Source organism: Oleiagrimonas sp. C23AA, from assembly GCF_011759385.1.
GTDB lineage: Bacteria > Pseudomonadota > Gammaproteobacteria > Xanthomonadales > Rhodanobacteraceae > Oleiagrimonas.
Window position 1 is genome coordinate 1 of sequence record NZ_JAARLY010000006.1, and the last position, 115,343, is coordinate 115,343.

General features: G+C 65.1%; 79 protein-coding genes, 1 pseudogene, 1 CRISPR repeat array and 3 riboswitches (1 of these 84 running past the window's edge). Of the genes and pseudogenes, 32 read left to right on the forward strand and 48 right to left on the reverse strand.

Annotated elements, in window-relative coordinates; all coding sequences use genetic code 11:
- Nucleotides 1–215: transposase (locus HBF24_RS10925; RefSeq protein ID WP_206064290.1), on the reverse strand; the 215-nt coding region annotated here is incomplete at its 3' end.
- Between the two features lie 88 nt (nt 216–303).
- On the opposite strand from HBF24_RS10925, the gene HBF24_RS10930 reads away from it, so the two are divergent.
- From HBF24_RS10930 to HBF24_RS10940, 3 genes are all read left to right on the forward strand, one after another.
- A complete protein-coding gene (locus tag HBF24_RS10930) occupies nt 304–963 on the forward strand; it encodes an HlyD family efflux transporter periplasmic adaptor subunit (protein WP_167172838.1) in 660 nt (219 codons plus the stop codon).
- A gap of 2 nt (nt 964–965) precedes the next feature.
- On the forward strand, nt 966–4,013 hold the full coding sequence (locus HBF24_RS10935; RefSeq protein WP_167172840.1) for an efflux RND transporter permease subunit: 3,048 nt from the start codon (nt 966–968) through the stop codon (nt 4,011–4,013).
- 212 nt (nt 4,014–4,225) lie between these two features.
- Entirely contained in the window at nt 4,226–5,407 is a 1,182-nt protein-coding gene (locus tag HBF24_RS10940; RefSeq protein ID WP_167172842.1) for a TolC family protein, read from the forward strand.
- Between the two features lie 44 nt (nt 5,408–5,451).
- Here HBF24_RS10940 and HBF24_RS10945 read toward each other — a convergent pair whose 3' ends face one another.
- Both HBF24_RS10945 and HBF24_RS10950 read right to left on the reverse strand, forming a co-directional pair.
- Nucleotides 5,452–6,879: a heavy metal sensor histidine kinase gene (locus tag HBF24_RS10945; RefSeq protein WP_343162753.1), complete on the reverse strand. Its 1,428-nt coding sequence runs from the start codon at nt 6,877–6,879 to the stop codon at nt 5,452–5,454.
- On the reverse strand, nt 6,876–7,580 hold the full coding sequence (locus HBF24_RS10950) for a response regulator (RefSeq protein ID WP_167172846.1): 705 nt from the start codon (nt 7,578–7,580) through the stop codon (nt 6,876–6,878). Before HBF24_RS10950 ends, HBF24_RS10945 begins: the two co-directional genes overlap by 4 nt.
- A 195-nt stretch (nt 7,581–7,775) precedes the next feature.
- Between HBF24_RS10950 and HBF24_RS10955 the strand changes: the two genes are divergently transcribed.
- From HBF24_RS10955 to HBF24_RS10985, 7 genes are all read left to right on the forward strand, one after another.
- Nucleotides 7,776–8,264, forward strand: coding sequence for a hypothetical protein (locus HBF24_RS10955; protein ID WP_167172848.1), 489 nt, complete (start codon nt 7,776–7,778; stop codon nt 8,262–8,264).
- Nucleotides 8,265–8,390: 126 nt separating this feature from the next.
- Nucleotides 8,391–10,172: a copper resistance system multicopper oxidase gene (locus HBF24_RS10960; RefSeq protein WP_240922473.1), complete on the forward strand. Its 1,782-nt coding sequence runs from the start codon at nt 8,391–8,393 to the stop codon at nt 10,170–10,172.
- A 10-nt stretch (nt 10,173–10,182) separates the two neighbouring features.
- Nucleotides 10,183–11,250: a copper resistance protein B gene (locus HBF24_RS10965; protein WP_240922474.1), complete on the forward strand. Its 1,068-nt coding sequence runs from the start codon at nt 10,183–10,185 to the stop codon at nt 11,248–11,250.
- A gap of 292 nt (nt 11,251–11,542) precedes the next feature.
- Nucleotides 11,543–11,968 (forward strand): hypothetical protein, encoded by a 426-nt coding sequence (locus tag HBF24_RS10970; protein ID WP_167172850.1) that lies wholly within the window; start codon nt 11,543–11,545, stop codon nt 11,966–11,968.
- An 84-nt stretch (nt 11,969–12,052) separates the two neighbouring features.
- Complete coding sequence (locus tag HBF24_RS10975; RefSeq protein WP_206064291.1) at nt 12,053–12,907, forward strand: DUF4396 domain-containing protein; 855 nt, start codon at nt 12,053–12,055, stop codon at nt 12,905–12,907.
- 475 nt (nt 12,908–13,382) lie between these two features.
- A complete protein-coding gene (locus tag HBF24_RS10980; protein ID WP_167172852.1) occupies nt 13,383–14,009 on the forward strand; it encodes a cytochrome c in 627 nt (208 codons plus the stop codon).
- 20 nt (nt 14,010–14,029) lie between these two features.
- Nucleotides 14,030–14,722 carry a DUF4396 domain-containing protein gene (locus HBF24_RS10985; RefSeq protein ID WP_167172854.1) on the forward strand — a complete coding sequence of 231 codons (693 nt, stop codon included), beginning with the start codon at nt 14,030–14,032 and terminating at the stop codon, nt 14,720–14,722.
- 34 nt (nt 14,723–14,756) lie between these two features.
- Here the strand turns inward: HBF24_RS10985 and HBF24_RS10990 are convergent, their stop codons facing one another.
- The 3 genes from HBF24_RS10990 to HBF24_RS11000 form a co-directional block, all read right to left on the reverse strand.
- Complete coding sequence (locus tag HBF24_RS10990) at nt 14,757–15,425, reverse strand: c-type cytochrome (RefSeq protein ID WP_167172855.1); 669 nt, start codon at nt 15,423–15,425, stop codon at nt 14,757–14,759.
- A 68-nt stretch (nt 15,426–15,493) separates the two neighbouring features.
- Complete coding sequence (locus HBF24_RS10995; protein WP_167172858.1) at nt 15,494–15,937, reverse strand: hypothetical protein; 444 nt, start codon at nt 15,935–15,937, stop codon at nt 15,494–15,496.
- Nucleotides 15,938–16,068: 131 nt separating this feature from the next.
- On the reverse strand, nt 16,069–18,186 hold the full coding sequence (locus tag HBF24_RS11000) for a copper-translocating P-type ATPase (RefSeq protein WP_240922475.1): 2,118 nt from the start codon (nt 18,184–18,186) through the stop codon (nt 16,069–16,071).
- A 359-nt stretch (nt 18,187–18,545) separates the two neighbouring features.
- On the opposite strand from HBF24_RS11000, the gene HBF24_RS11005 reads away from it, so the two are divergent.
- Genes HBF24_RS11005 through HBF24_RS11015 form a run of 3 tightly spaced genes read left to right on the forward strand, consistent with a single transcriptional unit; the run spans nt 18,546 to nt 20,594 of the window.
- Nucleotides 18,546–19,853 (forward strand): hypothetical protein, encoded by a 1,308-nt coding sequence (locus HBF24_RS11005; protein ID WP_167172859.1) that lies wholly within the window; start codon nt 18,546–18,548, stop codon nt 19,851–19,853.
- Between the two features lie 11 nt (nt 19,854–19,864).
- Complete coding sequence (locus HBF24_RS11010; protein ID WP_167172861.1) at nt 19,865–20,218, forward strand: hypothetical protein; 354 nt, start codon at nt 19,865–19,867, stop codon at nt 20,216–20,218.
- Between the two features lie 13 nt (nt 20,219–20,231).
- Nucleotides 20,232–20,594, forward strand: coding sequence for a cytochrome c (locus HBF24_RS11015; protein ID WP_167172863.1), 363 nt, complete (start codon nt 20,232–20,234; stop codon nt 20,592–20,594).
- Between the two features lie 447 nt (nt 20,595–21,041).
- On the opposite strand, the gene HBF24_RS11020 is transcribed toward HBF24_RS11015, so the two are convergent.
- From HBF24_RS11020 to HBF24_RS11045, 6 genes and pseudogenes are all read right to left on the reverse strand, one after another.
- Complete coding sequence (locus HBF24_RS11020) at nt 21,042–21,422, reverse strand: hypothetical protein (protein ID WP_167172864.1); 381 nt, start codon at nt 21,420–21,422, stop codon at nt 21,042–21,044.
- Between the two features lie 255 nt (nt 21,423–21,677).
- Nucleotides 21,678–23,099, reverse strand: a complete 1,422-nt coding sequence (locus HBF24_RS11025) for an NAD(P)(+) transhydrogenase (Re/Si-specific) subunit beta (protein ID WP_167172866.1) — start codon at nt 23,097–23,099, stop codon at nt 21,678–21,680.
- 10 nt (nt 23,100–23,109) lie between these two features.
- Nucleotides 23,110–23,370, reverse strand: a complete 261-nt coding sequence (locus tag HBF24_RS11030) for an NAD(P) transhydrogenase subunit alpha (RefSeq protein WP_167173217.1) — start codon at nt 23,368–23,370, stop codon at nt 23,110–23,112.
- Between the two features lie 114 nt (nt 23,371–23,484).
- Entirely contained in the window at nt 23,485–24,600 is a 1,116-nt protein-coding gene (locus tag HBF24_RS11035) for an NAD(P) transhydrogenase subunit alpha (RefSeq protein WP_343162754.1), read from the reverse strand.
- Between the two features lie 163 nt (nt 24,601–24,763).
- A pseudogene (locus HBF24_RS11040) lies at nt 24,764–25,126 on the reverse strand (DUF779 domain-containing protein); the annotation flags it as partial.
- Between the two features lie 77 nt (nt 25,127–25,203).
- The gene (locus HBF24_RS11045) at nt 25,204–26,727 is read right to left on the reverse strand and encodes an aldehyde dehydrogenase family protein (RefSeq protein ID WP_167172870.1); all 1,524 of its coding nucleotides are present in this window, start codon (nt 26,725–26,727) and stop codon (nt 25,204–25,206) included.
- A 231-nt stretch (nt 26,728–26,958) separates the two neighbouring features.
- On the opposite strand from HBF24_RS11045, the gene adhP reads away from it, so the two are divergent.
- Both adhP and HBF24_RS11055 read left to right on the forward strand, forming a co-directional pair.
- The gene (gene adhP / locus HBF24_RS11050) at nt 26,959–27,984 is read left to right on the forward strand and encodes an alcohol dehydrogenase AdhP (protein WP_167172872.1); all 1,026 of its coding nucleotides are present in this window, start codon (nt 26,959–26,961) and stop codon (nt 27,982–27,984) included.
- A gap of 7 nt (nt 27,985–27,991) precedes the next feature.
- Nucleotides 27,992–29,005 (forward strand): zinc-dependent alcohol dehydrogenase family protein, encoded by a 1,014-nt coding sequence (locus tag HBF24_RS11055; RefSeq protein ID WP_240922476.1) that lies wholly within the window; start codon nt 27,992–27,994, stop codon nt 29,003–29,005.
- Between the two features lie 15 nt (nt 29,006–29,020).
- On the opposite strand, the gene HBF24_RS11060 is transcribed toward HBF24_RS11055, so the two are convergent.
- The 8 genes from HBF24_RS11060 to HBF24_RS11095 form a co-directional block, all read right to left on the reverse strand.
- The gene (locus HBF24_RS11060; protein WP_167172873.1) at nt 29,021–30,532 is read right to left on the reverse strand and encodes a tryptophan halogenase family protein; all 1,512 of its coding nucleotides are present in this window, start codon (nt 30,530–30,532) and stop codon (nt 29,021–29,023) included.
- Between the two features lie 13 nt (nt 30,533–30,545).
- On the reverse strand, nt 30,546–31,553 hold the full coding sequence (locus tag HBF24_RS11065; RefSeq protein WP_167172875.1) for a cupin-like domain-containing protein: 1,008 nt from the start codon (nt 31,551–31,553) through the stop codon (nt 30,546–30,548).
- Nucleotides 31,546–32,253 carry a SapC family protein gene (locus HBF24_RS11070; RefSeq protein WP_167172877.1) on the reverse strand — a complete coding sequence of 236 codons (708 nt, stop codon included), beginning with the start codon at nt 32,251–32,253 and terminating at the stop codon, nt 31,546–31,548. The genes HBF24_RS11065 and HBF24_RS11070 overlap by 8 nt, the downstream gene beginning before the upstream one ends.
- A 20-nt stretch (nt 32,254–32,273) precedes the next feature.
- The gene (locus HBF24_RS11075; RefSeq protein ID WP_167172879.1) at nt 32,274–33,824 is read right to left on the reverse strand and encodes a tryptophan halogenase family protein; all 1,551 of its coding nucleotides are present in this window, start codon (nt 33,822–33,824) and stop codon (nt 32,274–32,276) included.
- A 124-nt stretch (nt 33,825–33,948) separates the two neighbouring features.
- Nucleotides 33,949–37,008, reverse strand: a complete 3,060-nt coding sequence (locus HBF24_RS11080; RefSeq protein ID WP_167172881.1) for a TonB-dependent receptor — start codon at nt 37,006–37,008, stop codon at nt 33,949–33,951.
- Nucleotides 37,009–37,883: 875 nt separating this feature from the next.
- Nucleotides 37,884–38,363: a DUF1641 domain-containing protein gene (locus HBF24_RS11085; protein ID WP_167172882.1), complete on the reverse strand. Its 480-nt coding sequence runs from the start codon at nt 38,361–38,363 to the stop codon at nt 37,884–37,886.
- The gene (gene fdhF / locus HBF24_RS11090) at nt 38,363–41,335 is read right to left on the reverse strand and encodes a formate dehydrogenase subunit alpha (protein ID WP_167172884.1); all 2,973 of its coding nucleotides are present in this window, start codon (nt 41,333–41,335) and stop codon (nt 38,363–38,365) included. Before fdhF ends, HBF24_RS11085 begins: the two co-directional genes overlap by 1 nt.
- Before the next feature lie 187 nt (nt 41,336–41,522).
- Nucleotides 41,523–43,139, reverse strand: a complete 1,617-nt coding sequence (locus HBF24_RS11095; protein WP_167172886.1) for an alpha-glucosidase family protein — start codon at nt 43,137–43,139, stop codon at nt 41,523–41,525.
- A gap of 574 nt (nt 43,140–43,713) precedes the next feature.
- Between HBF24_RS11095 and HBF24_RS11100 the strand changes: the two genes are divergently transcribed.
- The 5 genes from HBF24_RS11100 to HBF24_RS11120 all read left to right on the forward strand — a co-directional run bounded on the left by HBF24_RS11100 (nt 43,714) and on the right by HBF24_RS11120 (nt 54,665).
- Entirely contained in the window at nt 43,714–46,650 is a 2,937-nt protein-coding gene (locus HBF24_RS11100; protein WP_167172887.1) for a TonB-dependent receptor, read from the forward strand.
- Nucleotides 46,651–46,781: 131 nt separating this feature from the next.
- Entirely contained in the window at nt 46,782–48,281 is a 1,500-nt protein-coding gene (locus tag HBF24_RS11105) for a tryptophan halogenase family protein (protein WP_167172889.1), read from the forward strand.
- Between the two features lie 160 nt (nt 48,282–48,441).
- Entirely contained in the window at nt 48,442–50,025 is a 1,584-nt protein-coding gene (locus HBF24_RS11110) for an alpha-amylase family glycosyl hydrolase (protein WP_167172892.1), read from the forward strand.
- A gap of 38 nt (nt 50,026–50,063) precedes the next feature.
- On the forward strand, nt 50,064–52,481 hold the full coding sequence (locus HBF24_RS11115) for a TIM-barrel domain-containing protein (protein WP_167172894.1): 2,418 nt from the start codon (nt 50,064–50,066) through the stop codon (nt 52,479–52,481).
- A gap of 168 nt (nt 52,482–52,649) precedes the next feature.
- Complete coding sequence (locus HBF24_RS11120) at nt 52,650–54,665, forward strand: glycoside hydrolase family 13 protein (protein ID WP_240922480.1); 2,016 nt, start codon at nt 52,650–52,652, stop codon at nt 54,663–54,665.
- A gap of 174 nt (nt 54,666–54,839) precedes the next feature.
- Here the strand turns inward: HBF24_RS11120 and HBF24_RS11125 are convergent, their stop codons facing one another.
- On the reverse strand, nt 54,840–56,477 hold the full coding sequence (locus HBF24_RS11125; RefSeq protein WP_167172896.1) for a family 20 glycosylhydrolase: 1,638 nt from the start codon (nt 56,475–56,477) through the stop codon (nt 54,840–54,842).
- Between the two features lie 225 nt (nt 56,478–56,702).
- Complete coding sequence (locus HBF24_RS11130; RefSeq protein ID WP_167172898.1) at nt 56,703–58,133, reverse strand: diguanylate cyclase; 1,431 nt, start codon at nt 58,131–58,133, stop codon at nt 56,703–56,705.
- A gap of 362 nt (nt 58,134–58,495) precedes the next feature.
- Here HBF24_RS11130 and HBF24_RS11135 point away from each other — a divergent pair, with 362 nt between their 5' ends.
- The 3 genes from HBF24_RS11135 to HBF24_RS11145 all read left to right on the forward strand — a co-directional run bounded on the left by HBF24_RS11135 (nt 58,496) and on the right by HBF24_RS11145 (nt 62,985).
- On the forward strand, nt 58,496–60,733 hold the full coding sequence (locus HBF24_RS11135) for a Six-hairpin glycosidase-like protein (RefSeq protein ID WP_240922482.1): 2,238 nt from the start codon (nt 58,496–58,498) through the stop codon (nt 60,731–60,733).
- Nucleotides 60,730–62,205 carry an MFS transporter gene (locus HBF24_RS11140; protein ID WP_167172900.1) on the forward strand — a complete coding sequence of 492 codons (1,476 nt, stop codon included), beginning with the start codon at nt 60,730–60,732 and terminating at the stop codon, nt 62,203–62,205. The genes HBF24_RS11135 and HBF24_RS11140 overlap by 4 nt, the downstream gene beginning before the upstream one ends.
- Nucleotides 62,206–62,430: 225 nt before the next feature.
- Entirely contained in the window at nt 62,431–62,985 is a 555-nt protein-coding gene (locus tag HBF24_RS11145) for a YaeQ family protein (protein ID WP_167172902.1), read from the forward strand.
- 17 nt (nt 62,986–63,002) lie between these two features.
- Here HBF24_RS11145 and HBF24_RS11150 read toward each other — a convergent pair whose 3' ends face one another.
- Entirely contained in the window at nt 63,003–64,289 is a 1,287-nt protein-coding gene (locus HBF24_RS11150; protein WP_167172904.1) for a GGDEF domain-containing protein, read from the reverse strand.
- A gap of 200 nt (nt 64,290–64,489) precedes the next feature.
- On the reverse strand, nt 64,490–65,383 hold the full coding sequence (locus HBF24_RS11155) for an aldo/keto reductase (RefSeq protein ID WP_167172906.1): 894 nt from the start codon (nt 65,381–65,383) through the stop codon (nt 64,490–64,492).
- 263 nt (nt 65,384–65,646) lie between these two features.
- On the opposite strand from HBF24_RS11155, the gene HBF24_RS11160 reads away from it, so the two are divergent.
- Complete coding sequence (locus tag HBF24_RS11160) at nt 65,647–66,624, forward strand: aldo/keto reductase (protein WP_167172908.1); 978 nt, start codon at nt 65,647–65,649, stop codon at nt 66,622–66,624.
- Nucleotides 66,625–66,642: 18 nt separating this feature from the next.
- On the opposite strand, the gene HBF24_RS11165 is transcribed toward HBF24_RS11160, so the two are convergent.
- From HBF24_RS11165 to moaA, 11 genes are all read right to left on the reverse strand, one after another.
- On the reverse strand, nt 66,643–67,734 hold the full coding sequence (locus tag HBF24_RS11165) for a LacI family DNA-binding transcriptional regulator (protein ID WP_167172910.1): 1,092 nt from the start codon (nt 67,732–67,734) through the stop codon (nt 66,643–66,645).
- Nucleotides 67,735–67,805: 71 nt separating this feature from the next.
- The gene (locus tag HBF24_RS11170) at nt 67,806–68,843 is read right to left on the reverse strand and encodes an ABC transporter ATP-binding protein (RefSeq protein ID WP_167172912.1); all 1,038 of its coding nucleotides are present in this window, start codon (nt 68,841–68,843) and stop codon (nt 67,806–67,808) included.
- A gap of 3 nt (nt 68,844–68,846) precedes the next feature.
- Nucleotides 68,847–69,641 (reverse strand): ABC transporter permease subunit, encoded by a 795-nt coding sequence (locus tag HBF24_RS11175; RefSeq protein ID WP_206064293.1) that lies wholly within the window; start codon nt 69,639–69,641, stop codon nt 68,847–68,849.
- Between the two features lie 61 nt (nt 69,642–69,702).
- Nucleotides 69,703–70,614, reverse strand: a complete 912-nt coding sequence (locus tag HBF24_RS11180) for an extracellular solute-binding protein (protein WP_206064294.1) — start codon at nt 70,612–70,614, stop codon at nt 69,703–69,705.
- A gap of 12 nt (nt 70,615–70,626) precedes the next feature.
- Nucleotides 70,627–70,974: a hypothetical protein gene (locus HBF24_RS11185; protein ID WP_167172914.1), complete on the reverse strand. Its 348-nt coding sequence runs from the start codon at nt 70,972–70,974 to the stop codon at nt 70,627–70,629.
- Complete coding sequence (locus HBF24_RS11190) at nt 70,971–71,528, reverse strand: molybdenum cofactor guanylyltransferase (protein WP_167172916.1); 558 nt, start codon at nt 71,526–71,528, stop codon at nt 70,971–70,973. Before HBF24_RS11190 ends, HBF24_RS11185 begins: the two co-directional genes overlap by 4 nt.
- Nucleotides 71,515–72,027, reverse strand: coding sequence for a molybdenum cofactor biosynthesis protein MoaE (locus HBF24_RS11195; RefSeq protein WP_240922484.1), 513 nt, complete (start codon nt 72,025–72,027; stop codon nt 71,515–71,517). The genes HBF24_RS11190 and HBF24_RS11195 overlap by 14 nt, the downstream gene beginning before the upstream one ends.
- A 5-nt stretch (nt 72,028–72,032) precedes the next feature.
- Nucleotides 72,033–72,293: a MoaD/ThiS family protein gene (locus HBF24_RS11200; RefSeq protein WP_167172918.1), complete on the reverse strand. Its 261-nt coding sequence runs from the start codon at nt 72,291–72,293 to the stop codon at nt 72,033–72,035.
- Complete coding sequence (gene glp, locus HBF24_RS11205; protein WP_167172920.1) at nt 72,290–73,546, reverse strand: gephyrin-like molybdotransferase Glp; 1,257 nt, start codon at nt 73,544–73,546, stop codon at nt 72,290–72,292. The genes HBF24_RS11200 and glp overlap by 4 nt, the downstream gene beginning before the upstream one ends.
- On the reverse strand, nt 73,543–74,559 hold the full coding sequence (moaCB, locus tag HBF24_RS11210; RefSeq protein WP_240922486.1) for a bifunctional molybdenum cofactor biosynthesis protein MoaC/MoaB: 1,017 nt from the start codon (nt 74,557–74,559) through the stop codon (nt 73,543–73,545). Before moaCB ends, glp begins: the two co-directional genes overlap by 4 nt.
- A gap of 3 nt (nt 74,560–74,562) precedes the next feature.
- The gene (gene moaA, locus HBF24_RS11215) at nt 74,563–75,546 is read right to left on the reverse strand and encodes a GTP 3',8-cyclase MoaA (RefSeq protein WP_167172922.1); all 984 of its coding nucleotides are present in this window, start codon (nt 75,544–75,546) and stop codon (nt 74,563–74,565) included.
- Nucleotides 75,540–75,686, reverse strand: a riboswitch (molybdenum cofactor riboswitch). (Overlaps the previous gene by 7 nt.)
- 229 nt (nt 75,687–75,915) lie before the next feature.
- On the opposite strand from moaA, the gene fdhD reads away from it, so the two are divergent.
- Nucleotides 75,916–76,719: a formate dehydrogenase accessory sulfurtransferase FdhD gene (gene fdhD, locus HBF24_RS11220; RefSeq protein WP_167172924.1), complete on the forward strand. Its 804-nt coding sequence runs from the start codon at nt 75,916–75,918 to the stop codon at nt 76,717–76,719.
- A 6-nt stretch (nt 76,720–76,725) separates the two neighbouring features.
- Here fdhD and queF read toward each other — a convergent pair whose 3' ends face one another.
- Nucleotides 76,726–77,550, reverse strand: a complete 825-nt coding sequence (gene queF, locus HBF24_RS11225) for an NADPH-dependent 7-cyano-7-deazaguanine reductase QueF (protein ID WP_167172926.1) — start codon at nt 77,548–77,550, stop codon at nt 76,726–76,728.
- A 162-nt stretch (nt 77,551–77,712) separates the two neighbouring features.
- Here queF and HBF24_RS11230 point away from each other — a divergent pair, with 162 nt between their 5' ends.
- On the forward strand, nt 77,713–80,097 hold the full coding sequence (locus HBF24_RS11230; RefSeq protein WP_167172928.1) for a S9 family peptidase: 2,385 nt from the start codon (nt 77,713–77,715) through the stop codon (nt 80,095–80,097).
- 87 nt (nt 80,098–80,184) lie between these two features.
- Here the strand turns inward: HBF24_RS11230 and HBF24_RS11235 are convergent, their stop codons facing one another.
- The 4 genes from HBF24_RS11235 to HBF24_RS11250 all read right to left on the reverse strand — a co-directional run bounded on the left by HBF24_RS11235 (nt 80,185) and on the right by HBF24_RS11250 (nt 84,160).
- On the reverse strand, nt 80,185–82,086 hold the full coding sequence (locus HBF24_RS11235) for a M56 family metallopeptidase (protein WP_167172929.1): 1,902 nt from the start codon (nt 82,084–82,086) through the stop codon (nt 80,185–80,187).
- Between the two features lies 1 nt (nt 82,087).
- A complete protein-coding gene (locus HBF24_RS11240) occupies nt 82,088–82,474 on the reverse strand; it encodes a BlaI/MecI/CopY family transcriptional regulator (protein WP_167172931.1) in 387 nt (128 codons plus the stop codon).
- A gap of 110 nt (nt 82,475–82,584) precedes the next feature.
- A complete protein-coding gene (locus HBF24_RS11245; protein WP_167172933.1) occupies nt 82,585–83,028 on the reverse strand; it encodes a GNAT family N-acetyltransferase in 444 nt (147 codons plus the stop codon).
- A gap of 106 nt (nt 83,029–83,134) precedes the next feature.
- Nucleotides 83,135–84,160, reverse strand: a complete 1,026-nt coding sequence (locus HBF24_RS11250) for a ribonucleotide-diphosphate reductase subunit beta (RefSeq protein ID WP_167172935.1) — start codon at nt 84,158–84,160, stop codon at nt 83,135–83,137.
- A 191-nt stretch (nt 84,161–84,351) separates the two neighbouring features.
- Between HBF24_RS11250 and HBF24_RS11255 the strand changes: the two genes are divergently transcribed.
- Complete coding sequence (locus tag HBF24_RS11255; protein ID WP_167172937.1) at nt 84,352–84,648, forward strand: GIY-YIG nuclease family protein; 297 nt, start codon at nt 84,352–84,354, stop codon at nt 84,646–84,648.
- A gap of 247 nt (nt 84,649–84,895) precedes the next feature.
- Here HBF24_RS11255 and HBF24_RS11260 read toward each other — a convergent pair whose 3' ends face one another.
- Nucleotides 84,896–87,331, reverse strand: a complete 2,436-nt coding sequence (locus tag HBF24_RS11260; RefSeq protein WP_167173235.1) for a ribonucleoside-diphosphate reductase subunit alpha — start codon at nt 87,329–87,331, stop codon at nt 84,896–84,898.
- A gap of 381 nt (nt 87,332–87,712) precedes the next feature.
- Nucleotides 87,713–87,954, reverse strand: a riboswitch (cobalamin riboswitch).
- 103 nt (nt 87,955–88,057) lie between these two features.
- Nucleotides 88,058–88,355: riboswitch (cobalamin riboswitch) on the forward strand.
- Between the two features lie 173 nt (nt 88,356–88,528).
- Here HBF24_RS11260 and btuB point away from each other — a divergent pair.
- Nucleotides 88,529–90,427 carry a TonB-dependent vitamin B12 receptor gene (gene btuB / locus HBF24_RS11265; RefSeq protein WP_167172939.1) on the forward strand — a complete coding sequence of 633 codons (1,899 nt, stop codon included), beginning with the start codon at nt 88,529–88,531 and terminating at the stop codon, nt 90,425–90,427.
- A 215-nt stretch (nt 90,428–90,642) separates the two neighbouring features.
- On the opposite strand, the gene HBF24_RS11270 is transcribed toward btuB, so the two are convergent.
- The 3 genes from HBF24_RS11270 to HBF24_RS11280 form a co-directional block, all read right to left on the reverse strand.
- Entirely contained in the window at nt 90,643–93,003 is a 2,361-nt protein-coding gene (locus HBF24_RS11270; RefSeq protein ID WP_167172941.1) for a GH92 family glycosyl hydrolase, read from the reverse strand.
- Between the two features lie 171 nt (nt 93,004–93,174).
- A complete protein-coding gene (gene zapE, locus HBF24_RS11275; RefSeq protein WP_167172943.1) occupies nt 93,175–94,296 on the reverse strand; it encodes a cell division protein ZapE in 1,122 nt (373 codons plus the stop codon).
- Nucleotides 94,297–94,361: 65 nt separating this feature from the next.
- Nucleotides 94,362–95,051, reverse strand: coding sequence for an alpha/beta fold hydrolase (locus HBF24_RS11280; RefSeq protein ID WP_167172945.1), 690 nt, complete (start codon nt 95,049–95,051; stop codon nt 94,362–94,364).
- A gap of 72 nt (nt 95,052–95,123) precedes the next feature.
- On the opposite strand from HBF24_RS11280, the gene HBF24_RS11285 reads away from it, so the two are divergent.
- Nucleotides 95,124–95,732, forward strand: coding sequence for an ACP phosphodiesterase (locus tag HBF24_RS11285; protein ID WP_167172947.1), 609 nt, complete (start codon nt 95,124–95,126; stop codon nt 95,730–95,732).
- On the opposite strand, the gene HBF24_RS11290 is transcribed toward HBF24_RS11285, so the two are convergent.
- Nucleotides 95,716–96,237: a c-type cytochrome gene (locus tag HBF24_RS11290; RefSeq protein ID WP_167173237.1), complete on the reverse strand. Its 522-nt coding sequence runs from the start codon at nt 96,235–96,237 to the stop codon at nt 95,716–95,718. The genes HBF24_RS11285 and HBF24_RS11290 overlap by 17 nt on opposite strands.
- Nucleotides 96,238–96,764: 527 nt before the next feature.
- Between HBF24_RS11290 and HBF24_RS11295 the strand changes: the two genes are divergently transcribed.
- The 3 genes from HBF24_RS11295 (at nt 96,765) to HBF24_RS11305 (ending at nt 104,532) form a co-directional block, all read left to right on the forward strand.
- Nucleotides 96,765–98,012, forward strand: a complete 1,248-nt coding sequence (locus HBF24_RS11295; RefSeq protein WP_167172948.1) for an efflux RND transporter periplasmic adaptor subunit — start codon at nt 96,765–96,767, stop codon at nt 98,010–98,012.
- 66 nt (nt 98,013–98,078) lie between these two features.
- Nucleotides 98,079–101,309 carry an efflux RND transporter permease subunit gene (locus HBF24_RS11300; RefSeq protein ID WP_167172950.1) on the forward strand — a complete coding sequence of 1,077 codons (3,231 nt, stop codon included), beginning with the start codon at nt 98,079–98,081 and terminating at the stop codon, nt 101,307–101,309.
- Nucleotides 101,310–101,403: 94 nt separating this feature from the next.
- On the forward strand, nt 101,404–104,532 hold the full coding sequence (locus HBF24_RS11305) for an efflux RND transporter permease subunit (protein WP_167172952.1): 3,129 nt from the start codon (nt 101,404–101,406) through the stop codon (nt 104,530–104,532).
- Between the two features lie 56 nt (nt 104,533–104,588).
- Here the strand turns inward: HBF24_RS11305 and HBF24_RS11310 are convergent, their stop codons facing one another.
- The 3 genes from HBF24_RS11310 to HBF24_RS11320 all read right to left on the reverse strand — a co-directional run bounded on the left by HBF24_RS11310 (nt 104,589) and on the right by HBF24_RS11320 (nt 113,547).
- The gene (locus HBF24_RS11310; RefSeq protein WP_206064296.1) at nt 104,589–106,151 is read right to left on the reverse strand and encodes a sodium/solute symporter; all 1,563 of its coding nucleotides are present in this window, start codon (nt 106,149–106,151) and stop codon (nt 104,589–104,591) included.
- Nucleotides 106,152–106,545: 394 nt separating this feature from the next.
- On the reverse strand, nt 106,546–109,737 hold the full coding sequence (locus HBF24_RS11315; RefSeq protein WP_167172954.1) for a TonB-dependent receptor: 3,192 nt from the start codon (nt 109,735–109,737) through the stop codon (nt 106,546–106,548).
- Between the two features lie 324 nt (nt 109,738–110,061).
- Nucleotides 110,062–113,547, reverse strand: coding sequence for a LamG-like jellyroll fold domain-containing protein (locus HBF24_RS11320; RefSeq protein WP_240922488.1), 3,486 nt, complete (start codon nt 113,545–113,547; stop codon nt 110,062–110,064).
- A 214-nt stretch (nt 113,548–113,761) separates the two neighbouring features.
- A CRISPR array of direct repeats spans nt 113,762–115,343; the repeat unit is 32 nt; unit sequence GTTTCTATCCGCGCACCCGTGTGGGGTGCGAC; it runs 3,114 nt beyond the window's last position.

Consider the following 115,343-nt stretch of genomic DNA (forward strand, 5'->3'; position numbering starts at 1 on the left):
CGTCCGTTGCGGGTATTGCCCTTGGCGTTGCCGACGCTCTGGTGCTTGTCGTGCCCCAGGTGCTCGGTCATCTCCGTGTCGAGGGCGCGCTCGACCAGGCGTTTGGTCAGCTCCTTGAGCAGGCCATTCTCACCGATCAGGTCGTCAGGGTTCTGGTAGTTGGCCAGCAGCTGGCTGAGCAGCTCCTCGGGCACGTCGTGCTTGCGTGAGATCATGGTGTCTCCGGGTCTGTCGGCAGTGTCCTGCCAGGGACCCGTTTACACAAAATCTAGGACACGCCCGCACCTCGCCACCCGCAGCGACTTGCTCAAGGCCGTGGCCGCCAAAGCCGTGGCATCGGCTCATCTCATGGCCGCGCAGGCTCGGTGGCGCACGGCCGACCGGCACGCAGTGCTTCGTGCCCCTGTTGCGGGGTCGGTCGTCGAGATCCCCGTCGCCGCTGGCGAGCGCGTTCATACCGGCCAGACCATCGCCGTGGTGCAGCCCAACAACGGACTATGGCTGACAGCCGACTACTACGGCCCTCAGGTCCGCGCCATCCATCCGGGCATGCATGGACGCTTCACTCCGGCGGATGGCAGTGCGGACGTGCCCGTCAGGGTGGTAAGCGTCGGACCCGCATTGCAGGACGGCGGTGGATGGCCGGTGCGCATGCGCGCTGCAGCTGCTAGCGGACCCCAGGCCGGCTGGATCAATGGCGAGGCGGGCACGGTCACGCTGAACGGACCGCACGTCGCCATGATCGTCGTACCGACACGAGCCCTGATTCTCGATCATGCCCGCTGGTGGGTGATGGTGCACACCTCGCACGGCGATAGGCCACGGTCCGTCACCCCGGGTCGCAGTGCCGGGGCCATGACCCTTATCAAGAAGGGGCTCAGGGCCGGCGAGAAAGTCGTGGTCAGCCATGCCTACGAGCTGTATCACCAGCACGTCGCCGGTCAGTACACGCCGCCGGATTGAGCATGTCTGGCTTGGATGATTTCCGGAAATTGATCAAGCGCCCGCTACTGTGGGCGATGGTCTACGGCGCGTTGCTCAGCTACGGCGTCTATGCGTTGCTGCACATGCCTTCGGAGGTCCTGCCCAGCTTTGACTTTCCGCAGATAAGCATCATCACGCACCAGCCCGGAACTACGGCCCAGGAGCTGGAAAGTCTGGTCGCACGCCCGATCGAGGGGCAGATCCTCGCGCTTCCGCACCTGGTCAGCGTGCGCTCCACGATCGGTCACGGCACGGTGGAGACCGATGTGCGCTTTGCCAGTGACACGCACGCGCAACTCGACCTTCAGGCCGTGAACGGCGCCATCGACCGTGCCCGTGGACAACTGCCCTCTTCCGCGCACCCCTACGCGGAGATCATGGGGAATGCGATCAACGAGGTCGCCGACTACACGGCCTACATTCCGGATGACATCGCACCTGCGCAGGTGCAGCGAACGATCCGCGCGAGTATCGAACCGGCCCTGCGGGCATTGCCCGGCGTACAACGCGTGGAAGTCTACGGCAGCGGCGACGAGTCGCTGTGGGTGCAGCCCGACCTGATTGCGATGCACCGCCATGGCGTGAGCACGTCCGCCATGACCCGAGCGCTGCGCCAACGCGTGCTGCTCGGTCCCGTCGGATACATCCGGCAGGGCCATCAGAAAGTACTGATCGAGGCCCGTGATCTTCCAACGACGGTGCGCCAGCTTCGCAACGTACCCGTGCCGAGCGCGTCCGGCCCCATTCCGCTGCATGCGCTGGCGCGGATCGTGAAGACGGCCCAACCCGTGCAGAACGCTGTCAGTCTGGACGGACGGCCCAGCGTCGCCATCACCGTTTTCAAGCAACCGGGTGCATCGACCCTTCCCGTGACCCGGGCGGTGCAGAAGACGCTGGATGGCACGCAGGCCCAGCTGCCCCACGGCGTGCGCTGGGTGCGCACCTACAACCAGGGTCACATGGTGCATCTCATCGGCACCGACCTGGGGCGCAATCTTCTTATCGGCGGCGTGCTCGCAGTGCTCGTGCTGCTGGGCGTGCTGGGTGCGGGGCGGGGTATATGGATGCTGGCATTCAGCATCCCGCTGTCCCTGCTGTTGGCGATTGCGGCGTTGTATGCCACCGGACACACGCTGAACCTGATGACGCTGGGCGCGTTGACGGTTGCCGTCGGATTGCTCGCTGACGACGCCATTATCGTGCTGGAAGCCATTTACCACCGCTGGGAACAGGGCGACCTGCACTGGGTAGGCATCCGCAAGGGTCTGCAGGACATCGCCAGCCCGGACATCAGCGGCAGCGTGACCACGGTGTCCGTGTTCCTGCCGTTGCTGTTCGTCGGCGGGTTGGCGGGCCTGTTCTTCATCCCCTTCGCGCTCGCCATGACGCTGGCGATAATTGCCTCGCTGCTGGTTTCCCTGACCCTGATCCCTCTCGGGCTGGGTTTCATCCGCGCGCACCCGCGTCAGCGGCCGACATGGGGTGCGCGGCAGATGGACCGTCTGCGTGTGCACAATGAACGCCTGTTCGGTTGGGTCAAACGCCATCCGCGGTGGAGCCTAACTGGATGCGTGACACTGTTCGTGCTCAGCATCGCCGGACTGGCCCTGGTATCGGTCAATTTCCTTCCCCTGCCCAACGAAGGGGTGATGCTCGAAAGCTTCACGCTCCCGCCGGGTACGTCGCTGCACGAAACACAGGCCGTCATCGATGCACTGACTCGCCGCCTGCGCAAGGACCCCGATGTCGCGCACACGTTCGCCAGGATCGGATCGGCGTCGAACACCGCCTACACCGAGCCCGGCTATGCGGGCGAGATCCAGATCGTGCTGAAAAAGGGCATCGGAGTGGACAGCCTCAATGCCATCGGCAAGCGCCTGTTGCGGGAAAGTCGCACGCAATCCGTGCAGACAGCCATCGATACGCCCACGATCGAGCGCCTGGGAGAGAGTCTTTCGGGACTGCCACAGCCGTTCGTCATCCACGTGTTCGGGACACATATCCGCAAGCTCAAATCGATCGCTGACCGCATCGTCCGGAAACTGAAGCGCTCACATCGGTTCAGCGACATCTTCAACAACGACGGTTACCCGATCACGCAATTGCGGATCCTGCCCAACCACGCTGCACTGGCGGCCTACGGCATGACCAGCGGGCAACTGTACTCGCAGCTCAAGCCACTACTCGGTGGCGAGACTGTGGCGCAGGTTCCCGACGGCAATGTGCCACTGAACCTGTACGTCCGCCTGCTGCAGGCCCCGGATCTATCCGTCAATACGTTGCGGCAACTGCCGATCCATGCCCGTCACTGGACCGAACTGGGACAGCTGGCCCACCTGAAGCTGGTGTCCACCCCGAATCAACTGCGCCACATCGATGGTGCACGCGCACTGGATATTCTGGCCACGCCATCATTCGGCCTGACCGGTGCGGGGTCGGCGACAAGCAAGGCACTGCAAGGCATCAAGCTGCCGCCCGGTTACCGTATCTCCACGGGAGGGCTGTATCAGGAGCTCATCCACGCGGCGGTCGGCGTGGGTGTAGCAGCCCTCGCCGCGTTGGTGCTGATGCTGGGCATACTGATCCTGCAGTTCGATGGGCTACTGGTGCCCGGCCTGTTGCTTCTGCAGATACCACTTGCCTTCACGGGAGGTGCCTTGGCACTCATCGTCAGTGGTGTCGGGCTCAATGCGACAGGGCTCGTGGCCTTTCTCACGCTGGTCGGCCTCAGCCTCAATCACGGCATCGTGCTGCTGTTCCGCGCCCGACGTAACGAGGCAGCAGGCATGAATCCAGCGCAGGCCATCGACGAGGCCGTGCACACGCGTTTTCGTCCGATCCTCCTCACCACCCTGACCGCCGTGCTCGGCATGCTGCCCACGGCCATCGGATGGGGCCAGGGCGCCGCGCCCGAACAGGGGCTGGCCATCGTCATCATGGGCGGCATCATCTGGAGCGCGCTGCTCACCACCAACCTGATACCGGCGCTTTATCTGCATCGCCGCCAGCGCCAGGAACGAACGGCATGAGCCGGGGCTCAGCCCAGCGCCTATTCTGGTGTGCCTGCCGCGCAGGCATCGCCCTGCTCCCCCTGATGCTCGCGGCCTGCGCCACCTACCATCCACGGCCTTTGGCCCACCACTCCGACCTCACCACCCTGGCCCATCTCACTGCCTCCGCACAGCGTCTTCACGGAAAGGGAGTCCGCGAGCATGCTTTCCATGCGTCGCGTGGCCTGGACATGACTGACGTGGTAACGCTGGCCGTGCTCAACAATCCACGACTGAAGGCCGACCGTCTCAGGCTCGGCATTGCCCATGCGCAACTGTTGCAGGCCGGGTTGCTCCCGGAGCCGGAAGTCCAGGCCGGCTTCTCACATCCCACCGCTGGACCTCCACCACTGGTGAACGGTTACAGCGCGGGGTTGATGGAGGACCTGTCCGCCATCATCACCCGCCATGACCGGCGCGCCCAGGCCCGTGCGCGTGGGGATAAGGTCCGGCTGGACATCCTGTGGGACGAATGGCAGGTCGCGTACAAGGCACAGCAGCTGTATATCCGGATTCGCGCGCAAGCGCGGGAAATGCGTGTACTCGGGGCCTGGAGGCACGTCTGCGAGAAGACCTATCGTTCTGATCTCGTCGCGCTGAAGCACGGTGAGCTGACGACGGCACAGTTAGCGGTGGACCAGGCCCGCCAGGAGCAGGCATCGGCGCACTGGTGGAGTCTGAAGCGCCGTCAGTACAAGACATGGCTTGCCCTGGATGCTCTGCTAGGGCTTCAGCCCGGGGTGGAGCCGAAGCTGGCGGGCAAGGCGAAGCTGCCCAGCTGGTCGGCAGCGGATTTCCACAAGGCCCTGATGCACATGCCTGAGCGGCGGCCGGACCTGCAGGCACTGCAGGCAGGTTACCGTAGTCAGGAGGCACGGGTGCGCCAGGCGATCCTGCAACAGTTCCCCGCCCTGTCGCTTGGCATAAGCCGCGGACAGGATACCCAGAATGTGCAGACCATCGGCTTTGCCATCCATCTGACGTTGCCCCTGTTCGGCCAGGCGCATGCGCGCATAGCGATCGCCCGAGCCACCCGCGCCTATCTCCACAAGTCCTACCAGGACCGTCTGGACGAAGCCGTCAACCAGGTCCATGAACTGCACGGCACCAGCGCCCTGCTGCGAGCGCAGCTGCGCAAGGAACGGGCGAGATGGGCATCTCTTCGCACCATGGACCGCTCCAATCGCCAGAGCTTCGATGATGGGATGATGGATACGGCGGACTACCTCGACACGCATGCACACGCAGTGGCCGTGCACATGAAGGTCATCACCCTGGAAGCTCAGCTACGGCGGGCGCAGAGTGACCTCGCACTGCTGCTCGGCCAGGCACCGTGCCCGAACAGCACCCTTCCTTCTGGCCCAACCGGCTGACCCGACGAACGGCAGCCGTGGGGTCAGCGGTGGGCCATGCACCTTCAGCCCTGAATCGCCGCGTTGTGCCGGCGGCGGGGAAATCGGAGAGTGGCAACTGTACCCTCGTCGGTGTCACACAGGATGCCGGCGGTCCCTCCATGCAGTTCCATGATGGACCGCACGATCGACAGGCCCAGGCCGGTACCCTGGCCCGGCTGGTGCCGGCGGTTGACGTCGACCTGATAGAACCGCTCGAACACCCGATCCAACGCCTCGACAGGGATGCCTTCGCCATGATCGATCACGCTGACGGCCACCGCGCCGGCAGTATCCGTACCCGCGCGCACCTCGACGGACGACCCCCTCGGGGCGTGCCGGATGGCATTGGAAAGGAGATTGGATACCGCCTGGCGGAACAGCATCGGATCTGCTTCTAGGTCGGCCGTTCCAGACAGTGCGATATGTATCTCACGCGCCGCCGCCGTTTCCTCATGCTGAGCGACGACCCAACCCACTGCGTCACCGACGTCAAAACGCTCACTACGCAGGTGCAGCTGGGCGCGCTCGGCGCGTGCCAGGAATAGCAGGTTCTCGATCAACTGCGTCAGCAACCGGCATTCTTCCAAGCCGGAGACGAGAGTGGCGCGGTACGCCTCGGGCGAGCGCGGCCGGGTCAGGCAGACTTCGATCTCGCCGGTCAGGTTGGCCAGCGGGGTACGCAACTCGTGCGCAAGGTCGGCGGAAAACCGCGTAAGGCGCGTAAATGCATCGTCTAGCCGGTCCAGCATCCGATTGAAGCCATGGACCAGTCCCCGCAGCTCGGCAGGCCACGGCTCGGATGGCGGAATGCGCCGGGAAAGGTCGGTCGGCCGGACGTCGCCCGCGTAGGTGGCGATACGCCTGACCGGCTCCAGTGCGCGCCCGGCGATCCAGCGTCCCAATAGCACCAACAAGGGCACCAGACACAGGAAAAAGATCACGAGAGCGTTGTGGAAGTCGTCAAGTAGCGACGTATCGCGCGAAACGTTCAGGGCAAGCTCGATGTGCGGCGCATGGTTCGTCCCGTGGACGCCGTCAAAGGCCACGCTGGCCAGTACCCAATGATCTCCTTGGGTGTACTTCCGGCGCAGTTGATCAGCCTGTATGGGCCCATGACGTATGGGCGGAAACAGCGCTGGGGGAAGCACCTTCTGCATGCCGGGCGTCTGACCTAGCACTTTATCGCCAAGCATCACCCTCGCCTCGTAGGGTCGCAATGGACTGTCCCCGGTTTCCTTGACGATCTCTGCAACAAGTGCTGACGGGCGCCCACCTGCATCATTCAGATCGGTCTGAAACTCATCAGCCTTTGCCTGCAGATAACGCACGTGTGCGCCCTGAAAGCTGGTAGTCAGCTTCCAGTTGAGCAACAAGGCAAGTAGACCCACAGCAATCAGCGCGCTGACGGTGTAGAACACGGTCATGCGTGCAGTAATGGACCATGCCCTCACGATTCGTCTCCCTGATGCGGGCCGTCTCTTTCCCGCCAATCCAGGATATAGCCCACACCGCGCACCGTATGAACCAGCGAGCCTCCTGCGCCAGGTTCGATCTTGCTGCGCACGCGACGCACGAGTGCGTCCACCGCGTTGTTGCTGACCTCACCATCCAGGCCCCACACCACATCGGCGATGAGCGTACGTGACACAACACGGGCATGCCGTCGCGCCAGCAACATCAGAAGCGCGTACTCCTTGCTCGTCATATGAATGGTCCGGCCGGCCAGCTCGACGTGGTGACGCAACGGATCCAGCCGAAGGTCGCCTATGCTGATGAGCGATGCTCCTTCATGGCCCTGCGGTCGGGCCATATTGTTGAGGCGAGCCAGCAATTCGGCGAATGCGAACGGTTTGATCAGGTAATCGTTGGCACCAAGCTCGAAGCCCCTGACGCGATCCTCGACATGATCTCTTGCGGTGAGGAACAGCACCGGTGTTGCAAGGCCGTTGCTTCGCAGCGCAGTGATCACTTCCCAGCCGTCCATGCCGGGCAACATCACGTCCAGAATAATTACGTCGAACAACCGCGCCCGAGCCAGCTTCAGAGCAGCGATGCCATCGCCCGCCACCTCGACGACGTGCCCGTGCTCTTTCAGTCCCTGCGCAAGGTAACGATGGGTCTTTGGTTCGTCTTCGGCGATTAGGATGCGCATTGAAGTGGAATCTGGTCGAGTCAGGACGATGCGGGCGTCCCTGACCCCACCCGTCCCCGGGGCGGCCCGGCGACTCCGGGCGGCTGATTGCGTTCCTCATGGTAGCGGCATCATGATCCTCAACGAATCCCGCACCGTATGGCGATGACTGGTCCGTGTGCCGCATCGCCTCCCGGGTGGCGACACGATCCGTCTATGGTCACGCGGCTGGAACGATGGCAACGCGTGTTCCGCGGCAACCCGGGTTACCGCGCCAGGCGCGCGCAGATTGGGCCATCCGGCGACGATATCGGCTATGATGCCGCCGTGCTGATCGACCTTGCCCACCGCCGACGTACGTTCCGTGGCCTGAGTGCGCTTGCGCTCCTGGCCTGGTTCGGGCTGGTCATGATGGGCATCGCCCATGCCGCGCCCGCACCCACGGCGTCGGCGCAACACGCAACGTCTGCCCCGGCCACCGCACATGCGTCGCACCACGCCGCCGCAGCGGCGTCCGATGGCACGCCCGACACCGGCTGCGGCATGACGTTCGGCTGCCATTGCGGCACCTCCTGCTACGGCGCCATCGTACCGTTCGCTCCGATATTCGCCCGCACTGACTGCGCCGGCGAAACCTATGCCCCGGGCGTGCAACCGGTGCCCCCCGGCAGAGGCGAACCGCCGCTGCATCCCCCGTCGTCCTGACACTCTCCTGAAGGTCCGGGCCGGTCCTTTGACCGGCAACGCGTTGCAGCGGCCCGACGACGGGCCGCGAAACCCGTATGTCAGCGGCAGCGCCCCGGAGCGGGGACTGCCCGAGGAGAGTGTTCGATGACTTCCGATCATCGGGATGATCATTTCCCGTCCATGCCGTCCCGCCGGCGATTCGTGCTGGGACTGGGCAGCGCGGCGGCCGGCCTGGCGCTCGCGCGACCGGCGCGGGCCTGGGCCGGCGACACGCGGCTGGCCGACCTGTCCGCCGGACAGAACGTCCTGCGCGGTACCCATTTCAACCTCGATCTCGCCGAAACCCCCATCAACATCACCGGCCGTCGCGTCATGGCGACGAGCATCAACGGGCAGGTCCCCGGACCGGTGCTGCGCTGGCGCAAGGGCGACCTGATCACACTGGACGTGCGCAACCGCCTGGCGGTGTCCAGTTCCATCCACTGGCATGGCATCCTGTTGCCGTCCGACATGGACGGCGTACCCGGCCTGAGTTATGCCGGTATCGCGCCGCACGGCATGTACCGCTACCACTTCCGCGTGCGTCAGTCGGGCACCTACTGGTATCACAGCCATACGCGCTTCCAGGAGCAGACCGGCCTGTACGGCGCCATCGTGATCGAGCCGCGCGACGGCGAACGCTTCCCGGCCGACCGCGACTACGTGATGGTGTTGTCGGACTGGAGCGATACCGACCCGGAGACCATCTACGCCAACCTCAAGAAGATGGGCGACTACTACAGTCGCACCGAGCTGACCGTGCCTGAGCTGATGCGCGACGCCCGCGCCCAGGGCATCGCCACGGCACTGAAGCAGCGGCTGGCCTGGGACAAGATGCGCATGAGCCCGCGCGACCTGTCCGACGTCACCGGCTATACCTACACCTACCTGCTCAACGGCACGCCACCGGCCGGCAACTGGACCGGCCTGTTCCGTCGCGGCGAGAAGGTGCGGCTGCGTTTCGTCAATGCCTCGTCGATGACCTATTTCGACGTGCGCATCCCGGGCCTGAAGATGACCGTGGTCGCCGCCGACGGCCAGGACATCGATCCGGTGTCGGTGGACGAGTTCCGCATCGGCGTGGCCGAGACGCTGGACGTGATCGTCGAACCGGCCGCCGACCGCGCCTGGAGCGTGTTCGCCCAGGCCATCGACCGCAGCGGCTTTGCGCTGGCCACGCTGGCGCCGCACGAAGGCATGCGGGCCGACGTGCCATCCATGGATCCGATCCCCACCCTGACCATGGCCGACATGGGCATGGACATGGCCGGCATGAAGGGCATGGACAAAGGCAAGACGCACGACGGCCACGGTGGCGCATCGATGGCGGGCATGGCCGGCATGGGAATGTCTGCGCAGACGGTGCCCATCCACCATCACTACCCGACCGAGTACGGCCCGCAGAACACCAAGTGCATCGCGGTGGCCTCGACGGCGCTGGACGATCCCGGCGCCGGGCTGCGCCACAACGGCCGTCGCGTGCTGTCCTACGCCGACATGCACACCATCGGCGGTCCCATCGACCGGCGCGAACCGGCGCGCGAGATCGAACTGCACCTGACCGGCAACATGAACCGCTACATGTGGTCGTTCAACGGCGTGCCGTACGACCAGGCGCGGCCGATCCTGTTCCATCACGGCGAGCGCCTGCGCATCGTGCTGATCAACGACACGATGATGAACCACCCCATCCACATGCACGGCATGTGGAGCGAGGTGGAAACCGCCGACGGCGCGTTCCGCGTGCGCAAGCACACCGTCAACGTGCGGCCCGCGCAACGCATCAGCTACCGCGTGACCGCCGACGCGCTGGGGCGGTGGGCGTACCACTGCCACATGCTCTACCACATGGACAGCGGCATGTTCCGCGCCATCGTCGTGAAGTGAGGAGGTTGCCATGAAGACGATCGAACGCCCGCTGGCAACCCCCAACCGCCAGCGCATCCTGCCGTGGACCGCCCTTTTGCTGATGGTCACGGCCAGCGTCCCCGCCCTGGCCCGTCAGGCCTCTTCCCCGGAAGTCCCTGCGTCGAAGACCACGAACACCTCGATGCAGTCCGGCAAACACCGGTGCGTGCCCATGCAGGGCAAGCCGGATGATGCGCACCACGCGATGAAACACAAGACCGCCCCTTCCACGGAGGGGTGCCGGATGGCCATGCAGGCCAAGGGCAAAGCGAAGACATCCATGCAAGGCATGCGCATGGACCACATGCAGATGCACCAGGCCAACCAGGACGCGCAACGCAACCCGCCGATCGGCAGCCTGCCGCGCAGCGACGGCTCGGCACCCAAGCCGTATGCGGCCTACGGCGTGACCCTGCGCATGCCCAATGACCCGTTGTTGTCGAAAGTCCAGCTGGACAGCCTGGAGTATGTGCACGGACGCGAGGGCTCGGCCCAGGCCTGGGATCTGCGCGCATGGGCCGGCCACAACCTCGACCGTGTGTGGCTGCGGACCGAGGGCACGCGCAGCCAGGGGCGCATCGAGGAAGGCGATGCCGAACTGCTCTGGGGCCACGCCATCAGCCCGTGGTGGGACCTGATGCTGGGCGCGCGCCACGACCTGGGACCCGGCCCGGCACGCAACTGGCTCGCTGCGGGCATCCAGGGCATCGCCCCCTATCAGTTCGACTACGAAACCACGTTCTACCTGGGCCCCGGCGGGCGCAGTGCCTTGCGGGTGCGGGCCTCGCAGGAATGGCTGTTCACGCAGCGCCTGATCCTGGAGCCGGAGTTCGAGGCCAACGCCTACGGCCATACCGATCCGGCCCGCGGTCACGGCGCCGGCATCACCGACACCTCGCTCACGTTCCGGCTGCGCTACGAGTTCAGCAGGAAGTTCGCCCCCTACGTGGGTTATGCCTGGGTCCGCCAGTGGGGGGCCACGGCCGGCATGGCCCGGCGCGAGGGCAACCCCGTGCTCGACCGGCAGATCCTGCTGGGCCTGCGGGTCTGGTTCTAGACGAGACCACCTGGCATCGGGGGCGTGTCGACACGCCCCTGACAGGGGAGGACGCCGGGCCGGGCACCCTTCCGGCCCGGCCTCGATCGTCGTGGCCGTCGTGCCGTACCGGTCGCGGCGGCAGGCGGCTCCGGTCCGGTTGCGCAACCGGGGCGATCGCGCATTGCCGGGGCCAGATGCCGTTGGTGCCATTGCGATTGACCGGCATCAAGGACCGATCGCCCGCTTTCCCTAGGCTGTGGGTAGGGGCGCACGCCCGTATGCAGGCCGGAACGTTCACAGGACAACGATCATGACCCGGATATTTCGACGTTCGCACTTCATGGGAGCCCTCTTTTTCGCTATCGCAGGAGCGGCCCTGTTACTGGCCACCACCCCATGGACACGCGCATCGGAGCCTGCGCTGCCCAGGGGCAGTGGTATCTCGTCGTGGCATGAAAACGGCAGCCAGGGACGCTACGTCGTCGAATTGCTTGCAGGCACGCTGCCCGCCGCTGCGGCAGGGGGGCTGCACGGAACAGTCATGACGGATGCCGACTGCGCACCCGATGCCCAGGGACTGAACCACTGCCACAACGTGATCGTCCTGGACGATGCCACGCGCGTGACCGTCATCAACCATCACCAGATGAGCCGCCATCACTGCCTGCGGCCGGGTGAGTCCGTGCGGATGACACCGCTGGTGGGACACTGGGCGACCGTTCAGACGCTCGATTGAGCGCATCATGTCCGCGGCGGGAACCGCATGGGTAGTTGACTGCGTCCATTCAGCAACAACCCGGTGGACACCAGGACGGGAGCGATGATGCTGGACGGTGTGATGCTGCTCTGGTTCGTGCTGACGGCGATATCGGTGCTGTACGTGGGCATCGATATTCGTTCGACGCCGGCCTCCCCGGTACTCAAGTGGGGCTTCGTCCTGCTGACCGCGTACACCGGTCCGGTCGGCGCGTTCCTGTATGTGCTCGGCTGCCGCGAACCTCTGCCGGGGGTGCACGAGCGCTACACCATGGTGCGCTGGCGGCAGGTGCTCGGGTCAACGATGCACTGCGTCGCCGGCGATGGCATCGGCATTCTGGTCGGGGCCGTGATTGCCGCACTGACCGAGCTGTCGGGCTTCGGCGATGTCGCGCTGGAGTATGTGCTGGGCTTCGGATTCGGCTGGAGCATCTTCCAGTCACTGTTCATGCGCGACATGGCAGACGGCTCGTACATGCGTGCCCTTGTCGGCACGTTCTTCCCGGAGCTGCTTTCCATGAACAGCCTCATGGCCGGCATGGTGCCCGTCATGACCGTGGCCAGGGCCCATGTGGCCGGCAGCCGGGACCCCTCTCATCCCGCCTTCTGGTTCGTGATGTCGATGGCCCTGCTGGTCGGTTTCGTGACTGCGTATCCGATGAACTGGTGGCTGGTCACACGCCGCCTGAAGCACGGGATGATGACCGTGCGCCCCCCGGCGCAGACCACTGGCGACGCCGAAGTATCGACGCCAGGCCACGGGACCGCGCCCATGCATGGGCATCGCAACCGCGGGGCTGACATGCCGCACTCCCGGGAAGCGCCGGTAACCGGTCAGACGCTGGCTGCCATGACGGCCCTGTCCTTCGCGGTGCTTGCCCTGGGCCTGGGTCTTGCCATGTTCTTCGGAAGGCTCTGACCGCGTCCATGGTGCATCCCGTCTCCTGCCTGTTTCCGGAGACACCGGTGGGTCTTTTGCTGGGCGTGCGTCACGATCCCGGCCCGGCCCGCAACGGGATCGCTGAAACACCCGGGGCATCGCACCGCCCCGTTGGCGCAGGCTCCATCCGGATCCGGGCGGACGCAGCTGCACCGGAGCGCAGGAATGGCTGTTCGCGCAGCGTCTGGCCCTGACCCGGGGTCGGAGGCCAACGCCCACGGGCGCTCCCGTCCGGCCCCGGGTCAGGGCACCGGCATCACCGCCCCCTTCGTTCACGTTCCGTCCGCATGGTAAATTCAGCATGAGGACACCGGGATGGGCTACGCTGGAGCCCGCCAGCGGGGGCCACGGCGGGCAGGGCCAGGCACGGCAGCAACCCGTGCCCGACCGAAAGATTTTGCTGGGTCTCCGGGTCTGTCTCTAGACGATCCCGAAAAATATGGGGAGGAGCCCTATGAAAAATCTCAAGGTCGTGATCGCCACGCTGGTCGTGGCGATCGTCGTCGGCGTTGCCGGTGTGGGCATCTGGGCCTGGTCCGGCACCTACACCATCGGCGCGGACGTGCCGCACTGGCCGGTGACGTATGACTTCCTGGCCTGGTTCCGCAACCGTGCGATTGCCCACCACGATGCCTCGGTGAAAGTGCCGTCGGATCTGGAATCGCCGGCACGCGTGCAGCTGGGCGCCGAGCATTACTCCGAGATGTGCACCGGCTGCCATCTCAAGCCCGGCAAGTCCGGCGACGAGATGCGCAAGGGGCTGTATCCCACGCCACCGGACTTCTCGCGCATGAAGCACCCGGTCGACCCGCAGATGGCCTTCTGGATCATCAAGCACGGCATCAAGCTCACCGCCATGCCGGCCTGGGGCAAGACGCACAGCGACCGGAAGATCTGGGCGATGGTGGCCTTCGTGCGCAAGCTGCCCGGCATGACGCCCGCGCAGTACAAGGCCTACACGGCGCAAGATCACGGCGATGACGACCACGATGCCCCGGCGAGCAGCAGTTCGGCCGGAACGCCCGCTTCCGCGTCCACTGCCGCTTCACCCGCCAGCAGCAACACTACGTCTCCGCATTGATTCAACCAGGGGGACTGCCGATGCTCGAGGCACTGGCGATCGCCAACATCGTCGTTTCGATCCTGCTGATGCTGTGGTCGATCGTGGACGTCAACCGGCGCCCGCCGCCAATGGCCGTGATGAAGTGGGTCTGGCCGCTGACGTTCCTGTGGGGCGGATTGTTCGCCCTGCTGATGTACCTGTGGTTCGGCCGCGCCCCCGAGAGTGGCGCGTCGCACCACCACCATCATCATGACCACGGGCACGGACACGGCCAGCGCCCGATGTGGCAGAGCGTGGCGCTGGGCGCAACGCACTGCGGCGCCGGCTGCTCGCTCGCCGACATGGTGGTCGAGGGCGGCATGTTCGTGCTGGGCCTCGGCTTCGTGGTGCTCGGGCACGAGGTGTTCGGCAACTGGGTGGTCGACTACATCGCCGCCCTGGCCATCGGCGTCGTGTTCCAATATGCGGCACTGGCGCCGATGTCGGACGAACCCCGCGGCACCGTCGCCTGGAAGTCGTTCAAGTCGGACATCCTGTCGCTCTCATTCTGGCAGATCGGCATGTACGGCTGGATGGCCATCAGCATCTTCGCCCTGTTCGGTCGCTCGGCGATGGAGCCCGATCACTGGCTGTTCTGGTGGATGATGCAGTTCGCCATGGTGTTCGGCTTTTTCACCACGTACCCGGTGAACTGGCTGCTGATCCGGGCCGGCGTGAAGGAGGCAATGTAGGCCGGTTCGTGATGCCGGGCGCAAACGCCCGGTGTCACTGGTGCGCGGCCACGTAGTCGGCGACCGCCTGCGCCTGCTGCACCGTCATGGCGCCCGCTACGCGGCTCATCATCATCGCCGGACGCGTGCCATCGGCGAATGCCTTCAGCTGGCCGACCACATAGACGGCATGCTGGCCGTACAGCGAAGGTGCGCGGCGCCCCGTCATCATGCCCATCATGGACATGTGGCCCGAGCCCATGCGGCCCATCATGCCCGTGCCTGCCGCGTGGCAGGCCGCACAGGCGGGCACGCGGCCGTCGGATGAACCGTACAGGAAAAGCCGACGCCCCTGCGCCATCAGGGCGGGCGGCCCCGCCGGGTCGCTGCCGCGTGGCTGGCCGGCAAAGAAGGTCGCCACATCCCGCAGATCCCCATCGGACAGGGGCGCCACGATGGTGGCCATCACCGTCGACGGGCGCGTGCCGTCCCTGAATGTCGATAGCTGTCGATACAGATAGCGGGCCCTCTGGCCGGCCAGCCGGGGGTAGGTGGGTACGGTGCTGTTGCCGTCGTTGGCATGGCATGCAGCACAGCGCGCCTTGGCAACGACCTGCCCGTGTGCTGCGTCGCCTCCGACGGCATCGCCGAAAAAGGAACACCCGCTCAGCAGCATGATGGCGGCGACCGCCGCCATCATGCGCAAGCGGGCTCGCGAGGACACGCGCGAACCCGCCGCAACGGGGCCAGGCACCCAGGGCAGCGAAGGCCGGACCGAGCGGAACCGGCCGCCTACTGGGTGCATCCCATCGCCTGCATGGCCTTCTGGTGCTGCATCATCTGGCCCATCATCATCTGCATCATCCGGCCGTTGGCCATCATGCCGCCGGAGCCGCTCATGCCGCCGCCCATCATGCCCGGGCCCATGCCGCCGCTACCGCGCTTGCCCCCCTGACCCATCATCATGTGCAGGGTGCTCTGCATGGTGCGCATGTGGGCATCGAGCAGCTTCGAACGCGCGGCCGGATCGTGTGCGGCACGCAGCTGCATCATCTGCCCACGCATGATCTGCATGTTCTTGTTGAACGCGGCCTGCGATGCGGGTGTGACGCTGCTGCTCGCACTGGCAGGAGCCTGGGCGCCCGAGGGACCGGCCATGGCGGGCAGGCCCGCTGTGGCAAGAAGCAACGCCGCCACTGTAGCGGCAATGCAGCGTTTCAGTGCACGTGTGGACATGATCGTGACCTCCTGCTGTGGAATTCAACGCCGGGCTGGGCGGCATGCCCATCCAGCGCATCAAGACTAGCCCGGGATGCGCACCGGTCATTGACGTGCATCAATCCGGCGCGCTCGAGGACACCTGCAATTCACCTGGCCGATCCTTGCACCGGCCCCGCACCGGCAGCAGCCACCAGCCGCTTCGCGCGTTCCAGCAGCTTGGCGTTAATGGCCACGATCACCGTGCTCAGCGACATCAGGGCGGCGCCGGCGGCGGGCGACAGCAGCAGGCCCCAGGCATAGGCGACACCGGCCGCCAGCGGAATGGCGAAGGCGTTGTAGCCGGTGGCCCACAGCAGGTTCTGCACCATCTTGGCGTAGGTCGCCCGCGACAGCGCCATGATCGCGAACACGTCGCGCGGATCGCTGCGCACCAGCACCACGTCGGCGGACTCGATGGCCACCTCGGTGCCGGCGCCGATGGCGATGCCCAGGTCCGACTCGACCAGCGCCGGCGCATCGTTGACGCCGTCGCCGATCATGGCCACGGTCAGCCCGCGCTGCTTCACCTCGCGCACCTTCTCCACCTTCTGCTGCGGCAGTACCTCGGCGAAGTAATCGTCCAGTCCCAGGCGGCCGGCCACCGTGCGCGCCACGGGCGTCGCGTCGCCGGTCACCATCATGCACTGGATGCCCATGGCCTTGAGGCGGTTCACGGCCTCGAACGATTCCGGCCGGATCACGTCCGCCAGCGCGATCGCGCCGACAGGACGCTCGTCGAGCAGCACATAGACGACCGTGTGGCCTTCGGCCGCCAGGTCCTTCACGGCGCTGTCGTCGACGGATACGGCGTGCTCGCGCAGATACCCGGGGCTCACCACCCGCACCACGTGCCCCTCGCTGACCGCTTCAGCGCCCTGGCCGGTGAGGCTGCGGAAGTTTTCCACCGTGCGCGTGGGCACCCCGCGTTCGCCGGCGCTGCGCACGATGCCCTGGGCGATCGGATGCTGCGACCGGCTCTCCAGCGCGGCGGCCCAGGACAACACCTCGTCCTCGTCCAGGTCGGCCAGGGTGACGATGCCCGCCACGCCGAACCGGCCCTCGGTCAGGGTGCCGGTCTTGTCGAACAGCACCGCCGTCAGGTTGCGCGCGCGCTCGAACGCCGCGCGGTCTCGGATCAGCAGGCCGTTGCGCGCGGTCAGGCGGGTGCTCACCGCCACCACCAGCGGCACGGCCAGTCCCAGGGCGTGCGGGCAGGTGATCACCATCACCGTCACCATGCGCTCCAGCGCGAACTCGAAGCCCTTGCCGGCACCCAGCCAGAACGCCAGTGTGAGGCCACCCGCCGACAGGGCGATGTAGGTCAGCCACAGTGCCGCGCGGTTGGCCAGGTCCTGCGTGCGCGAGCGCGTGTCCTGGGCCTGCCTGACCATGTCGATGACCTGGCTCAGATAGGTCTGGTCGCCGGTCTTGCGCACCTCCAGGGTGACCGCGCCCTCGCCGTTGACCGCGCCGCCCACGGCTTCCTCGCCCTCGGCCTTCTCCACCGGCCGCGATTCGCCGGTCAGCATCGCCTCGTTGAAACTGGATCGTCCCTCCAGGATCACGCCGTCGATGGGCACCTTCTCGCCCGGGCGCACCAGCACGCGGTCGCCCGGCACCAGTTCGGTGACCGGCACCTCCGTCAGGGCACCGTCCGTGCCGAGACGATGCGCGCTGGAGGGCAGCAGCCGGACCAGCGCCTCCAGTGCGCCGGAGGCGCCCATGACCGAACGCATCTCGATCCAGTGCCCGACCAGCATGATGTCGATCAGGGTCACCAGTTCCCAGAAGAACACCTTGCCGGTGAGGCCGAAGACCACCGCGCTGGAATAGAAGAAGGCCACCGAGATCGCCACCGCGATCAGCGTCATCATGCCCGGCTTGCGCTGGCGAAGCTCGCCGGCCATGCCGGTCAGGAACGGCCAGCCGCCGTAGAAGAAAACGCACGCCGACAACGCGAACAACACGTAGCCGGAGCCGGCAAACGACAGCCGTGACTGCAAGCCGAACACCGCCTGGATCATCGGCGAAAGCACCAGCACCGGCAGCGTCAGCGCCAGCGATATCCAGAAACGGCGGCGGAAGTCGGCCACCATCGCGGCATGGTCGTGCCCCGCGCCGCCATGCCCGGCCATGGACTTGCCGTGATCGTCCGCGGGCGCCTCGCCGTGGGATTGCGGTCGCCGCACTGCCGCGCCCTCTGCCACTGCATGCGTATCGTGCATGTCGCGATTCACCATGTGTCCGCACTCATCCTGTCCGCTCGTGCCTCTTGCCCACGTCCACAGCGGGCCGCGCGTGGCGAGCCTGCCCATGCGACCTGGGACCGGGTGCTTCAGCGCCTTCCGGAGCACACGGGACTCGATGCATCGTGTCCCGTCACCGCGCAGCCCGTTTTGATGTCGGTCAATAACACAGGGTTCGGTATCCAAGGGCGTCCGGTTGACTCAAATCAATGGCTCGCGGGCCCCGGACACTTAGGGTGGCGTCGCTGGCAACGACACGGCGATGTTCGGCCGCTGCCGGATTGGGGGAACAGGTCCGCACACGCTGCGACCTGTTCACGGCAAAGAGGAGAGAGGCAATGAACAAGCGAACCCTGGGATGGGTGGCATTGATGGCGGCCCTGAGCTTGTCCCCGCTGGCACACGCCCGGCCGGACACCACGGCGCCACCTGCCGACCTGAAGCAGCTCCGGCAGGAAGTGCAGATGCTCAAGCAGCGGCTGCAGGTGGTTGAGCAGCAACTGCAGCAGGCGACGGCCACCTCGAAGCAGGCCAGCGTCGATTCAAAGGAGGCGCGCGAGGAAGCCGAGCGTGCCCGCACGGCGACAGCGGCGATTGCCGCGCCGGAAAATCCGGACATCAAGTTCCGCCTGTCCGGCACCGTGGTGGCCAACTACACCGCCACCGATTCGAAGATGATGCACGACACGTTCACGGGCGGCAGCTTCATGCCGATCTTCCTGGTGCGCTACAAGAACCTCATGGAGCTTGAAGCACACATGGAAGTCTCCAACAACGGCAACGAAACCGAGACATCGCTGGAGTACGCCCAGCTCGACCTGTTCCTCAACGACTGGTCGACACTGGTCGCCGGCAAGTTCCTGAGTCCGATCGGGCAGTTTCAGCAAGCCCAGCATCCACCGTGGATCAACAAGCTCCCCGACCGTCCCGCCGGGTTTGTCGAAGGCGGTGGTGGTGAGCCGCTTTCGACGGTCGGCGTGCAACTGACCGGCGCATTTCCCGTGGGTCATGCAACCGCCGACTACGCGGTGTTCGTGGGCAACGGGCCGCAGATGACCGACGAAGGCCTGACCCTGGAAGGCTTCTCCCAGGACAACAACGCCAACAAGTCCGTCGGTGCGCGCATCGGCCTGCGTCCGTGGGTCGGCGTGAACATGGGCCTGTCGGCAATGCATGCGCAGGTGCCGACCAACGTCGATGGCTGGACCGGGGCGGGCACCAGCGCCGCCTATGACCTCGTGGACGCCGACTTCGCCTGGACGCCGGATAACGGCGAGATCCGCGGCGAATACATCCATTCGCGGCTCGATCCGGTGTTCTTCGACGACGGCACGGGCGCGGCACCGTTCCTGACCCAACGCTCGCGCTGGAACATGTGGTACCTGCAGGGAGCCTATCGGCTGGGTGCCTTGCTGGGGGGCGACAACCCCTACCTGCGCAACGTCGAACTGATAGTGCGGCGCAGTCATCGACAGGTCGACGGTGGTACCGAGGACTGGCGCTTCGACAACGAGAACCGCTGGACCCTCGGCGTGGACTACTGGTTCGGCCCGACCCTCGTCGGCAAGCTGGCCTACGAACGCAAGACGTTCCAGGTCCGGCCCGACGACAACGTGATCCGCGCGCAGCTTGCGCTCGGCTTCTAGGAGGACCCGTCATGAACATGCATGTTCGACATCGTTTCAATCCGCTGATGGTGCTCCTGCTCGGCGTAGCGCTGTCGGGAACGGCGCTGGCCGCGACCGGCGGAGCCGCAGCGCCGGCGCAGAACAGCGCGGACAAGACGGCCCGTTCGACCCCAGCGCCCAATCCCGCGCTGCAGAAGGCCCTGCAGGTTGCCCGTGGGGCCAAGGAGTGGCACGCGGTGTGCGGTTCCTGCCACAACCTGCGCGACCCGCGTGAGCTGACCGACAACGAATGGGAAGTGGCGATGGGCCAGATGCGGGTGCGCGCCCATCTCACCGGACTGCAGGAGCGCGACATTACTGCGTTCCTCAAGGCCAGCAACTGACCCGGAGAAGAGCATGAAACCAGGACGTATCTTGACCACTACCCTGCCGGCCCTCGGTCTGCTTGCAAGCACCATGGCCTGGGCCAGTCCGCCACCGACGAGCGGCGACGCCCAGGCCGGTTCGGCGGTGTACCACCAGACCTGCGTGGCCTGCCATGGCGAGAATGGCAAGGGACAGATTCCCGGAACGCCCGATTTCACCAAGTCCGGGGGGGTGCTGAGCCTGCCGACCAAGGTGCTGCAGGACCGTATCGTCCACGGCTTCCAGAGCAACGGTTCGCCGATGGCCATGCCGCCCAACGGCGGCAATCCGACCCTCACTCCCAAGGATGTCGACAACGTCATCGCATATCTGCGCAAGACATTCGGTCACTGACCGCCGGCAGGAGAAAGTGGCGACATACGAGCACTTCTTCTCCCGATTGGTGCCCGGCACGTCTATGTTTTCGACCGGAACCGTTGCTGAAACCCACTCAAAATGGGGCCAACCCAAAAGTGAGTAAGGTTGTGAGTAACAGTAAAAATTATACTTTTATATAATCATTAAATATAAATACTTATACAAATTATTCGAAAGACGCCGAGGCGCCATTTCTTTTACCAGAGCGTCCTGGCCAGTTCACTCGCCGCCGAGCTCTGTCACGGGTCAAGTCCCGCGCCTGCGTGGTTACGCGGAGCTCCAGCCGAGGTTTGGACGCCGGCGCTGAGCGCCCGGGGCGCCAAGTCCCCTGCCGAATATAGGGTGTTGGCGTCCACCAGCAGAGGTGGCGCGCGCGAGCGTGGCTCGCGGGCTCCACCGGACGTGTCTTGCGCAGATATGAGGCTACTTGGTGCAGCCCATGGCCTGCATGGCCTGCTGATGCTGCAGCATTTGCGCCATCATCATCTGCATCATCTGGCCGTTACCGCCCATCATACCGCCGGCGCGTCCCATGCCGCTTCCGCGCATCATGCCCGGCCCCATGCCCCCAGATCCGCGCATGCCGCGCTGGCCCATCATCATATGCATCGTGCTCTGCATGGTTTGCATGTGCGCATTGAGCAGCTTGGCCCGGGCCGCCGGATCACTGGTGGTGCGAAGTTGCATCATCTGCCCGCGCATGACCTGCATGTTTTTGTGGAACGTCTCTTGCGTCTGCTGTGAGACGGCCGCGCTATTGGCGCTTGTGCCGGCAGCGGCCTGGATGCCGGAGGGCGCTGCCATGGCGGGTAGTCCCACCGTCAGCAACAAGGTAGCCGCGGTAGTGGCAGCGCATCGTTTCAATGTGACAGTAAGCATGATCTTGACCTCCAGCGACAGTTTGCCAACGCGTGGGTGGCTTGATCTCCATCCAGCAGGATCAGGCTACGCAGGTAGGCTCGCCGCACATTGATATGCGTCAAGCGCAATACTGCACCCGTGTCGGCTGAAGCTGGCCTCGTGTGGCGATGGCGTCACGCCCGTCGATCTCGGAGAGAATCAGGCCGCACCCGCATCGCCAAGTGCCTTGACCGCCTGCACCATCTTCGCCATCACCGCCTGCGCATCGCCGTAGACCATGTTGCAGTTGTCGGCGTAGAACAGCGCGTTTTCGACGCCGGCATAGCCTTTGCCCTGGCCGCGCTTGACCACGTAGACCTGTTGCGCGCGGTCGGCATCGAGAATCGGCATGCCGTAGATCGGCGAGGACTTGTCGCTGCGCGCGGCCGGATTGACCACGTCGTTGGCACCGATCACCAGCACCACGTCGGTATCGGGGAAGGCATCGTTGATGTCCTCCAGCGCGAAGATCATGTCATAGGGCACGCCCGCCTCGGCCAGCAGCACGTCCATGTGCCCGGGCATGCGTCCGGCCACCGGATGCACGGCGAACTTGACGTCGACGCCGGCCTCGGCCAGTAGCTTCACAAATTCATAGAGCTTCTGCTGCGCTTGCGCCGCGGCCAGGCCGTAGCCGGGCACGATGATCACCTTGTCGGCGTAGCGCATGGTGATGGCCGCGTCGCTGGCCTCGGCCGGCTTCATCTGGCCCTGGATGTCATCGCCCGATGCCAGGCTGACGTCGCCGAAGTTGCTGAACAACACGTTGGCCAGCGAGCGGTTCATGGCCTTGGCCATGAGCAGGGTCAGCAGGGTACCGGCCGCGCCGACCACCATGCCGGCGATCATCAGCGCCGGATTGCCCAGCACGTAGCCTTCCAGACCCACGGCCAGGCCGGTGCAGGCGTTGTACAGCGAGATCAGCACCGGCATGTCGGCGCCGCCGATGGGCAAGGTCATCAGGATGCCGAAGGCCAGCGCCAGCACGAAGAAGGCCGCGGTCAACCCGGGGCCGGGACCACCGCTGGCCAGCAGCGCAGCCAGCCCAAGCGCCAGCGCGGCCAGCAGCACCAGCGCGTTGAGCACCTTCTGGCCCTTGATGCGCCACGGTTTGCGCAGGCGACCGTCGAGCTTGGCCCAGGCCACCACCGAACCGGACAGCGAAACCGCGCCGATCAGCGCGCCGGCCAGCGCCACACCCAGATGCAGCGCCGTCAGCGCTTCATGCGATAGCAGTTCCACTGCGGCGATGGCCGCCGCCGCGCCGCCACCCATGCCGTTGTACAGCGCCACCATCTGCGGCATGGCGGTGATCGCCACGCGCTTGCCGCGCCACCAGGCCCAGCCCAGACCCAGAACAAGCGCAATGACGGCCAGCAGCACGTTGGTACCAAGGTGCGGGCGCGCGGCTGGCGTGACGTGCATGGCGTACAGAAAGGCGGCCAGCACCACCAGCGCCATGCCGAAGCCGGCCACACGGATACCCGAGCGCGCGGTCACTGGCGAGGCCATGCGCTTTAAGCCATAGATGAAAAGAAACGCGGCCAAGAGCCCGCACAGGTCGACAATCAGAAAACTCATGGCCGGCTCCTCAAGGCTGCTTCTTGGCGCTGGGCTTGAACATCTCCAGCATGCGCTCGGTGACCACGTAGCCACCGCCGACGTTGCCGGCGCCAAGCAGCACGCCGAGGAAACCGATGACCTGTTCCGGCCAGCTGGCGGCGTTGAACAGCGCGTACATGGCGCCGACCACGACGATGCCGTGCACGAAGTTGGAGCCGGACATCAGCGGCGTGTGCAGGATCGCCGGCACGCGCGAGATCACCTCGTAACCGGTGAAGGCGGCCAGCATGAAGATGTATACGGCGATGAGAACGGTCAGAACGATATGCGTATCCACGAAGCGCTCCTTGGAACCTGGAAGGCCGCCTGCGATGCAGGCCGCGTCGTCGGTGGTGAGGCCAGTTCAGCCCGGTAGCGTGGCCGTTGCATGGCTTGGGTCGGCGCGGGTCACGGCGGTCTTGGCCAGTACCTCGTCGCTCCAGTCCGGGGCGATGGCGCCATCGTCGTTGATGAGCAGACCCAGCAGGTGCGCAAGGTTCTTGGCGTAAAGCTCGCTGGCGTGCTCGCCGACCAGCGAAGGCACGTTGAGCGGGGCGGCCACGGTGACCTGGCCTTCGCGCACGGTCTGGCCCGGCTGACTGCACTCGCAATTGCCGCCGCTTTCGGCGGCCAGGTCGACGATGACCGCGCCGGCCTTCATGCCCTGGACCTGATCACGGCTGATCAACTTGGGTGCCGCGCGGCCAGGCACCGAGGCGGTGGTGACGATCAGGTCGGCCTGTTGGATATGACGGGTGATGGCCGCGGCAACCTTGGTTTTTTCCTCATCGGTCAGCTCGCGTGCGTAGCCACCTTCGCCGCGCGCATCGACACCGGTGTCGACAAACTTGGCACCCAGTGACGCGGCTTGTTCGCGGGTCTCGGGACGCACGTCGTAGCCTTCCACCAGCGCGCCCAGGCGATGCGCGGTGGCAATGGCCTGCAGGCCGGCCACGCCCAGTCCCATCACCAGCACCTGGGCCGGACGCAGCGTGCCGACGGCGGTGGTCATGCGCGGCAGGATGCGCGCCAGTTGGGTGGCGCCGAGCAGCACCGCGTAATAGCCGGCCAGCGTGGCCTGGCTGGTCAGCACATCCATGGCCTGGGCGCGGCTGATGCGCGGCACCTGCTCCATGGCGAAACAGATGATGCCGCGCTCGCGCAGGGCGCCCAGCAGCGCCTCATCGTGACTGGCACCGAGACAGGCCAGTATGGCGCCGGGGCGCATCTGCGCGATCAGCGCCGGGTCTGGCGGCTGCACGGCGAGCACGATGTCGGCGTCGGCCAGCAAGGTGGCGCTGTCGGCTATCGCCTCGGCCGGCGCGAAGGCAGCGTCGGGCAGGGCCAGGCCATCACCGGCACCGGACTGCAGGCGAATGCTGAGCCCGTCCTGGGCCAGTCGTTCGATCACGCTAGGGACCAGCGCCACGCGCCGTTCGCCGGGGTGGGTTTCCTTCAGCACGGCAATCGTGGTCATCACGAACGCTCCTTGTGGCTGCGGCGTCCGAGGCCGGGCCGGCGCAAGGACGGTAAAAGGCAGGTGATCCGACAGATGCAGCTCATGTTCTGCCTGTGGGCGTGTCGCGGCAAGTGCCGTCGGCACCGGACGCCGCGGCCACTGCCTGTGGTCCGCGCGGTGCCGGGCCGGACGCTTCCAGTGCCTGGGCCTCGGCATCGGTGAACAGTCGCGAGCGGGCGATGAAACGCACGCCCTCGGCCGCCTCCAGCGAGAAGCTGTCGCCACCGCCGTCGACCACATCGATGCCAAGCTGGCTGAAGGCCACGTAGGCATAGTGCGCGGCGGCGACATAGAACGGGCAGTCTTCGATCACGCCCAGCAACACATCCTGCGCGCCGACACGAAAGTCACTGGCGCGCAGGCACATCGGCGCGCTGCCTTCACAGCAGCCGCCGGAAAGGTGTAGCAGCAGCGGACCATGTTCGGCGCGCAACTGGCGCAGCAGCGCGCGGGCACGGTCGCTGAACACGACCCGTGGTGGTGGGATGGGATGCTCGACAGACACGGTAGGCAGGCTCCACGCATCCGGCCCACCTGTGGCGGCGGGCCGGATGCCAGGGTGGATCAGAACAGGCCGGCAGCTTCCGTGCTGTAGCTGACCAGCAGGTTCTTGGTCTGCTGGTAGTGGTCCAGGATCATCTTGTGGGTCTCGCGGCCGAAGCCGGACAGCTTGTAGCCACCGAAGGCGGCATGCGCCGGATACTGGTGATAGCAGTTGGTCCACACACGACCGGCCTGGATGCCGCGGCCGACGCGGTAGGTATTGTTGACGTTGCGAGACCACACGCCGGCGCCCAGGCCATAGACGGTGTCGTTGCCGATGGCGATGGCTTCATCCAGATCCTTGAACGAGGTGACCGACAGCACCGGGCCGAAGATCTCCTCCTGGAAGATGCGCATGTTGTTGTTGCCGGAAAACACCGTCGGCTGCATGAAGTAGCCGTTCTCCAGCGCGCCACCCAGGTGCGCACGCGCGCCGCCGGTCAGGCAGTGCGCGCCTTCCTGCTTGCCGACATCGACGTAACCCAGGATCTTTTCGAGCTGGCCGGCCGAGCATTGCGGGCCCATCTGTGTGGCCGGATCCAGTGGATCACCCACCTTGATTTTCGCCACCCGCGCCACCGCGCGTTCGACAAATTCATCGAAGATCGATTCCTGCACCAGCGCACGGGACGGGCAGGTGCACACTTCGCCCTTGTTGAAGGCAAACAGGGCAAATCCTTCCAGCGCCTTGTCCAGGAAGCCGTCGTCCTCGTCCATGACGTCGGCGAAGAAGATGTTCGGCGACTTGCCGCCCAGCTCCATGGTCTGCGGGATGATGGTCTCGGCGGCGTACTGCATGATCTGCCGGCCGGTGGTGGTCTCGCCGGTGAAGGCGATCTTGGCGATGCGCGGACTGCGTGCCAGTGGGCCACCGACCTCCGAGCCGTGGCCGAACACCACGTTGAGCACGCCCGGCGGCAGGATGTCGCCGGCAAGGTCCATCAGCACCGCCAGGCTCATCGGCGTGTCCGAGGCCGGTTTGATGACCACGCAATTGCCGGCGGCCAGGGCCGGCGCCATCTTCCAGGCCGCCATCAGCAGCGGGAAGTTCCAGGGGATGATCTGCCCGACCACGCCCATGGGTTCCTTGAAGTGGTAAGCCACCGTGTCGTGGTCGATCTCGCCGATCGAGCCTTCCTCGGCGCGGATGCAGCCGGCAAAGTAGCGAAAGTGATCGGCCGCCAGCGGCACGTCGGCGTTGAGGGTTTCGCGGATCGGCTTGCCGTTGTCGCGGGTTTCCACGCGGGCCAGCAGCTCAAGGTTTTCCTCGATACGATCGGCGATGCGATGGAGCAGGTGGGCGCGCTGGGCCGGCGAGGTGCGCGCCCAGCCCTGGCGCGCGGCGTGCGCGGCATCCAGCGCGCGCTCGACATCGCCGGCATCCGAGCGTGCCACCTCGCACAGCGTGCTGGCGTCGATGGGGCTCTTGTCGGTGAAATAGCGACCTTTCAGTGGCGCTTTCCATTCGCCACCGATGAAGTTGTCGTAACGGTTCCTGAGTCGGCTCTCGTCGACGTGGTCCGGATGTTGTGCCTGATTGCCCATGACTTCACTCCAGATCTAATGGCAATGGTTATGGCCGTATGGAAGGCCACCGTTATGTTTGGCGCTTGCTGCCCGTGCAGATTGCGCCGCGCCTGGTGGGCCGTCCTTAATCTGCGTCAATTTCTGGTCGGTTATCGCCAAAGGTCGAGTTCTTAACCCAGATCAATGCATGGGCCCGTCCCACGCCTAAGCTTGGCGCCATTCACTGCCATCCGCCTCAGGAGTGCCGTCATGGCCAAGACGATGAAAGCCGCTGTCGTACACCAGTTCGGAAAGCCGCTGGTCATTGAGCAGGTGCCGATTCCGGAGCCCGGGCCGGGCGAGGTGCTGGTGAAGATCGTCGCCACCGGTGTGTGCCATACCGACCTGCACGCCGCCGACGGCGACTGGCCGGTCAAGCCGAGCGTGCCGTTCATTCCCGGTCACGAAGGCGCCGGCACCGTGGTCAAGGTCGGCCCTGGCGTCAGCCATGTGAAGGAAGGCGATGCGGTGGGCATTGCCTGGCTGCACGATGCCTGCGGGCGCTGCGAGTACTGCATCACCGGCTGGGAAACGCTGTGCGAGCAGCAGCACGACAGCGGTTACAGCGTCAACGGCAGCTTTGCCGAGTACGCCATCGGCCACGCCGAGTACGTGGCGCGCCTGCCCGATGATGTGGACTTCGCCGCCATCGCGCCGATCCTCTGCGCCGGTGTGACCACCTACAAGGGCCTGAAGGAAACCGAGGCCAAGCCGGGTGAATGGGTGGCCATCTCCGGCATCGGCGGCCTGGGGCATGTGGCCGTGCAGTATGCCGTAGCCATGGGACTGCGCGTGGTGGCGCTGGATGTCTCCGACGACAAGCTGGAGCTGGCCAAGTCGCTGGGCGCCGAGGCGGCCGTCAACGCGCGTGATGCCGATGCCGCCGAGCAGGTGGTGACGCTGACCGGGGGCGGCGCACAGGGCGTGCTGGTGACGGCGGTCTCACCGCCGGCCTTCGAGCAGGCGCTGCACATGGTGCGTCGCAAGGGCACGGTGGCCATGGTCGGCTTGCCACCGGGCGAGTTTCCGACCCCGATCTTCGACGTGGTGCTCAAGCGCATTACCCTGCGCGGCTCCATCGTCGGTAGCCGCAAGGATCTTGCCGAGGCGGTGGCCTTCGCCGCGCAGGGCAAGGTCAAGACGCATATCCACGAGGCACGGCTGGAGGAGATCAACACCATCTTCGAGCAGCTCAAGGCCGGCAAGGTGGATGGGCGCATGGTGGTGCGCTTCTAAGGCGGTCATGGTGACGGCGCAACCGGTCCAGACTATGCGCGCCATGGTGTTCCGTCGCGCGGGACAACCGTTGCATTACGATGAGCAGCGCGCCACGACCATGCCCGGCCCGGGGCAGGTGCGCCTTCGTGTGCATGCCTGTGGGGTTTGCCGTACCGATCTGCATGTGCTCGACGGCGAACTGACACAGCCAAAGCCGGCGCTGATTCCCGGCCACGAGATCGTCGGCCGGGTCGATGCCGTTGGCGAAGGCGTGACGGCGTTTTCAATCGATGATCGGGTTGGCGTGCCGTGGCTGGCCTGGACCTGCGGCGAGTGCGCATACTGCCGCAGCGGTCGCGAGAATCTGTGTCCCGAGGCATGCTTTACCGGCTATCAGGTCGATGGCGGTTATGCCGAATACGCGGTGGCCGACGCCCGTTTCTGTTTCGCCATCCCCGAGGTGTTTTCCGATGTCGAGGCCGCGCCGCTGCTGTGCGCCGGCCTGATCGGTTATCGCGCGCTGCGCATGGCCGGGGAGGCTAACCGGCTGGGGCTGTATGGTTTTGGCGCCGCCGCGCATATTGCCATCCAGGTGGCGCGACATCGCAAGCAGGCGGTGTATGCCTTCACCCGGCCCGGTGACAGGCAGGGCCAGGCGTTCGCGCGCTCGCTGGGCGCCGAATGGGCCGGCAGCTCGATGGATACGCCACCCCAGCCGCTGGATGCGGCGATCCTCTTCGCGCCCGTGGGCGAGCTGGTGCCGGCCGCGCTGAAAGCCACCGCGCCGGGTGGCACGGTGGTCTGCGCCGGCATTCACATGAGTGACATTCCCTCGTTCCCCTACCGTCTTTTGTGGCAGGAGCGTGCCGTGCGCTCGGTGGCCAACCTGACCCGGCGCGACGGCGAGGAGTTTTTTGCCGTCGCCGCGCAGATTCCGGTGCGCACCACCACTACCGTATTCGCCCTGGAGCAAGCCAACGAAGCATTGCAGCGCCTGCGCGACGGGCGCATCGAGGGCGCCGCCGTGCTGACGCCCTGAGCGCTTGCCTCTCTATCAGGTATCTGCTGACTTCATCGGGCAGTAGCTGCGGATGTAGTCCATGTGCCGGGGCAGACGCGCCACGGTGTGTTCGACATGGCTGCGAATGCTCTCCAGGAACTGCTTGAGTTCGACATCGCCCATCAGGTCCGGCGAAGGGTGGTGCTGCGCGGGCGTGATGCCCTGACCCAGCATGACCTGGGTCCAGGAGTTCTCGGTGAACAGCTCGTTGGGGATGCGGAACACGCGGCCGGTGGCCTTGAACAGTTCGATGCGGTGGCGCAGCGAATCGGGCACGTCCATTTCGGCGCAATGGCGCCAGAACGGCGTGTCGCGTCGATCGGTGACGTGGTAGTGCAGGATCACGAAATCGCGGATGTGCTCGATTTCGGACGCGACCTGGGCGTTGTATTCATCGATATCGACCTGACCGATCACATGCGGAAACGATTGCAGCAAGCGCGTGATGCCGCGCTGGATCAGGTGGATATTGGTCGACTCCAGCGGTTCCAGGAAACCGCTGGAAAGCCCCAGCGCGATGCAGTTGCGCTCCCAGGCCTTCTTGCGCTGGCCGGGGGTGAAGCGGATCAGGCGTGGCTCGTTGCGCGGCGCGCCTTCGATGCTGTCCATCAGCGCCTGGCGGGCGGAAGCTTCGTCCATATGGCGGCTGGAAAACACGATGCCGTTGCCGACGCGGTGTTGCAGCGGAATGCGCCACTGCCAGCCGGCCTCGCCGGCGATCGATCGGGTATAGGGAATGGCATCGCGCTGGCTTTCGGTCTGCACCGCCAGCGCGCTGTCGGCTAGCAGCCACTGCGACCAGTCGTCATAGCCCACGCCCAGGGTCTGGCCGATGAGCAGGGCGCGAAAGCCGGTGCAGTCGATGAACAGGTCGCCCTCGATGCGCTGGCCATCGTCCATCACCAGCGCGGCGATGTCGCCGTTGTCGGCCATCGCCACCTCGCCGATGCGCCCTTCGACGCGCTTGATGCCAAAGCCCTCGGCGTACTGGCGCAGGAAGCGCGCGTAAAGGCCCGAATCCAGATGGAAGGCGTAGTTGATGCCGCCGCGCGGCAGGTGCGCGAACTTGCCTTCCTGCGCCGCGCGAAGTTCCAGGCAGTAATCGCCATAGTCGCCGGCCAGGCCGCGCTCGCGTCCTTTCAGCCAGAAGTGCTGGAAGCCGGCGGTCCAGTGGTCCTTGCCGGTGCTGCCGAACGAGTGGATGTAGTCGCGCCCGACATCGCGCCAATTCTCAAAGGCGATGCCCAGCTTGATGGTGGCATGCGTGGCGGCCATGAACGCCTGCTCGTTGATGTCCAGCAGCCGGTGGAAGGTGACCAGGGTGGGAATGGTGGCCTCGCCGACACCGACGGTGCCAATGGCGTCGGACTCGACCAGGGTGATGTCCAGCACCTTGCCCAGGGTGCGCGAGAGCGCGGCGGCGGCCATCCAGCCGGCGGTACCGCCGCCGGCGATGACCACACGGCGGACGGGCGAACGGGGCGTGTCGTGATGGGCTTGGCTCATGGCGTGGCGTCGGTCAGCGGTTCAGGCGTTGCAGCAGGTGCGCGCGCAACTCACGCGCGGTGGTTTCGTCGATGGGTGCCAGCACGCGCCGGGCACTTTCCGGAATGTGCCCGGCGGTGGCGTCATCGGGCTCAAACACGTAGTGGCGGAATGTCTCCTGCCAGGTGCGGCGCTGCTCGGGCGGCAGGTCGCGGATGCTCATCAGCGCCAGCATCAGCGCGTTCATTGGCGTGTCCATGTAGCCGGGCACGCGGCGCCACCAGAAATTGACCAGCACGTTGAATGCCTCAAGCGCTTCGACGTGATGCCACCACATGCTGGGAATCATCAGCGCATCGCCGGCCTCCAGTTCGGCCACCTGGGCCTGCTCCAGGGCTTTCGCAAAGCGCGGGAAGCGTTCGAAATCGGGCTGGTGAAAGTCGACCAGGCTGATGGCCTGGCCGGCCGGTGTGAAATCGAGCGGGCCGATGTAGAGGTTGGCCAGTTGGTCTGGTGGAAACAACGTAAAGCGGCGACGGCCGGCGACCACGCACGCCAGGTTGTCGGGCAGATCCTGATGGGCGGCGATCCGCGAGCGATTGCCGATCCAGATGCTGGCCAGCTTCTGCTGCATGGCTTCCAGGTTGATCGGGTTGTCCTGGCGAAAGCCGGGCAGATAGGTGTCCAGCGTGGTCGAGCCGACATAGATCGCCGGCGGCGCCTCGGTATCGGCGGCTTTCAGCAGGGTATCGAGCACCGCGGCCAGCGGCGCCTTCTGGCGCTGGAAATTGAAGCCGCTCAGGTCCTGGTTGTAGAAGAAGCGCCCGCCGCTTTCAGGCGGCGCGACCATCGCCACCACCGGTGCCTTGCGATCGAAGCGGTTGAGGTAGGCCACGCCGTCGGCAGGTGAGCAGCGTGCCGCCTGCACCATTGGCCAGTCGGCAACCAGCCCGCGCAACAAGAGTGGCTGCGTGCTGTGCAGTACCTCGTCGGGCAGGGCCATCGGGTCCAGCCCGTGGCGCTCGGCGACCGCCTCAGGCATGGCCGGCGCTCCGTTGCTGCTGGCGCTCGATCAGGTCGCGAAGATGCGACAGCGATGCCAGCGCCATGTAGATCGGCTGCAGATGACCGGCGGCATGCAGCTTGGCCAGCGCCGCGCCGTCCAGTGCCTGCAGGCGTTCCTCGTGAATGGTGTAGAAGCCGGCCAGGCGGTGCGGTTGCTCACCGCCCAGCTCCACGTCCAGAACGAACGATTCCAGCAGGTCGTGTTCGAGCAAGGTGTCCACAAAGGCAGGCGTTTCCTCAAGCCCTTCGTGCAGTGCCAGCAAAATGGAGCTGGCCTGGTCCAGGTACTGGCTGGTGCCGCCGTGTTCGAGAAACAGTGCCTGCCCGTCGCTGGCGCCCACACGCGGGTGGTCCAGGTCGATGTGCACCATCGGCTGGCCGTCGCTCATGCCGATCATGAACGGCTGGCGCTGCACGGCCAGCGGCACATAGGGCGCATCCCAGCGCGAGTCATCCAGGAACAGATTCTGTCCGGCCTCAAGGCCGAACAGCGCCACCGGTTGGAAGCGACCCTGGGCGTCCTTCTGGAACACGATCGGGTAGTAGGCCTGGACGTTGCGGAACTCGCCCGGGAATGTCAGTGCCGACATCGCGTCGTCGCCGTAGGCGGCGCCGTAGCCGGTGGCCACGCGCAGGTCGCGATGGTCGATATTGTTGAGCAGGACAGGTCGGGTCATGGTCAGTGCCTTGGTGAGCGTCAGATCCGCGGCAGGCCGTGTGCTTGGATGTGCGCAATCAGTTGGCGATGCGAGGGCAGCGCCGCCCGCATGCGGCGCGCCAGCTCGGCGGCCTGGCGGAAGTGGTCGGCGGCTTGGCCGGCCGCGATGGCGGCAGGGGCGGCGCGAAGCTCTGGTCGCCAATCCATACCGTACAGGATGTAGTGATAGCTGGCCGAGGGAAACACTTCCTCGGCACGCACCAGATCGCGGCGCGATGGTGTGTGATGGCGCCACAGCGCCAGCCATTCGCGCAGGCGCTCCGTGCTGGTGGCCGGATCGCGATGCGCGCGCCAGTAATCGCTGTCCTCGCGCTGCGACAGCACGTAATGCAATTTCAGGAAGTCGGCCACGCGCTGCCAGCGGTAGTCAAAGCCCTCGTTGTAGCGACGCGCGACGTGGTCCATATCCTCGCGCGTCGCCGGCAGCTGCTCGGCCAGCTCCGCGGCGCCCAGTTCGACCAGCACCAGCGACGAGGCTTCCAGCGGCTCGACAAAGCCCGAGGCCATGCCGATGGCCACGCAGTTGCGGTGCCAGGGCTGGCGACGATAGCCGGGCGCGAAGGCGATGCGTGCCGGCTCGCTCAGCGCCGCGGTGTCGGTCGGGCCGCTGGCGGCAATGTGGCCCAGCAGGGTGGCGTGCGCCTGATCGTCGCTGCAGTGCGCACTGGCGTAGACGTAGCCCACGCCCCGGCGCGCGGAAAGCCCAATGTCCCAGGTCCAGCCATGCGGCTGGGCGGTGGCGATGGTCTGGCAGGCGATGGGCGTGTCCGGCGCCGGGTAGGGCACCTGCACGGCCAGCGCACGGTCGTTGAACAGCACCGGAGAAAGATCCACTTTGCCAATGCCAAAGTGCTGTTCCAGCAGCAGCGCGCGGGCGCCGCTGCAGTCGATGAAAAGGTCGCCTTCCACGGCGCCAAGCTCGCGGGTCTGCAGCGAGGCGATGTCACCGTTTTCATGGCTGTTGATGGCGTTGACGTGCGCGCTAAGGTGGCGCACGCCCAGATGCTGCACGCAGTGCTGGCGCAGAAACTGGCCGAATTTGGCCGCATCCAGGTGATAGGCGTAATTGGCGACGGCGGCGAATTCCGGGGTGGCCGGCTGCTTGGGCGCGCGATTGGCCGCGCACAGATGGGGCTGGAAGCTGACCTGCTCGGCGTAGGGCGTGTCGGCGCCCGCCGCCAGCCAGCCGGCGACCAGGTCGGTTTCCAGAAAGCCGTTGGGCAGGGTGAATGGATGCATGTAGGCATCGCGCTGCTGGCGTCCGATCCAGCCGTTGAACTGTGAGCCCTGCTTGAAGGTGGCATCGCAGGCGCGGATGAAGTCGCTCTCGCCCACGCCAATACGCCGCAGTGTTTCGCGCATGCTGGGCCAGGTGCCCTCGCCGACGCCGACGGTGGCCACCTGCGGCGACTCGATCACGGTCACCTCGATGGCCGGGTCGTGGGCGTGGGTGGCGGCCAGCACGGCCGCGGTCAGCCAGCCGGCCGATCCGCCGCCGACCACCACAAGCTTGCGTACCTGTGCGTGCACTTGGTTTCCGATCCCCACCGTACCGCGCCTTGCCAACCATAAGGAAAACGGGCCGCCAAGGCACGCGGCCCGTTGCCTGAAGAAAGCCACCGACGGCGCAAGACCGCCGGTGGCAGGGGAGGCGCTAGAACTTGTAGCGCAAGCCGAGCATGTAGCGGGCACCGGTCTGCGTGGCGTATTCCAGCTGGTGGATATTGCGGCTGTACTGGCGCTGCACGCGGTTGGTGATATTGATGCCCTCCAGCGACATCGAGAAGCGCTTGGTGAAGTCGTAGCTCATGCTGACGTCCCACTGCCCGTATGGAGCGGTGTAGATCGGGTTCGGCCCGGTACCGTCGAAGCGGCTGGCCAGGAACTTGCCGCGCCAGTTGTAGGCGGCACGTGCCTGCCACGGGCCCTTGTCGTAGAAGGCCACGAAGTTGGCCGAGTCGCTCAGGCCCTCGAGCGCAAATTGCTGGCCGATCACGTAGTTGTCGTAGGTCAGTCCGGAGTCGACCAGGGTGTAGTTGGCCGAGACGCCGAAACCGGTATCCCACAGCATCTGCTGCACGTTGAACTCCCAGCCGTGCAGCGAGGCCGACTGCTGGTTGGCCGGCGTGGTGATGCGGAAGTTGGCGATCGGGTCGCCGGGCTGGCCGACGATGGTGCCGGTGATATTGCCGTTGGTGTCGGTGCCGGTGGGATTGACGCCCGGCGAGCCGGCGAAGTTGGTGAAGATGTAGTTGCGGATGCAGGTGGTGTCACTGTCCGCGCAGCCATTGGATATCGCCGCATTCCAGTAGTCACCCCCAATCGGGGTATGCAGCTGGAACGGCTGCTCGGTCACCTGGCTGGTGCCGACATAGTTGTCGATGTTTTTGCGGAAGAAGGCCACGGACATGTAGCTGCCCTTGCCGTAGTACCACTCGAACGACAGGTCGATGTTATGCGACAGCAGTGGTTTCAGGCCCGGATTGCCCTGCGAGCCGGTACCGCCATCCACGCGCACCAGCGTATTGAGCGTCTGTCCGCCCTGGATGTCGCCCCAGCCGGGGCGGCCGATGGTTTCACCGTAGCTGGCGCGCAGCTTCATGCTGTCAGTGAGATCCAGCGACAGGTCGATATCGGGCAGCACGTACTTGTAGGAACCGGACAGCTGGGTGAAGCCGGCCTCGCCCTGGAGCAGGCTCAGCTCGTTCTGCGAGCCCCAGGAAATGCCGGTGGCGGTGGGTACCAGTGCGCGCGAGGTGACGTCGGTCTTTTCATAGCGCACGCCCACGGCTACGTGCAGCGGCATCTGGAAGTCGTAGGTCTGACTCCACTGCAGGTACGCGCTCATCGACTTTTCATGCACGCGGCGGTCGGTGGTGAAGTCCGGCGAGGCGCGATAGTCCGACGCATCGTGTCCAGCGGCGACCCAGGCATCCTCGGCCAGCTGGCGTACCTGATCGAAGTTCCAGGTAAAGAAGGCGTCAGTGAAGTTGGGGTCGTTGTGACGCGGGAAGGCGTCGAAATAGTGCCCCATGTGATCCAGATGCCAGACCGAGTCGGGATAGTCGTCCGGACTGGTGGCACCGCCCCAGGTATCGAGCTGCACGTTGGAGAACGCCGAGCGGTTGTGCACGTCGGTGCTGTCCACGCCAAAGTCCAGGCGCGAGTAATCGGCAAAGGTGAAGTCGCCGGTCAGCTGGATCTGGTTGATCTTCGAGCGCATGTAGCTGTTGCGGAAGGAAGAACCGGTCACCAGCATCTTCGACGGGTCGATCTGGGTCATGCCGTCGGGCAACTGCACGTTGAGTACCGGGAAGCTGCCGCCGAAGTCGGCGGTGGTGGTGCCGCGGAAGAAGCCAGCCGTGCCCAGCACGCTGTTGGACCCATACGGGCTGTCCGAGCCGGCCTCGGCCACCGAGTGGTGCACGTCAAGGCCCAGGTTCAGCGAGTTGTTGACCTTCCAGGCAGTGTTGAAGCCCAGCGACTTGAGGGTGTTCTTGGTGGCGCTCTTGCCGCCGCCCATGGCCAGATCGCTGTTGGCCGGATCGATGATTTCCGAGTACACCAGCGGAGCGGCCACCGGGCCGTCGGTCCAGCTGCTGGAGGACGGGCCGTAGTTGAACCACACCGACATCTCGTTGCGCTGTGCCTGAACCTTGTTTTCGGCGTAGGTGTAATCGAGCGTGGTGGTGATGTCGTCGATGGGCTTGTACTGGAACACCACCTGGCCGTTGGTGCGCTCACGGCGGATGCCGCTGACGCTGTAGTTCAGGTTCTGCGGTACCGAGTACACGTCGTTCGGGCCGGGGCGGTTGGTGATGCGCTCGGAGCCCGGCTGGCCCGGCTGCGGAATCGTGCCCCAGTTGACCTCGTCGCCGTGGAAGGTGTGCCAGCCCGAGTCGACCTTGACCTGGCTGACGCCGTAGTCGCGCACCTGGTAGCTGCCGCTGACGGCCACGCCAAAGCGTCCGTCAGCGCTGGTGGTGCTGTAGATGCCGGAGATCTCCGGGGTCAGCTGGGTATTTTGCAGCGAGTCGGGAATGTCCTTGTTGGAGCTGTCCCACACGCCTTTGACGCCGAAGCTGCCGTGCGAGCCGGGGTTGTCCAGCGGACGCGCCGTTTTCACGTTGATGGTGGCGCCGATGCCACCGGCCGGCGTGCTGGCACGCGCGGTCTTGTAGACGTCGATCTCGGCGATGGCTTCGGCGGCCAGGTTGGCAAAGTCGAAGGCGCGCGAGTTCGAGGCACTGGTGTCGGCGATGTTGGCCGTCGGCATCTGGCGGCCATTGAGCAGCACCAGGTTGAAGTCGGGGCCGACACCACGCACGGTGACGCGCGACCCCTCACCATTGACGCGGTCAATGGAGACACCCGAGATGCGTTGCAATGCTTCGGCCAGGTTGGTGTCCGGGAACTTGCCGATGTCCTCGGCGACGATGCCATCGACCACGCCATCGGAATAGCGCTTGAGGTTCATCGACGATTCCAGCGAGCCGAGAATACCGGTCACCTTGACCGTTTCCAGTGTCGCGGGCTGATCGCTTTGTTGTGTGCTGCTGGCATTGCCCGGTGTGGGCCGGGCCGCGTTGGCGGCGCGCTTGGCCGCATTGTCCTGCGCGTTGCTGGTGGTCTGGGCAGACACGGTGCCGGCCAGGGCGATCATCACTGCTGATGCGATGAGGCGCCTGCGTGGCAGATAAGCCGTCTTATTCATGAGTTCCTCCCCGAGGGTGCTTTTATTGCTTTGCTTTTTCCCTTGCACACAGACCATCGCCACCGATGGCATGTGTTGGTGACAGCGCTGTCACCATGCCGTGCACTTAGGCACGGCAGGCCGGTCGACGATCGTCGCCGGCCCCACGCGACGTCGCTTCGCCTGTCGGGCTTCATCGCCGCCGCTGGCGGGCGTCCAGGTCGCCCGCACATCTCAAGATTTTCTTCAGGTGTCGCTGTGTATCGAGGCGGGAGGGCGTGGCGTGCCAAGGCAGGCCTCAAGAAGACCACGGACGCGATGTCACCCGGCCATGTGGCGTGCATATGCGGCGTCCGGCCCGCCCAGAGCGGGGCCTTGCGACCGCTCCGGCGTTCCGGCGTCTCCATGCACGCTGAGGCATTGGCCAAAAGACTCACGTATCCATCCCCAAGTCCTGCTTCATCTCCAGCAGGCATCCGGCCTGCACAACCGTCCGGATGGCGGCATCAGGCCGCGAGGGCGTGATGTCAACCAGTGGCCGTTCGGTAGTTTCCCCAGTCCCCCGGTGACGCCTTGAACAAACCCATGGCGGCACCGGTGATGTGTCTGACGACCAGGCTCTCCCCAAAAGAGCGTGGTCGTTCGGCGCCGATCCTCACGCACCGATAACAGCGCAGTCAAACTGCACTGCAACATAAAATCGTCACCTCGACGCGGATTCGGATATCTCCGGGAAATCCTTGTTAGCGCTATCTTTTTTCTTGGTGGCTGTGGCTGGTTAGCCAGGGGGAAGGTTGGGAATGGCATGAAAACGAGCGGTTAATCGTTTTCATGAAACAGCCTGCGGACATCCATTTGCAGTGCCCGTCAACGCCGCGCAAGCGCGGTCAAACGCGCTAGTCTTCGACGGGCTTTCCGGTGAGGTCGGAAATGGGTTTGTCGACCGGTTCGCGCAGGCGTCCCGTGAAGGCTTTCAGTGCATCGAACACCGGCGCGGTGCCGCGCCATAGTTCGTCGTCGTGCAGGATCTTGTAGATGCCGCTGAGCCCGGGTGCCTTGGTGTCCTGGCGAGGCGTATCGGTTTGCAGCTGGCGCGCCGCATCGCCGATGGCGGCGGCCACCTTGTAGAACGCCGCCGGCTCGACGCGCCCCAGCTCGATCAGCAGCGTGGACAGGTTTTGCACGGCACGGCGCGCGCCATCGCTGTTGAGCCCCTGGGCCAGAATGCGCGCAATCGGCGCTTCGGCCTTCAGCGCATTGGTGGCCAGGCGCAGTACGCCCTTTTCGTGCGCGGCCTCCAGCAATTCCTCCAGCGCCTCGCGGGCAGTGGGTTCGGTGCGTTCCGGGGTGGGCTGGAAACGGATTGGCTCGGCCATCACAGGGTCTCCGGCTGCTTCATCGAATCAGGGGGTGTGGTGTAGCGCGGCTGGCTGCGCTTCTGCTCGGCGTCGGGTCCATCGTTGGGCGTACGCGTGCCATAGCGATGATTGTTGTAGGGCAGGCCGGGCTCGCCCCGTGGACGATCGATCTTCTCGATGCGCACGGCGGTTTCCTTGTAGGCCGGCGTGTTTACTTCCGGGTCGTGATGGTCGCCGGTCAGCGCATTGAGCGTGGGTTTGGCGTGGTGAATGGGCATGAACAGCGTCTTGCCCTGTACGCGGTCGGTGACCACCGCGCGCGCCTCCACCGTGGAGCGGCGTGAGGTGATGCGCAGCCAGGTGCCATCCTCGATGCCGCGCTCGGCGGCCAGGTCCGGACCAATTTCGACAAACCAGGTCGAGGAGCCTTCCAGGATGCGCCCGCCCTTGCCGCTCTGGTTGGTGGACTGGAAGTGCTCGAGCATGCGGCCGTTGTCCAGCATCAGGTCGAATGCCGCATCGTCCTGCTCCTTGGGTTCGACCCATTCCAGAGGGAACAGTCGCGCCTTGCCGTCATCGAAGTGGAAGCGCTCGGTGTAAAGCAGTGGCGAATCGGTACCATCGGCAGCCACCGGCCATTGCTGCGACTTCCAGCCTTTCAGGCGCTCGTAACTGACGCCGGCGAACATGTCGGCGATGCTGGCCGCCTCGGCCATGATCTGGCCCGGGTGGCTGTAGTGCCAGTCATGGCCCATGCGCCGCGCCAGGTCACTCAGGATTTCCCAGTCGGGACGGCTTTCACCCAGTGGCTGCATGACCTGGTAGAAGCGCTGGATGCGGCGTTCGGTGTTGGTGAAGCTGCCGTCCTTTTCCACGCTGGGGCAGGCCGGCAGCACCACATCGGCAAACTCGGCGGTGCGGCTCAGGAAAATATCCTGCACGACCAGGAAGTCGATGTTGGTGAAGGCTTTCTGCACATGGTTGGCGTTGGCATCGGAGATGGCCGTTTCCTCGCCGATCACGTACATCGCCTTGACCTTGCCTTCGGCGGCGGCATTGACCTGATCGAAGTTGCCCAGGCCCACCTTCAGCGACAGCTTTTCCGGGTCCACGCCCCAGCCCTTGGCCCACTTGGCGCGCACGGCCTCGTCATCGACCGATTCATAGCCGGGGTAGATGTTCTTGAGGCAGCCAAAATCGCTGCAGCCTTGCACGTTGTTGTGGCCGCGCATGGGGTAGCCGCCACTGCCGGGCTTGCCGTAGTTGCCGGTGACCAGCAGCAGGTTGGACATGGCCGTGGAAATGTCCGAGCCGCGGCTGTGCTGGGTCACGCCCATGGCCCACAGCAGGCACACGCTTTTCGCGCCGGCGATCATCTCGGCGGCGTTGATCAGGGTCTGACGCTCGATGCCGGTGACCTGTTCGGCAAATTCCAGCGTGAACGGCTCCAGCGAGGCGCGGTATGCGTCCAGCTGGTTGACGCGCTTTTCAAGAAACTCCCAGTCAGCCAGATCGTTGTCCAGGATGTAGCGGCAGATGGCCGAGGCCCACACCACGTCGGTGCTGGCGCGCGGGCGCAGGAAGATATCTGCACGCTGCGCCATCTCTTGCTTGCGCACATCGGCGACGATCATCTTCTGCCCGCGCAGTTTCTGCGCACGCTTGATCTTGGAGGCAATCACCGGGTGCGCCTCGGCGGTGTTGGAGCCGACCATGATGACCAGCCCGGCCTGTTCGATATCGCTGATCGAGCCGGCATCGCCGCCGTAACCGACGGTGCGGAACAGGCCCTTGGTGGCCGGGTTCTGGCAGTAGCGCGAGGAGTTGTCCACGCTGTTGGTGCCGATCACCAGGCGGGCAAATTTCTGCGTGACGTAGCAGTCTTCGTTGCTGGCCTTGCTGGAGCCGATGAAGCCGATGGCGTCGGCGCCGTGGGTGTCGCGAATCTCGCCCAGGCGCCGCGCGACCAGATCCAGCGCCTCGTCCCAGCTGGCCTCGCGGAAGGCGCCGTTCTCGCGGATCAGCGGGTGCGTGAGGCGGTCCGGATGATTGACGAAATCCCAGCCGAACTTGCCCTTCACGCAGGTGGAAATGCCGTTGGCCGGGGCGTGCTCCACCGGCTGCACCTTGAGGATCTTGCGCCCGCGCGTCCACATCTCGAACGAGCAGCCCACGCCGCAGTAGGTGCACACGGTCTTGGTGCGCTTGATCTCGGCCTCGCGCATGGCATGGTCGATTTCCGACACTGCCGTGATCGGGCGCGCGCCCATGGTGTTTTCCCAGGCCTTGATGGTGTCGATCAGCGGGCGCTTGATGTCGTCGTCCATGCCGCTGAACTGGCCGGCTTCGCCGTACATGGTGTTTTCCATCAGCGCGTTGCACGGGCACACCGTGACGCAATGGCCGCACTTGACGCAGCTGGACTCGTCGATGGTCTTGCCGCCATCCCACAGCACGCGCGGATGCTCGGCCGTGTAGTCGATGGAAAGGGTCTCGTTGACCTCCACGTTCTGGCAGGCCTCGACGCAGCGCCCGCACAGGATGCACTGGTCCGGATCGTAGGTGTACAGCGGGCTGGAGGTGTCCTTGGCGTAGGGCTTGGGTTTGTGCGGATAGCGCTGGATGGGGATGTCCATCTGTACCACGGCATTGTGGATTTCGCAGTTGCCGTTGTTGTTTTCGCACACCGTGCAGTAAAGCTCGTGCTTGGCCAGCAGCCGGTCCATGCCTTCCTCGCGCGCATGGCGAAGCTCGGCGTGGTCGCTGTGCAGTTGCATGCCGTCGGCGGTTTTCAGCGAGCAGCCGCGCACCTTCTCGCCGTTGAGCGACACCCAGCAGGTATCGCAGGTCTCCAGCGGCCCCAGCGCGCCGTGGTAGCACACCGCCGGCAACTCGATGCCGTGGTCGCGCAGGAAGGGAATCAGCGGGCTGTCGGCCGGGCCGGTGAGGGACCGGCCATCAAACTGGATGGTGCACGTGCGTGTGCTCATCGCTGGCGCTCCTTGAAGGCATCAGGTGCGCCACGAAGCATCGCGGCCGGCAGGCGGTCGAAGGTGCGGTGGCGCAAGGATTTTGGCTTGCGATTGTTCAGCAAGCCTAGCGCCATCCGAGTCCAAGCGCGCAACGCCCGCACCGGCTGTTCAGCACGGCGCGGGGGTTGTCCTCATTTTGTGAACATCAGTCAAGTGTGGCGTAGAACGCGCCAAAGCCGGGCAGGTGCAGCATGCCATCTTCAACGTTGCCGCTGAGCAGGCCGTGGCCCTCGAGCGGATGGCAGGCGCCGAGCGTATCCAACGGCACGTCCAGCGGCTCCGCACCCAGGTTGAACACCACCAGCAGACGTTGCCCCTCGGCCTGGCGGGTGAAGCCGATCAGTGGTTCGGGCAGGTCGATGAAGGCGATGTCGCCATGCACCAACGCCGGCTGCTGGTGGCGCCAGGCCATGAAGCGACGAAAGCCGTTGAGCGGCGAGTCGGCAGCTTGTTCCTGGCGCGATACGGCCAGCGGCAGGTGCTCGGGTGGCATCGGCAGCCACGGCTTGGTGGTGCTGAAGGCGCCGTCGGTGGCGTCGCTCCACGGCATCGGCGTGCGTGCGCCGTCGCGACCCTTGAAGTTGGGCCAGAATGCGATGCCGTAGGGGTCCTGCAGGTCCTCGTAGGCCAGCTCGGCCTCGGGCAGACCCAGCTCTTCGCCCTGATACACGCATACCGAGCCGCGCAGCGAGCAACACATCGCGCTCAGCTGATTGGCCAGATATGCCGGCGGCTGGGCGCCGCCCCAGCGTGTGACCACGCGTACCGAATCGTGATTGGAAATGGCCCAGCACGGCCAGCCGTGCGGCATCTTCGCCTCAAGATCCTGCACCGTCTTGCGCACGAACGCGGCCGAGAAATCATCGGTCAGCAGCTCGAAGCTGTAGCCCATGTGCAGGCGTTCGACATTGGTGTACTCGGCCATGGTGGCCAGCGAGTCCTCCGAGGAGATCTCGCCCAGGGTCACCGCTTGCGGGTAGGCATTGAGCAGCTTGCGCAGCTCGCTCAGGAAGGCCAGGTTTTCCGGCTGCGTATTGTTGAAGTAGTGGTACTGGTAGGCGTACGGATTGTCCGCGCTGAAGCCGCGACCGACGCGCTTGTCCTTGGGTTTGGCTGGGTTGTCGCGCAGCTTCGCATCGTGGAAACAGAAATTGATCGAATCGAGGCGGAAACCGTCCACACCGCGATCCAGCCAGAATTTCACGTTGTCCAGCACCGCTTGGCATACATCGGGGTTATGGAAATTCAGGTCCGGCTGCGAAGACAGGAAGTTGTGCAGGTAGTACTGCTCGCGGCGCGGTTCCCAGCGCCAGGCCGGGCCACCGAAGATCGACAGCCAGTTGTTGGGCGGCGTGCCATCTTCCTTGGGGTCGGCCCAGACATACCAGTCGGCCTTGGCATTGGTGCGGTCCTGACGGCTTTCGCTGAACCAGGCGTGCTCGATCGAGGTATGGCTGAGGACCTGATCGACCATCACTTTCAGCCCCAGCTGATGGGCCCGCGCCAGCAGGCGATCAAAGTCGTCCAGACAGCCAAATAGCGGGTCCACGTCGCGATAATCGGCGATGTCGTAGCCAAAATCGGCCATCGGCGACTTGAAGAACGGCGACACCCAGATCGCGTCCACGCCCAGGCTGGCCACGTAGTCGAGCTTGTCGATGATGCCCGGCAGGTCGCCGACGCCATCGCCATTGGTGTCCAGGAAGCTGCGCGGATAGATCTGATAGATGACGGCGCCGCGCCACCAGGGTGTGTCACTCATGCTTGAGTCGTCCAAAAGCGGGTTTTCCGGGGACATGGGCATCTCGTGCGTGGCGGCCTCGCACGCGGCTTGAGTATCGGCTTTCGCCGCCTCTGCTGCAGGCTTCGAGCGCGGTTCGGATACGCCGAAATGTCGGCCATGTCGATGTGGGGCATCAGCTTACGGGGCCGCGGCGAAGACGCCGAGTCATGTGCATACGTATTCATGCGCGGGGCTGTCATAGGGAAAAAGCGCTGAAATTGAGCATTTGTGCTGCGTCGCAACAATCCGGTTTGAAAATGCATTGCATGCAGCTTTGGCATGTAAAAGCCATGTAAAACGGGCGCGCCATAGAGCGCTTTTGGTATCCAATTGTGCAGGTGCACAACGCGAAAAACCGCATAACCGCGCCTTTTGCTGGACTTATGAATACGTATGCAAGCGCTGTGCGTGGCCGCAACACCGATCTAACATCCGCCCCAAGCTGACGACGGTCGGCTTCCCAATAACGCGCTCAGTGCAGGTCCGCCATCACCACAGGGCCGGTCGCAACGAGCCTTGAAGATGCGCTCCATTTCCGGGGAGGAGTAACCATATGAACTCATTCAAGCGCAGCCTGCTGGCTACCGCCATCGCCACCGCCTGCTTTGGCATGTATTCGGTTTCGGCCGTGGCCGCGGGCGCTCATGGCCAGGACACCGCCACGCAGTCCACCAGCCAGGATCAGGCCGGTAACAAGACCGATGCGGCCAAGAAGAAGACCCGTCGCAATGACCAGGCGCAGAAGCTGCAGGCGGTGGAAGTCAGCGGCTACGTCAGCAGCCTGGAAAACGCCATCAACATCAAGCGCAACGCCTCGACGATCGTCGAGGCGGTGTCGGCCGAGCAGATCGGCAAGCTGCCGGGCGTGTCCATTGCCGACACCCTGGGCCGCCTGCCGGGTCTGGCGGTGCAGACCGTGTCTGGTCGCCCGCAGGTGCTGACCATCCACGGCCTGGGGCCGGACTTCTCCACCGCGCTGGTCAATGGCGGCCAGCAGGTGTCCACCTCCAACAACCGTGACGTGCAGTTTGATCAGTATCCGTCCAGCTGGTTCGACAACGTCGAAGTGCACCTGAGCCCCGAGGCCAGCCTGGTCGGCCAGGGCCTGGCCGGTACGGTGGATATGCACACCATCCGTCCGCTGGAGAAGGACAAGCCCGAAGCGGCCATCAATGCACACTACATCTGGGACGGCATGAGCCAGCTGGCCGATGGTCCGGGTGTGGGTGACAAGGGCTACCACGTCAATGGCATCTGGGTGAATCAGTTCGCCGACCACACCTTCGGCGTCACCGTGGGCGTGGACTTCGAGTCCAATCCGTCGCAGATCCAGCACCAGGCGCCTTGGGGCTATGCCTCCACCAGCGACGGTGGCATGGTCATCGGTGGCTCCAAGAACTACGGCATCTCCGACCAGATGAACCGCAACGGCTTCCTGACCACGCTGCAGTGGAAGCCCAACGACTTCTTCACCTCGACGCTGGACCTGACCTACGACAAGTTCAAGGAAACCCAGCAGGCCAAGGGCATGGAACTGCCGCTGGGATATGGCCCGGATGGCACCAGCTACCTGACCTCCAACCAGGTCGACGCGGACGGCTTTGTTGAAAGCGGCACCTACGACCACGTCAAGGCGGTGGTGCGCAACGACTACAACAAGACCAACGCCAAGGTCTGGAACATCAACTGGGAAAATGATTTCCACTTCAACGAGAACTGGTCGGGCAACCTGACCGCCAGCTATTCGCGCGCCCAGCGCAGCGATCTGCAGCTGGAAAGCTACTCGGGTACCGGTTACGGCACCGGTGCCGATGCCGGTGCCTTCGATACCATCGGTTTCACCGAGCGCGGCAACGGCCTGCTTTACGTCAATCCGTCGCTGGATTACAGCAACGCGGTGCTGACCGATCCGCAGGGCTGGGGTGCCGGTGGCACGCCGGCGGTGGTGCAGGCCGGCTTCATCAATGCGCCGCATACCGATGACTACCTGGCCAACCTGAAGGCCAGCATCAAGCGCGAATTCGTCGATGGCCCCATCTCCAGTGTCGAGGCCGGTGTGGTGCGCGGCACGCGCAAGAAGACCTACAGCATTGATCAGACCTTCCTGACCCTGGGCGGCGGCTACTTTACCGACGGCAATACGCCGGTACTGACCGCGCCGACCGGTGGCGGCACCTGCGATCCGCTGGCCTGGATGGGCGTGGGCGCGCAACCGTGCTACAACCCGCTGGACCTGATCGCCAATGGCACCTACACGCAGCTGCCGACCGCGCTGTCCTCGATCGCGGTGCCGCCGAACTGGAAGGTGACCGAGCGCGATGTGACCTCGTACCTGCAGTTCAACATCGACACCACGCTGGGCAGCGTTGGCCTGCGCGGCAACGTCGGCATCCAGGTGGCGCACACCAACCAGACCTCCGATGGTCAGCGCGTGACCGCCGGCGACGGCAGCAGCACCGCCGGTGACGCCACCGCCATTCTGGTGCCGGTCAGCGGTGGCACCAAGTACACCCGCTACCTGCCCAGCGCCAACCTGATCTTCAGCTTCAGCCAGAACGACGACCTGCGCATCGGCGCGGCCCGCGTCATGGCCCGTCCGCGCATGGACCAGATGAGTGCCAGCCTGGGTGTGTCGGGCAACATCACGCACCTGACCGAGACCGATCCGAACCTGTCCTACTTCAGCGCGTCGGGTGGCAACGCCGAGCTGCTGCCGACCATGGCCGACAACTACAACGTCAGCTACGAGCACTATTTCGGCGGCGACAACGGCGGCTATCAATGCAACAACAACGACGCCAAGCAGTCGGCACTTTGCCAGAGCGGTGGCCAGGGTTACTTCGCGCTGTCGGCTTACTACCTGAAGCTGTCGGACTACATCGATCCGAACGCGGCCTATCTGTATGACTTCAGTGCCTTCGTCAACTCCTACCTGACGCCGGATCAGCAGGCGCAGCTGGGCACCACCAAGGGCATCGTGTCCGGTCCGGTGAACGACGGCCACGGATACGTCAAGGGCGCCCAGGCCACGGTGAATCTGCCGCTGGGTGATCTGACCCCGAGCCTGAGCGGCTTCGGTGTGATCCTTACCGGCAACTACACCAAGAGCTCGCTGGTCTACGGTGACAACCCCGATCCGATCACGGTGCCGGGCCTGTCCAAGTGGGTCGCCAATGGCACGCTGTACTACCAGAACCATGGCTTCGAGGCACGCGTCAGCGACAGCTACCGCGATGACTTCCTGGGCCGTGTCTCGGGCATCAGCGCCACGCGTATCGAGCAGACCATCAAGGGTGGCAGCACCTACGATGCGCAGGTCAGCTACACCTTCGACAGCGGTGCGCTGAAGGGCCTGACCGTCATCGCGCAGGGCTCGAACCTGTCCAACAAGACCTTCCAGACCATCCAGAACAACGACTCGCGCCAGGTGCTGACCTGGGAGCGTTACGGTCGCCGCTACGACGTCGGCATCTCGTACAAGTTCTGGTAAGAGACTGGCAGGCCCTGTCTGCATGATCTCCCCTCCGGGCCCCGTTGCGTGTTACCAGCGGGGCCCGTTTTTTTCCTGCATCGCTGATGCATGATGGAGTAGATCATGAAGGCGTTGATGGGGAGGGGCAGATGAGCGATTCGCGGGTGCGGCGTGTAGTGATCGTCGGTGGTGGCACGGCCGGCTGGATGAGTGCCGCCTTGCTGGCACGCGCCCTGGGCGACCAGGTGCGCATCGAGCTGGTCGAGTCCGATGCCATTGCCAGCGTGGGTGTGGGCGAGGCCACCATTCCGCAGATTCAGCACGTCAACGCGTTTCTGGGACTCAACGAGCACGACATGCTTCGCGCCGTGCGCGGCACCTACAAGCTGGCCATCCAGTTCAATGGCTGGGGCGCGGCCGGCGACAGTTACCTGCACGCCTTTGGCGACATTGGCCTGCCACTGGGCCTGATTCCGTTCCAGCACTACTGGCTGCGTTCGCGCCAGCAGGCCCATGCGCCGGATCTGTGGGCCTATTCGCTCAACGCGCAGGCCTGCCAAAAGGACCGGTTTGCACCGGTGGCGCAGATCTCGGGCAGCCCGTTGACCGGCACACGCCATGCCTACCACCTGGACGCGGGGCTGTACGCGCGTTACCTGCGCACGCACTGTCCGGAGGGCGTGGTGCGCCGTACCGAGGGCCGCGTGGTCGATGTGGCGTTGCGCGAGGATGGTTTCATCGATGCCGTGCTACTGGACGACGGTACGCGCATCGAAGGTGATCTTTTTATCGACTGCTCCGGCTTTCGCGGCCTGCTGATCGAGCAGGCGCTGGGCGCCGGTTACGAAAGCTGGCAGCACTGGTTGCCGTGCGATCGCGCCGTGGTCGTACCCAGCGAGCGCAGCACGGTGATGCGCCCCTACACCCAGGCCAGCGCGCGCGCTGCCGGCTGGCAGTGGCGCATTCCCTTGCAGCACCGCACCGGCAACGGCCATGTGTATTGCAGCCGGCACATGAGCGATGACGAGGCGGCGGCGGTATTGCTCGAGTACGTCGAAGGCCAGGCGCTGGATGACCCGCGCTTGCTCCGTTTCCACACCGGCATGCGGCGGCGCTTCTGGGTTGGCAATTGTGTGGCGCTGGGGCTTTCCAGTGGTTTCATGGAGCCGCTGGAGTCGACCGGCATCCACCTGATCCAGTCGGGCATCAGCCGGCTGCTGGCGATGTTCCCCGATCGTCACTGTGATGCCGCACTGCGCGATGCCTACAACCGGCAGACGCGTTTCGAGTACGAGCGCATCCGCGATTTCCTCATCCTGCACTATCGCGCCAATCGCCGGGACGAGCCGTTCTGGCGCCAGTGCACGCGCATCGAGCTGCCCGACAGCCTGCGTCACAAACTGGACGTGTTCGCGCGCAGCGGGCAGATTTTCCGCGAGGGTGAGGAGTTGTTCACCGAGGTCGGTTGGCTGCAGGTGCTGGTCGGCCAGGGCCAGTTGCCGGTGCGCTATCACCCGCTGGCCGACAGCCTGGATGCGGCCAAACTGGATGAGTTTCTGAGCCACATCCGCACCCTGGTGGGTCGCGGTGTGGCGCAGATGCCGACGCATGCCGATTACCTGGCCCGTCACTGCGGGGCGGCAGCGTGATCGGCACATGCCATTCGCTGCGCTGCGTCATGTCAAAGCGTGCCGCCGTTCCGATGAATACGTATGCAGCCGGCGCCCCGGGCGCCGTGCTGCCGCCTACCATGAAGCGATGGCCGCCGCCGATGCCGGCGCAGCCATGGCACGACGTATGGAGAACATCATGAGTCGTTCAATACGCGCCCTGAGTCTGGCGCTGGGTGCTGCCCTGCTGGCTTGCTCGGCTGCCAGCGCCACGGTGCCGTCTGCACACGCGACCGCGGCGGCGGCCACGCACCACACCGGCAAGGTCGCCCCGTCCGGTGTGTACTACGAGATTTTCGTGCGCAGCTGGTACGACACCAACGGCGATGGCATTGGCGATCTCAATGGCGTGACCGCCAAGCTCGATTACCTGAAGTCGCTGGGCATCAATGCCATCTGGCTGATGCCGATCAATCCCTCGCCCAGCTACCACGGCTACGACATCACCAACTACGAGGCCATCAACCCGCAGTACGGCAGCATGGCCGATTTCGAGCACCTGGTGGCCGCCGCGCACCAGCGCGGTATCAAAATCATCATGGACCTGGTGGTCAACCACACCAGCAGCGATCACCCCTGGTTCAAGCAGGCACAGAACCCCGCCAGCCCGTATCGTCACTGGTACACATGGGCTGGCCCCAAGACCCATCTCAAGGCCATCAGTGCCACTGGTGGGCCGCTCTGGCACAAGGGCAAGGATGGCCATTATCTTGGCGTTTTTACTGCCGAGATGCCTGACCTCAACTATGACAATCCGGCGGTGCGCAAGGCCATCATCGGGGTCGGCAAGTTCTGGATGAAAAAGGGCGTGGACGGGTTCCGTCTGGATGCAGCCCGACATATCTATGACGATCACGCCGGCGATCAGGACAAGCCCGGACCGCTGGCCAAGAACGTGGCCTGGTGGAAGCAGTTTGCCCACGGTATCGATACCCACGGGCGCCACGCCTATCTGGTCGGCGAGGTATCCGGCGAGCGTTACCAGCAGCTGGCACCGTATCTCGCTTCGCTGGATGCAGTGTTCAACTTTCCGCTGGCCGAACGTTTGATCAAGGCTGCCGACAGCGGGACGCGCGGCGACCTGGCCAGCTGGCTGCCGGCGCAGGCGGCAGCTTACCGCCGGGCCGCCGGCGCCCGCCGCGCCGATGCCATCTTCCTGTCCAACCATGACCAGAACCGGGTAATGGATCAGCTGGGCGACAACATGGCCAAGATGCGTCTGGCCGCTTCGTTGCTGCTGACGTTGCCCGGCGATGCCTACGTCTATTACGGCGAGGAACTGGGCATGCATGGCAGCAAGCCCGATCCGTCGATCCGCGAACCGATGCGCTGGGACCGCAGCTTGAATGGTCATGGCCAGACGCACTGGGAGAAGGCCGCTTCCAACACCAGCCCGGATATTTCCGTGCAGGCCGAAAAGGGTCGCTCGGACTCGCTGCTGACGCTGTATCAGCAGCTGGCCACATGGCGCCAGCAGATCAGCGCATTGCGCGATGGCGCCCTGGCTTCGGTGCCGGCAGCCGATGCGCACCTCTGGGCCTACACGCTCGGCGATGCACACTCGCATGTGCTGGTGGTGCATAACCTGTCCGGTCAGCCGCGCAGCTACCCGCTGCCGCCCAGCGTGAAGGTGCACGCCCTGCTGCACAGCACCGATCCGGCTGCACTGCTGGCCGCCCGCACCCTGCAATTGCCGCCGTACACCACGGTCATCCTCGAATGAACGGCGCGACGACGCGCCCCAACCCGCGAGTGGTTTCCATGATTTTCAAGCATCACACACGCACTGCGCTGGCTGCTGCCCTGTTCGGGCTGGGCTTGTGCGCTCTGCCCTCGACACCGGTTCATGCCGCCGGCTCGGCCGTCCAGGCCGCACCGCAGGTGCAGATCACCAACGATGGTGTCGATGTACACCTGGGCAAGGATCTGATCGCCCTGCGCCTGGTGCGCGACAACGTGCTGAACGTACATGTCGAGCCCAATGGCAAGACCAGCGCCCCGGCACTGGTGATGGCGCCCGATGCGCCGCATCGTGCCCAAGGCAAGCTCAGCGTGAAGCGCGAAGGCGGCGTCATCGTGATGTCCAGCGACGCCCTGCACGTGCAGCTGGACCCGGCCACCCTGGCCCTGACGGTCAGCGATGGCGCCCATCCCAAGCGCCTGCTGAGCCAGACCAGCCTGCGGGCGCTGAGCACCGGCCAGCTTTCGCTCCATTACGCCAAGGATGCACCGATGTACGGCATCCGTGGCTATGCGGCGGTGGGCTCGTCGCTCTACGACACCCCCGACTGCGCGTATGCCGACCACGACCCGAGCGGCCTGCTGCGCGAAGGCCGCCAGGTGGCCAAGGCCTGTCCGCAGGGCGCCGCTGGCGGCCCGTTTGCCTGGAGCACCGGCGGTTTTGGCGTGCTGGTGGACACCAAGACGGCCACCTTCGATATCGCCGACGGCACGGTCAGTGTCAGCCATACCTCGCGTCCGGACCTCAGCTATTACCTGATCGCCGGACGTCCGCACGCCATCTTCGACGCCGTGGCCGACCTTACTGGTCACGCGCCGCTGTTCCCGAAGTGGGCGATGGGCTTCACCAACAGCCAGTGGGGCATCGATCAGAAGGAACTGCTGGACATCGTCCATACCTATCGCCGCAAGCACATTCCGATCGACAACTTCACGCTGGATTTTGACTGGAAGGCATGGGGCCAGGATCACTATGGCGAATTCCGCTGGAACCCTAAGAAATTCCCCGATGGCCCCTCCGGCAAGCTGGCACGCCAGCTGCGCCAACAGGGCATGCACCTGACCGGCATCATGAAGCCGCGTATCCATGTCGACACCGTGGAAGGCCGTTACGCCACCGAGCATCACCTGTGGGTGCCGGGCGAGAAGGTCAGCGACGACTACTTCTCGCACAAGCCGGTGAAGGATGTGGACTTCGACACCGCCGCGGCGCGCCACTGGTTTGGCCAGCTGGCGGTGACCTACGGCTTTGACAAGGGCATGGTCGGCTGGTGGAACGACGAAGCCGACGAGATAGACGACAACACGCAGTTCTTGAACATGCAGCGCTCGCTGTATGACGCGCAGCGCAAGCACACCGATGTGCGTGTGTGGTCGATCAACCGCAACTTCTGGCTGGGCTCGCAGCGTTACGCGTATGGCGTGTGGTCGGGTGACATCAAGACCGGCTTCAAGGCCATGGCCCGCCAGCGCCTGCGCATGCTCAATGCGATCAGTTCCGGGGCCATGCAGTGGGGTATGGACGGTGGTGGCTTCCAGGGCCATCCATCCGATCAGAACTACGCCCGCTGGATCGAGTTTGGCGCCTTCACGCCGATCTTCCGTGTGCATGGCACACAGAACGAGAAGCGCCAGCCGTGGCGCTACGGCCCGGTGGCCGAAAAGGCCGCCACCGCCGCCATTCGCCTGCGTTACAAGCTGCTGCCCTACATCTACAGCTACGCGTGGAACGATCACGCCCACGGCGTGGGTCTGGTGCGTCCGTTGACCTTTGCCTGGCCGCACGATCCGAAGGTGCGCAACGACGTCAACGCGTGGATGTTCGGTGACTGGATGCTGGTGTCGCCGGTGGTGCAAAAGGATCAGACGCACAAGTCGATCTACCTGCCGGCCGGCACCTGGACCGACTATTTCAACGGCAAGGTGTACCAGGGTGGTCAGACCATCACGGTGGCCACCGATGCCAAGACCTGGCGCGATATTCCGCTGTTCGTGCGCGAGGGCGCCATCATCCCCACCCAGCCGGTGATGGACTATGTTGGCCAGCACCCCGTGCCGACGCTGAGCGTGGACATGTTCCCGGCCCGCAAGGCCTCGCATTTCAACTATTACGACGACAACGGCAAAACCTACGCCTACGAGCACGGCGCCTACTTCCTGCAGGGTCTGGATACCCAGCGAGATGGGCGTCAGGTGCATGTTCGCACCGAGGCGGTTCAGGGCAGCTACGCCCCCGCGCTCAAGCACTACCTGATGAAGGTGCACGGGCTGGCGGCCCATCAAGTTGGCGCCAAGGCGGGGGCGCTGAAGCAGTTTGACAGCCTGAAGGCGCTCAAGGCCGCAGGCGGCCAGGGTTGGGCCCGCGGCCACGACCGCTTTGGTCCGGTCACCTACGTCAAGCTCGACGCCGGCCAGGTTCGCACCGTCACACTGAAGTAGTACCGCTCCGCGGGCCGGCCGGCATGCAACGGCCGGCCCGCGGAGACACGGAGCAGGGGGACCCCAGGGACGGGGCGTAAAACGTTCCGCGCAAGATACGCTGCCGGCACTGGGCCCGGCGGGCGCGGCGACGTAGTGCCCAGCTTTTGTCAAAAGGGAGGAGTAACCATGAGCATGCGCTCACGTTCCGGGCAGCCGCGTCTGGCCCTGCTTTCGTGCCTGATCGGCCTGGCGCTGGGGGGCGCCACCCTCAGCGCGCCGGCCAGCGCCGCCAGCAACGACAACAATGTCGAATGGAATGGCCTGTTCCATGACCAGGGGTCGCTGTACGACAACCACCCCGAGCCCAGCGCCAGTCAGGCGGTCACGTTGACGCTTCGCACCTTCAAGGGCGATATCACCGGCGCCAACATCAAGTATTACGACAGCGGTGATGGCAGCTTCCACTGGGTGGCCATGCACTGGGTGTCCAACGACGCCACCGGCCGCTACGACCGCTGGCAAGGGACGATTCCGGCGTCGGCGTCGGAGAAGTACTACCGCTTTCAGGTCAACGACGGCAGTGCCACCGCCTGGTACAACGCCGCCGGTACCACGGCCAGCGAGCCCAGCTCGGGCGATTTCTACATCATTCCCGGTTTCACCACGCCCAGCTGGATGAAGAACGGCGTGATGTACCAGATCTTCCCGGACCGCTTCTTCAACGGTGACAGCAGCAATGATGTCACCAATGGCCAGTACACCTATGCCGGCTGCGCCACCGAAAAGCATGCCTGGGGCGGCAGCGTCACCTCCAACGCCGGTGGCTGCAACAGCGTGGTGTTCTTCGGTGGTGATCTGGCCGGTGTCGATGACAAGCTCGGCTACATCAAGAACACCCTGGGCGCGGACATCATCTATCTGAACCCGATCTTCCAGTCGCCCACCAATCACAAGTACGACACCGAGGATTACTACACGGTCGATCCGGCCTTCGGCAGCAACAGCGAACTCTCGCAGCTGATCTCCGACATTCATGCCACCAGCAATGGGCCGCATGGCTATCTGATTCTCGATGGCGTGTTCAACCACACCGGTGACACCAGCCAGTGGTTCGACAAATACCACTGGTGGAGCAGCCAGGGCGCCTACGAGTCGCAGTCCAGCCCCTGGTACAGCTACTACACCTTCCAGCAGTGGCCCAACAGCTACAGCGCCTTCTTCGGCTACGGCAGCATGCCCAAGCTCGATTACGGTGCCTCCGGCTCTGCGGTGCGCCAGCAGATCTATGGTGCATCCAGCTCGGTGGTGCAGACCTATCTGAAGTCTCCCTATGGCATCGATGGCTGGCGACTGGATGCGGCGCAGTACATCGACGCCGGCGGCAACAACGGCAGTGACGCCACCAACCACCAGATCATGCGCGAGCTGCGCAACGCGGTGAAGGGCGTGAACCCCAACGCCGAGATCCTGGGCGAGTTCTGGGGCAACGCCGGTCCGTGGACCGAGGGCGGTGACCAGTGGGACGGCGCCATGAACTACGACGGCTTCACCCAGCCGGTGTCCGAATGGATTTGCCATGTCGACGAGAGCGGCAACAGCGCCTCGATTCCGGCCAGCCAGTTCGCCAGCTGGCTGCATGGCACGCGCGCCAATTACCCCACCGACGTGCAGCAGACCATGGCCAACTTCCTGGGCAGCCATGACACCTCGCGCTTTGCCACGCGCTGCGGGGCCGACATCTGGAAAACCTACCTGGGCCTGATCTTCCAGATGACCTACGTCGGTACGCCGACCATCTACTACGGCGATGAGTACGGCATGCAGGGCGGTGCCGATCCGGACAACCGGCGCACCTTCGACTGGTCGCAGGGCAGCACCAGCAACAGTGCGGTGGCGCTGACCAAGCAGCTGATTGGTATCCGCAAGCAGTATGCGGCGCTGCGCACTGGCTCGGTGATGGATCTGATGACTGACGACAGCCAGCACATCTATGCATTTGGACGTCTGGATGCCAGCCATCGCATCGCCGTGGTGCTCAACAACGACAGTACCGGGCACACGGTAACCGTGCCGGTGTATCCGATGAGCGTCACCGACGGCAGCACCATGACCGACCTTCTGAGCGGGCAGACCTACACCGTCTCAGGGGGTAGCGTCACGGTTACGGTGAACGGTCACTACGGCGCGATTCTGGCGCAGTAGACGCATCGTCTGAGCGGCACCTGTCACGTCTCGTCTCGATGGCGACGTGACAGGTGTACGCGCGCGGGAGGCGGCGCCAAACGGTCTTTCTGGACGCAGTGGAGGGGTGCCCAACCCGCTGACTGCGTCGGCACGCCGGATCCTTCCGGTGTTGTGGGCCGCCGCCGGAAACGCTCAGCGCAGGGGATCATCGGCGAAGGCGTGTACGCGTGGCCCGTACTGCAACACCCGGACCCGCTGCTGCAACGGTGCGTAATCGAGCACGTGTCCGTCCGGTGCCCGCGCCTTGTCGCTCCAGAACACCTGTCCGGCGGCCGGGATAGCACCCTTCAACAGATCGTGCACGGTTCCGGCATAGGTGTAGTCTCGCGTGCCCAGGTCGTTCCAGACACAGATCTGGCCGCCGTCGGGACCGAAGCGACCGGGTGTATCGGCGGCGGTGCGCGAGTCCCAGCCGTCGTAGAGCACCTTGCCCTGGATGCCGTGAGGATTGAAGTACTTCGGACCCAGCGGCACGATGTACCAGTCGCCGTAGGACTCGGTCCACTGGAAGCCCTCGCGGCCCCAGTTGACCTTGGCCTCCTGGCCCCAGTTGATCCAGCGCTGGATCACGAACGAGTGATCCAGGGTCGGCGCGAAATCGGCACTGCCCCACAGTTCCACCTGCTTGCCGCGTCGCTGCAGGAAATGGCCCAGGCGATTGAGGAAGTCGACCTGGATGGCGGTACTGAGGGTACCGTGGTTGATGTTGACCTCGTCACCGCCGATATGCACAAGCGCCGAATGGAACCACGGAAGGAACTGGCTCCATACCGACTCCACATAGGCCAAGCTGCCGGGCTTGCGCGGGTCCAGGGTGCCACCGCCCGGCTGGTCGCCGTGGTAGGCCAGGTCCGGCCGCGCCATGACGAAGGCGCCGGCGTGACCCGGCGCGTCGATCTCGGGCACGATGCGAACGCCGTTGGCGGCGGCCACTTTCTCCAGCGATTCCCAGTCCTGGCGCGTGTAGAACTTGCCGTCCGCGGGTACCAGCGCGGCGAAGCGTGGATCGTCGCTCTTCAGCCGGAAAGCCCGTGACAGCCAGCGCTTGCCGTCCTCACTCTGTACCTGGTCGTTCAAATGTAGATGCAGCGTATTGAGCTTGTACCAGCCCATGAATCGCAGATAGGCCTTCAGGAATGGCACCGGTGCGAATTTGCGGCCGACATCCAGCATCACCGCGCGCTCGCTGTAGCGCGGGAAATCAAGCGCGTACCCGTGCGGTACACGGCGGTGCCGCGCGTGATCGCTTGCATCCATGCTCAGCATCTGCAGCAGGCTGCGGGTGGCATAGAAGTCGCCCCGTGCGGTGTTGGCGCGCAGCCAGAGCACCCTGGACGCACGCAGCGTATAGCCCTCGCCGCCGATGGCTTGGCGCTGGTCGAAGCGACACGGGGCCAGGCCCAGGGCGATATCGCCGGGTCGCGGCCGAGCCGACACCCGTACCGCCGGCCGTCGGCCAGTTACCGTGACCAGATCGTCGGACAGCTTCGCCGCCAGTGCCCGCAGCGCGTGCTGGTGCGCCGGCTCGACGACAATGCGCGTATGCGCGGTCAGGGTCCAGTAGCCCTGACCACCCTGCCAATGTTGCAGGCTCGGCATGGTTGCCGGCGCAGGTTGGGCCGAGGCCGACGGTGTCGGCAAGGCATCACCGGCGCAACTGAGCAGGCCGCTGCCGCCCACCTTTGCCAGTGCTGGCCCGCTGATGACGAGCATGGTCACGCCAGCCAGCCATCCGATGCAGTGTCGCCGGTGTCCGGGCCGATCGATCATGACTGTCCCCTGCCTGTCGCGGTGAGGTCGATGGTGCCATGGATCGGAGCCGGTGGCTGTCGCCTGCAAATGAAACAGGCGCATAAGCAGGCGGCGCGCGCCGAGCACGTCGAGGCGGCGGCTGGAGGGTTGCGCTTGGCGGCTCGAGGCGACCGGTAATGGCGTGTGTCGGCGGGCCATGTCGCGCCGGCGCCTTGGCCCCCGGCATGGCGGCAGGCCGGTCGCTCAGGTCACGCCGACACTATTGCGGCCATGACGCTTGGCCTCCAGCAGTAGCATGTCGGCGCGTTTGAAGGCTTGCATGATGGTCTCGCGAGGGCTCAGGGTGACCACGCCGAAGCTTGCCGAGAGGTGTTGCTTGGTACCCGGCACATGGGTGTGCCAAAGCAGGCGTCGCAGCTGCTCGGCGGTGGCCATGGCCTGTTCCAGCTCCGCACCGGGAAGCAGCAGCGTGAACTCGTCACCGCCGAAACGGCCGAGCAGGTCCTGGGGACCCAGCTGCACACGCACCGCGCGACTGAGGCGGATCAGTGTCTCGTCACCAATACTGTGCCCATGGGTGTCGTTGATGGCCTTGAAGTGGTCGATATCCAGCACGATCAGCGACAGTGGCCGAGCCTTGCGCTCGGCTTCCTCGCGCTCACGTTCGGCGCGTTCGAAGAAATAGCTCTTGGTGGCCGCCTTGGTCAGGCTGTCGCTGAAGGCGAGCTCGCTCAGCTGCTGGTTCTGTGCCATCAGCGCCGGTACCGCAAAACCGAAGTAGGCGCTGGCGGCAATCACGCAGATGGCGAACTGGTAGGTCAGCGCCTGGTCGACCAGGTTCAACGAAGCTACCCAGATGGCCACCACGGTGCTGAAGATGGCCAGACTCAGTGCGCTGCGGAAAGGGCTCTCGGTGTAGACGATCCACATCTGCGGCAGGATCAGGAAAAACATGCCGAAGGCCACTTCAGGGTAAGGCACGTGGGCTGCCACGATCAGGACCACGCTGACCAGCAGCATGCTGATACCCAGCTTCAGTCCAAAACCCGCGCGTTTTTGCGCGGGCAAGCTGAAGCTCAGACCGCCCAGCCAGGGCTCGATCTGTGGATAGCGCCAGCTCAGCAGACCCAGAAACAGCGGTGTCAGCACCAGCGCGCCGGCCATGTCGCCGACCCACCAGGGCAGCCAAAGCCCGGGTTCGGTGCCGCGGCCAAGCATGCCGGTGGCCTGCAGCGCGCCAATGCCGCTCAGCGCCGCACACAGTGCTGACAGGCAGCCGACCAGAAGGAAGGTCAGAATGATGGCCGGCGCCGAGACCAGCACATGGCGCCGTACCAAGTGCGTCAGCACCGCTGCACCGACACCGTAGGAGGCGCAGTGGGCCGCACCGAACAACAACCCGGTCAGCAGCACGTCATGCCAGCCGGCGGCGCTGGCATACAGCTGGGCCATCCAGAAGGTGACGGTGACCGCGCAGGCCATCAGCACCGGCACCGCACGCCAGCCCAGCAGCAGCAGCGCGGCGAAACTCAGTCCGGCCGGCGGAAACCATATCGAGGCATGTGGTGCGTATTCCATCAGTGCCGACAGCCGCCACAGCAGTAGCCAGACCAGGCCCAGCACCAGATAGCGAAGGCCCTGATGCGCGTCGGCACCGGCACGTGCCCACTGCACAAGCCGTCCCCATTGCCCTTCCCGCATGCCTGAATTTCCCCCGTCAGTGACTGTCAGCGATGTCGCTGTTGTCGGCTCCCGATGTCTGAGTATGCCCAACCGACCGCGGTGGCACGAGTGGGTATGGGTGTGGGCGAGCCCGATACCCCGGTGATGGGCGCTTTGGGCGCGCCATCCACGGGGTGGCCTTTTCCTGCCGGTGACGTGGCTGCGTGGCCCGGGTATGAATACGTATGCAGAAACTGGCCCATTCATGCGCGGCATGCCTACTATGCTGGGAATAACTCCGCAGCGCGTACCTTGCACAGGCGCGTGAAAAGACGGACAACCCACACCTCGCCATCATTACCCGAGGGGAAGGCATGACCGCATCCAAGCACTCCAACGTCCCGCGTCGCGCGGTTTTGTGGCTGGCTCTGGCTACCATCGGCATGGGCCCGGCCGCCGCCGGTGCCGCCGCGCCGGGCCATTGGCAACGTCAGCTCAGCTGGCAAAATCGTCAGGCGACCATGCAGCACGCCGGTACCGGCTATCTGTTGAGTCATCCTGGTGGCAACCGCCAGATTGCCGCCGGCGCCGCGCAGGCGCATACCGCCAGCACGCTGTTCGACGGTCTGTTCGCGATGGCCCAGGATGACCTCAGGCAGGACTCGGTACAGGCCATCCGTGACGGCGCCTTCGATCACGACAAGGCGATTGACTGCCATTGCTTTGAGACCGGCGCCAATTGGCATTACGTGTGGACGCGCGATCTGTCCTATTCGGTGGATCTGGGGCTGTGGCGTTTCGATCCGGATCGCGCCCGTGCCTCGATGCGCTTCAAGCTGTCCAAGGTGCGCAATCCCAAGATGCCGCAGGGGCTTTACCCCATGCAGGACACCGGTTCCGGTGGCAGTTGGCCGATCAGCACCGACCGCATCGTCTGGTTCCTGGGCGCGCGCCATTTGCTGGATGACAAGGCGTTCGCCGCCGAGGTCTACCAGGCGCTGGGCGATACGCTCAAGCAGGACCGCCAGTACATCTATGATGCCCGGCTGGGTCTGTATCGTGGCGAGACCTCCTTCCTGGACTGGCGCCAGCAGACCTATCCGGCGTGGACGGCCAATAACGTCACCTTCATTGCGCAGTCGTTCGCGCTGTCGACCAATGTACTGCACTACCAGGCCATGAAGCTGGCCGCGCGTCTGGCGCGCCAGCATGGTGATCAGGCCGCGGCGACGCGCTACACGCAGCATGCCGAGGCGCTCAAGCAGGCCATCAACACGCGGTTCTGGCGTGCCGATCGCGACATGTACATGAGCTATATCGGTGGCAACGGCGCGCCGTACGAAGCCTACGACTTGCTGGGCCTGTCGCTGGCCATCACCAGTGGCGTGGCCGATCCGGCCCGCGCGCGCGCCTCGTTGGCGCATTATCCCACCTGGGCCGCCGGCAGCCCGGTGATCTGGCCCGAGCGCAAGGATCAGCCGATCTACCATAATCGCGCGATCTGGCCGTTCGTCAGCGCCTACGAACTGCGCGCCGCGCGCAAGGTTGACGATGCACCGCGCATTGCCCATGCGCTGCGTTCGATCATGCGCGGTGCGGCGCTGGCCGGATCCAACATGGAGAATTTCTCGCTGCTGGCGCAGTCCACGCACGTGGACGAAGGCAAGCTCAGTGGGCCGGTGATCGATTCGCCGCGCCAGCTGTGGTCGGTGGCCGGTTATCTGAACATGGTCATCGAGGGCGTGTTCGGGGTGACCGACGATGGTGCAGTGAAGCCGAAGATTCCCGCTTCGCTGGTGCCGATGTTGTTCGGCCAGCACGACAGCATTCGCCTGGTGCTGCCGGGTCGCACCATCACCCTGCACAAGCCGGCCAAGCTCTCGGGCGATCTGCTGGTGGCCGGCAAAGTCAGCACGCAGGGGCAGACCACCGACGTCACCCTGCGCGGCATCGATACCCATTCGCCGGCTTTGCCCCAGGGCGCGCCGATGTATGCCCCGGCAACACCGCCGGCGCCCACGATGACGCGTGCCGACAGCGGTTGGCAGGTGCAGGCGCCGAAGGCTGACACGTTGTACGTCGATGGTGTGGCGCGCAAGCTGCATGGTCATGCATTGGAGCTGCCTGCGCAGGCAGCTCCACCGTGTGTCAGTGCCACCACGCACGATGCCAGTGGTGTGGAGTCGCTGCACAGTCCGCGCGCGTGTGCAGGCACGCCGGCCGCCGTCAGCGGTACCTGGCCGCGGACGTGGAAGGCGCCGGCCACGGGCACCTATCGTGTCTGGCTGCGTTATGACAACGACCACGGCTCCATCGAGACCGGTATCACGGCGGCCGTGCGCCAGCTACATGCCCAATGTGGCAGCGCTGGGCAGAGCGCCACCGTGGTAATGCCGCAGAGCGTGGGTGAAAACGACTCGACCTACGCCCTGATCCACGCCCGTGCCGGCGAGCGCTGCACCTTCACCCTGGAACCGGGCTTCAACATGAGTGATCTGGCGAACTTTGCGCACTACACCGGTGGTCAGGGTGGCTCGCAAGGCCCACTCAACCAGGCGGACATCGGCGCGCTGAAGATCGAGCGCGCCAACGGCACCGAGGGTCGCGAATGAGTCGCAAGCCCGAGCTGTCGTTCTGGCAGATCTGGAACATGTGCTTTGGTTTCCTGGGCATCCAGTTCGGTTTTGCCCTGCAGAACGCCAATGTCAGCCGCATTTTCCAGACGCTGGGCGCGCCGATGGATTCCATCGCCGGCCTGTGGGTGGCCGCGCCGCTGACCGGTCTGATCGTGCAGCCGCTGATTGGTCATTATTCGGATCGCACCTGGACCCGGCTGGGGCGGCGCCGGCCGTATTTTCTGGCCGGCGCGGTACTGACCACGCTGGCGCTGTTTGCCATGCCCAACGCGCCGTATCTGTGGGTGGCGGCCGGGACGCTGTGGGTGATGGATGCCTCCATCAATGTGTCCATGGAGCCGTTTCGTGCCTTCGTCGGCGATCAGCTGCCGACGCGGCAGCGCTCGCTTGGTTACCTGATGCAGAGCTTTTTCATCGGCATCGGTGCGGTGGTGGCTTCGGCGCTGCCGTGGCTGCTGGCGCAGGCGGGCGTGGCCAATACCGCCGCGCCCGGACATGTGCCCGATACCGTGCGCTATGCGTTCTACCTGGGCGGGGCAGTGTTGTTTTTGTCGGTGCTGTGGACGGTGTTGTCCTCGCGCGAATATTCGCCGCCGCAGCTGGCCGCTTTCGACGATGCCACGCCGGTGGCAGCGCGCGAGGCATCGTCGCCGAAGGCGCTGCCGCGCCGTGGCAGCCTGATCTGGCTGATTCTGGGGCTGGCATTGGCGTTGCTGGTGGCCTTCACCGGCCTGGAGCGCGAGCTGTACATCCTTGCCGGCATGTTGGTCGCCTATGGTCTGGCCCAGCTCTGGGCCGGTCGCACTCAAAGCCAGAACGCACTGGCGCAGATCCTGGGCGACCTTCACCACATGCCGCAGGCCATGCGCCGGCTGGCCTGGGTGCAGTTCTTCTCGTGGTTTGCCATGTTCGCGATGTGGATCTACACCACGCCGGCGGTGACGGCGGTGCAGTACCACACCAGCGACACCGCCTCGGCGGCCTATAACGAGGGCGCCAACTGGGTCGGCGTGCTGTTTGCCGTGTACAGCGCGTTCGCCGCCGTGGCCGCGCTGGTGATTCCCTGGATGGTTCGTCGGCTTGGCCTGCGCAAGAGCCATCTGGTGAACCTGTTCCTGGGTGGGGCGGGGCTGGCCTCGTTCGCGCTGATCGCCAACCCGCACTGGTTGCTGGTGTCGATGGTGGGGGTCGGCTTTGCCTGGGCCTCGATCCTGTCGCTGCCCTACGCGCTGCTGTCCGATCATCTGCCGGCGCAGAAGATGGGCGTCTATATGGGCATCTTCAATTTCTTCATCGTGATCCCGCAGTTGTTGGCCGCCAGCATTCTGGGCCTGCTGCTGCGCACGCTGTTCGGCGATCAGCCGATCTATGCGCTGGTGCTGGGCGGGGTGTCGCTGGTGACAGCCGGCCTATTCACCTTGCGTGTAAGCGAGCCAGCCACCACTTGAGGCCGGAAACGCCGCTGGCGCGTGATCGGGAGCCTTTATCGCTACGGCCAAGGTGATCTGTTGATCGACGCTGAAGGTGGCCCGCTGATTCGGTTCCATGGGGATGCCAGTGATCGCGTACGTCTGAGGTCCTCCTGGGCGGCTTGCGGCCAACTGGCCTGGATGTGGGCTGACAGCGACCCGACGGGCGTACAATGGTGCGCTGACCTTCTCGCGACGGACCTCATGGCCCTTACCTCGACCATCTACAAGGCGGAATTGTCCATCAGCGACATGGACCGCCATTACTACGCCACGCATGCACTGACCCTGGCCCGGCATCCGTCGGAAACCGAGCAGCGCCTGATGATGCGGTTACTGGCGTTCGCACTGTTCGCCGATGAACGCCTGGCTTTTGGCCGCGGCCTCAGCGATGAGGACGAGCCGGCGCTGTGGCAGCGCGACTATGCCGACCAGATCGAGCTGTGGATCGAGCTGGGGCAGCCGGATGAGTCACGCATTCGCAAGGCGTGCGCGCGCGCGCAGCAGGTGGTGGTGATCGGTTATGCCGGGCACGCTTTTCAGGTGTGGTGGGACAAGCAGGCCAACGCGCTGCGCCGCTACGACCGCCTGGCCGTGCTGGAAATCGCAGCCGACGATGTGGTCGCCCTCGAGGCGTTGTGCACGCGAGGCATGCGTCTGCAGTGCCTGATCCAGGATGGTGAGCTGAACTTGCTCGACGGCGAGCACACGGTGGCATTGCGTCCACAGTTCCATAAGGGGCTGGCTGAAACCGCCTGAGTCAGAAGCCGACTCCCTCAGGCCTGCGGTACGGTTGCCTGCTGCGAAGGCGACGTCGCCTGTAAGCGCGCCTCCTGCTTATAGCCGTACATGCGCCGGTCGGCCAGGGCGTAAAGGCGGGTCTGGTCGATGCTGTCGTCTGGATACATCGACAGCCCGATGCTGGTATGGCGACTCAGCGAATGGCCATCGATGCTGATCGGCGTTTCCAGCGCCGCGTGCAGCTTGGCGACCACCGTCTGCGCCGACTTGCGATCGGCGACGTCGGTAAGTATCGAGGCAAATTCGTCGCCACCCAGGCGCGCCAGCGTGTCGCCCTGGCGCAGGCAGGATGAAAAGCGTTGGGCAATCTGCCGCAGTAGTTCGTCGCCAACGGCATGCCCCAGTTCGTCGTTGACTTCCTTGAAGTCGTTCAGATCGATCACCAGTAGGGCGACCGGACGGTTCTGTGAGCGCGCCTCGTCCAGTGCCCGGTGCAGGCGACGCAGGAATAGCCGGCGATTGGGTAGCCCGGTCAGTGAGTCATGCAGCGAGGCGTGTTCGGCCTCCAGCATGTGCTCTTCAAGCATGGTCACGATCATGCCGGTGGCGACCAGGAACTTGGGCAGGTTCCAGACTTCGCTCTCAACATGGACATCGGGCCACAGGTAACGCATCAGCATGGCCGCCGGGAACACCAGCGCCCAGGCGACGAAGCTGATGGTGGTGAAGCGCCGGCCGATACGTGCGCGCGGCGAGCTTTGCCCGAAGCTGGCCGCTGCCGCCATGTAATGCGCGAACAGCGTCCATATCAGGGTCTGCACCAGCAGGCCGCGCCAAATCAGCACCGCCTGTACGCCATAGATCAGGGTGATCAGCAGACCTCGGGCCAGGTTGCGTCGGGCATCGATCCCACGCTGACCATGGAATACCCACAGGCCGGTCAGCCAGCCGAGCACGGTGACCGCGTAGTACGGCATCTTTGCATCGACGCTGAAAACAACCAGCGCGCAAAGCACCGCATCCGGTGCCGCCGAAAGCAGGGTCATGCCCAGCGTGCGCGTGTCCGAACGGCGCATCCCCGAGCCAGCCCAGATGAACGCCATGCTGGTCAGCACCAGCATGATCACGGAAACAGCCTGGGCCAGGTCGGCACCGTCGCTGATGTTGTCGCCCACAAACTGGGCAGCAATGTGCACCAGGATCAGCATCCATCCCACCAGCCAGTAGCGCAGGCGGCTCTGATGGGTGCGCTTTAGCATGGCCCAGAACACGGCGGTCAGGCCGCCGATGGCGAGAAAATCCGGAACGACCGTGAAGTTCATGCGTGGGCAGGACCAGTAAAGCGAACGAAAACCGACCGGGTTGGCCGTCCATGGGCAGCCACGACCTCTGGCCAGCGCGTGTTCCCCTCATGCGGCGAACACTGTACGCCAAGCATAGCAAGGCAAAGTCCGCAGCGGCATAGCCACTGCGGGCTTGTTCGTTCAGTTCAGGCGCAGAGACTTAGGCCTGTCCGACCGCATCAATCCTGCGACGATTCGGACTTGGCAAAAGCCTTGCGGCCAGCTTCATCAAGTGTGGCAAAGTCCTCATCGGAAAGCTCGATGCCGGCCGCGGCCACATTCTGCTCCAGGTGCTTGACCTTGGAGGTGCCCGGAATTGGCAGCATCACCGGGCTGCGCTTCAATACCCAGGCCAGGGCAATCTGGCTCGGCGAAGCCTCGTACTTCTTGGCGGCCTCGTCGACCACACCGCCGGACTGGGCCAGATCGCCGGCAGCCAGCGGGAACCAGGGGATGAAGCCGATGCCCTGTTCGGTGCAGTAGTCGAGTACCGCTTCGCTGGTGCGGTCGACCAGGTTGTAGCGATTCTGCACGGTGGCCACATCGAAGTATTTGCCGGCCGCCTTGATGTCTTCCACGCTGACTTCGGAAAGACCGGCGTTGGCAATCAGCCCGTCGGCGATCAGCGACTTGATCGCATCGAACTGCTCGTCGGCGGGCACCTTCGGGTCGATGCGATGCAGCTGCCACAGGTCGATGCGCTCCACGCCCAGCTGGCGCAGGCTCTTGTGTACCTGTTGGATCAGATATTCGGGACGGCCCACCGGAATCCACTGGTTGGGACCGGTACGGGTCAGACCGCCCTTGGTGGCGATCAGCAGATCGTCGGCGTAGGGCTTCAGTCCCTGTGCGATCAGCTGCTCGGAAATATCCGGGCCGTAGCTGTCGGCGGTGTCGACGAAATTGACGCCCAGATCGCCCAAGCGGCCAAGCACGCGCAGGGCCTCATCAGGGTCGGCCGGGGGTCCCCAGATACCATCACCGGTAATGCGCATGGCGCCGAAGCCCAACCGATGAATGGTCTTGTCGCCGATACTGAAGGTGCCGGAAGCGGCAGCGGAAAGCGTGGTCATGAGAGCACTCCTTTCTAAGTGTGAATCGTAATGGCGGCGCGGAGCCTCCGCGTGCCTGACCTGTGATGTTGGGCGAACGGTCGGGTGCGACAACCGGGGCCGCGGCGCATGCGTCATGCAGTGTTGCTTAATAATCGAGGGCCGCCGAGGCGCCCATTGCCAAGCGCAGCTTCACGATGCGTGTATACCTCAGGGGCAGATGCGGGACGCCAAGCGGCGTAGGCTTTTAGGTTCCCCACCCACGCTTTTTTGAGGAGTGCGCGATGGAATCGATCAAATTGGGTCACACTGGGCTGGATATTCCGCCGCTGTGCCTGGGCTGCATGACCTATGGCGAGCCTGGTCGCGGCAAGCATGCCTGGACCCTGGATGAGGAAAACAGCCGTCCCCTGCTGCGCAAGGCGCTGGACATGGGGCTGTATTTTCTCGATACCGCCAACGTGTATTCGGACGGCAGTTCCGAGGAAATCGTCGGTCGCGCCATCGGCGATTTCGTCAGCCGCGAGGACGTGGTGCTGGCGACCAAGGTGCACGGTCGCATGCGGCCCGGCGCCAATGGCGCGGGTCTGTCGCGCAAGGCCATCTTCGAGCAGATCGATGCCAGCCTGATGCGTCTGGATACCGACTACGTGGACCTTTACCAGATCCACCGCTTTGACCCCGGCACGCCGGTCGAGGAGACCATGGAAGCGCTGCACGATGTGGTCAAGGCGGGCAAGGCGCGCTACATCGGCGCCTCATCGATGTTCGCCTGGCAGTTCGCCAAGATGCAGCACGTGGCCGAGCGCCATGGCTGGACACGCTTTGTCAGCATGCAAAATCACTTGAACTTGCTCTATCGCGAGGAAGAGCGCGAGATGCTGCCGCTGTGCCGCGACATGGGTGTGGCGGTGATTCCGTGGAGCCCGATGGCGCGTGGGCGCCTGACCCGGCCCTGGGATGAAGCCACCGAGCGCCAGCGCAGCGATGAATTCGGCGCCACGCTGTACGGGCATTTCGATTTCGATCACCAGGTGGTCGATGCCGTCGGCAAGGTGGCCGGGCGCCATGGCGTGCCGCGCGCGCAGATCGCGCTGGCCTGGGTGATGCAGGCGCCGGGCGTGACCGCGCCGATCATCGGCGCCTCCAAGGCCGGCCATCTGGACGATGCGGTGGCGGCGCTATCGATCACACTCAGCAAGGATGACCTCAAGGCGCTGGAATCGCCTTACGTACCGCACGCCGTGGCTGGGCACGGCTGAGCGAAAAAGCCCTGGGCATCAGCCGGTGACATCGATTGTCGCCGGCTGATGCTCGCCACCGGGACGGACCTGCGCTGACGATCCGCCGCCACAGGAGCGGCGGATCACCAGCCGTGCCGGCAGCTTCAGGCTTTCGGCCGGCTCGTCGCGGATCAGCTTGAGCAGGTTTTCCACCAGCAGTGCACCGGCACGCCGCGTATCCTGCGCCACGGTGGTCAGCGCCGGATGCACGTTGGCGGCCATCGGAATGTCGTCGAAGCCGGCCAGCGAAACATCCTCGGGCACGCGGTAGCCGTGCTCGACCAGCGCGCGCATGGCGCCGATGGCGATCAGGTCGCTGGCGCCGAACACCGCGTCGAACGACACGCCGCGCTTGAGCAGGGTTTCCAGCGCCTGGTGGCCGGAGGCCTCGGTGGTGATGGCATCGACCTGCAGCAGCGGATCGACCTCCAGTCCGGCCGCACGCAGCGCGGCCGCAAAGCCGCGATAGCGCTCGAAAAATTCCGGGTAGTGCTGCGAGGCATCGCCGATGAAGGCAATGCGTGAGCGGCCTTGAGCCAGCAGGTGCGCGGCCAGGTCGTGACCCCCCTGGTAATTGTCGCAGCCGATCGACAGCCCGGGCTGATCCGGCAGCACCGCACCCCAGCGGACGAAATGCGTGCCCAGCGCCAGCAGCTGGTCGAGCCTGGCGCGGTAGGACACGTAATCGCCGTAGCCGAGCAGAATCAGGCCGTCGGCCTTCTTCGAATCCTCGTACTCGGCGTGCCAGTTCTGCGACAACTGCTGGAACGAAATCAGCAGGTCGTAGCCATGCTGCGCGCAGGCGCGGGTGATCGAGCCGAGCATGGAGTGGAAGAACGGGTTGATGTTCGAATCATCGGCCGTGGGGTCCTCGAAGAACAGCAGCGCCAGCGTGCCGGTGTGCTGGGTGCGCAGGTTCGAGGCGTTCTTGTCCACCTTGTAGTTGAGTGCGCGCACGGCCTCCTGGATGCGCCGATGCGTTTCCTTGCTGACCCGCGAGCTGCCGCGCAGCGCCCGCGACACCGTGGACTGCGAGACTCCGGCCAGATGGGCAATGTCGAACGAGGTGGGTTTGCGTTTCTGGCTCATGGCTCAAAGCGCGTGGGCAGGCGGACAGGAAGGCATATCGGCATCAATCATATGCGACAAAAGAATGCAAGTCATTCGTCATTTTCACGCTGCATCGCCGCATCCGCATGTGCCGGCGGCCATAGGAAAATATCCGAGGCCGACCATTTGACGTACACATGCGCGTCAATCGGCGGCGCTGGCGACGTGCCGGGCAGGTACGCCCATAGCAGGGTTTTGCCGCAGTGCAGCGCCAATTGCCACTGCCCATCCAGCGCCATGCGTCTGGCCACGCGGGCACGGACGGCGCCTTCGCCGCCGTGATCGGTCAGTGTCACCCGGTGTGGTGGCAGCGTGCCATCCACCCAGCTGTGCACCGCCAGGTCATGTCGTGGCAGTGAAAAATGCAGCCCCGCCTCGGGCCAGTGAAGCCGGGTGTGGCCGCGGCCATCGCCATGCGCCTCGACCCGGGCATGAAACAGATTGCGCCGGCCCAGCAGGCGTGCCACCGCGGCATTGGCCGGCTGCGCCTGCACGCTGTCGGGCGGGCCCTGCTGCACGATGCGTCCGTCGTGCAATACCAGCAGATGGTCGGCCAGGGCGGCCAGGTGGGGATCGTGGCTGACGGCCAGCGCCGGCACGCCCAGATCGTGCACCTGGGCCACCAGCTCGGCCATCACCTCGTCGCGCGTGCTGGCATCGAGCGCCGAGGTCGGCTCGTCCAGCAGCAACAGCTCGGGCCGCCGCGCCATGGCGCGGGCCAGCGCCACGCGCTGCTGCTGGCCACCTGAGAGCTGGTCCGGGTAATGCGTGGCCAGTTCGGCCAGATTGAAGCGCGCCAGCCACTCCAGTGCGGCGCGGTGGCGCTGCGATCCGTCCAGTGCAAAGGCCACGTTCTGCCAGGCGTTGAGATGCGGAAACAGCGCATAGCCCTGGGGCAGGTAGCCGACCGCACGACGTTGCGGCGGCAGGCCATCGAAGGGCGTGCCGTGTGCTGGCAGCAGCCCGGCAATCGCACGCAGCAGGCTGCTCTTGCCGCTGCCGCTGCGCCCCAGCAGCACCGTGAAGCCGTGAATCTCGCCGCGCGCACTCAGCGCCAGCGGATGTTCGAGGCGATAATCCAGTTCCATGGCTTAGGCCGCCTCGCGTCGGCGCGCCACGATGCCCAGCACCAGCGGCAACGGCATGGCGACCACGAAGAACGCCCACAGCAGCGGATACACCGCATGCAGGCCAATGTCCTGCAGGTTCACCCACAGCTTCACCGGAATGCCCTGCGGGAAGTAGGCGATGATCAGCACCACGCCGAACTCGCCCAGTGCGCGCACCCAGGCCAGCGCCACACCGGCAGCCAGGCCAAACCGCGCCAGCGGCAGGCTTACTTCACGAAACGCCTGCCACGGCGAGCGACCCAGCGTCAGCGCCAGATGTTCCAGCTCGCGCGGCACGCCTTCGAAGGCGGCGCGCGCAGCCAGCACGTAGTAGGGCAGCGCGCTGTAGCACTGCGCCAGCACAAAGGCCGCGGCCGAATTGGTCAGGCTGAGATTGGCCGCCTCGAACCAGCGCCCGATCGGGCCGTAGGGGCCATACAACGCAGAGAGCAGCAGGCCCATCGCCAGCGGCGGCGTCAGCAGTGCCAGCAGCAGAATCGCCTCGACCAGCCACTGGCCACGAAAGCGGTGCCTTGCCAGCCACCAGGCCAGCGGTGTGCCCAGCAACACGATGATGACCAGCGCCAACAGGCTGTAGCCCAGCGATACGCCAATCGCCATGGCGTCACCGCGCGCAAAGTGGAAGGCGCTCCAGTGGGTGACAGCGACCAGCCCCGCGAACGGCGCCGCCATCAGCAGCAGGGTCAGCGATGCCAGCCAGAACGGCCCGCGCGCGCGGCGCGGCCCCGGCTCAGCCAGGGCGCCGGTCATCGACATGCGGATGGCGGGCGAGGAAGTGTTTCATCATCGCCAGCATAGCGAGCTTGCACCGACGGACCTAGAGCGCGCCGCCCTTGGGTTTGCTGTAGCCGTACTGGGCCAGCAGCTTCTGCCCGGCCGGGCTTTGCAGAAAGTCGACAAAGGCGCGCGCCTGCTTCGGGTGCCGGGCGTTTTTCAGCACCGCGGCGTAGAACACCAGCGGTTGCACGCGCAGCATCTTGCCGTCCAGCTTGAAGCTGGCCTTGTTGTACCAGCGCTTGGCCATGGCCGGGTTGGACAGATTGATGGCATCGGGCAGGCGGATCACCGGCAGGTGATGCGAGCGCGCCGCGCTCAGGTAGCCCGACGACGCATCCAGCTGGCCGGCTTCCAGGCGCGACAGCAACGAGGTTTCGCTGAAAATCTGCTGGGGGTTGCGGATCGAGCCCAGCACGTTTTTCAGCAGGCCCGGCTGCTTGTAGCGCAGCTGCGCCAGCTGCATGGTGAAGATGATGTTGCGCCCCTGCGGATCGGTGGCCGGGTCGGTGCGGCCAAAGCGCAGGCCCTGGCGTTCCAGCACCTGGTACCACGGCATCTTGCCGGCGGCGGCGGCCTTGAACTGACGGGCGAAGCGGCTTTTCGGACTGTAGGTGATGACCATCTGCGTGCTGGCCACCGGTACCGCTCGCCCGACCAGCCCGGCTTTCTGCAGCAACTTCACCGGCCCCGGCGTGATGCCGACAAACACATCGGCGCGCATTTGTTTGGAGGCCAGCAGGCGGGCCAGCGCATACGAGCCATGGCCGATGCCTTGATAGTTAACATCGTGGCGCTTGGCAAAGGCCGGGCCGGCGCCATGGTCCATGACCACGCCCATGGAGCCGGCATAGGCCACACGCAGCTTGCTGGCGGCCTGCGCGGACATCGCCACCAGTGCCAGGCCCGCGCCCAGCGCCAGCACGGCGCCGCGACGAAACATCGAAACCATCATCAGGCGAACTCCTTAGGATGAGGAGGAAAGGCGGGTGCGCGCGCTGTCGCGCACATCGACATCGAACTGAATCTCGAGCACGGCCGACTCGGCGCGCGGCAGGTGAAAATGCAGGCCCTCGCGCGTCGGCAGGCGCCGTGCGTAGGCGGCTACGGCCGTGCGTGGCAGGCGCAGCTGCCAGGGCGTGGGCCGGGTATCCAGACTGGCATGATCGCTATCGGCCAGGGTCACGCGCTGGCCGATGTGATGGCCCTCGTCGAGTGTGGTCAGGTTGTCCACTGCGCCGCCATCGAGCAACGTGGCCAGTTCCTTCTCGCTGATGCGAAAGCGCAGGTGCTGGGCTTCCATCTGCAGTTTCATGCGCACATCTCCTGCCATTGCTCGGGGGTGTTGGCGTTGGCCAGTTGCGGCCGGGCGTCGACGGGCACGGGCAGCGCCACGCCGTGCAGTGCCTGGACCAGCGCGCGCAAGCGCCGTTCGCGTGGCGGTCGCGCCATCAAGGCGCGCAGGACCTGACGCGTGGTTTCGTCCAGCCGCAGGCGCAGCGGCAGCACGTGGTCGGCGTAGTGCACCGCCGCGGCGCGCTCGTTCGCGGCCAGGCGGGCGAGCAGCGCGGCCGACAGGCGCGGCATGTCCACCGGCACGATCAGCAGCTCGGCATCGTCCAGCGCGTCGGCCACGCTGGTCAGTGCGCCGATGGGGCCGGCGTGCGGCCAGCGGTCGGCAATGGCGCCATCGCGGTCCCCGCTGACCAACACCGGCCGCGCGCCCGCTTGCGCCAGTTGCCGACGCATGTGCTCGAGCATGGTCAGGCCCTGCCAGCGCAGTTGCGCCTTGTCGCGGCCCATGCGCGAGGAGCGGCCGCCGGCCAATATCAGGCCGGTGACAGGGGTGTTGTGCTCAGCCGTGGCCATGGCCGTGATGCTGGCCGCGCGCATGGCCGGCGTCGTGTTCGCGGGAGGTTTCGCACAACGAGCAGCCTTCGCTCCAGGCGCTGTCGCCGTCCTCATAATGCTCGCGCTTCCAGATCGGCGCTTCGTGTTTGACCGCCTCGATGACCATGCGGCAGGCGCGGAAGGCTTCGTCGCGATGCGGTGTGCCGGCGGCCACCACCACCGCCACATCTCCGACGGCCAGGCGGCCGGTGGCATGCACGATCGACAGCTTCAGTTCGCAGTCGACCGCTTGCACGGCGCGCTCGGCAAATCCGCGGAACAGGTTGCAGGCCAGTGCGGCATGGACCTGGTAGCTGATCCCGGTGACCACGCGTCCCAGGTTCTGCGCGCGTACCTTGCCGACAAAACAGGCCAGACCGCCAAACCGTGGGTCGGAGACAAAATCCAGCGCCGCGGCGGCATCGATGCCGCCCTCGGCGATATCGACAATGCGTGCATCCAGCATCTCGGGGTTCATCGCTCTTATCCCCCGCTGACCGGTGGCAGCACCGACAATTGACCGTTGTCCGGCACCGCGTCGTGCTCGCGCAGCACCGCGCTGTCGCTGGCAAACGCCGAGCGTGCCAAAAGACTCTCGCGCGGATCGCTCCAGTGCGCACGGGCGTGCTCGGTGAGCGCCTGGCGTGCGTCGGCGACGCGTGCGCCGTGGTCCAGCGTCAGCGTGACGCGGCCATCGGCCGCCGCATCGCCGAGTGCGCCGTAAAGCGTCAGGGTCACGATCATGAAAGGGTATCTCCCAGCTGGGCGGCCTGATGGTGGCCGGGGCCATAGACATCGAGCAGGGTGCCGGCGGGCAGCTGTTCGGCCGCTTCCGGGCCGACGGCCCAGCAAGTGGCGGCGGCCAGCGGGCGAATGCGGAACGATTCCTGCCCGGCCAGCACGCGCACCTGTGGGCGGCCGTCCGCATCAGTTTCCAGCGCCGCCTTGTAGAACATGCGAAGCCCGGCCTTCTTGCGCGCCTCGCCGCCCAGCGGCAGGCGCAACGGGCGCTCGTCGGCCTGACCGAGCATGCGCCGCAGTGCCGGTTCGACGAAAAAGCGCAGGCCCACGGCACCGGAAATCGGATTGCCGGGCAGGCCAAAGAACAGCGGACCTTCGGCCAGCTGCGCGAACAGCAGTGGCTTGCCGGGACGCATCGCCACCTTGTGGAACAGCGTGTGCGCACCCAGGCGTTGCAGCGAATCGGGGATGAAATCGTAGCGGCCCATGGATACCGCGCCGGTGGACAGCACCGCGTCGACGCCGGCATCCAGCGTACGACGCAGGGCCGCCTCGAAGGCGCCGCTGTCGTCGCTGACCGTTTCCCGGTGCACCACCTCGGCGCCGGCCAGCGCCAGGCGCGCGGCCAGATAGGGGCCGTTGCTGTTGCGGATCTGACCGGACTGCAAGGCCTGGCTGGCCTCGTCGACCAGTTCCTTGCCGGTGCAGATCAGCGCCACGCGCGGGCGCCGCACCACCTGTACCTGGCCGATACCCAGCGCCGCGGCCAGCATCAGCTGGTTGGCGTCAAAGCGGCGGCCCGCGCTCAGCGCAATGGCATCGGCATCGATGTCGCTGCCGGCGTAGCGCAGGTTCTGGCCCGGTGCCAGTGGTGCCTTCAAACGAATGCGCGTGGCGCGACCGCTGGCATCGTGGGCTAGCACTTCCGCCTGTTCGACCGGGATCACCGCGTCCAGGCCGTCGGGCACGCGCGCGCCGGTCATGATGGAAAAGCCGCGGTCGCCGCGCGCCATGTCGATGTCGCCGGCAGCGCGTTCACCGACAATATCGGCCTCGTCGCCGGCCGGCAGCGTGTCACCGCCGGTGGCCAGCGCGAAACCGTCCATGGCCGAGTTGTCGAAGGGCGGCAGCGCGGCCGGGCTGAGCTCGGGCGCGGCCAGTACCCGCCCCAGCGCCGCCTCCACCGGCAGCGATTGCGCCTCCAGACGCGGCGCGCTTTCCAGCACCGTGGCCAGTGCCTGGGCGTAGTCGATCATGCGTGGTCTCCGCCGGCGGCCATGCTCAGCGCATGGGCCAGGATCGGCGCCAGGATGTCCATGCCCTGCGCGGCGGCCTTGGCGCTGCCGGGCAGGGCGATGATCAGCGTGCGCCCGGCCAGCACCGCCTCGGCGCGGCTGAGCCAGGCCATCGGCGTGAAATGGCGGCTTTCGCTGCGGAACAGTTCGCCCAGGCCCGGCACGCGGCGCGCATCGAGTTCGGCCAGGGCTTCCGGGGTGATGTCACGCGGCCCCAGGCCGGTGCCGCCGCTGAGCAGCACCAGCGCGGTGTCGGCATCGGTCTCGGCGCGCAGCGCCTCGAGCAGACGCCCGCGATCATCGGGCAGCACGGTGGCTGCCTCGACCTGTGCCTCCAGCGCGCGCAGGCGCTCGACCAGCAGCGCGCCGGAGCGGTCTTCGTAATCGCCACGCGCGGCGCGGTCGCTGAGTGTGATGACCGCGCAGCGCGCCTGTTTCAGCCCTGCCGGCGCGCGGGGACGGAAGCGCTCGATCTCGGTCTCGCTCATGCCGTCCGGGTGTTGCCAAAGGCCCTTCTTGCCGCCTTCCTTGAACAGCAGGCGCACGCCGCCCAGGGTCAGCGCCGGCTGCACCGGCTTGGTCAGGTCGTACAGGGTCAGCAAGGCCGCATTGACGCCGGCCAGGGTTTCCATCTCGACACCGGTGCGGGCAATAGTGGCGACCTCGCAGTACACGCGGATCACCGCGCGCTCGGGCACCGGCTGGCAGTGCACCTCGACATATTCCAGCGGCAGCGGATGGCATAGCGGCATCAGCGCCGAGGCCTGCTTGGCACCCTGCAGGCCGGCCACTTCGGCCATGCCCAGCGCGTCGCCCTTGGGCAGGCCGCGCTCGACGATCACCTTGAAGGTGTCCGCGCCGGGATCGAGCTCGCCCACGGCGACGGCGCGGCGTTCGGTGGGCCGTTTGCGGCGCACATCGGCCATGTGAAACTGCGAAGCGTTGCGGGAAGACGCGACGGCGTCGTGCGCCATGGATCAGCCTCCGGTGGATGCAAGATGGGGTGTGATGCCGGTGTGGCCCTGATGCAGGAAGTGGCCCTTTTCCTTGCGCCCGATCTGCCCGCCAATGGCGCGGACCAGGGCCTCCTGATCGGCGTCGTCCTGCAGCAGGTGGCGCAACGGAATGCCAAAGTCGCCGAACAGGCACAACCTAAGATCACCAGTGGCGGTGACACGAAGGCGGTTGCAGCCGGCGCAGAAATCCTTCGCATACGGCGCGATGATGCCAATGTGACCGGCGTAATCGGGATGCACCAGTTCGCGCGCGGGGCCGGCATCGGCGCGGCGTGGGCGTTCGCGCCAGCCGCTGTCCAGCAGATGCGCCATCACGCTGGCTGCACGCACGTGGTGACGGCGGAAAAAGTCCAGGTTGTCGCCGGTCTGCATCAGCTCGATAAAGCGCACGCCGACGGCGTGATCGCGCAGGTAGTCCAGCCATGCCGGCAGCTGCTGGTCGTTGACATCGCGCATCAACACGGCATTGATCTTCACCGATGGCAGGCCGCGCGCCAGTGCCAGATCGATGCCCTGGAGAATGGAGTCGAGCCGGTCATGCCCGGTGATGCGTGCAAAACAGGCGCGGTCCAGGCTGTCCATGCTGACGTTGATGGCGCCAAGGCCGGCATCCATCCATTCGTTCAGACGCCGCGTCAGCAGCACGCCATTGGTGGTCATGGCGATGCGCTCGACGCCCGGCACCGCCGCGGCGGTGGCGATGATGTCGGTCAGGTCACGGCGCAGGCTGGGTTCGCCACCGGTGATGCGCAGCTTGTGCATACCCAGATGCTGGAAGCCGGTCAGCAGGCGCGTGATTTCGTCCAGGCGCAACGGCCCGGCCGCCTTCGGATCGGCCTTGTAGCCGTTGGGCAGGCAATAGGTGCAACGAAAGTTGCAGGCGGGAATGATGGACAGGCGCAGGTACGGAAACCTGCGACCGAATGCATCGGCCAGCGGGTGCATGTACGTATGCTCCTTTCCAAGGTCGGGAGGCGGAACGCGTTTCCGGTTCCACCCTGGTGATACCGTGAAGGCATCACGGACGCCATACCCTATGCCGCTTGTCGGCACGTAGGCAGGGCGCCTCGGAGTTGTTGACGATTCACCTTGAGTCTAGCACCGGGATGCGATGGTGCAGGCTGCCTTCGCCACCCCGTTGGCGCCATGTTCATGCGCGCTTGACCCATCCATGAGCGAGATGAAAATACCGTGCATGCACCCGTCACATCGTCTGCACGAAATTTTCATCGATGGCGCACCTAGCCTTGTCGCCATGACGGACCTTTTCGCCACTGCCTGGCCTCCATTTTGCGCATGGCCGCAGGTGCTCCGATGAGCCGCGGCTTCGTGCGCCGCACGGTGGAGCGCCGCCTGCCCGGCGGCATCGAGCAAGCCGAAGACAGCCTGGCCGAGGAAGTGCCGGTGGCGCTGGTGTTCAACGATCAGCCGTTCGCGGTGATGATGGCCACACCGGGCGATCTGGATGATTTTGCCCGCGGCTTCGCGCTCAGCGAGGGGCTGGTTGAGCACGCTGCGCAGATCCGCGATGTCAGCATCCACGAGCGCCTGGAAGGCATCGAGGTGGCGGTCACCTGCGAACAAACGCCGGCGGCGCTGCAGGCCGGTCCCGGTCATGAGCGCTTGTTGCCTGGGCGCAGCGGCTGCGGCCTGTGTGGCGCGCGCACGCTGGAAGATGCCGTGCGCCAGCCGCGCATCGTGGGCCGTGGCCCGGCCATCGATGCCGCCACCCTGGAACGGGCGCTGGGCGCGCTGCGCGAGGGGCAGTCACTGAATCGCGAGACCGGCGCCGTGCACGCCGCCGCCTGGGCCGACGATCAGGGCCATATCGTGCTGGTGCGCGAAGATGTCGGCCGCCACAACGCGCTGGACAAGCTGGTCGGCGCCATGGGCCGGGCTGGCGTCGATGTCGAACACGGCTTTGCCCTGGTCACCAGTCGCGCCAGCTACGAAATGGTCACCAAGGCCACCGCCGCCGGCATCACCCTGATGGCGGCCATCTCCGCGCCCACCGCCCTGGCCGTGCAACTGGCCCGCAGCGCCGGCCTGACCCTGGTCGGCTTCGCCCGGCCGGGACGGCATGTCGTCTATAGCCATCCCGAACGGTTGCGCACCTAGCCTTGGTTATTGGCGGGCGCCGCGTGGGTTGGGCGGCGTCGGGGCTGGTTCGGAGCTTCGGAACGGGTTGATGTCCAGGCCGCCGCGGCGGGTGTAGCGCGCGTAGACGCTCAGGAAACTGGGCGCGCAGCGCTGCATCAGGTCGGTCCAGATGCGCTCCACGCACTGCTCGTGGAACTCGTTGTGCTCGCGGAACGAAATCAGGTAACGCAGCAGGCCTTTGTGGTCGATGGCCGGGCCACGGTAGGCAATGATCACGCTGCCCCAGTCCGGCTGGCCGGTCACCGGGCAGTTGGACTTGAGCAGGTGCGAGACCAGGCGCTCTTCGACCGGCGCACCACGGGCGCTCAGGAACTCGGCGCACGGTGGGCCGTAGTGGTCGATGGCGATATCCAGCGTATCGATCACGATGCCGTCGGGCTCACTCAGCGACAGCGTGGCGAAATCGCGGGCCTCGGTCAGCTCAACCTGCACCGGGGCACCGGCAGCGGCGGAAAGATCCTCGCGCAGGCGCTGGCTCAACGTGGCCGTATCCAGGCGCTCGGCGGAGAAGCTGTTCAGATACAGCTTGAAGGACTTGGACTCGATGATGTTGGGCGAGTCGGCCGGCACGTCGAAGCGGGCCACGGCCACCTGTGGCTTGCCGCGCGTATCCAGCCACGACAGCTCGTAGGCATTCCAGATATCCACACCGGAAAACGGCAGTGCGCCATCGTCGATGCCGATCTCGGCACGCTTGTCGCGACGCGGAATCGGGAACAACTGTGCGGGGTCGTACTGGCGCGGGTAGTCGCTGGATTTGCCCAGCGGCGAGTGCTCGGGGGTACTCATGGGGCGTGCTGCATGCGGGTAGGCGGCCATTCTAGCGTGGCCCGGCGCGACCTTTGGCATAGGCCGGTAAGGCCGCGCCGCGCTAGCATCGGTCAGTCGGGGCGTGTCCCATCGGCGCAGCTCGCGCCCGCCTGCCCCGTGGAAAGACAAGGTGGAGATCACATGCTATCGATGACCCCGACGGCGCGGCTGGGCTGCGCACTGGCTCTTGGGCTGGCCTCGTTCGGCGCGCTGGCGCAGCCGGGCGCCAAGCTCACCGACAAGGACTATGCGCGCGCCGAGCGCTTCATGGTCTACAACACGCGCAAACTGGTCGACCACGACGTGCGTCGCGTGCACTGGCTGGGCGACAGTCAGTTCTGGTATGTCGACACCGATCACGGCGTCGAGCACTACATGCGCATGAACGCGGGCACCGGCAAGGCTGAGCCGGCCTTTGACGCCGACAAGCTGGCCGCCGCGCTGAATGCAGTCATCGACGGCAAGAAGGACAGCAAGGCCAAGCCGATCAAGGCCGGCAAGCTGCCGATCAGCGACATGACGTTGCCCAAGCAGGGTCACTTCCAGGTCACCGTGCGTGGCACCGAGTACACCTGTGATCTCTCGGCCAAGGCCGAGTGCGTGAAGGGCAATCTCGATGCCGTGCTGGCCGGTCACAAAGCCGACAAGGGCATCGCTGCGCTCAAGGGCGTGGTCTCGCCGGACGGCAAGCAGGTGGCCTTCATCCGCGACTGGAACCTGTGGGTGCGTGACATCGCCACCGGCAAGGAGCGCCAGCTCACCCACGATGGCGTGAAGAACTACGGCTACGCCACCGACAACGCCGGCTGGGTGCACTCGGACCAGGCCGTGCTGGTGTGGTCGCCCGATTCGAAGAAGATCGCCACCTTCCAGCAGGACCAGCGCAAGGTCGGTGACATGGCCATCGTCGGCGCGGCCATCGGCCATCCCAAGATCGAGGTCTGGAAGTACCCGCTGGTCGGTGACAAGCACGTGCCGATGATCCACCGCGTGGTCATCGACGTGCCTGGCGATAAGGTGGTGCGGCTGAAGATGAAGCCCGATTTCCACCGCTCCACATTGTGCGATGACATCAGCTGCTTCGGCCATGGCGCCTGGGAAGATGTGAAGTGGTCCAAGGACAGCCAGTCGCTGGCCTTCGTGTCCACTTCGCGCGGCCACAAGCACGAGTGGTTCCGTATTGCCAACCCCGAGACCGGCGCCGTGCGCACGGTGTTCGAGGAATCGGTGCCCACCTACTACGAGAGCGGCATCGAGGGCGTCAACTGGCGCTATCTTTCCAAGGCCAAGCAGGCCATTTGGCCGTCTGAATGCAGCAACTGGAACCAGCTGTACCTGTACAGCCTGCGCACCGGCAAGATGCTGCACCCGATCACCACCGGCAAGGGCAACGTCTCGGACGTGCTGCATCTGGACCGCAGCAAGCGCCAGGTGTGGTTCACCGCGGTCGGTCGCGAAAAGGGCGTCAACCCGTACTACCGCCAGCTGTGGAAGGCCTCGCTCAATGGCGGCAAGGCTACCTTGCTGACGCCGGAGAAGGCCGATCACTCGATCACCATGTCGCCGGATGGCCGTTACTTTGTCGACAGCTATTCGACGCCGACCACGCCGCCGGTCACCGTGTTGCGTGCATCCAGCGATGGCCATGTCATCGCCACCGTGGCGCGTGCCGATATCTCGCGTCTGAAGGCCGCCGGCTGGGTGCCGCCGATTCCGTTCACCGTGACCGCGCGTGACGGCAAGACCAAGCTCTACGGCATGATGTTCAAGCCGACCCACTTCGATCCACACAAGAAATATCCGCTGGTCGACTACGTGTACCCGGGTCCGCAGACCGGCTCGGTGCGTGGCCGCAGCTTCTCGGCGGCGCGTGGCGATCACCAGGCCATGGCCGAGCTGGGCTTCATCGTCATCGCCCTGGATGGCATGGGCACGCCGTGGCGCTCCAAGGCCTTCCACAACACCTGGTATGGCGACATGGGCGACAACACGCTGCCCGACCAGGTCAAGGGCATCAAGGAGTTGGCCAAGCGCTACAGCTGGATCGACCTCAACCGCGTCGGCATCTGGGGCCATTCCGGTGGCGGCAACACCACCGCCGATGCGCTGTTCCGCTATCCGGACTTCTTCAAGGTTGGTTGGGCCGAGTCGGGCAACCACGACAACCGCAACTACGAGGCCGACTGGGGCGAGAAGTACCAGGGCCTGCTGAAGAAGAACAAGGACGGCAGCACCAATTACGACAACCAGTCCAACCCGGACATCGCCAAGCAGCTGAAGGGTCACCTGATGCTCACCTACGGCACGTTGGATGACAATGTGCCGCCGGAGAACACGCAGATGGTGGTGCAGGCGCTGATCAAGGCCAACCGCGATTTCGACATGATCGCCATCCCCAACGTGCACCACGGCTATGGCTATGCCACGCCGTACATCACGCGTCGGCGCTGGGACTACTTCGTGCGCTACCTGGCCGGCGACACCCCGCCGTCCGAATACAAGCTCAAGGCGTGGCCCTGGTACTGATATCCGGGCAACGCGTGTCGCTTGAAAAACGAAAAGCCGGCCCTGTGAGGGGGCCGGCTTTTCTCTTGCTTGCCTGACGGCGGGGGCTTAGTCCAGCCGCTTGAACTTGCCTTGCTTGAGCGCCTCGGCCAGGGTCTTGCGCACTTGCCGCTGGGCGCGTTCGCTGGCGGCCTGGCGGTCCTTGGACACCGCTTCGCGCTGCTTGGCAATGGTCTGGCGCTGGGCTTCCAGCTTCGCCCGTTGCGCTGCCATGCGCTTGTGCTGTGCGTCCTGACGGTTTTTGAGCCGGCTCATTTCGCCGCGGATGGCCTTCTCACGCGCGGCGATCTCACGCAGTCGAGCCTGGTGGTCGGCATCGTTGGCCGCCTGCTGCGAGAGATTGGCGGCCTGAAGTTCGGCACGCTCGCCATCAAGTTCGGCTTGCTTGCCGGCCAGTTGTCCCTCCAGCGCAGCGAGTGAGCCTTCCTCGGCCGCCAGGCCGCCCTCGCGTCCGGCGATTTCACCTTCACGGCCGGCCAGGCGGCCTTCTTCCTGCGCGGCTTTGGTCAATGGCGCGTAGGCCTTGCTGATGCGATCGATGACGCCTTTGTCGTGCGTGACGTAGCGCGTGTCACCTTGGCGCAGCCATAGCGTGGGTTGATGCGTTGCGCCGGCGTGGTCACGTGCAAATGCTGCGTCCGCTTCCGACCCTATTACTTGCATCATGTCATCAGTGATCAGCACATAGCCTTGCCTGGCGTGATCGTGGGTGTCGATGGTGACGTTGTGGAAATGGCGGCCGCCGTAGTCGGGGGCGGGAGGCGCTGGAGGCGCAGGTGGTGCCGGCGGCGGTGCAGGTGGTGCCGGCGGAAGCGGCACCGGTGCCGGTGGTGGTGCCTGCGGTGGTGTCGGCAGGGCTGCTGCGTTGCTCTGAACCTGCGTTTCGGCCGAGGCATGGGCGCTGGCGGTGGTCGCTGTCGGCGCCACGCGCGCCGTGACGCGATAGGGCACCAGGCCGGCAGCGGCAATGGCAATCACCAGCGCAAACTGCGTCAAACGGTGCTGTGAGTGGGGGCGATGCTGAAGCATGGTCAGGCGCCTCTTGAGGTGGCGGAAGGTCGGAGATGCGCTGGCCAGGCCAGCGTGTGTCTGGGTGCTCACACCCAGGGTGAGCAAGAGCTGGCCGTAGGCCTGCGGTGCGATGTCGACATCGGCCAGCGCGCGGGTGTCGCAATCGGCCTCGCGTTCGATGGCGTATTCGCGTGCCGCCCAGTGTGCGACGGGATGGAAGAAGAACAGGCGCTGCGCCAGTGCCGGCAGCAGGCCCTGCCACAGATCGCCCCGATGCAGATGGGCCAGCTCGTGGCGCAGGGCCAGTACGACCTGCTCCTGGCTCAAGGCCATGCGGCTGGGCAACAACACGGTGGGGCGAAGCCAGCCGCTGACCTGCGGCGAGGTGATGTCGCGGCTGTGGCAAAGTGCCGGCGCCTTGCGCAAGCCCATGCGGCGGGCCTGGGCATCACACAGCGCGAGCAATGCGGCATCGTCGCAGGAAGCGGCCTCCTTGCGCAGGCGCTGGGTGCGCAGACCGTGTCGGGCCGCCAGCGCCAGCTGTATCAGTACCAGCGCCAGCCAGGCGCCGGCCAGTGCATCGCGCCAGTCCAGTGGCGAGGTCTGGATGAACGCTTCGCTGTCACGCGTGGCGGACACGTCCTCGGCGTCATGGCGGGTCCACTCGGGCGTGACTTCGGTCAGCGTGGTCGCAGGTGTCGTGGTCTGGACCGCAGGCGTCGGTGCGGACAGCAGCGGCAAGGGCAGCGGTGCGCCCCAGGTGAGCCCGATCAGCAGCTGCGCACTGACCAGCCACCACAAGCGGCTGCGCAGCGCCGGTGCCCAGTGCGGGCGAAGCCGCATCAGCCCGATCAGCACACCCGCCAGCACCACGCCTTGCAGCGATGTCCAGGTGAGGCGTTCCAGCAAGGCCAGCGAAAAGCTGTGCAAGGTGTCCATGTCAGCGCGCTCCGGGTTCGGATTTCAGCTTGGCGACCAGCGCCTGCAACTGGTCCAGCTCGTCATCGCTGACCTGGCCGCGTTCGGACATCCAGGCCACGAACGGCGACACCGAGCCGCCCAGGGTTTTCTCGACAAAGCTGCCCACGGCCTGGCGCATGGCTTCGCCGGGGCCGGTCGCGGTGCGGTAGCGGTAGACGGTGCCGACGCGCTGGCGCGCCAGGTACTGCTTGCTGCGCAGGCGTTCCATCATGGTCAGCACGGTGGAGCGGGCCAGGCCGCGCTGGGCGCCGAAGTCGGCCGCCACTTCGCCGACCGAGGCATCCTCGTGCTCGGCCAGATAGTGCAGCAGCGCCAGTTCCTGATCGCCAATGGTGGAAGGAGGCATGGGTAATCCATATGACTACGTGTGTAGTCATCGTGCGCTTGACGACAGCTGTAGTCAAGCATGACCTGCGGCAGGGGAGTTACCGGGTTTGTTGGCGCGGGGTGGCGCTCTTAATGGCTCAGCAAGGTGTCCAGTGAGCCACGCATGCGCACGTAGCGCACCGTGCCTTTCAGAAAGGGCACCGAGTCGACCTGGAAGCCAAAGCGCCGATAGAACGCGGTGGCACTTTCGCGCGCATCGAACCACAGCGTGCCGACGCCTCGCGCGTGCAGCTGCCGGGCGCCTTCGCGAAGTAGCGCGCTGCCCAGCCCCTGGCCTTGCCAAACCGTGGCCGTGGCGAACTTGCGCAAACGCGCCTGGCCCGGGCCGGGGACAAAAAACGAGGCCACACTGCATAGCTCGGTGCCGACAAAGGCGCCCAGATGCAGGCCCTCAGCATCGTCGGCCAGCCTCACCTCATCCAATGTGGCCTGTGGCCACAGCACCGCCTGGCGCAATGGCAGACATTGCGCGGCGGTGATGGGTTTGATGCGCTGATCGGGCGGGCGATTCATGGCCGGAAAGTCTAGCCGATACCCATCCGTGCGGGATCGGTATCGGCCTTTGGAGCCGTGCCATGACGGGGCGTATGTAAGAAATGGCGATAAAATGCAACGCCGTTTAGAAGGCCATATCGAACGACACTTCGCCTTCCACGCCTACCTGGTAGGCCGACACGCGGCGCTCGAAGAAGTTGGTCACTTCCTGCACGTCCTGCAGATCCATGAAATCGAACGGGTTCTTGGCGCCGTACTTCTTGGTCATGCCCAGCTGGCCAAGGCGCTGGTCGGCGCAGTATTCCAGGTACTGGCGCATGTCCTTGACCGACAGCCCGACCACGCCGCCGGAGAGCACGTCTTCGGCAAACTGCGTTTCGCAGGCGATGGCCTCTTCCAGCATCTGTTCCACATCCTCGCGCATCTGCGCGTCGAACAATTCGGGCTCTTCCTCGCGCACGGTGCGCACCACCTCGAAGGCAAAGGCCATATGCCCGGATTCGTCACGGAACACCCAGTTGGTGCCCGAGGCCAGCCCGTGCAGCAGGCCGCGCGAGCGCAGGTAGTACACGTAGGCGAAGGCGGCAAAAAAGAACAGGCCTTCGATGCAGGCGGCAAAGCAGATCAGGTTGAGCAGGAATTGGCGCCGATGCTCACGTGTTTCCAGGCGATCGAGGTTCTGCACCGAGTCGATCCACTTGAAGCAGAACTCGCCCTTCTTGCGGATCGAAGGGATGTTCTCAATCGCATCGAAGGCCTGTCGGCGCTGGTCCGGGTCGGGAATGTAGGTATCCAGCAGGGTCAGGTAGAACTGCACATGCAGCGCTTCCTCATACAACTGGCGCGAGAGGAACATGCGCGCCTCGGGCGAGTTGATGTGCTGGTAGAGGTTGAGCACCAGGTTGTTGGAAACGATGGTGTCGCCGGTAGCGAAGAACGCTACCAGACGATGGATCAGGTGCCGGTCGGCCTCGCTCATCTTCGATTTCAGGTCGCTGGTGTCGATGGAAAAATCCACCTCCTCCACCGTCCAGGTATTGCGGATCGCCGCCCGGTACATCTCGTAGAACGTCGGATAGCGCATCGGACGCAGGGTGAGTTCGAAGCCAGGGTTGAGCAGGCGACTACTTTGGCTGGATGTGGATGACATGGCAGATTCCTTAAATGGTGTGTCGTCTAATGCGCAGCATGTGTATCTATCAGGCAGCGGCCAAGTGCGGCGCTAGGGACTTGCATGGTGTCGCGGCGAGGGACGAGGGCGCTGGATTCCAGCTTTCGCTGGAATGACGAGATAGCTGGCTTTAGGGTTGAGTGAGCTCTGAGTGGAAAAGGACTTCCTTCATGCGCGAGCGGGCGCCTTGCGTGTATCTGCTTGCCAGTCGACGTAACGGCACCCTTTATGTGGGCGTGACGTCCAATCTGGTGGCCCGAATCTGGCAGCATCGTCAACAAGTGATGGCCGGATTTACCCAGCGTTATCGCGTACATCGTCTGGTCTGGTTTGAAATGCATCACGACATGCGTTCAGCCATAGTGCGGGAGAAGGCGATTAAGGCCTGGCGACGTGCCTGGAAGATCCAGCTGATTGAGGCCTCCAATCCGTATTGGCGTGATCTCTACTCGGAGATCTGCGGTTGAATGGCACGTCGTGGCGGTGACTCGCTGGCGTCTGCTCACACGGTGTAGAACTGGTTGTGTCACACATATGCTTCTAGCTGCAGCGCCATAGACACTGGATGCCAGCATTGATTGAATCGACGCGAGCTTTGCGCTGCCTCTCGCGCTTAGCTCGTCGTCCCAGCGAAAGCTGGGACCCAGCGCCTTTTTCTTTCAAAGGCGGGGCGCTGGGTCGATAGCCGCTACCGGGAAGGCAGCACTCCTCGCTCTACTGGCACGCCTCGCAGTACTCGGGGTTTTCCAGCGAGCACACCACGGCGGCGTTGGCGTTGGTGGTGTCGTCCGGTTTGGTTTTTGCCGCCTCGCCGCTGCCGACGGTGGTCTTGGCGATCTTGGTGGCCGGGCGCGAGCGCAGGTAGTAGGTGGTCTTGATGCCCGACTTCCACGCGTACATGTACATGGACGATAGCTGGCCGATGTTCGGGTTTTCCATGAACAGGTTCAGTGACTGGCTCTGGTCGATGTAGGCGCCGCGCGCGGCGGCGTGGTCGATCAGGGCTTTCTGCGGCAGCTCCCAGGCGGTGCGGTAGATGTGGCGAAGCGCTTCGGGAATGGCGCTGATGCCCTGGATGGAGCCGTCGGCCATCTTGATGGCGTCACGCACTTCGGCCGTCCAAAGGCCCAGCGTTTTCAGCTCATCGACCAGGTGACGGTTGATCACCAGGAAGTCGCCGGACAGCGTTTCGCGCTTGAACAGGTTGGACACCTGCGGCTCGATGCACTCGTAGCAGCCGGCGATCGAGGCGATGGTCGCGGTCGGCGCAATGGCGATCAGCAGCGAGTTGCGCAGGCCCTTGTCGACAATGGCCTGGCGCAGCGTGGCCCAGCGTTCGGGCTGATGTGGTGCGGTGCCGTCCCAGTGGTCGAATTGCAATTGGCCGCGTGCGGCGCGGGTATCGGCAAAGGCGGCGTGCGCGCCCAGTTCCTCGGCCAGCTCGCACGAGGTGGCCAGGGCGTGGAAGTAGATTTCCTCGGCAATGCGCGCCGACATGGCCTTGGCTTCGTCGCTGTCGAAGCCCAGACGCAGACGGAAGAACACATCCTGCAGACCCATCACGCCCAGGCCTACCGGGCGCCACTTCATGTTGGCGCGACGTGCGGTGTCGATCGGGTAGAAGTTCAGATCGATCACGCGGTCGAGCTGGCGCACGGCGGTACGCACGGTGTCGGCCAGCTTGTCGTAGTCAAAGCTCCAGTGACCGTCGGCCTCGCGCTGCATGTGCCGCGACAGGTTGATCGAGCCCAGGTTGCACACCGCCGTCTCGTTGCCCGAGGTCACTTCCAGGATCTCGGTACACAGGTTGGAAAGGTGCACCACGTTGCCGGCCACGGCGGTCTGGTTGCAGGTGGCGTTGGCACGATCCTTGAAGGTCATCCAGCCATTGCCGGTCTGCGCCAGGGTGCGCAGCATGCGCGCGTAGAGCTCGCGTGCCTTGAGTGTGCGCACGGCCTTGCCCTCGGCCTCGGCCTGCGTATAGACGCGCTCGAAAGTTTCACCCCAGGTGTCGACCAGCGCCGGCACCACCTTGGGATCGAACAGCGACCAGTCGCCATCCTCGGCCACGCGCTGCATGAAAAGGTCGGGAATCCAGTTGGCCAGGTTGAGGTTGTGCGTGCGCCGGGCCTCGTCGCCGGTGTTGTCGCGCAGCTCGAGGAATTCCTCGATGTCGGCGTGCCACGGTTCCAGGTACACGCAGGCCGCGCCCTTGCGCTTGCCGCCCTGATTGACCGCGGCCACCGAGGCATCCAGCGTTTTCAGCCACGGCACCAGACCGTTGGAATGGCCGTTGGTGCCACGGATCAGTGAGCCGCGCGAACGCACCCGCGAGTAGGCCAGGCCAATGCCGCCGGCAAATTTGGACAGCTTGGCGACATCGGCATATTTCTCGTAGATCGACTCCAGCGAGTCGGCCGGGGAATCGAGCAGGAAGCACGAGGACAGCTGCTCGTGCGCGGTGCCGGCGTTGAACAGCGTCGGCGAGCTGGGGATGTATTCCAGATGCGAGAGCAGGCGGTACAGCTCCAGCGTCTCGCCCATCTCACCGCCACCCAGGGCGCAGGCGATTCGCATGAAGAAATACGCCGGTGTTTCCAGCACATGGCGTTGTTCGGGATGGCGCAGCAGGTAGCGGTCGTACACCGTGCGCAGGCCAAAATACTCGAAGCGGCGGGCCACTTCGCCATCGATGGCGTCATTGAGCTTGCGCGCATTGGCGGCCACGAAATCGCGCAGGCGCGCGTTGACCACGCCCAGCTCGGCGCCGCGTGCCACCGACTGCGAGAACGAGTGGATGTCCTGCGCGCCCACTTCCTTGTCGATGGTGGCGGCCAGCAGGCGCGCCGCCAACTGGCCGTATTCGGGTTCCTCGGCGGTCAGCGCGGCGGCGGTGCGGATCGACAGCTGGTCCAGTTCCAGCGTGGTCGCGCCGTCGTACAGGCCGCCCATGGTCTTGACCGCCACACGCATGGCATCGACCGCGTGCAGGCCTTCGGCGCAGCGCGCCACCGCGCGCACGATCTTGTTCACGTCGACCGGCTCGCGCACGCCGTCGCGCTTGGTCACATGCATCTGCGCCGGGTTGTGCGGTGCGGTCAGTTCAAACGGCGGTTGCGCCGCTACCGGCGCCGACGGGCGGCTCAGCATGGGCGATTCGGCCGTTGCCGGTTCGGCCGGATGGCCATCGACGAGGGGTTCGGGGGACGCCACGGCGCTGCCGCGCGAGGCATCATCGAAAGGTTCCATGGGACGACCTCCGCTCTTAAAGGCGATCGAGGGCATGCCGTTCTGGTCATGCATCGCTCGTTGCCGGTTCAAGTTCCCGCTCCCGCGCGCGGGTCATTGAGGATTGCGCTTCAAGCAAGAGGCCACGCGACGCGATGCGGCCCGGCTGGGCATCCATGCGTGGATGCGCCCTTGCGGACCCCATCTGCGACGCGCCTCCCCGCGGAAGCGGTCACCCGCGCCGAAGCGTTCGCCTGCACTGTGCGTAGCGGCCATCTCACCGGCTGCGACGCGAGGGCACACGAGCGCGCTCGACGTATCGGCAGGTCTTCGGACTTGCGGCACGGATCGCCTCGCGATCCACCTCGTCCTGCGCTTCCCAAGTGCGTTTCGCACCCAGTGCATCTGTCAGGAGTTGGAATTTCCGCCTACCGCTGCGGGGCAGTTCCGGACTTGCCCTGAGGCCTATGGCCCAGAGCGCACCGGATTCCCTTTTAAGCACACATCCCGGATGGGCCGTGTACACCGATGGAACACAACATATGCGCGTGCCCTTGGTCCGTCAACACGAAATATGGGTATGCGTGGCTGATCAATGATTTGAGTTCATGACACTTGGCGCACTGTACTTGGGCGCGCCAAGCGGCTAGGCTTGCGCCCGTTTCGGGTGTCCGGCGTGCGGCTTTTTTTGCCACGCGCAGGATGAAACGGGAAGCCGGTGCGCGCCGGGTGTGAGCCATCACGCCAGGGTGCAAGGCCGGCGCTGCCCCCGCAACGGTAAGTCGTGTGCGCTCGATGCGTGTTTCGCGTATCGACCGGGTATCGATCGACGGCCTCAAGGCCACCCACTGCCGGCATGTGTCGGCGGGAAGGGCGATGGGTACCGAGCCTGTGTTCAAGGCTCAACCGACAAGCCCGGAGACCGGCCCGATGACATGACCGCATGCCAGGTTGCGTGCGGTCGGGTGGAGGCATCGCGGTGGGCGATGGTCGGACCATGCGCGATGCCGTGCCGGCATTGGGTGTTCTGGCTTTTATGTTCCCGCGTGCCAACGTTATTGGCCTTAAGCCGCCCGCCGCACCGACGGGGTGTGGCGTCCATCAGGGAACCTAAACGACATGCGTCTGAATCTTCTTGCCAGCGCCGTGCTGCTGGCCGTGGCTGCGCCGGCGTTTGCCGCGCCGCAGAGCGATCACTCGATAAGCATCGATCCGGTGGTGGTCACCGCCACGCGTACCGCCGAGCCGGTCAGCCATACGCTGGCGCCGGTCACGGTGATCACCCGCGCCGATATTGATCGTCTGCAGCCCGAATCGCTGCAGGATCTGTTGACTGGCCTGCCGGGCGTGGCGTTTTCCAACGCTGGCGGCATGGGTCAGCAGACCTCGCTGTTTTTGCGCGGCACCAATTCCACGCACACGCTGGTGCTGATCGATGGCGTGCGCATTGGCTCGGTGTCGGCGGGGCTGGCCGCGTTCGAGCAGATTCCGGTGGACCAGATTCAGCGCATCGAGATCGTGCGCGGGCCGCGCGCCTCGCTGTATGGCGCCGATGCCATCGGCGGCGTGATCCAGATTTTCACCCGACATGGCAAGGCCGGCCAGGCGCCGACGCCCTCGCTCAGCGTCACCGGTGGCTCGCACAACACCTGGCGCGGTGAGGCCGGACTTTCCGGTGGCAGCGACCATGCCTGGTACAACGTCAGCCTCGGCAGCCAGTACACGCACGGCATCAACAGCTGCAAGGTCGGCGCCGGCGATGTGTTTGCCGGTTGCTTCGTCAACGAGCCGGACAAGGACGGTTACCGCAACTACAACGGCCTGTTCTCCGGCGGCTACCGCTGGGACAACGGCACCGAGCTGGCCGTCACCGGCATGCGCAGCAAGAGCTTTGTCGAATACGACGGCAGCCCGTATGGCGGCAACATGGCCGACAACGAGCAGCGCGTGGCCGGCGCGCGTCTTAGCTTGACCCCGGTCGATGGCTGGGATGTCAGCCTGAACGCGGGGCAGAGCAAGGACCTGTCGACCACCTATTACCAGGGCACCTATTACGGCGTGTTCTATCCCAAGGCGCCGACCGGCTACGCCAATTCGCGCCGTGACGATGCGTCCTGGCAGAACGCGTTCACCCTGGCCGCTAACCAGCAGCTGACCGCCGGTGTCGATTACAGCCGCGAGCATCTGGATTCGTCCACCGCGTACATCAACGATTCGCGCGACAACACCGGTGTCTTTGCGCAGTACCAGGGCCGCTTCGGCGCCAACGAGCTGCAGTTGTCGTTGCGTCACGACCACAACCAGCCGTTTGGCAACCATGGCACGGGCGCCATTGCCTGGGGTTACGACTTCACCGACGGCCTGCGCCTGACCGCCTCGTACGCCAGCGCTTTCCACGCGCCGACGTTCAACGATCTGTACTACCCCAGCACGCCCGGTTACGCGCCCTCGGCCGATCCCAACCTGAAGCCCGAGTCGGCACACAATGTCGAGCTGGGCCTGGGTGGCTGGTACACGCGCTGGAGCTGGCAGGTCAGCGCCTACCAGAACACCATCGACGACCTGATCGCGCTGGATGCCAACTACACGCCGGGCAATATCAGCCGTGCGCGCATCCGTGGTGTGGAAGGCCAGTTCAAGGGCCAGTGGGCCGGCTGGCTGGTGCACACCTACCTGACCTGGCAGCAGCCGAAGAACATCGACGGCAGCGCCAACGATGGCAACCTGCTGCCGCGTCGCTTCGAACGCAGTGCGCGAGTGGATCTGGATCGCCATTTTGGTGTCTATGGCCTCGGCGCCACGCTGTATGCGGCCAGTGGTCGCTACGACGATGCCGCCAACACGCATCACCTGGGTGGCTACGGCACGCTGGATCTGCGCGCCAGCTATCGCTTCCTGCCGCATTGGGACATCCAGGCGCGCGTGGCCAACGTGTTCGACCATAGCTACGAGACTTCCTGGTACTACAACCAGCCGGGCCGCACCGCTTACGTCACGCTGCGTTACCGCCCGCACTGAGCGCTGACGCCTCGCTGGTGTCATGCTGCGGGGATGGAACAAAAAACGGCGCCGCTCCTTTCGGGGCGGCGCCATTTTTTTTGGATGTCCGGCCTTGTTGGCACTCGAACCGACTGTCACCAAGGGCTTGGGCGTGTCGTCCCAGCGCCTTGGTGTGTTGCGGCACCCAAGGCGCTGGCTGCCCGCTTTCGCTGGCGTGACGGGCAAGGCCCAAGCTAGTGCGCGGCATGCTCCTGGGCCGCGGCATCGGCCGGTGCCGACATCGACGGCGGCGCGTCGGCCGGCGCTGCGCCCCACTGATGGTTGGGCTTGGGGCCCATCTGGAAGGTCAGGGTCGCGCCATTCTTGATGTCATCCCATGAGAACCACGGCTTGTTCCACGGCTTGCCGTTGAGCGTGGCCGACTGGATGTACTGATTGGTCGCCGAATTGTTCTTGGCCACCACCTTGAACACATGGCCGTTGCCCAACTGGATGGCCACGGTGTCGAAGATCGGGCTGCCGATGATGTAGTTGGGGCTGGACGGATCGACTGGGTAGAAGCCCATCGCGCTCAGTGCGTACCACGACGAGGTGGCGCCCTGGTCATCCATGCCCGGGTAGGCGTAGCCGGAGGCGTCACTGCCATACATTTCACGCAGGATCTGGCGCACGCGCATCTGCGTTTTCCACGGCTGGCCGCCCCAGTCGTAGTAGTAGGCCGATTGCTGATCGGGCTGGTTGCCCTGCACGTACTGGCCAATCAGGCCGGTGCAGTCGCGGCAGATGCCCTTGGGGTGGTACGGCGTGGTGAAGAACTGGTCGAGCTTGGCATCGAAGGCCTGGCGACCGCCCAGCAGGTTGATCAGGCCTTGCACATCGTGTGGCTCCAGCCACAGCGTCGACCAGCCGGAGGCCTCTTTCATCATGAAGTTGTAGTAAGGCTCGCCAGGATCGAACGGCGTGATCCACTTGCCGTCGGCGGTGCGGCCGCGAATGAAGCCGTCGGATTTGTCGAACACGTTCACGTAGTTGTGCGCGCGTTTGAGGAACATCCGGTAATCGTCCATCTTGCCCATGCGCTTGGCGTATTCGGCCATGGCGTGGTCGTCCCAGGCATATTCGAGCGTGGTCGCCGCGCCGGCCTTGCCGCCGGCGTACGGCGGGTTGGGGCTGCCCTTGGGAATGAAGTCGGAAATCCAGCCCTGCTTCTCGTACTCGGCCAGGTAACGACGCGGGCCGGCCGGGTCCATGGCGTTCTTGCGCAGGTACTTGTAGACCGCCTTGTAGTCGAATGGAATGCCGCGCTCCCAGGCGCCCAGGTACATGAACACCGCGTTGTCGCCGTGGAAGGAGGTGTTCATGAAGCCCTTCTCACGGGCCATGTCCAGCTCCGAGGCCATGACATTGCGCATCAGCTTGGGTTCGAGCATCTCCAGCAGCACGATCTGGTTGCGGCCGGTATCCCAGAACGGCACCGGGCTGTAGCGATCGTGCGTGGCAACCTGGACCTTGCCGTTGGAGTCGGTGAATTTCTCACCCTTGGCGGCAATCAGGCGCGGGCTTTCAAACGATTGAAAAAGTGTCGAATAAAACAGTGAGCGCTGCTTGTGCGTGCCGCCGGTGACCTTGACCCGGCCCAGCAGTTTGGCCCAGTCCTTGCGCGCCGCCTCATGCACGCGCTCGAAGTTCCAGGCGGGAAGTTCCTGATGCAGGCGCTGCTCGGCCTGCGCGTAGCTGGTGCCGTGGGCGATTTTCATCAGCACCTTCTCGCCGGCGCTGGTGTGGAAGGTGACATAAGCGCCGGCGTAATGGCCGGAGATGTCGCGCTGGCCGGGCTCCACGTCCTTGTTGCCGATGCCCCAGCCGCGGTTGTCGCCAGGAGCCTTGCGGAAGGTGCCCAGCTTGGTGAACGGCTGCGAGAATTCGGCGACGAAGTAAGCGCCGTCGATCGCGTGGCTGTCGCTGGACTGGCCGCGGATGTTGTGGTCGTTGACCACCTGCACGTGGCCGCCATGCGACGGGAAACTCACCAGCACATGGGCCCGATCGCTGGCCGGGAAGGTGAAGCGCATCAGGCTGGCCCACTGCGTGGCCGTCAGCTCGACGCGGGTCTTGAAGGTGTTCAGATACACCGAGTAATAGCCTGGCGAGGCCTTTTCGCGGCGTTTGTCGTACCAGGATTCGCGCAGTGCCGGCGGCATCGACCAGGCGCCCACCACCGGTTCGATGATCGGTTCGGCACGGCCGCCATAAGTGGAGCCGCCACCGCCGGTAAAGCCGATCATGGTCGGGTTGGTGTAGTAGTAGGGCGTCGGCACGCCGTTGGGGTAGCTCAGCGCAATGTTGTTGTTGACCGGCGTGGCCTGCACCGAGCTGTGCGGCAGGCGCGCACCCGGTGAGGTCTGGCCGGTATAGACCGGTTCGCCCGGCGGTGGCGCGTTGCCGATCAGCTTGGGCTTGTCCAGTGGCGCAGTGCCGACCAGCGGATTGGCCAGGCTGACCGGTGAATCAGGTGTTTGGCTGTGTTGCGCGCTTGCCGCCGTGGCGACAAGGGTCAATACGATGGCTGCACTGCTGCGGCGCCGGAAACCCATGGTCCATCCTCCCCTCGAAAGATAAGCAACGCCGCGCCGCGTGGAAGCGTTATGGATAGGCAGCCGGCGAACGTGTCGGTGCAAGGACCATACGTTCGCATTTAGATCGATGCAAATCCGCCATAAGTCATATGCCGGCTCGGCAAGCGGCGAGGCATGCGGACGAGGGCGTCAGTCCAGGTGTTCGGAAGCCAGATAATCCTGGCTCTGCATCTCGATCAGGCGCGAGGCGGTGCGCTCGAACTCGGCGCGGTGGCGCTCGCCGTCATACAGCTCGACGATGGGTGCGGCGGCCGACAGCACCAGCTTGACGTGGCGGTCGTAGAACTCGTCCACCAGATGGATGAAGCGCTTGGCCGGATCGTTGTTGTCCGGCCCAAACGGCGGCACGTTGGACACCACGATGGCCGGAAAGCGCTTGCCCAGGGCGATGTAGTCGGCTACCGCACGCGGTCCGTCGCACAGCGCGTCGAAGTCGAACCAGGCGATGTTGTCGGCATGGCGGCGCACGGCGATGTGGCGATCATTGACGCTGATCTGGCCGCCTTCGTGCACATCGCCCTCGGCATAGTCGTTGAAAATGCGCGACAGCGCGCGTTCGGCCTCGGCGCCGGGCGGGCACTGGTAGACCGGCGCCTGCTCCAGCGCACGCAGGCGCCAATCGTTGCGCGAATCGAGCATCAGCACCTTGCAGTGCGTTTCGATCAAATCGATGGCGGGCAGGAAGCGGGCGCGTTGCAGGCCACCGGCATAGAGATTTTCCGGCTCGGTGTTGGAGGTGGTGACCAGGCTCACGCCCCGGGCGAACAGTGCGTCGAGCAAACCGCCCAGGATCATGGCATCGCCAATGTCCTGCACGATGAATTCATCCAGGCACAACACGCGGGCGCGGCTGGCCAGGTCGTCGGCGACCAGCGGCAGCGGGTCGGCGCGATGGCCAAGCTGGCGCAGCGCCTCGTGCACCTCGGCCATGAAGCGATGAAAATGCCGCCGCAGCGCCGTGCCCTGCGGCAGGCCGGCGACGAACAGGTCCATCAGGAAGGTCTTGCCACGCCCGACGCTGCCCCACAGGTACAAACCCTGTACCGGCGAGGATTGTTCCTTGCCCAGCGCCTGGCGCAGCCGGCCGAGCATGCCCTGACGGCGGCCGGCGCGCTGATGCAGCGCGCTGTGCATGCGGTCCAGTTCGGCCAGGGCCGGCAACTGCGCGCGATCGCGTTCCCAGCGGTGGGCTTGTACGCCCTGCGCATAGCGCGCGCTGGGGCTTTGCGGGTCGGCGGAAGGGTCGGTCATCAATGGGCGCAGGTTTGGCGCGGCGCCTTATGTGTCGCCGCGCGGGTGAATCGGGACAGGGCGGATCAGTTGGCGCGCGGCTCGGGTAGCCAGCTGCGCACGCCGTTCTTCAGTGCGCCGCGCAGATCCATCAGGCGGCGGTGGAAGAAATGGCTGGTGTCGGGCATGCGCACCATGTTCGGTGCATTGGACCCCAGCGACTCGACCCAGGCGAACACCTCGTTGGCGTCGACGATTTCGTCGTCTTCGCCCTGCACGGCCAGCCACGGGCAGGTGGGCAGGGTGAAGCCGTCGAAGTCCCAGCGGCCCACCGGAGGAGCGACCGTGATCAGTGCCGCCGCGCCCAGCTTGTGCGCGTTGCGAAGTGCCACGTAGCTGCCGAAGGAGAAACCGGCCAGCCAGACATCGTCGCCTGGATTGACGCGGCGCACCCACTCGACCACGGCGGCCAGGTCATCGCCTTCACCCATGCCGTCGTCGTATTCGCCTTCGGAGGCGCCAACGCCGCGGAAGTTGAAGCGCACCGTGTTGAGGCCGACCTCGCGCAGGCTGCGCTCAATGATGGTGACCACCTTGTTGCGCATGGTGCCGCCGTGCAGCGGGTGCGGATGGCAGATCACCGCCGTGGCACCACGCGCGCCGGCCTCGGGAACATCCACCGTCACCTCGAGCTTGCCGACCGGGCCGGCGAGCGCGAAGCTGGTGGCCTCGCCCGGGAAGGAGTCGGGCGCGGATGCAGGAATCGTATCGTTCATGAGGTGCATGATAACCGCCGTTACGCCCCCCAGTGTCAAACGTGCGTGCACGCGGGCGCGCGAGGGACGGGCATGAATCACCTGGCGCATGCCTGGCTGGCCGGCGGCGATGCCGGTCTGGAAGTGGGTGGCCTGATGGGCGATTTCGTGCGTGGCACGCCTGACGAAACGTTGCCCGATAGCCTGCGACAGGGCATCGCCCTGCATCGGGCCATCGATACCTACACCGACGCGCATCCGGTGGTGGCCGCCGCGCGCGCGCGTTTCGAACCACCGTGGCGACGCTATGCCGGCATCATGCTCGATGTCTGGTTCGACTATTGCCTGGCGCACCAGCTGCGCGCGCAGGGTGAGGACCTGGACGCGTTTTCAGCCCGTCTGCGCCAGCGCTTGCGGGCGCACTGGCCGTGGCTGCCGGCGCGTCTGCAGCGCTTTTCCGGCTACATGCAGGCGCACGGCCTGCCGGCCGCCTATGCCGAACCGGCGATGCTGAAAAACGTCTTCGCCGGGCTTTCACAGCGCCTGAGCCGGGCCAATCCGCTGGCCGATGCATGGCCGCAGCTGCACGCGCAGGCGCCCCGGCTGGAGGCTGACTACCGCGCGTTTTTCCCCGATCTGGCTGGCTTTGCCGGCGACTGGCGTCGCCGGCACGCGCCGCAAACGCTTACTTTGACTGACTGACCATCCACTTCACCGCCGCTTCCACCTGTTTGTCAGTGAGCGCCGGATTGCCGCCCTTGGCGGGCATGTGGTTGCCATCCGGGCCGGTGTAGCCGTTGATGGCATGTTTGATCAGCGTATCCATGCCCTGCGCGATGCGTGGTGCCCACGCGGACTGGTTGCCCAGCTTCGGCGCGCCGGCCACGCCGGCGTTGTGGCAGCTGGTGCAAAGGTGACCGTAGATGGCTTTGCCATCGGTGGTGCCACCGTAAGCGACCTGCGAGGCGGCGGCCTTGGCGGCGGCGGCCTCGGCCGCCTGCATCGCGGCACGTCCGGTATCGCCGGCATAGGATGAACCCACCGGTGCCAGCCGCTGCCCGGTCAGTTTGTCCGCATCCGGATTCCTGTAGGCATGTTGCGCGCCGTACACCCACCAGGCCAGTCCCACGATCAGCAGGGTCAGAATGGCGAGCGTGGCGATGAGGATGGAGAACCCACGAAGGAAGTTGCGATCAGACTTGCTGATTGGATTGCTCACTTGTGTTACCCCGGTCTCCTTGATGGCCGGAGTGCTGCCGGCCCAGCGCAACCTGTCTGTTTTCAAGCAGATCCGCGCACCTGCCTCCCACAGGCGCCTGCCGCGTACTCCCTTGCGGCGGCGGATGCCACGGGATGAACCCTCCCCGGAACGGCCGCTGGCCATTCCCCCGGTTGCCGGCCCAGCATAGCGGCCCCGGGCCGCTCGTGTGCAAGCATTTTGACGCAGGCCAGGCAGGCAGCAGCCGGAATAGTGATCATCTAGGCCAAAAGGCAGGGGGTGGATGTGTCAACCGGCATTGTTCAATGCCGTTGTAGTGCACCTATGCTATGCATGCATCAAGCTGCCGGGCGTGCCATGTCCGGTGCTTGCAGGTAATGCAGGGGAGGGGGCTTGCGGGGTGTCCGTGTGGCCCTGTCCTTAGGATGTCCTGGCCGCCGTGCGGCTGGCGACGTTCAACCTGCATCCTGCATCCACATCACCATGAGCGAAATTCGTAGGGAGTCACCCATCTCATGTCGCGTCGGAAAATCGCGCTGATCGTCATCATCATCGTCGTGGTGATTGCACTGGTTCTGGCTTTTCACCATAAAAAGAGCGGTAAAAGCGCACCGCAGGCTGGGACGGCTCATGGCGCCATGCACGCTGGCGGCGCCGACAAGGGCGGCGACAGCAAGCCAGTGCCGGTGACCGTGGTGCCGGTCAAGAAGGAAAACGTGCCGGTCTACCTGACCGCCCTTGGAACCGTGCAGGCACTCAACACCGTGACTGTGGTGCCGCAGGTCGGTGGTCAGCTGATGAAGATGGACTTCAAGGAAGGCCAGGAGGTGAAGAAGGGTGAGGTCATCGCCGAGATCGATCCACGCACCTATCAGGCCCAGTACGATCAGGCCGTGGCGCGCCAGAAGCAGGACCAGGCACAGCTGGAAACGGCTATCAGCAACCTCAAGCGCAGCCAGGACCTGATCAAGAAGAACTTCGTTTCCAAGCAGGATCTGGACACCCAGCAGAACACCGTCGATCAGCTTCGCGCCACGGTGGCCGCCGATGCGGCCAATGTGCGTGACACCAGGGTGTCGCTGGACTACACCAAGGTGCGCGCGCCGATTACCGGGCTTGCGGGCATTCGCCAGGTGGACGCCGGCAATGTGGTCAGCGCCAATTCCACGGCCATTGTCACCCTGACCCAGGTGCATCCGATCTATGTGATCTTCCACCTGCCCGAGCAGAATCTGGGCATGGTGCGCAGCGCGCAGGCCAAGGCGCCACTGTCGGTGGCAGCACTGGACCGCACCGACTCGCACCCCATTGCTGCCGACGGCACGCTGCAGGTGATCGACAACCAGATCGACTCCAGCACCGGCTCGTTCACGCTGCGCGCGCAGTTCCCGAACAAGCAGACCGAGCTGTGGCCGGGCCAGTTCGTCAACGTGCGCCTGCGCGTGCGCACGGTCGACAACGGTCTGGTGATCCCCACCGAGGCGGTGCAGCGCGGTCCCGATGGCGATTACGTGTATCTGGTGCAGGGCGACCACACGGTGAAGGTGCAGAACGTGCAGGTGGCCAGCGATGTGGATGACACCCACACCATGATCGCCAGCGGCCTGAAGGCCGGTGACGAGGTGGTGACCGAAGGTCAGTTCCGTCTGAAGCCCGGTGCCAAGGTGCAGCCGCTCAAGCCCGGTGAGGTGCCGCCGGCGCCGACCGCCGCCGAGCTCAAGAAGGCCAGCCAGCAGAAAGGTGGCGGCCGTCGCCATCACTGATCGATGCCGCCCCGGCGCATGCGTGCCGGGGCGTGTTGAACTTTCCGTCTAGCAGGAACGCACCGCGTGGGCTTTTCGACACTTTTCATCCGCCGGCCGATCGCCACCTCGCTGCTAATGGCAGCGGTGCTGCTGCTGGGCATTCTTGGCTATCGTGCGTTGCCGGTCTCGGCACTGCCGGAAGTGGACGCGCCCAGCCTGGTCGTGACCACCCAGTATCCGGGCGCCAGCGCGCAGACCGTGGCCACCCTGGTGACCACGCCGCTGGAGCGCCAGCTCGGACAGATTTCCGGCATCACCATGATGAGCTCGGACAGCTCCGCCGGGCTGTCCTCGATCGTCCTGCAGTTCAACATGAACAAGGACATCGACATCGCCGCGCAGGACGTGCAATCAGCGCTGCGCGCCGCGCGCCTGCCCGGCAGTCTGCCGTATCCGCCGGTGTACAACCGAGTCAATCCGGCCGACGCGCCGATCATGACGCTGGTGCTCAGCTCCGACACGGTGCCGTTGCGGCAGGTCAATGACTACGCCGACTCGGTGATCGCGCAGAAACTCTCGCAGGTCGAGGGCGTGGGCCTGGTGTCGATTGCCGGCAACGTGAAGCCGGCCGTGCGCGTGCAGGTGAATCCGGCGCAGCTGGGCAACCTGGGCCTGACCATGGAGGACGTGCGCAGCGCGCTCACCCAGGCCAACGTCAACGCTGCCAAGGGTACGCTCAATGGCACGGTGCAGACCTATTCCATCGGCACCAATGACCAGCTCACCGACGCCCAGCAGTACCGCAACACCATCATCAGCTACAAGGATGGTTCGCCGGTCCGCCTGAAGGACGTGGCCAAGGTCATCAATGGTGTCGAGAACGACCAGCTGGCAGCTTGGGCCAATGGCAAACCGGCGGTGTTGCTGGATATCCGTCGCCAGCCCGGTGCCAACATCGTCAAGACGGTGGAGAACATCCGCCGGCAGATGCCGTCGCTGCGCTCGGTGCTGCCCAACAATGTGAACCTCAGGGTGTTCGCCGACCGCACGGTGACCATCCGCGCCTCGGTGCACGATGTGCAGTTCACGCTGATCCTCACCGTGTTCCTGGTGGTGGCGGTGATCTTCGTGTTCCTGCGCCGGTTGTGGGCCACGGTGATTCCATCGGTGGCGGTGCCACTGTCGCTGCTGGGCACGTTCGCGGTGATGTCGTTTACCGGCATGTCGCTGGACAACCTGTCGCTGATGGCGCTGACCGTGGCCACCGGCTTTGTGGTCGACGATGCGATCGTGATGATCGAGAACATCGTGCGTTACATCGAGCAGGGCAAGAGCCCCAAGGAAGCGGCCGAGATCGGCGCCAAGGAAATTGGCTTCACCGTGCTCTCGCTGACCGTGTCGCTGGTGGCGGTATTCCTGCCACTGCTGCTGATGCCGGGCGTGACCGGGCGCCTGTTCCACGAGTTCGCCTGGGTGCTGACCAGCGCCGTGGTCATCTCCATGCTGGTGTCGCTGACGCTGACACCGATGATGTGCGCCTATCTGCTCAAGGCCGACGAGTTGCCGGTGGGCGATGATGCCCACGAGAGGGCCGCCGCCGAGGGCAGGCGCGACTGGTGGACACGCACCGTCGATGCCTATGGGCGCAGTCTGGACTGGGTGCTCGAGCACCGTCCGCTGACCATGCTGGTGGCGGCCATCACCCTGGCCGTGACCATCCTGCTTTACGTGGCCATTCCCAAGGGTCTGCTGCCCGAGCAGGACACCGGCATGATCACCGGTGTGGTGCAGGCCGATGACAACATCGCCTTCCCGGCGATGGAGCAGCGCATGAAGCAGGTCGCCGCAGCCCTGCGCAAGGACCCGGCCGTGGCTGGCGTGGCCTCGTTCATCGGCGCCGGTTCGATCAACCCGACGCTCAACCAGGGCCAGCTGTCGATCGTGCTGAAAGACCGCGGTGACCGCGGCAGCCTGGATGAAATCCTGCCGCACCTGCAGAACGACGCGGCCGGCATTCCGGGGGTGGCGTTGTATCTGAAGCCGGTGCAGGACATCACCCTGGATACGCAGGTTTCGGCCACCGAGTACCAGTTCGCCATGTCCGACGTCAATTCGGACCAGCTCAACGATTACGCGGCGAAGATGACCTCGGCCATGCGCGGCTTGCCCGAGCTGTCGGATGTGTCCAACAACCTGGCCGACAAGGGGCGCTCGCTGCATCTTGATATCGACCGCGACAAGGCCAGCCGTCTTGGCGTGCCGGTGCAGACCATCGACGACACCTTGTACGACGCCTTCGGTCAGCGCCAGATCTCGACCATCTTCACCCAGCTCAACCAGTACCGCGTGGTGCTGGAGGTGGACCCGAAATTCCGCAACAGCGCCGATCTTCTCAACAAGCTGACCGTGCGCAGCAATGGCAGCGGTGCGCTGACCGGCACCAACGCCACCAGCTATGGCCAGCTGGTCTCGGCCAACTCGTCCACGTCCACCGGTGTGGGCAACGCCAATACCGGCATCAAGACCGGTGCCGGCAGTACCGTGCCTTTGTCGGTGCTGGCCAATGCCACGGTCACCAACGCACCGCTGGTGATCACGCACCAGAACCAGCTGCCGGCAGTGACCATCTCGTTCAACCTGGCGCAAGGCTACTCGCTGTCACAGGCGGTCGATGCCATTCGCAATCTGCAGGCCAAGCAGAACTGGCCGCCGCAGGTGCGTGGGCAGTTCATCGGCAAGGCCGCCGAGTTTTCCTCCTCGCTGGGTGACGAAGTCCTGCTGCTGCTGGCGGCAGTGGTGGTGATCTACATCGTGCTGGGCGTGCTCTATGAGAGCTACATCCATCCGATCACCATCATTTCCACGCTGCCGCCGGCCGGTGTCGGCGCTCTGCTGGCGCTGATGATCTGCAACATGAGCCTGTCGGTGGACGGCATTGTCGGCATCGTGCTGCTGATCGGTATCGTCAAGAAGAACGCGATCATGATGATCGACTTCGCGATCGAGGCGCAGCGCTCGGGGATGAATGCGCGTGATGCCATCCATCGCGCCTGTCTGCTGCGTTTCCGTCCGATCATGATGACCACCGCAGCGGCCCTGCTGGGCGCGTTGCCGCTGGCGCTGGGCAATGGCATCGGCGCCGAGCTGCGCCGGCCGCTGGGTGTGTCCATTGTCGGCGGTCTGCTGCTGTCGCAGCTGATCACGCTGTACACCACGCCGGTGATCTACCTGTACATGGAACGTTTCTCCGACTGGCAGCGGGCCCGCCGCGAGCGCCGTGCGTTGGCACGCGCCGAGGTCGGCAGCCGGTCATGATCGGATCGATGTCCGGGCAGACTGCCCGCGGGGCCCATGGGCTGGCCCAGGCCGGTTCGCGGGCCGTGGTGCCGTGGGTGCGGGAGGCGTGCGCGTGAACATCTCAGGGCCGTTCATCCGTCGCCCCATCGGCACCTCGCTGCTGGCGGCCGGCGTGTTCGTCATCGGCGTGATCTGCTACCTGCTGCTGGGGGTCAGCGCGCTGCCGCAGCTGTCGTTCCCGGCCATTTTCGTGCAGGCCAGCCAGCCCGGCGCCGATGCCAGCACCATGGCCTCGACCGTGGCCGCGCCGTTGGAGCGGCACCTGGGCCAGGTGCCGGGCATCTACATGATGCGCTCGCACAGTTCCGAAGGCAGCACGTTTGTCTTCATGATCTTCGACTCCGACCGCAATCTCAATGCGGCCGCGCGCGATGTGCAGCAGGCGATCAACGCGGCGGTGCCGGACCTGCCCTCGGGGCTGACCTCGCCGCCCACCTACCGCAAGGCCAATCCCAACGACGACCCGATCCTGATGCTGGCGTTGACCTCCGATTCGCAGCCGCTGTCGGATCTCTATGATCGCGCCAACACCTTGCTGGTGCCGCGACTCAGCCAATTGGAGGGCGTCGCCTCGGTGGATGTGGCCGGCAGCGCGCAGCCGGCGATCCGCGTCGATGTGAACCTGCACAAGCTCAACGCGCTGGGCATCTCCTCCAATGAGCTGCGCAACGCGCTGACCGCGGCCAATGTGACCTCGCCGCAGGGGTTCTTGAGCAACGGCCAGACCACCATGGCGGTGACCGCCAATGACCAGCTGCACAGCGCCGAGCAGTTCGCCGACGTGGTCATCGCGGTCAAGAACGGCACGCCGATTCGCCTGAAGGACGTGGCCGATGTCTATCAGGGCCAGGAGGATTCGTTCCAGGGCGCCTGGTTCAATGAGCAGCCATCGATCCTGCTGGAAGTGTTCAAGCGTCCGGACGCCAACGTGCTGTCCACGGTCGATGCGGTCAAGGCGCAGTTGCCATTGATGCGCACCTGGCTGCCCAAGGGCACGCACCTGACCACCTTCTTCGACGGCACGCCAACGGTACGCGCCTCGATCAACGAGGTGCAGATCACGCTGCTGATCAGCCTGGCCATGGTCATCATGACCATGGCGCTGTTCCTGCGCCGGCTGGCACCCACGGTGATTGCCGCCACGGCTGTGCCACTCTCACTGGCCGGCGCATTCGTGGTGATGTACCTGCTCGACTACACGCTGGACAACCTGTCGCTGCTGGCGCTGGTGATTGCCATCGGCTTTGTGGTCGACGATGCCATCGTGGTGATCGAGAACATCATCCGGCATCTGGACGCCGGTGAGTCGCGCCTGCAGGCGGCACTGGCCGGCGCGCGCGAGATCGGTTTCACCATCGTTTCCATCACCGCCTCGCTGATCGCGGTATTCATTCCGCTGCTGTTCGCGCCGGGCATGATGGGCATGTTCTTCCGCGAGTTCACCATCACGCTGATCTCGGCCATCGCCGTGTCGGCGGTGGTCTCGCTGACGCTGACGCCGTCGCTGTGCGGCGTGTTCCTAAAGCCCACCAGTGAGGCCGAGCCGAGCCGCTTCGGCCGTGTGCTGGATCGCTTCCACGGCGGCATGTTGAACCTGTACCGGCGCACGCTGGACTGGGCGCTGAGGCATCCGCGCCTGCTCTCGCTGCAGCCCTTGCTGCTGGTGGTGCTGACGGTGTTCCTGTTCGGCATGGTGCATGCCGGGTTCTTCCCCGAGCAGGACACCGGACTGATCTGGGGCCGGGCCAGTGCCGGGCCGTCGGTGTCGTATGACCAGATGTCCGATCGCCTGCAACGCATCACCGATGTGCTGGAAGCCGACCCGGCGGTCGAGAACATCAGTTCGCAGCTGGGCAGTGGTCGCCACGGTACCACCACCGCCTCGTTCACCATCCAGCTCAAGCCGCTGGGCCATGGCCGTAAGCTCACCACGCAGCAGGTGCTGACGCGACTATCGCTGAAGGTAAACCGTTTCCCTGACATGGAGCTGCGCCTGCGCCCGCACCAGGACCTGCCCTCGGGCGGTGGCGGCGGCACCAGTCAGGGCGCGCAGTACAGCGTGTCCCTGCAGGGCAACAACTCAGAGGAACTGCAGGAGTGGTTGCCCAAGCTGCAGGCGGTGCTGAAGAAGAACCCGATGCTGCGCGATGTCGGCACCGATGTGGACGATGCCGGCCTGCGCGAGAACGTGGTGGTGGATCGCGACAAGGCCTCGGCCATGGGCGTGTCGGTGGCGGCGGTGGACGATGCGCTGTACAACGCCTTCGGCCAGCGCCAGGTCTCGACCATCTATTCGGACATCAACGAATACCACGTGGTGGTCAACGCCTTGCCGACGCAGACGGCCACGCCCGATGCGCTGACGCGCATCTACGTGAAGGGCTCCGGCGGCATGGTGCCGCTGACTGCGGTGGCGCACATCGAGCCGGGCCTGGCGCCGGCCGAGATCACCCACCAGGACCAGTTCACGGTGATGGATGTCAGCTTCAACCTGGCACCGGGCGTGGCGCTGGGTCAGGCCATGGCCTCGATCCGCCAGACCGTGGGCGAGATGCGGCTGCCGGGCGACATCCGTCTCGCGCTGGGCGACAACTTCCGTCGCCTGCGCGAACAGCAGTCGCAGGGACCGTGGCTGCTGCTGGCGGCGATCCTGGCGGTGTATATCGTGCTGGGCATGCTCTACGAGAGCCTGATCCATCCGGTGACCATCCTCTCCACGCTGCCATCGGCGGGCGTCGGCGCGCTGCTGGCATTGATCGTCACCAACACCGAGCTGTCGGTGGTGGCGATGATGGCGTTCGTGCTGCTGATTGGCCTGGTCAAGAAGAACGCCATCATGATGGTGGATTTCGCCTTGACCGCGCAGCGCGAAGGCGCTACTGCGTTCGACGCCATTCGCACTGCCTGCCTGGTGCGCTTCCGGCCCATCATGATGACCACCATGGTGGCCATTCTGGCCGCCGTGCCACTGGCGGTAGGCCTGGGCGAAGGCGCCGAGCTGCGTCGGCCGTTGGGTATTGCGGTGATCGGTGGCCTGCTGGTGTCGCAAAGCCTGACCCTGCTAAGCACCCCGGCGTTGTTCCTGGTGTTCTCGCGCATGGCCGCGCGCCGCCGCGCACGCAAGGAAGCTCGACGCCAGCGCAAGCTGGAGCGGCGCCAACTGGCCCGTCAGAACGGTTGATCAAGCCGGCGACCGGACTTGCACCGGTCGCCTTGTATCAACGCTGTCGCGCTGGTTTACCAGAGCACGATAATCAGCAGCGCGGTCAACCCCAGCACGATGAACGAGGCCCAGCGCACCTTCGGTGGAATGAAGGTCAGCCCCTTGCGCGCGATCAGCGCCACGCGCTTGTCATCCTCGTCGGGCCGGTCCGCGCAGCCCAGTTTGGCCATCCAGGCCCAGGTGATCAGCGCCGTGCTCGCGCAGGAAATGCCGGCCGAAATGGTGTAGTGCCATCCAATGATCTTGGTCATCTGGCCGACGAACAGCAGTGCACTGACGGCATGTCCGCAGATCAGCCCGCGCAGCGCCGCCGACGGGCCCAGCTTCTTGTTCCACAGGCCGAACAGGAACACGGCCACCAGTGGTGAGGCGACGTAGGCGAACAGCTGCTGGATGTAATTGAACAGGCCCTGGAAGTGCTGGATGAAGGGCGCCCACAGCGCCGCGATGCCGGCAATCACGAAGGTCGCCACGCGCCCGCACCAGGCCAGCTGGCGGTTGCTCAAGTTCGGCTTCATCGGCTGGATGAAATCCAGTGTCACCAGCGTCGCCGAGGAATTGAGCACCGCCGAAAGGCTGGACATCAGTGCCGCCGCCAGGCCCGCCAGTAGCAGCCCGGTCAGGCCCACCGGCGCAAAGTGCATGATCATCTCGGGAAACACCTTGTCCGGGTGTTCCAGGTTCGGTAGCAGGGCAATGGCCAGAGCACCGGGAATGACCATGAAGATCGGGTTCAGCAGCTTCAGCCCGGCGGCGATCACCGAGGCCCCACCAGCGGCGCTCATGTCGCGCGCGCCCAGCACGCGCTGAATCACGTACTGGTTCATGGTCCAGTAGTAGAAGCCGGCGATCGGCAGACCGATCAGCGTGCCCAGCCATGGCAGGCCGTTGGCCCCCAGCGGACGGATCATCGACATCTTGTCCGGCGAGATGCGATCCATCACCTGGCTCCAGGAAAAATCGAACTGGCCGAACACCAGGATCGCCAGTGCGATCGAGCCACCCAGCAGCACGAAGGCCTGCATCACATCCGTATATACCACCGCGCGCAGGCCGCCTGACGCCGTGTAGACCGCGGTGAACGCGGCCAGCACCAGGCTCATTTCCCACATCGACAGCGACGGGAAGAACGCCGTCACCACCACCGATCCGGCGTACAGGCTGGCGGCAGTGTCGATGACAATAGCCAGCAGCAGCGTGATCACCGACAGGTATTTGCGCAGGCGCCAGTCGAAGCGTCGCTCCATCAGCTCGGGCATGGTGGTGACCTTCGAGCGCATGATCACCGGCAACACGAAGAAGGCGGTGAAAATCAGCACCAGCCCGGCCATCCATTCGTAGTTGCCCACCGAGATGCCATTCCGGTAGGCGCCGCCGGGCAGGCCGATCAGCGTGTCGGAGGACACATTGGCCGCATACAGCGAAAAGCCCACCGCCACCGGGCCCAGCGAGCGCCCGGCCAGAAACAGGTCGTCCTTGTCCTTCTTGCCGCGCGCCACCCAGATGCCGATGCCGGCGGTGACGCAGAAATAGGCGGCAATGATGATGTAATCGAGCGTGTGCAGATGTTCCATCATGGACCCCGTCGCCGTATTGCACGCACTGGCCCGGACCATCACGACACCGCGCGCAGGCACGCCCCCTCGCGCCCTGCCGAACCAGCCACATCAGCTCGCCACACGCAGCCGCGCGCGCGAACCCACTGGAGCCCCGCATGCTCTCAATGTGAATGCATGCGGGGTGTGAATCTTCCATGCGGCCATGGCTTTGGAGCGCGGCCTGGCAAGCGCGGGCCACGCCAACGTCGCGGTCACCTGGCGCCGCCAAGCGTCATCGGCGCGGTGGGACAATCACGGCCCGGCAAATGCAAAACGCCCGTGGCAAGGGCGAACCCTCACCGCGGGCGTTTTTTACGTCCATGTATCAGGCGAGGGCGTTCCTAGCCCTGGGTTGGCAATCGTTACACCGGCCTCAGAAGTGGAAGCGCACGCCGGCCATGTAGTAGCGCTCGGAGAGGTTGGAGTAATACTTCTCGTCCGGCCACACCAGGTAAAACTTCTGGCGCTCGTTGGTCAGGTTCTGTGCTTGCACATAGGCCTGGAAGTTGGGCGTGAACTGGTAGCTGATGCTGGCGTCCACGTAGGTGGTCGGCTTCTGGTAGACCTCCAGACCGGTGATGCCGGCATAGTTTTCCGCCACCGCGCGCCGGCTTCGATAGTTGGCCGCCACGCGCGCCTGCAGCCGCGAGTCCTGGTAGTACAGGATCAGGTTGGCCGACTTCTTGGAGTTGTCCGGGAATGGAATGGCGTTGCCGGCCAGGTCCTTCTTGCCGGTATCGCTGGGCGAGTAGGTGCCATTGATCTGGAAGCCCGTGTGCGAGAGGAAGCCGGGCAGGAAGTCCAGATGCTGGCTGTAGTTGGCCTCCAGGCCATGCAGGGTGGTGCCGGTTCCCTGCACCGGCTCGGTGACGTCCACGCAGCGGCGCACCACGCCGTCCTGATCGGGAATGTCACAGGAAATGGCACTGCTTTGCACGATGAAGCTGGACACGCGGATACGGAATGCGGCCAGGCTGATCATGCTGCTGCGATTCATGTAATACGACAGCGAGGCGCCGAAGTTCTCCGAACGCCACGGGTTGAGCTGCGGATTGCCTCCCGAGGAAGCACCGGTCACCGCCTGTACCGCGGTGCCATCGGCCAGCGTGGTGGTCTGGAAACTGCGCGAGAAGCCGCCTCCCCACTGATCCAGCGACAGCGGCATCATGTTCTTGGATCCGGCCAGGCGCAGTTTAAGCTTTGGCGTCAGATCCACCGATACGTTGATCGCGGGAAGAATGTCGTCGTACTGGCGATGGGTGCGAATGGCACCAGCATTGGCCTGCGGCAGGCCATACGGCCGTGCCGCGCCAGTCAGATTCTGGCGCACATCCAGGTTGGTGCGGATGTAGCGAAAGCCGGCGTTGCCACTGAAGGGCAGGCCGGCAATGGTGCCCTGGAAGTTGGCCTGCGCGTAGAGTGCGCGCTCCTTCACCTGCAGGTCCCAGCTGCTGGCCGGGTCGGTAACACGCGTGGCGGTGCCGCCCTGGGTAACGTTGTAGAAGTCGTACGGGTTCTTCATCGCCGCCGGATCCACGCCCCAGCCGACCACGCCGGGCGTCTGGGCCACGTTGCTGATCTTCATCATGTTGTCACTGATGAAACCGGGCAACTGACTGACCGGCCCCATCAACTCGTTGCCGCGGAAGTAGCCATCGGCATTACTGGCCGTGCAGGCGCCATCGATGCCGCCGCCGTTGAGGATGATGTCCGACGTGGTCCAGCGCACCAGGCAGCCATCAGGGTCGCTGGCGCCATTGCCGGCAAATTTGTGCGCGGCAAACACGTAGGAGTTGAGCGATGCCGAGCGGATCGAGTTGCGCGCTCCAAAGTCCAGCGAAAAGTCCGGGGTAAATCGGAAATGCCCGTCGGCGCGGACGACGTTCATGCTGGTCGCCGCCTTGGAGCCGTTGCCATAGATGCTTTTGACCACATAGGTGGACTCCTGGCCCAGTCGAGACTGTACCGATTGCGGCACGGTGACCACCGGGTTCTGGCCGGTCCAGTCCACCGTTTCGCCGTAGGCATACTGCGGAAAGCCATTGGGGTTGAAGGCGAAGTTGCCGCCCTCGTTGGCCGGATGCACATACACCGTGGAGGGTAGCGAGACGCCGGATTTGAGCACATTGGGCCATTGCGAACCGTTGCCGTCGCTCATGTCGATGGACATCTGGTCGGTTTGCTGACTGGCGCTGGCGTTGATCCAGCGAAGATCGCCGGTGAACGGGCCGCCGTTGTCGAATTTCAGATCGGTGTTGAAGTTGCGTGCGTAGGAGTTGGTCCTGATCGCAGTCGACTCGGGCTCGGAATCACCTACCACCACGTTGTACTTCTGCACCGTGTAGAACTGCTGGTTCCAGTCGCCATCCTGCTCGCCCGGGGTGTTGAATGGGTTGGTGAAGATGGCACCGGTACCGCGCGAGGTCAGCGGCAGCGAGGTCGGCGAGGTCTGGCTGACCGGCAACGTGTAAACGCCGATCGATTGGTCGGTCTGCACCTGATGATTGAAGAAGCCATCGGCGGTGAAGGTAAGGCCATTGTCAAAGCCGTACTGGAACGCGGCGTTGAGGCCGGTGCGCTTGGGTTGCACCGTGTCCTGGGTCGGCTTGAAGCGCGGTGGGCTGTAGAAGGCACCATCAGCCTTGCCATCGCCGTTGACGTCCACGGAGCCATTGGCGAACTGGGTGATCTGCGAGGGTACCGGTGAGCCACTCCAGCCGGTCAGGTAGCCCAGGCCGTCGGCATTGGCCGAGCTGGCATTTTCCCCGGCCACGCGTCCGGTCTGGTTGGGCTGCCAGCCCTGCACATCGTTGCTGTGCACAAAGTCCGAGTAGGATGCGCCGACTAGGAAACCCCAGTTGCCATGGTCGTTGTAGCCGACCAGGATGTTGCCGTTGGGCTTGGTCTTGCCCGCGACCTGGCCGCGTCCGGCTTCCAGCGAGCCGGCGGTGGTCCAGCCAAATGGCAGGTCCCAGGGCTGGCGGGTGCGCAGGTTCACCGTGCCGGAAATACCCGAGGTCAGCATGCTGGCGGTGGGCGATTTCATCACGTCGGCGCCAGCAAACAGCGACGAGGGCAGGGTCTGGTAGTTGGGCTGGATGGAATAGATGTTGCTGGCGGTGATGAAGCTTTCACCGTTGATGAGCGTGGTCACCTCGGGCAGGCCACGAATATTGATGGTGGTGCCTTCACCGGCATTGCGGCCCACCTGCACGCCGGTAATGCGCTGCAGTGAATCGGCAATGGTCACATCCGGCAGCTCGCCAATGTTCACTGAGGTGATGCTGTCTTGGATATTGGGTGCGGTGCGCTTGAGCTCGATGGCCTGCATCTGCGATTTCAGGATACCGGTGACGCTGACTGCCTTCAGGTTTTCGGCCTTCTTGGGGTTCTTGGCGTTGGCCGGGCTGGCGCTGGTGTTGTCGGAGGTCTGGCCGCTGGCAGGCTTGGGACTTCGGGCATGACTGTCGCCTTTCGACGGGTTGCTGGCCAGCGCCGGCCCGCTTGCGGCCAGCGCCAGCGTGATGCTGGCGTACAGAACACTCTTGCTGATTACTGCTCTCACGGCTCGTTCCTCCGTTCCATTCCGTGGTGGTGACCAACGGCTGGGCGTCCAGCGCTGGCGACTGCCGGCGAACCTTGGTTGCACACCTGTGGGATGGCCCGCTGGCAAGGGGTGCCGGTATACCCTCCGGCTTCAATGAGTGAGCGTGGTGTTGCTTTTCTGGTGGCGTTGACAGCGCTGGACATTTTGGCTGGCAGTGATGCCCAAAAATGGCCGCGCATCCGGGGGCGTGCGCGTCAAACGCCGATGCGTTTGTTAGGTGATGGTGTCCGTTGTTCTTGGCGCCCGCGGCCGCCTTGCGGCATGCCGCGCGCGCCATCTGTTCTAAGAATGAGGCGTGCTTGGGGATAGGGTGGTGGCCTGTACGTTCCAGCCGCGCAGCTTCAGCTTCGCGTGGTCAAGTCGGTTCGGGTCGTCTACCGAGATGCGCACCGTGCGCTTTTCGCCAGGCGCAAGGCTGATGTAGTTGGCGCTGTAGTAGGCCGGCAGAATGCGCTGCCCGTGGGCATCGACCAGGGTGAGTTTGGTTTCCAGCGCCATGTGGCTGGAGCGGTTGCGCAGGTTGACCTCAAGCGTGTGCTCGGGACCGGCGTGCATGGCCGCCTCCAGCGCTACTTCGGGCAGGCGGTCCAGCTGTTTCAGGTCGGCCGGCGTCTGCGTGGCCCAGTAGAAGTTGCGCGAGAGCAACTGGCCGTCTGCGCCCCGCAGCTTCAGCGCCACGAATACCAGCGGCTGGCTGGCCAGCAGGTGGCCGAGTTTCGCCTTTGCATGCACCGGCGTCACCGAGGTGGCGCCAGCGTCGAGCGTTGTGGTGGTGCTGGCCAGCTTCTGCCCGTGCAGGTTGTAGACGGTGATCTGGGCGTCCAAACCGGGCAGGCGCTTGGCGGTGTTGTTGATCACGGCAATGCGGTGATCGGGCAGATCCATCTGGATGTGCACCGGCTCGGCGGACTTCATGGCACCGAAATACGCGGCGTTGGTGTCGTAGTCGTGGCTGTACAGCTGCCACATGGTGCTGGGCCAGGCCGGCTGGCTCATCCACAGCATGCGGCCGCTGTCGCGCGACCACAGGTGCGCATTCATGCCCTCGAAAATGGCGCGGTAGGTGACGTAGTTCATCATCTGCGCCTTGCGCGCAAAGTCGGCCAGGCTGGTCGGCTTGCCAAATTTGGTGCGCATGGCCTGCATGAAACTGGCCACATCGCCGTTACTGGCCTGATGCCAGTCGTGATAGGCCCAGTCGTCGCTGATCGGCCATTGGTCGGCCTTGGGCATCATCGCCTTGAACGCTTCCAGGGTCGGGAACGACGACGAGCCGGTTTCCACCGAAAAACCCTGCGCCAGCTTGGTGAAATAGTCGGCCGGTGGGCGGTAGTTGTACGGCCCGCTGCCTTGCAGGTTGATGCGGTTGGAGCTGGGCATGTAAAGCCGTGTGCCGTCGATCTGCGCAATGGCCTTGTCCAGGCGCTGGTTGAGTAGCGGTTGCGGCACGCCCTCGTTGCGGCCAAACCACAGCGCCACCGACGGATGGTTGCGGAAGCGGCGAATCACCGCGCGCGCATTGCGCATGAACAGCGCATCATCCTGCGGCTCGATGTTGTAGTCCTGCGTGGAATCCCAGAAGTCGTTGAACACCAGCAGCCCGTATTTGTCGGCCAGGTCGTAGAAGGCCGGCTCGGTGCTCTGGCCAATCCAGTTGCGGATCACGTTGAGATGGGCCTTGCGCTGCAGCTTGAAGTACGGCTCCAGGCGCTGCGTCGACACGCGCTTGCGCCAGTCGTCCATGCCCCAGCTGCCGCCCTTGATGGCAATGCGCACGCCATTGACGCGGATGGCCAGATACGGCGTCAGGCGGGTGTCGGCCAGTGGCGTGACCGCCGGTGACTGCGCCGCGCCCGGCATCAGCGAATAGGCCCAGCCGTGCGGTGTCTTGCGGATGGCGCGGTGGCGGATATCGACAATGCGCGTGTCGCGCTTGCCTTTGCGGTCCAGGTTGATCAGCACGCGCCGCAGCCGGCCTTGCTGATCAAACAGCGACAGCTCGTAGCTGATCTGGCGGATGCCAAAGTGAAACTGCATCTGGTCCGAGACGGCACCACCGGTGCTCACACTTAGGTGCATCTGGTACAGGTACGGCTGGCCGTAACCGTTGGGCCACCAAAGATGCGGATGCTGCACCACCAGCTGCGGGAAGTTGGCCGGATCGAGCGTGACCGTATGCCGCCCCGGGGCGATGGTCACCGCCTTGCTGACGTGCACCTGGCCAAAGCTGAGCTTCAGCGTGCCGTGGATCGGCTGCGCGCTGGTGTTTTCCAGCGGCACATCCACGCTGATATCGGCGCGGCTGTGATCGGGCGTGGGCAGGCGCGTTACCACACGCGGCGTATCCAGCTGCACGGCGCCGGTCGCGTGCAGGGTCACCTTCTGCCAAAGCCCGGTTTCCCGGTCGCGTACCGAGGGAATCCAGTCCCAGCCTTCGCTGGCCAGAAAGGTGGGGCCATCCAGCTCCATGATGCCGCCATTGGGGCCGGGGCCGGCCGTTAGCGATTCTTCCTGTGGCAAGCCCGGATGTGGCGGCGGTGAAACGCGCACCGCAATCACGTTGCGCTGGCCCGCGTGCAGCGCCTGGCTGACATCAAAGCGGCCTGGCAGAAAGGCGCCTTTCACCTTGCCGATGCGCTGCCCGTTCACCCACACCGTGCCGGCGTAGTTGATGCCGCCAAAGTCCAGCGTCAGCCGCTGGCCGGCCAGCGTTGCCGGCACATCGATGGTGGTGCGATACCACCAGTCGTGATGGCCCAGCGACTCGGGGATGGCCATGTTGTTGAGGCCGTAGTCGGGGTTCGGATACACCCCGCGGTTCACCAGCGTGGTCAGCACGGTGCCGGGCACCGTGGCCAGATACCAGGCTTTGCCGGGCTGGTAGGTGGCCTGCGACAGGCGGGCGCCATCGGCATCACCAAGCTGGGTTGCCGAGGCCAGCTGCCAGTCGCCCAGCGTCCAGGTGTGCCAGCCGCTGGCCTTGAAGGCCGGATGCGGCCCCGGCGCATGGCGCACCGGCTGGGAAAATGGCGCCTTGCTGTGCGGCAAGCTGGACGGCGCCTGCAAGGTGGTCTGGCCGGCCATCTGGCGTGTCTGCACCGGCCAGTGGGGCGAGGCCTGTGCGTAACGGGTCAGACCATTGGGCGATGATTTGGCGGCGGCCGCGAGCTGGCGCGTGCCCGTCACGCCATCGCGCACAGTGAAATCGGCGATAAGTCCGCCAAAATGCGCTGACCTCGATTCACCCGCGTTTTGCGGCCCCAGCGCGATCGTCGGTTTCACTGCCGCATGCGCGGTCTTGTCCTGGCGCACCTTGCGGCCATCCACATACAGAGACAGCGTGCCGTGATCGGCCGTTGCCGCCAGGAAATGCCAATGACCCGTGCCTAAAACCTGCGTGGAAACCAGCGTATGGCCGTGACCCCACCAGAAGCCGGCATGCCCTTCATGGGTAAAGAAATAGCGCCCGGCGCCATGCGGCGCGCCAACACCGGCCAGCAGGGTATCGGCATCTCCCAGATGGTTGGCACGAACCCAGACAGATGCCGTCCAGCTGGCATCGGCCGCCAGCAGCGGTGCGTGCTTGGGCAACGATGCCCTGAGCCCCACGCCACCCTGCAGCACCTGCGCATTCCACGGGCCATAAACCGTGGCCGGTGCCTTGGTGGCAGCCATGGCCGCACACGCCACCAGCAGCAGCGTTGCCGAGCCGGTCACCCAAGCCAATGTGCGCGCCGCCCCCTGCGCGTAACCCCTGGGATGGCTCATAAGCCAGTCCCCAGCGCGTTGATTCCGTCCAACATGTCATGCATTCCTTCAAAAGATGCAAAACATTCGCTCCGCGAATGCAGGCGAAGGTATCGCTAACATGTCCTCAGATCAATGACAGATTTGGCATAAGCACGAATCTGGACGCACCAGGCAGGCAGCGTCGGTCCGTAAGGAGGGTGATGCTGTCCGCGTGCTTGGGTGTATTCGCAATGCGACAAATGACGCAGCCGTGCGGGGTGCGACGTCGATGCCAAAAGGTCGCGGAAGAACTTGTTCCTATCCGCGCACCCGCGTGGGTGCGACTCGATGAGCTACTGTGCGGTGCGCGTGTAGCTCTCGTTTCTATCCACGCACCCGCGTGGGGTGCGACGCGGCGCAGCACGCCGGGGTCTTTGGACTGCACGACGTTTCTATCCGCGCACCGGTGTGGGGTGCGACTGCCATGACGTAGCACAAGCAATCATCGTCCCAGCGTTTCTATCCGCGCACCCGTGTGGGGTGCGACGAGGCCAAGGCCGAGAGTCCGCGCAGCACCGTGCAGTTTCTATCCGCGCACCCGTGTGGGGTGCGACGCACTGATACCGAGGTTACCGAGGCAGGCGGCGATGTTTCTATCCGCGCACCCGTGTGGGGTGCGACGGCAGACGGGTCACGCACGATCTGCACACCGTGGAAGTTTCTATCCGCGCACCCGTGTGGGGTGCGACTCGCGTGATGCGCTTGAGCACGTCGCCTTCGAGGTTTCTATCCGCGCACCCGTGTGGGGTGCGACACCAAGAACAGGGCGAAAGATGCGGTTGGTGAATGTTTCTATCCGCGCACCCGTGTGGGGTGCGACGCCAAGTCCATCATGGCCCGCTACGAGGCGTCAAAGTTTCTATCCGCGCACCCGTGTGGGGTGCGACGCTCGACCGCGAGAGCTTCCAGACCATGGTGCGCGTTTCTATCCGCGCACCCGTGTGGGGTGCGACCAAGATAGTAACGGCGTTACTCCGTTACATAACGGTTTCTATCCGCGCACCCGTGTGGGGTGCGACCATATGAGCCGGGCGGCAGCAGCAGCCACATGGTGGTTTCTATCCGCGCACCCGTGTGGGGTGCGACCGCCTCGCTGGCCGCCTTTTCGGCGGCCTCGAAGTGTTTCTATCCGCGCACCCGTGTGGGGTGCGACCCGCCCATGGCGGCGCTGGAAGCGGCGGCATGAAGCGCGTTTCTATCCGCGCACCCGTGTGGGGTGCGACCGGTCGCTGATCACCGACTTTGCCGGCATGGCACAGGTTTCTATCCGCGCACCCGTGTGGGGTGCGACCGCCGAGCGCGTCAGCAAGGACGGCTACCTGGAGCGTTTCTATCCGCGCACCCGTGTGGGGTGCGACTCGATCTGCACGATCTGGCCATGCGACTGGGCCTTGTTTCTATCCGCGCACCCGTGTGGGGTGCGACCCACACGGTCGGGCGGCATGGGCAAGGTGCGAGGCGTTTCTATCCGCGCACCCGTGTGGGGTGCGACCCCGGGCGCGCTGCACGTGCATGCGGTCCACGTAGTTTCTATCCGCGCACCCGTGTGGGGTGCGACCACCGCATCTCGCGCTCCGAGCGCATCCGCATGCAGTTTCTATCCGCGCACCCGTGTGGGGTGCGACAAGGTCAGGTAGTCCGCGTCATCCACGTCCAGGTGGTTTCTATCCGCGCACCCGTGTGGGGTGCGACCCCGTCGTCGCCGGCGAGGGCGCGCCAGGTGGCCATGTTTCTATCCGCGCACCCGTGTGGGGTGCGACACCAGGACGCCTGCC

Excerpts from the sequence above, each read along its gene's own strand:
- HBF24_RS10970 (WP_167172850.1), top strand. The coding sequence starts at position 11,543 with ATGACCCGGATATTTCGACGTTCGCACTTCATGGGAGCCCTCTTTTTC.
- HBF24_RS11080 (WP_167172881.1), bottom strand. The coding sequence starts at position 37,008 with ATGAATAAGACGGCTTATCTGCCACGCAGGCGCCTCATCGCATCAGCA.
- HBF24_RS11030 (WP_167173217.1), bottom strand. The coding sequence starts at position 23,370 with ATGCTGGCCGCCTTCACCGGTTACGAGGTGATCTCGCGCGTGCCGGCG.
- queF (WP_167172926.1), bottom strand. The coding sequence starts at position 77,550 with ATGAGTACCCCCGAGCACTCGCCGCTGGGCAAATCCAGCGACTACCCG.
- HBF24_RS11070 (WP_167172877.1), bottom strand. The coding sequence starts at position 32,253 with ATGACCCGACCTGTCCTGCTCAACAATATCGACCATCGCGACCTGCGC.
- HBF24_RS11235 (WP_167172929.1), bottom strand. The coding sequence starts at position 82,086 with ATGGACACCTTGCACAGCTTTTCGCTGGCCTTGCTGGAACGCCTCACC.
- HBF24_RS11170 (WP_167172912.1), bottom strand. The coding sequence starts at position 68,843 with ATGGAACTGGATTATCGCCTCGAACATCCGCTGGCGCTGAGTGCGCGC.
- HBF24_RS10940 (WP_167172842.1), top strand. The coding sequence starts at position 4,226 with ATGACTGACGTGGTAACGCTGGCCGTGCTCAACAATCCACGACTGAAG.
- HBF24_RS11185 (WP_167172914.1), bottom strand. The coding sequence starts at position 70,974 with ATGAAACTGCAGATGGAAGCCCAGCACCTGCGCTTTCGCATCAGCGAG.
- HBF24_RS10960 (WP_240922473.1), top strand. The coding sequence starts at position 8,391 with ATGACTTCCGATCATCGGGATGATCATTTCCCGTCCATGCCGTCCCGC.
- HBF24_RS11120 (WP_240922480.1), top strand. The coding sequence starts at position 52,650 with ATGAGCATGCGCTCACGTTCCGGGCAGCCGCGTCTGGCCCTGCTTTCG.
- HBF24_RS11140 (WP_167172900.1), top strand. The coding sequence starts at position 60,730 with ATGAGTCGCAAGCCCGAGCTGTCGTTCTGGCAGATCTGGAACATGTGC.
- moaA (WP_167172922.1), bottom strand. The coding sequence starts at position 75,546 with ATGCACCCGCTGGCCGATGCATTCGGTCGCAGGTTTCCGTACCTGCGC.
- HBF24_RS10995 (WP_167172858.1), bottom strand. The coding sequence starts at position 15,937 with ATGTCCACACGTGCACTGAAACGCTGCATTGCCGCTACAGTGGCGGCG.
- HBF24_RS11055 (WP_240922476.1), top strand. The coding sequence starts at position 27,992 with ATGGTGACGGCGCAACCGGTCCAGACTATGCGCGCCATGGTGTTCCGT.
- HBF24_RS11230 (WP_167172928.1), top strand. The coding sequence starts at position 77,713 with ATGCTATCGATGACCCCGACGGCGCGGCTGGGCTGCGCACTGGCTCTT.
- HBF24_RS11245 (WP_167172933.1), bottom strand. The coding sequence starts at position 83,028 with ATGAATCGCCCGCCCGATCAGCGCATCAAACCCATCACCGCCGCGCAA.
- HBF24_RS11260 (WP_167173235.1), bottom strand. The coding sequence starts at position 87,331 with ATGCTGAGCCGCCCGTCGGCGCCGGTAGCGGCGCAACCGCCGTTTGAA.
- HBF24_RS11150 (WP_167172904.1), bottom strand. The coding sequence starts at position 64,289 with ATGAACTTCACGGTCGTTCCGGATTTTCTCGCCATCGGCGGCCTGACC.
- HBF24_RS11180 (WP_206064294.1), bottom strand. The coding sequence starts at position 70,614 with ATGATGGTTTCGATGTTTCGTCGCGGCGCCGTGCTGGCGCTGGGCGCG.
- HBF24_RS11005 (WP_167172859.1), top strand. The coding sequence starts at position 18,546 with ATGAACAAGCGAACCCTGGGATGGGTGGCATTGATGGCGGCCCTGAGC.
- fdhF (WP_167172884.1), bottom strand. The coding sequence starts at position 41,335 with ATGAGCACACGCACGTGCACCATCCAGTTTGATGGCCGGTCCCTCACC.
- HBF24_RS11250 (WP_167172935.1), bottom strand. The coding sequence starts at position 84,160 with ATGTCATCCACATCCAGCCAAAGTAGTCGCCTGCTCAACCCTGGCTTC.
- HBF24_RS11175 (WP_206064293.1), bottom strand. The coding sequence starts at position 69,641 with ATGTCGATGACCGGCGCCCTGGCTGAGCCGGGGCCGCGCCGCGCGCGC.
- HBF24_RS11000 (WP_240922475.1), bottom strand. The coding sequence starts at position 18,186 with ATGCACGATACGCATGCAGTGGCAGAGGGCGCGGCAGTGCGGCGACCG.
- HBF24_RS11025 (WP_167172866.1), bottom strand. The coding sequence starts at position 23,099 with ATGAGTTTTCTGATTGTCGACCTGTGCGGGCTCTTGGCCGCGTTTCTT.
- HBF24_RS11085 (WP_167172882.1), bottom strand. The coding sequence starts at position 38,363 with ATGGCCGAGCCAATCCGTTTCCAGCCCACCCCGGAACGCACCGAACCC.
- HBF24_RS11065 (WP_167172875.1), bottom strand. The coding sequence starts at position 31,553 with ATGCCTGAGGCGGTCGCCGAGCGCCACGGGCTGGACCCGATGGCCCTG.
- adhP (WP_167172872.1), top strand. The coding sequence starts at position 26,959 with ATGGCCAAGACGATGAAAGCCGCTGTCGTACACCAGTTCGGAAAGCCG.
- HBF24_RS11010 (WP_167172861.1), top strand. The coding sequence starts at position 19,865 with ATGAACATGCATGTTCGACATCGTTTCAATCCGCTGATGGTGCTCCTG.
- HBF24_RS11045 (WP_167172870.1), bottom strand. The coding sequence starts at position 26,727 with ATGGGCAATCAGGCACAACATCCGGACCACGTCGACGAGAGCCGACTC.
- HBF24_RS11195 (WP_240922484.1), bottom strand. The coding sequence starts at position 72,027 with ATGAACCCCGAGATGCTGGATGCACGCATTGTCGATATCGCCGAGGGC.
- HBF24_RS11125 (WP_167172896.1), bottom strand. The coding sequence starts at position 56,477 with ATGATCGATCGGCCCGGACACCGGCGACACTGCATCGGATGGCTGGCT.
- HBF24_RS10955 (WP_167172848.1), top strand. The coding sequence starts at position 7,776 with ATGGTCACGCGGCTGGAACGATGGCAACGCGTGTTCCGCGGCAACCCG.
- HBF24_RS11110 (WP_167172892.1), top strand. The coding sequence starts at position 48,442 with ATGAGTCGTTCAATACGCGCCCTGAGTCTGGCGCTGGGTGCTGCCCTG.
- HBF24_RS10935 (WP_167172840.1), top strand. The coding sequence starts at position 966 with ATGTCTGGCTTGGATGATTTCCGGAAATTGATCAAGCGCCCGCTACTG.
- HBF24_RS11105 (WP_167172889.1), top strand. The coding sequence starts at position 46,782 with ATGAGCGATTCGCGGGTGCGGCGTGTAGTGATCGTCGGTGGTGGCACG.
- HBF24_RS11095 (WP_167172886.1), bottom strand. The coding sequence starts at position 43,139 with ATGAGTGACACACCCTGGTGGCGCGGCGCCGTCATCTATCAGATCTAT.
- HBF24_RS10965 (WP_240922474.1), top strand. The coding sequence starts at position 10,183 with ATGAAGACGATCGAACGCCCGCTGGCAACCCCCAACCGCCAGCGCATC.
- HBF24_RS11310 (WP_206064296.1), bottom strand. The coding sequence starts at position 106,151 with ATGATGGAACATCTGCACACGCTCGATTACATCATCATTGCCGCCTAT.
- HBF24_RS11255 (WP_167172937.1), top strand. The coding sequence starts at position 84,352 with ATGCGCGAGCGGGCGCCTTGCGTGTATCTGCTTGCCAGTCGACGTAAC.
- HBF24_RS10985 (WP_167172854.1), top strand. The coding sequence starts at position 14,030 with ATGCTCGAGGCACTGGCGATCGCCAACATCGTCGTTTCGATCCTGCTG.
- moaCB (WP_240922486.1), bottom strand. The coding sequence starts at position 74,559 with ATGGCGCACGACGCCGTCGCGTCTTCCCGCAACGCTTCGCAGTTTCAC.
- HBF24_RS11165 (WP_167172910.1), bottom strand. The coding sequence starts at position 67,734 with ATGAGCCAGAAACGCAAACCCACCTCGTTCGACATTGCCCATCTGGCC.
- HBF24_RS10980 (WP_167172852.1), top strand. The coding sequence starts at position 13,383 with ATGAAAAATCTCAAGGTCGTGATCGCCACGCTGGTCGTGGCGATCGTC.
- HBF24_RS11240 (WP_167172931.1), bottom strand. The coding sequence starts at position 82,474 with ATGCCTCCTTCCACCATTGGCGATCAGGAACTGGCGCTGCTGCACTAT.
- zapE (WP_167172943.1), bottom strand. The coding sequence starts at position 94,296 with ATGACCGACCCTTCCGCCGACCCGCAAAGCCCCAGCGCGCGCTATGCG.
- HBF24_RS11015 (WP_167172863.1), top strand. The coding sequence starts at position 20,232 with ATGAAACCAGGACGTATCTTGACCACTACCCTGCCGGCCCTCGGTCTG.
- HBF24_RS11135 (WP_240922482.1), top strand. The coding sequence starts at position 58,496 with ATGACCGCATCCAAGCACTCCAACGTCCCGCGTCGCGCGGTTTTGTGG.
- HBF24_RS10950 (WP_167172846.1), bottom strand. The coding sequence starts at position 7,580 with ATGCGCATCCTAATCGCCGAAGACGAACCAAAGACCCATCGTTACCTT.
- HBF24_RS11060 (WP_167172873.1), bottom strand. The coding sequence starts at position 30,532 with ATGAGCCAAGCCCATCACGACACGCCCCGTTCGCCCGTCCGCCGTGTG.
- HBF24_RS11320 (WP_240922488.1), bottom strand. The coding sequence starts at position 113,547 with ATGAGCCATCCCAGGGGTTACGCGCAGGGGGCGGCGCGCACATTGGCT.
- HBF24_RS11295 (WP_167172948.1), top strand. The coding sequence starts at position 96,765 with ATGTCGCGTCGGAAAATCGCGCTGATCGTCATCATCATCGTCGTGGTG.
- HBF24_RS11285 (WP_167172947.1), top strand. The coding sequence starts at position 95,124 with ATGAATCACCTGGCGCATGCCTGGCTGGCCGGCGGCGATGCCGGTCTG.
- HBF24_RS11270 (WP_167172941.1), bottom strand. The coding sequence starts at position 93,003 with ATGGGTTTCCGGCGCCGCAGCAGTGCAGCCATCGTATTGACCCTTGTC.
- glp (WP_167172920.1), bottom strand. The coding sequence starts at position 73,546 with ATGATCGACTACGCCCAGGCACTGGCCACGGTGCTGGAAAGCGCGCCG.
- HBF24_RS11115 (WP_167172894.1), top strand. The coding sequence starts at position 50,064 with ATGATTTTCAAGCATCACACACGCACTGCGCTGGCTGCTGCCCTGTTC.
- btuB (WP_167172939.1), top strand. The coding sequence starts at position 88,529 with ATGCGTCTGAATCTTCTTGCCAGCGCCGTGCTGCTGGCCGTGGCTGCG.
- HBF24_RS10975 (WP_206064291.1), top strand. The coding sequence starts at position 12,053 with ATGATGCTGGACGGTGTGATGCTGCTCTGGTTCGTGCTGACGGCGATA.
- HBF24_RS11155 (WP_167172906.1), bottom strand. The coding sequence starts at position 65,383 with ATGACCACGCTTTCCGCTGCCGCTTCCGGCACCTTCAGTATCGGCGAC.
- HBF24_RS11190 (WP_167172916.1), bottom strand. The coding sequence starts at position 71,528 with ATGGCCACGGCTGAGCACAACACCCCTGTCACCGGCCTGATATTGGCC.
- HBF24_RS11100 (WP_167172887.1), top strand. The coding sequence starts at position 43,714 with ATGAACTCATTCAAGCGCAGCCTGCTGGCTACCGCCATCGCCACCGCC.
- HBF24_RS11145 (WP_167172902.1), top strand. The coding sequence starts at position 62,431 with ATGGCCCTTACCTCGACCATCTACAAGGCGGAATTGTCCATCAGCGAC.
- HBF24_RS11280 (WP_167172945.1), bottom strand. The coding sequence starts at position 95,051 with ATGAACGATACGATTCCTGCATCCGCGCCCGACTCCTTCCCGGGCGAG.
- fdhD (WP_167172924.1), top strand. The coding sequence starts at position 75,916 with ATGAGCCGCGGCTTCGTGCGCCGCACGGTGGAGCGCCGCCTGCCCGGC.
- HBF24_RS11160 (WP_167172908.1), top strand. The coding sequence starts at position 65,647 with ATGGAATCGATCAAATTGGGTCACACTGGGCTGGATATTCCGCCGCTG.
- HBF24_RS11200 (WP_167172918.1), bottom strand. The coding sequence starts at position 72,293 with ATGATCGTGACCCTGACGCTTTACGGCGCACTCGGCGATGCGGCGGCC.
- HBF24_RS11020 (WP_167172864.1), bottom strand. The coding sequence starts at position 21,422 with ATGGCAGCGCCCTCCGGCATCCAGGCCGCTGCCGGCACAAGCGCCAAT.